Below are 111,850 nucleotides of genomic sequence, written 5' to 3' on the forward strand. Positions count from 1 at the left end.
AACTTCTGCCGCCTTTCCGCCCTACCTCGGACCCACCACGATCCAGATTGAGGGCCGCAATGCACAGGCCGATGAATACTGGCACCTTGGCGATGGCGGTGTTGTAGAAAACACAGGCATCGAAACTCTGCGGGAGGCGATTTATGCCCGTGGCGACAAGCGACAAGCGGTGATTTATGTATTTAATGCGGGGCAGAGACTGAACAGTGAATTGTCCCGAAAATCCGCAGACATCAGCATCTGGAGCCGTGAAGTCACGCGACTGGTTGACGTCTTGCTCGAATACGCAACTGCCCATCGTGAAACGATGTCGGCCGAACTGGACGCGAAAAACGGGATGGATATTCGGGTCATCGAATTTGACTATCTTGCCATCAGCAAGGCCGCAGCGAGTGGGGCGCCAGCCTTTGCACATTGGTTAACATGGGATGGCTGGTATTACTCTACCCACGCAGACAGAATGGCAAGCAAAACCCCCGCAGAACACTTGGTGAAGGTGCCAACAGCTCTCAAAATCACAGCATGCGACAGACAGTTGGTCGCGCAAGCGGCGGCAGATCTGGTCGCACAGCACTTCGATCCTGTAAGAAGTTAGCGAATATCGGGATCGAAGCGGGAAGGGCAGGTGGCACTACCATAAGCCTTTTGTACACGCCTTCCCTCAAGATCATCCGCCACGCGCGAATATCGGCTCGTCGGGCAACGCTCATTGTCGCTTTAGTTTCCTACCCATAATCAGTGCGACATCAAGACAGGGACGTTCATGCCTTCAAGAACATCTGTCGTGACACCTCCAAAAACATCATGCGCAAATTTGGAGTGCTCATAGGCTCCCATCACTATCAGATCAGCACCAATGTCCTGAGCTGTGACAAGGATTGTATTGCCGATACTGCCGGTTTTTGAACTCTGTAAATGGTCTGTTCTGATACCATGATGGCGCAAATTCTGGATCAAGCGATCTGTTCCCGCAGGGGTTTTTGCCCCGATCGTAAGAACGGTCACTTTGCCTTTTTCCTCCAGCATGGGCATAGCGTCACCAATAGCACGCGCAGCCGCCCGTTTGCCGTCCCAAGCGACGAGAACATGGGTGGACAGCCCTGGCGCATCATACTCTTTTGGAACAATAAGAACGGGGCGTCCCGATTGCAGCGCGATCAAATCGGGGCTGGCAGACATATGCTCCTCATCCCGCGCAGTCGTATGCGGCGCTGTGACGACCAGATCGAATGTACGCGAAAAACTGGCAACTGTGCCACCGTCCTCATCTATTACATCAAGGAAATCAGAGCGATGGCTACGGTTGTTGCGCGCAACTTCTTTTGCAAAGGTATCCTTGGCGTCAGCAATCTCTTTTCTCTCATTTTCCTTGAGCAGAGCGAAAACTTCGGAGGGCATCTGTCCTGCGAACAATCTTAGGACGTGGGATTTTCCATGCCCGACAATCCCTGTCAGCCAGGCATCATGATGGTTGGCTATTTTGAGCGCATGTTTGAGAGGGCGTTGCGCAGAACTCCAACCAGAGTAGGCGACTAAGATAGTTTTCACTGACATTGTATTGCGATCTCCAATAAATTGCGAGTTGAGCGGCCCGAACATCTTAATACCCCGCCGCGTTGTGCAAGCGCTTGATGGGGGCGGCAGGGCTGGCCATGCTGTATTCAGAATAGCAAAAAGCGATTGATATGTCTTGCAGACAGTTTCTTCTGAGTTTGTTTTTGCGCAATGTTAACCAAAATAGTTCAAGTAAAAACTGGACGATATTGAGTTTGAGAAACAACAAGGCAACAAGTTTGAAAGAGGCTTGGTGTTGCTATTCAATCCTTGGCTATTTCGATTTTCGGCTTGGATATGGCGATCTCTTTTGATCGGCACTGACCTTGGTTAAACCTCATCGTATTTCAGTTGACGGGCCGTGTTTGAAAAGGGGGTCCTACCTATACTTCCTTTAGCTAAACGCTTTTTGCCACGGACATGAATTTCGCTGACTCTTGCTTCAAACCTGCACTGCTTGTCTGTGATCAGACGGAGCCTTGTCGTCGATGTAGCAATCGGCATTCCTAGGATGAGTAAAAAGGTGAGGGCAGGATGAAGGTCAATCTAATGCGCGTGATCGACAAGCCTCTTCTGGACGCTGTGTGTTTGTATGTGCGTCACCCTCTCAAGGTCATCAATTGGCACAAGCGCAAAATGCTGGCGCGACGGATACCAAAAACACCGGAAGCTGGTTTGTGCCCTTTCGGCTCACCTTACCCAATGATCAGGGTTCATCCCTCGAACAGCCATACCGCGCAAGGGGCTAACACCTTGTCAAAGGTTCAGGGCGATCCACGAAATAACTATGGTTTGTTTGCAGGCCTGAATGGCAGTACCGTACGCCAAGGCAGGGGGCAGAGAAAAGCCGAATTCTATGGTCACATGCACTCCTCAATTGGCAGCAGCCCACCAGCCGCGGTTCGTTGACAGAACACTGAATCCACCAAGCACGATTAGAAGCTGCAAAGAGGAACTCGGTTCAAGCTGGATCCTGTTCAATTTTCGGGGCGAAGCTCAGTTGCACGGAATTTGACGGCAGTTTCGTTCAGCGGTGGTTTGCCAGAGAACTGGGGTCATTTGCTCAAAGGCATAGATATCCAAGCCTTCCTGATCGCATTCGGTCAACATTATCGTCAAATTCGCCGTTGTCGATGCTAGTGACATCATCGTCTCGCAGACTTCTGTCATTCCGTTTGAGCTTGCGCCAATACACAACGCGAAACCCCCGCACATTTTTCTTCACAATCGCATCGGGAATGACATAGCGGTGCAGGCACTCGGTGGTGGTACGTTTATAATCACAGCCAGTGGCGACATTGTCATTTTTGCAAATATCACCTCCTTTGCCCGAACTGTGGTTGATCTCATTTCCGCTTAAATGCCATTGCGCTTGCTTGTGTCGGTCCGGAGAATAAAGAGGCGCTATTGGCACTGCTGAAAGTACATTTCTTGTTTTTTTGATCAATTACATTGCTTAACCTGTTATTTCCGAGACGGATTTGTGCTTTTTGCATAGCAGGGCTCTCTTTTTGTATCACTGATACAAGTGTGAACCTGTGGGCGTTTCAAGTTCAGCAGCCACGGTTTGTGGAAGTGATGGCCGCGACATTACCTCCACTGATCAACCGCAAACAGTGATCCAGAACCGCTCGGAAATGGGTTAATTTTATCGATTGCGCCGATGCCGCGCAGTTCATGGAGTGCCAAAATCAGCCGTTTGCTTAAGAAGGGCCAGTGCAATCCGTGCCGAATTGCCAGCCACGCCTGATGATGTTGTTGCCGTTCGAAATTCAAACGGTTGAAGGAGAGTCTCATGGGTTTGTGATGCTCCGACCGCTGCCGCCTATTTCTTGAGAAAAGACTGCTTTGGGTGCAGAATTCGAAACGTAGTATGCGCAAGCAGTGCCGCATGGGCCGCGCGACGGAGTTGGTGTTTGCGCTCGCGACAGGCGTGACGCTTGTGCTGAGGGGGAGGCGCAGGCACAGCAGCGATATTGGGGTGGTGTAACAAACGACGCTTATGGAGTGGAGTCAAACTGGGAAGTCGGTGCTGTGCCGACTTCAACCTCAACAGTAAACTCCGGTAAACCAGCGGGCAGCAGGACTGTCGATCTAGGCGGCCCGCAGTCTGTTCGAACTGTGACAGTACAAGCTGTCACAATCGTCACTGGGATTGACGGAGGTACATTTAACTTCAATCCCTTAGGGTCAAGCCGATTGTTCTATGCAGCACCCTCCAGCCCTGTTTTGGGCAGTACGCTGGATATGACTCAGAACGGGGTATTCTTGTATGTCGTCGCAGAGACCAACATGACTATTGCAGGTGATCCCACCATATCGACGAGGGAAGCGTTTGTAGCCGATTTGTGCCGTGATACCCGCAAGACTGGCAAACGTGCCACACGGTTCTCCGAGCAGGTCCCGCCAGCATTGCGCAGGTTATCTGTCAGCTTTTCTTATCCATGGACCTTGCCACGATCCGTCCACGGCTGATGGATCAGTTCTGTCTGGCGTGCATCTGAGAGCGCTAGCTGGCCTTACGGTTCTTTAAGCCATGCGGAAAACCCGCTGAAATGAACGCACATCATTCGGCACATTGACCGAACAGAAAACTCTGCGCGGTGAGGCTCAATAAACGCGTACCCCACTGAGACTCTCGCGCGAAGTACGCTCGCGTCATTGTCCTTGGACCAATGGCGGACGATTTGCGCCCTTTTTAAGATAGTGCGTTGCTCGGTCACCCGCGCCAGTGCGCGCTTCAGCCGCCTTATCTCAGCAACTTGATCCAAAACCTCAGTATTTACATGCGGTGACTTCGAAAACTGAGCCTTCCAAGTGTATTGCGACATCGTGCTGATACCCAGACGCTCAGCCATTGCGCTGACAGCATAAGTACGCTCAATAATCTGCGCTACAAGGTCCTGCTTAAACTTGTCCGCAAGCCGAATTCTTTTGTTCATATCCCGCTCTCCTTGGTTCCAAAATCACCAAGCAAACCGTCTACAAATCGAGCGGCACCTCAAAGCTCGCATGCGCGCTTCGCGTTCTGCTCGTAGAAGACTATGATGAACCGGAGTTTGAGCGACTGATACGCCCGCTCGACTGAACTTAGGTTTTTTCCGCAGAGCCGACCTTGAAGGCCGTACAGCGCGGCATGATCATGTCTGAAATCATCGGGTTATCGCTTGCAGCTCATATTTCGAAATTTCCGTGATGCAGCGACTGTCTGCCTTTACAGTAGAGCCGCCGGACATGCTTGGAAGCAGCTCAACAGACGTCTTTCACGGCCGTCATCCTTAGGGCAGTAGATATTTGCGGACGATATCGGCTACTTGGTCTACGCCAAGGATCGGAGGGATCAATGTCAGGATGTCACCTTTCCCATCAAGCAGATGAATGAACGACCCATGCGCGTAGATCCAGCCGAGTTCAGGATCCTGAAACAAGGGCGTAATTTCCACTGAATAGGCTTCATATGCTCGTGCGAGTGCAGGTGCCCCTCCCGTCAGGCCGATGTAATCGGGGTGCAAGGCAGCAAGAGGCGTTGCCATCGTATCCACACGGTCCTGCTCTGGCGCAATCGTGATCATCACAGGCGTCACCTCAATCCCGTCAGCCGCCAACGCGTCAGTGACCTGAGCCATCATCGGCATGGCAGCGGTACAGATGTCGGGGCAATTAATATAGCCAAAGAACACCAGTTGCGCCCGCGCATCAGGGTCAGCTTGGGTCCGTGTGTTGCCATATTGGTCGATCAACTCATAGTCGCCACCCAAGGCGAGCGGGAAAGGCTCCTTGGCCAAAACTGCATTGGGCGAGGCCAAGAAAACCATCCCGAACGATGCGAGCCGTAGCGCATCAGACACCCTGATCATCAGAAGTTCTCGGCGATGTATGCAGCATCAGCTTCCTGACCCAGCCCAAGATAGCCTTCGCGCGCTATGATCTCGTTGATCCGAGGGTCGCGCCGAAACCACGGACCTTTACCTGCGGCATCGGGGTTGGCCTTTGCCCACTCCTTGGTCCATTGGTTGGCTTTGTTGACCGTACCGTCCGCCGTGGTCACCGTCTGAACGAGATAGAGATTTTTTGCGTTCAGATCGGGGTCGTCGATCAACAAGCCATCAACAGTTACGGTCTGGCCGCAATAGGGCAACAAATCCGTGGCGGCACCCGTAAACGCTGGCTGGTTGTTTTTGAGCGGGAACACCATCACATCGTCGGTCGTGCGCAGCAGACCCATCTGCCGCGTGCCATCGCCACAGTTTTCGGGGCAATCACCCGTCAGTTTGCACAGCACATCGACCACTTCGGCCTCAAAACGCGCTGGCACTTCAGCATAAAGGTTCCACGACTTCGCCTCCGACCCTTCGGAGAAATCCTGCGCCGCGAGCGGGGTGGCGATAAGGGCCATCAAAGCAATAAAATGTTTCATTTGTTTGGGTCCGGTATCGAGAAGGGAGGGATGTTGCCGTAGTCTTCGTGGGTGCGGTTCTGGATATCCAGATCAGACACAACGTCGGCCACAATGAGGTAGTTGAGCCCGTCACGCTCATAGAGCATTCCATCGACCTCGACCGTATGCGCAGCCATGCTCAGCGCCGTATCGCCACCATTTGCACTGCTGTCGCCCGGCAATTTAAGAACCATGTAGACTGTACCATCATCGGCCAGCACGCCAACAGGAATACCCCCAGCGCTGCACCACAATGCGCAGGTATGATGCGCACTGCCTACGACTGCATCTGGCCCGCCCATGACACCGGAATAATAACACCATGTATCAATGATTTCCCCTTTGACCTGCACGCGTGTGCCTTCAGCTGCCAAAGCAGGAAGCGCAAAACATGACAGCAGTAAACTGAGTAAAAGTCGCATCTAAGTCTCCTTTTGTATTGTGAGTGAGCGTATCATCACAGCCTACAGTACACAATTCGCCCCGTCCGCCATCACGTGCTGTGAATAAAACAGACAGGCTTGGGGCCTGCCTATTTCAGTATTTTGTTCGACAAGGCGCCGTGGCCTTGCGCGAAGATGCTTCAACCCTCTTCAGGCGCCTCTTGTGGATGTGTGATCCCAACGCTTTCAAAATGCTCGGAATGGCGGGGGAACTTGACCGTTCCATCAACAATGCCGGAGAACACTGTTGGCCAATTGTCTTCAGCGCGGACACGTTTGGCTGTCACATCAGAAAAGAAGTTATGCTTGGTGCCATTGGCCCAGAACAGGTGCAGCGAGCCATCAATTACCGCCCAACCATTCACAAAGTCCACATCAGCAGCATAGCCTTTGGAAACCGCGTTTGCGCACCACCTAATGTACCTTTGCTCATATTTTTCGGGCTTACTTGCGATAAAGTAGGATATGACATCAAAGCCGTCCATCGCCAATCCATCTGAGGTGGTATTCAATTGCTCTGATGCTTGCGCGCTATTTGCCAACAAACCAATAGCAAGTACAAAAGCAGCAAAAGTCTGTTCCAATTTCGAGATAATATACATGCTTCCATATCCCCTGCGCTTGCAATTGGTATTAAATCCGTCGCGGCGGTGCTTGGTCAAGGCAGACTGACTGCTCCGCGTCTCAGGTCCTAGGCTAGGCACGAAAACCTTGATTGAGAAATACAAATTGCGCCCTCTGGCATAGCCAAAAGGTATGGCAACTTGCAAAGTTTAGAAATTCTGCTTGGATATCAGCGAACTCAGCCCCACACTTTAGAAGGCTCGTACCAATGCAGCTCTACCAAATACGCTACTTCCTGACGATCTGTGAAACACAGAATGTCACACACGCAGCGCAAAAATGTAATGTTTCGCAACCCTCTATGAGCCGCGGCATCCGCAAGTTGGAAGAGGAATTGGGCGGTGAGTTATTCTCGAGAGATGCAAGTGGCGTCCGCCTTACGCCGTTTGGTGAGGAGATGAAGCCATACTTTAGGGACATGCTGGCCTTGGAAGATGAGTTGGTCGAGCGTGCAAAATCCCGTAGGGTTGAGCGGGGTTCGACCCTGAAGGTCGGGATTATGAATACCTTGGGAACAAGCCTGCTTCAGCCATTTCTGGAGAAGCTGATCAAGGTCTGTGCAAACACCGAGCTGACCTTCGTCGCTCCAACTGGTGTAGAGCTAATTGAACAGATGGAGAATGGCGCGTTGGACCTTTGCCTTTCTGGCTACTTTCACCTTCCAAAGTCCGCAGAAGCCCATCATTTATACGACGAAAAATATCTTGTATCGTTTGCAAAAGGGCACCGTTTTGAGGCGATGAAGTCCGTCTCCATCCACGAGTTGGAGGCAGAGCCATACGTCCGCCGCCTTGGGTGTGAGTTGCTGACGACACTGTCGGACATCCTTCCGGGTGGGTATCATCCCGCCGTTGATGTTCGGTTCGCAAGCAGACATGAAAACATGGTGCAAACGATGATTTTGGCAGGTGTCGGATGTTCTATTCACCCCGAAACCATGCCCATCAGCGATGGCATATTTCAAAGACCCCTCACCGAAGACGCGCTGCACCGCACGGTCCATCTTCTGGTGAACCGCAAAAGCCCCAGCCAAGCATTGATAAGGCGCATCGTGCATATGGCACAAACGCATGAAGGGTTTCAGTTAAGGTGAAGTCGCGGCATCAGTTGAACTGATCCTCCTACTGATCCACCTCTATCCAAGCGAGCCTCGTCCGTTCCTATCGGCATTAGATTTCTTGCTTGCGTCATGCAGCACGAAAGACTTGGCCCAGTCTCGGTTGCGGCGCTCTGAGTTGCCACGCATCTTAGCCAGTCGCAGATTGCGTTTGTGGCCTTATCTATGACGCCAGTAACATTAGCCCAAAGAATTTTGCGTTCACTTGCGGTTCGGTTGGGCGCAGCGCAATTCGACCATGAACGCAACGGCTGGAAATCTTATCAGTATTGGCGTTGCATGCTCCTCGTCATAAAGTAACATGCCAATACCTACTATTTGTATGGTATCATCAATAGTCCGGTTTGTCCGGCGCAGCAGACTATGAAGCATTCTGCCACAGAAGTCCGCAGTGACCCCATTTTACTAGATGCTGGGGTATTTACGTACTGTCTATTCTCGGCAGACGGTTAAAACGTGTCAAAATCAAACCGAGCTTTGCTCAGGCTTTGTGTCACAAGAGTTTCCGGTGATTTTTATGATCCGTCGGTTACTTTCAAAACGACCGTTTGTAGCGGCCTTTTTAACATCGCGTATAAGTGCCAGACTGCATTTGCGCAGATAAGTCTTCGCAGCCGTATCATCGATAGTTTTGTTTCGGAGACCACCTCCGCAGGTCTAGAATTGTATGTGAAAAATCCGAGAACGCCCTTTAAAGTGTCGCAGTATCATCCCCCCAGAACTGACTGGAAGGGTGCGGTGCCGTGCCAGTCCCTAAAGGAAGGAGAGATGGTCTTAGCAACCCATAATTCATTCTGATTGCAACCATCTTGATAGTGCTGCTTTAGTAATATTGAAGCATAAAACACTAGAGATAGGCGTAATATCACCTCTCGTATGAAGGCTACTTTGGCAAAATTTTATCGGAACGATGATGACTGTGGTTCGAAAACCACTGGCTTGGCGATGAGCAAGTTTAGATCAATAAGGCCAAAATTGCGATGTCAGCCGAGGAAATAGAGCTAGAGAGAGAAGCTTGAAACCGAGAGCCGACGACTTGACCTCGCTGAAGAGGTTGAAAAGAGAGAAATAACTCATAGAGAAAAACAGCATAAAGAGCGGCCCATTTCCCGGAGCACAGGCAACAATCGCTGGTGCAATCCTCGCTCTTCTAAGCGGCTGGATAGGTGCAACCATAGCCAGTTCATCAGGCGAAAAGATATCTTCGGCCAATGTCGCGAATATCTTGGAAAATGAAAGAACCAAGGTTCGAGGCAACCTTAACTTAGAGTTGTCAAAGCAGTCTACCGCCAAAACTTGGCAAGGTTGAAGTTCGAAACGTCGTTGATTTTAGGTGCTATCGAAGAGAGCAACAGAGAAGAAACGATCAGGAATTTACGATTTTTCCCTGCTACGGTAACCGTATTGGCCCGCAAACGCCGAGCTTTGCTCAATACTCGGATTATGTCGGACTTCAAAATCTGTCCCTAGTATCTAGGGCGGCGGACGACAGTATAGCCCCTTGTAAGGCTCGACACCGATGCAAAGTTCGCAACCTCAATCGACTGGTCGCTTTTCCGAGAACCCGTTTTAGGTGAGCCAATTTCTATGGCCACCTGCCTCCCTAGTACAAATAGACGCAGCCTCCGTACTTGCACTGTTATTGAACTGGCACCCGATGCGCATTCATTCAGCCATAATTGCAAAACTCGAGTAGCCTCGGCCGGTTCACTAATGATTTCTGCAATCGATGATGCCCGTCTTGGCATCCAAAATGGTGTTGCGTTTAACCGCGCCACTGGAAATGCAAGCATAGCTTTTGCTGCACGGCTAAAAAGTATCTCGACAGAAATCTCTAGCATCATCGACGTCGGCGCAAACTAAGAAAATAAGAAAGTATCTTTAGGAATCATACGTTTATACCCACGTAGATAAGCTCCTTTTTGAACTCGAAAGATATTTTTCTACTGCGCGGCACATTGCACTTATCCGTATATTTTTTTGCTCATACCACAGATATGACAGTGCGGCTCTCACTGGGTAGCGTGTGACGTTACGTTTTGTTCAGTCAAAACTAAACAAACTTGACGAGACGTGGTCTTGGAGCATAAACGGCCTGAGAGCAGCAGGAGCAGCACATGTCCAACGACATCACCTATGACGCCGTTCGCACAGATTTCATTGAAAAGACCGGGCTGATCACTCAGGCTGAAGGATTACCTCGCATTGCAGGACGTGTGTTTGGAATGCTGATCTTTGATGGCGAAGTGGTTTCCTTTGGTGATCTTGCTACCAAACTTCAGGTCAGCCGTGCCAGTATCAGCACGAGTATTCGTATTCTTGAGGAACGCGGGTTGGTGAAGCGAGTAACAAAACCTGGTGAACGACAGGATTTCTTTCAACTCGCCCCAAATCCATACGCCACGATGTTGGAACGTATTCATAAACGAAACCGTTCAATCCAAGCCGACATCGCAGAGACGATCCGAAGTCTGCCCGCAAATTCGGAAGCCCTTGGTCGACTTAATGCACATGCCAACTTTTACGCCTCTTTGGACGCAGCAGTCGCAGTGGCCTTGTCCGAACTTGACACATCCAGGAACACCTCAGCGATGCTGCAGCCCACCGCCCCGAAGGATTACGCAGATGACGCATGAAGCAGCCAAGCAAGATGACACAAAAGACCCTAAGGTAGATGAGGCCAGAACACCTACACCTGAGCCGAAACCGGACGTGATAGATGCTACGCCAGCGAATGCACCTTCAACAGCAGATGCCGGACGCCAAACACTGACATTCACCTCAGATGATGGCGCATCTCGCTCTACTTGGTTCGCGGCGTTTTTGGTGCTGATCCTTGTCGGTTGGATGGGCAGCGGATTTATCATCCCGTCACAAGACACCGATCCTATCGTGGCACGCGAAGAGCCGAAGCCAGTTGCGGTCGCTGTTACGACATCCATGGCCCAGATCGTCACCCAGTTCTATCAGGCAGAGGGACAAGCCCTCCCTGATCGCGACACGATGTTGCGGGCCGAGACCTCTGGTGACATTGCCGAGGTTTTGGTTGCCAAAGGTCAGGACGTGTCGGCCGGCGATATCATTGCCCGCTTCAATCCCGCATCAAATCAAGCGGATGCAAATCGCGCTGCCGAAGAGTTGTCTCGGGCGCAGCGTGAATTCGACAACGCCGAACAGCTTCTGCAGCGAGGGGTTGCTACAGCTGACCGTGTGGCGCAAGCACGGGCTACGCTAGCCTCTGCACAAGCACAAGTTACTGCGGCAGAGCAAGCTGCCAATGCTCTCACAATCGCCGCCCCCTTTGCGGGACGGGTCGAGACGCTGAACCTTGATGAAGGCGAATTCGTCGCTTTGGGAACCGAAGTAGGTCGTCTCGTTGACATCACGCCGCTGACAGTTGCCATTCAGGTGCCCCAGCAGTCCCTCACACGGCTGTCCGTAGGACAGTCCGCAACGGTGCGCTTTATCACAGGAGAAGAGCGGAACGGTGTGGTCACATTTGTGGGCACATCTGCCGCATCCGAGACCCGCACATTTTTGGCCGAGATCGAAGTTGAGAATGCTGATGGTGCGATCCCCGCAGGTATCTCTGCCGAAGTGATCATTCCGACGGGCGAGACAATGGCACATTTTTTGTCGCCATCCATCGTATCGCTGAACACCGAAGGAGCCTTGGGCGTGAAAACAGTCGACGGCGACAATGTGGTCAAGTTTTTTCCGATTGAGGTTGTCAAAGCGCAGATTGACGGCATTTGGGTGACGGGGTTACCCGAAAGTGTGGACGTAATCACCGTAGGGCAGGGATTTGTAAATGAGGCCGAGACTGTCGCCCCAAGTGCCGGGGAGACAAACTGATGAACAGTATCATTGATTTCGCCTTTTCCCGTTCAAGGGTGGTGGTCATGGCGCTGATTATGATCCTGTCGGTTGGGGCTTACGCCTATATCTCGATCCCCAAAGAGGCCAATCCAGAGGTGCCGCTACCTCTTTTTTACGTTTCTAGCGGTCTTGATGGGATCAGCCCTGCAGATGCAGAGCGGTTGCTGCTGGAACCGATGGAAACGGAATTTGCGTCTATTTCGGGTTTGAAATCCATGAACTCAGACGCAACCGAGGGCTTTGCATCCATTCAATTGGAGTTTGAGGCGGGTGGTGACAACCAAGAAGCCTTAGACAAAGTGCGCGAAGCGTCGGATCGCGCACAAGGGGAACTGCCCGATGATGCCTATGACATTACGATCACAGAAATTAACACAGCCCTTTTCCCGATCATCACAGCGATCCTGTCGGGCCCTGTCCCTGAACGGACCCTCAACAGTCTTGCCGAGCAAATGCAGGAAGAGATCGAAGGCCTGAGCGGTGTTCTTGAGGTAGACATCGGCGGCCAGCGGTTCGAATTTCTGGAAGTTCTGATCGATCCCACAGTGTTCCAGACCTACAACTTGTCGTTCGATGAACTCATTGGACAAATCCAGCGCAACAATCGGCTGATCGCGGCGGGTGCGATTGAAACGGGGTCAGGGCGTATCGTGCTCAAAGTTCCTGGCCTTATCGAAGATCTTGAAGATGTGATGGCTATGCCCGTGAAGGTGCGCGGCAATGCGGTCGTTACTTTTGGCGATGTGGCTACGATCAGGCGCACGTTCGAAGATCCGGACTCCTTCGCCCGTATCAATGGCCAGCCAGCCCTGGCCTTGGAAATCACAAAGCGTTCCGGTGCGAACATAATCGACACAGTGGACGAGGTGAAAGCAGTAGTCGAAGCTCTGCGTGTCGACTGGCCCGATAGCGTTAAGATTACCTATCTGCAAGATCAGTCCAAACAGGTCAAAGACATGCTGAGCGATCTGGAAGCCAACGTCATCGCCGCCGTGATCCTTGTAATGATTGTGATTGTTTTTGCCCTTGGGACGCGGTCGGCAATACTTGTCGGGCTATCGATCCCCGGCGCGTTTCTTGCAGGTGTCGTTGCATTGTGGGCGATGGGCTTTTCGATGAATATCATCGTGCTCTTTGCTCTCATTCTGGTGGTCGGAATGCTGGTCGACGGGGCCATCGTGACCACCGAACTTGCCGATAGAAAATTGCAGGAGGGCGTCGAGCCAAGAGAGGCCTATTCCTTTGCCGCCAAACGCATGGCATGGCCTATTATCGCGTCCACGGCGACAACTCTTTCGGTGTTCTTCCCGCTGCTATTCTGGACGGGCATGGTTGGCGAGTTCATGAAATATCTCCCCATCACCGTGATCCTCACCTTGTCGGCTTCGCTGTTTATGGCGTTGGTATTTATTCCCGTAATGGGCGGATTGATTGGCAAACGTCCTCCGCAGTCAGCTAAGGCGAAGGCGGCGCTCCATGCTGCAGAAATTGGTGACCCACGAGAAATGAGCGGCTTCACAGGCAGGTATGTGCGATTGTTGGAAAAAGCCATTACGCGTCCAGCTGCAACCCTTTTGCTGGCAGTTGCGCTGTTGCTGGGTGGCTTTGGTGCTTATGGGCAGTTCGGGAAAGGCGTCAGCTTTTTCCCATCGATTGAACCTGATTTCATGCAGGTGCAGGTTCGCGCCCGTGATAACTTCTCCATCTTTGAACGTGACGCATTGGTGCGGGCCGTTGAAAAACGCATTCTGGCCTACGAAGAGATTGCCAGCATTTACGCACGATCTGTCATGTCGGCAGGTCAAGGCGATGAGGAAACCATCGGCACGCTCCAGTTGGAGTTAATGCCATGGGATACCCGCCGCACGGCAGCAGAGATTGGCGTCGATATCCGTAAAAGCGTGTCCGACATCGCAGGCATTGACGTGCAGGTGCAAACCGAAAGTGGTGGCCCTACGACTGGCAAGCCTGTGAACCTCCAGATAACAGCCCGCAATCCTGATTTGCAGAACAAAGCTGTTCAACAAATCCGCAACATCATGGATGGCTTGGGTGGCTTTACGGATGTGACAGATACACGTCCTGTTCCCGGCGTCGAAGTATCAATTCTTGTAAACCGGGCAGAGGCTGCTCGTTTTGGTGCTGACGTGAGCTTGCTTGGCCAGGCGGTGCAACTGCTGACCCAAGGTATCACCGTGGCTGACTATCGCCCTGACGATGTGGATGGATCACTCGACATCCGTGTGCGGTTCCCACGTGAAGAACGGACACTGGCAGAACTTGGCAGCCTACGGGTGCCAACCTCGTCTGGTCTGGTCCCGATCTCAAACTTTGTGACGTTTGAACCATCAGATCGCACCGGCGTCATCCGCCGCATTGACGAAAAACGTGTGGCAACGATCGAAGCTAACGTCGCACCAGGTGTGCTGGTCAACGATCAAGTAATTGCCCTCACAGCGGCCTTGGAGAAAGCTGACCTTCCTGAAGGCGTTGCGTTCAGCTTTGCAGGTGAGGCCGAAGATCAGGCCGAAAGCATGATCTTTCTTGTCGGTGCATTCATCACCGCGATCTTCCTGATGTTTGTGATCTTGGTTCTTCAGTTTAACAACTTCTATCAGGCCTTCGTTGTTATGTCGGCCATCATATTTTCCATCGCAGGGGTCCTGCTGGGTTTGATTGTCACGGGCCGTCCCTTTGGGATCGTCATGGGTGGCATTGGTGTCATCGCCTTGGCGGGGATTGTGGTGAACAATAATATCGTGTTGATCGACACCTACAATGATCTGCAACGATCAGGCCAATCTCCACGGGAAGCAGCCCTGCGCACAGGTGCGCAACGTCTGCGTCCCGTGATCTTGACGTCCGTTACAACGGCTTTGGGCCTCATGCCGATGGTGATCGGGGTAAACCTGAACTTCTTCACCCGTGAGATCGTCTATGGCGCACCTTCAACCCAGTGGTGGACAGAACTGTCGTCGGCTATCGCAGGTGGTCTGGTCATTGCGACAATTCTGACGCTGGTAGTAACACCTGCGATGCTGATGCTGGGCGAAAAGCGAAAGTCACGTGGAGTTTCAAAACCTTCACTGGCAGCGGCGGAGTAAGAAACGATCATTCAGGTTTCATTCGAAAGGTAAAAACTTTTGCGGGGCCCGCAAAACGAAAAAAGAACACCTACAGAAATCTATTCCAAAAGCCGTCATAGTTTTTCGGCGGTTCGGTGCCAGCTTCGTGCGCATAGCAGACTACGATGCCCTAAAGCCGCTGAAATGACTCTCGCGTGACGTCAACAATCTTTTATAAAGGCTCCTCCTATGGCCAACAAACCAAAGCTGCATCCCCGCAATCAACACATATGTGGGTACGACTTTGTGCGCTTAGTGGCACAGACACCTGAACTTGAGACGTTCACAATCCGTAACCCGCGCGGGATCACGACGATAGACTTTCAAAATTCGAGTGCTGTCCGTATGCTTAATCGGGCGCTCCTAAAGACGCATTACAACATTGATTTTTGGGATATCCCAACCGGCTATCTATGCCCACCAATTCCTGGCCGTGTAGACTACATCCACTATCTCGCTGATTTGCTTGCTTCCGATAACAACACTGAAATTCCACGTGGTTCGACCATAAAAGCATTGGATATCGGCACCGGAGCGAGCTTAATCTATCCCCTAGTCGGTCAAAGCGAATACGGCTGGCACTTCACTGGTGTCGATATAGACCCTGCCGCAATTCAGTCGGCACAGCAGATCTGCGAAACCAACAAGCTGAAGATTACCCTCAGACACCAAGAGAAACGTGAGAATATCTTTAGAGGTGTGATCACCCCCGATGACATGTTTCACGTTACTCTGTGCAACCCGCCGTTCCATGCCTCCATGGAAAAAGCAACAAAAGGCACCCAGCGCAAGTGGGGTAATCTTGGCAAGGGACAGTCAAAAAACCTCAATTTTGGTGGTCAAAACGCTGAGCTTTGGTGTCCCGGTGGCGAAATAAAATTTATCGCGACAATGGTTGAACAAAGCATGGAATTCGCTGGCCAGTGTCTGTGGTTTACCTCCTTAGTGTCGAAAAAAGACAACCTCCAACCACTCGCCCGAATTCTGAGAAAAGCCAAAGTTGCCGAAAGTAAGGTCGTTGAAATGGCGCAGGGGCAAAAAACCAGTCGTTTCGTCGCGTGGACCTACGTGAAGCAACATGAGCGCTCATTGATTGTAAACGGAGCCATGCCATAGGGTATCCTTACGGAAATTCTGCAATGCAGCTAGGGCCTGTTTTAGCCACGCTGCGGTCTCGCTCGACAGATAACCCAAACCCGTTCGGCGGGATCCTAATTTTGATGCAGACGGGGTAAGCATCATCGACACGCTGATTGTTCGATGCTGTTTTTCTCGCCATGGTGTCAGGTGTCACAGATGGCAGCTCTGGAGTTGGGCGCGGGATTCGGTGTTGAGAGAATTTCAGCCCAGTTCGAGTTCGTCTGTATCATTACCGAAGATAAATATGGTGACGAGTGGAACAAAAACATACTCATTAGAGCATCGCAGTTAAGGGGGGCGAAAGAGGGAGGCAGGATGGGCAAGAAAGCCTCAAGGTGCCGTGCTTTATGGATTTTTTTAAAATTAAATGGTGCCCCCACACGGACTCGAACCGCGGACCTATTGATTACAAATCAATTGCTCTACCAGCTGAGCTATAGGGGCATTGATGGGCCGTTTAATGCCATTACAAAGATCGCGCAAGAGGCTTTTATGCTCCTTTTGCAGGTTTTACAGCTCTGCTACATACAGATAGAGATAAAATAAAACATATGGGCGGCAGATAATGAAATTGGTCCTACACACGGGCGTTCACTTTACCGAAGAAGACCGCATGATGAAGTGCCTTCTGCGCAACGCTGACGACTTTGCGACGAAGGGCGTCATGGTGCCTGGACATGGGAAATACCGTGCTATTCTACGTGATACATTGAATGCCATGGTCAGTGCACCTCCCTCTGAGATGGCCCGTGATGTGTTGGTCGATGCGTTTTTGGACGACACTGAAGCGGACCGGGTGATCCTGTCGGACGCCAACTTCTTTCGTACACCAAAGACCGCTGTGCAGCAGGGCATGTTCTATCCAGCGGCTCCTGTGCGAATGATGCGGATGGCGCAAATTTTCGAACGCGATGAAGTCGAGATATTTATGGGAATTCGCAATCCCGCGACATTGCTTCCGATTCTGCACAGCAAGTCGGAAAATCCTGATCCTGCCTACTTTTGGGGTGGTCGCGATCCGCGCGATGTTTTGTGGTCCGAAACGATTGGTCTGTTGCGCGAAGCGGTCCCTGAAGTACCGATCACCATATGGTGCAACGAGGATACGCCGCTCATCTGGGCGCATATCATTCGCCAGATGGCAGGGCTGCCTGACGATCAAAAGATCATTGGCGGGTTCGATTTGCTCAGCTCGATTATGAGTACCGAGGGCATGAAGCGGTTCCGCGCCTATCTCAAAGATCACCCCATTATGACAGAGCATCAAAAGCGCCGCGCGATTGCTGCGTTTCTGGATAAATATGCCCTTGAGGGCGAGGTGGAAGAAGAGCTGGATATGCCAGGCTGGACCGATGACGTTGTGGACGAGATGACCGAGATCTATGACGAGGATGTAGCAAAAATTGCCGCAATGTCCGGCGTGCGGGTGCTAATGCCGTAATGCACAATTGCCGCCTGTACGCTGCGGGCTACGCGGCAATGCACATATGAAAGAGGCCAGATATGAGCGAATTTGAAGCGGCCTCCAAGGGGGCGAAAATGGATTTTTCCAAAGATATGTCTTATGGTGACTACCTTGGCCTTGATCCCATCCTGAATGCGCAACACCCGCTTTCGGATGCGCACGACGAAATGCTCTTTATCATCCAGCACCAGACTTCCGAATTGTGGATGCGCCTTGCGATTCACGAGCTTGAGGCGGCGCGGCAGGCGATGCAGGGCGGCGAATTGCCTGCTGCCTTTAAGATGCTCTCCCGTGTGGCGCGTATATTCGAGCAGTTGAACAATGCATGGGACGTGTTGCGGACCATGACGCCTAGCGAATACACGGCCTTTCGCCCCAGTCTTGGCAACTCTTCGGGATTTCAATCGCATCAATACCGTTTGGTGGAATTTCTTTTGGGTAACCGGAACGAGTCCTTGATGAAACTGCACAAACATAAGGCAGCGTCCTTTGCTCGTCTCGAAGCAGAACTTGCTCAGCCGAGCCTCTATCAGGTGGCCATTGCGCGGCTGTGTGATCGGTTTGACCATCAGCCGCTCGCTGGAGCGCCGGGCCGCTCGGACTGGAAGGCACAGCAGGCGGTCCAAGACCTTTGGCAGCGTGTTTACGAGGATCCGGGTGCGCATTGGGATTTGTACGAGCTTGCCGAGAAGCTGGTCGACCTAGAGGATTACTTCCGCCGCTGGCGCTTCAACCATGTCACTACTGTTGAGCGGATAATTGGTTTCAAACGCGGCACAGGCGGTACAGCCGGCGTATCCTACCTACGCAAAATGCTCGAAGTGGAGCTGTTTCCCGAATTATGGAATGTCAGAGGAGCGCTTTAAGTGTCCAATATCCTGAGAAAAGATGCATTTATCATCCCCGAGGGGGTGATCTACCTCGATGGTAATTCCCTCGGTCCGCTGCCCAAAGCAGTGGCCGCGCGTGTGCAAAGCATGATTGCAGACGAGTGGGGCGAGATGCTCATTCGCGGCTGGAACGGGGCAGGCTGGATGGACCAGCCAAGCCGCGTGGGCGATCAGGTGGCGCGCATCATTGGCGCACCCAAGGGCACTGTGGTGATGGGGGACACCCTTTCGCTCAAAGTGTTCCAAGCGCTGGCTGCTGCGGTCAAGATCAATCCGACACGTCGCGTGATCCTCAGCGATACAGGCAACTTTCCCTCTGACCTTTACATGGCCGAAGGGCTGGTCGGGTTGCTAGAGCAGGGATACGAGTTGCGCACGGTGGCACCTGAGGAGGTAATGAATGCAGTGGATGAGAGCGTGGCAGTGGTGATGCTCACGCAGATCGACTACCGCACAGGGCGGATGCACGACATGAACGCAGTGACTGCTGCGGTGCAGGCCAAGGGTTCTGTGATGCTCTGGGATTTGGCGCATTCGGCGGGTGCTGTGGAGGTGGACCTCGAAGGCTCCAACTGCGAGTTTGCCATCGGGTGTACCTATAAATACCTTAATGGCGGTCCGGGTGCGCCTGCGTTCATCTATGTGCGCGATGATCTGGTCGAGACGATTGAACCTGCGCTCAGCGGCTGGCTCGGCCACCGCCAGCCCTTTGCCTTTGATCTCAATTACAAGGCAGGGGCAGGGATCGAGCGGATGCGCGTTGGCACACCGCCCGTGATCCAGCTTACCGCACTCGAAGTTGCGATGGAGCTTTGGGACGATGTTGATATGGCAGAGTTACGCGCGGAATCGATAAAGCTTCAGGAACAGTTCATCATGGAGATTGAGCGCGATGTGCCGCAACTAACTTTGGCCAGCCCGCGTGACAGTGCCGTGCGTGGCTCGCAAGTGTCGTTCCAGTTTCATGAGGGCTATGCTGCGATGCAGGCCGTGATTGACCGCGGTGTTATTGGCGACTTCCGTGCACCTGATATCATGCGCTTTGGCTTTACTCCGATGTACCTCGACAGCGCTGATGTGAGCGCTGCCGTGGCGATCATCGCGGATGTGATGAACAATAGTCTTTGGGATCATGATCAGTACAAAGTGCGCTCAAAAGTAACCTGATATCAATGTGATGTAAGGAAAGGCTTATCTTTTAGATTAGCTGCGTTTAAGCAGGGGCGACAGAGCTGCACTTATGGCAAAGAGTGCGGCAGCCATTGTTACAATGCTTGGCCCTGCGGGTGTGTCAAAGGCAAATGCACCCGCCAGCCCGCCAAGGGCTGACAGGGTTCCTACGGCCACGGCAAGCGCTGCCATTGCTTCGGGGGTGCGTGCAAACGGGCGGGCAGCGGCGGCGGGAATGATCAACATCGCCGCGATGAGCAAGGCCCCCACAACTTTGATCGCAACGGCAACTGTTACCGCCAATGCCAGCGTCAGGATCAGTTGTTCGCGGCGTGGTGAAATGCCGCTGGCCGTGGCCAGATCAGGCGATAGAGTCGATGTCAGCAGCGCCTGCCAGCGCCAGACCAGCAGCGCGAGGACCAACCCTGCGCCTGTCCAGATCACCACCAAGTCTTGCACAGTGACTGCCAGAATTTCACCAAACAGATAGCTTTCAAGGTCAACTCTGACCCCCTCGATCAAAGAGACAGCCACCAGCCCCAGCGCAAGTGCGGCATGTGCTAACACGCCCAGCAAGGCATCCGAGTTCACCTGTCGCTCGGACAGGGTCGTGACCAGCAGCGCCATGGCAAGTGCAACGGCCAAAACACCGGCGAAAATCGGTAATTCAGTTGCCAGCGCCAAAGCGACGCCAAGGATTGCAGCATGGCTGGTGGCATCGCCGAAATAGGCCATGCGCCGCCACACCACAAAACAGCCCAGAGGGGCAGCAGCAAGGGCTACGCCCAGACCAGCAAGGGCGGCGCGTAGGATGAAATCGTCCAGCATCAGGAAGCCTCCTCATGGGCGCAATCATGATCGTGATGATCATGGTCATGATCGTGACGGTAAAGCGCCAACGCCCCTTGGGTGCCCGTGCCAAAGAGTGCGCGATATTCGGGCGCATCGGCCACGACCTGTGGCGTCCCTTCGCAGCAGACGTGTCCGTTCAGACAGAGGACGCGGTCTGAGGCGGCCATCACGACATGCAAATCATGGCTCACCATCAGCACGGCACACCCCCGCGCTTGCCGCACCGCTTCGATCTGTTGATAGAACCGGGCAGCACCCGGCTGGTCCAGCCCTTGGGTTGCCTCGTCCAGAATGAGGATATCGGGTGCTTGCAGCAGCGCACGCGCAAGCAGCACCCGTTGAAACTGTCCCCCTGACAGTGCGCCAAGCTGACGTTCCGCCAGCTCTGGCACGCCAGCATCACTCAGCGCTGCAAGCGCCTCGGCCGCAGGCACGCGGGAGGGGAGATTCAGAAACCGCGCCACAGTGAGGGGCAGGGTGCTGTCAATCGACAAAGATTGCGGGACATAGCCGATGCGAAGGCCTTTTGCGCGGGTCACATGCCCTTGTGCTGGAGGAATGGCACCGATCAGGGCACGCAGCAGCGATGACTTGCCCGAGCCGTTGGGTCCGACCACGGTTACAATTTCACCACGTGCAATCGAGATGTTCACATCCCGCAGCACCGTGCGTCCGCCATAAGCAAGGTGCAGACCGTGGGTTTCGATAAGGCTCATTTACGCGCCCTCGTGGACGCAGTCTGGGCATAAGCCTGTCGCCTCCACAACGGTCCGTTCAATTACAAACCCTGCGGCGCGTGCAGCGTCGCCCAAGCGCCCTTTGCTCAGGCCGGTGTCTGCTTCGGCCACGGTCTGGCACGCGCGACAGATGAGGAATGTCGGCGTGTGATCCTCGCCGGGATGCACGCAGGCCGTATAGGCATTCAGTGCTTCGATTTTATGGGCAAACCCCGCCTTCACCAAAAAGTCCAATGCGCGGTAGGCGACCGGGGGTTGGGACCCTAACCCTTCGGACGAAAGCCGCGCCAGCACGTCATAGGCACCAAGGGCGCGATGCTCGGCCAACAAAATCTCGAGCGTGCGGCGGCGCACAGGCGTGAGTCGCAGTCCAAGGGCGGTGCAATGCGCCTCCGCTTGCGCGAGCAGGGTGCTCATACAGGTGCCATGGTCCGCACATTGAAAGCCGATGGGATCGGACATGGGGCTGCTCCACGTAAGGTCAATTTGCATATTGATATGTTATAACATCCGCATTAGCAAGAGGGGGAATCGATCAACTTCAGGAGTTATCATGCGCCAAATGCTTGCCGCCCTTTGCCTTATTGCGCCCCCCGTCGCCGCTGAGGATGCACCGCGTGTCGTAGCGGATATCGCGCCGATCTACTCGCTGGTCACACAGATGATGCGAGGTGCAGGGACACCTTCCCAGATTATTCCGACGGGGGCATCTCCGCATGGGTATGCCATGCGCCCTTCGGAGGCGCGTGCGTTGCGCGATGCTGATTTGGTGGTTTGGGTTGGTCCTGCGCTAACCCATTGGCTCGAAGAGCCGCTGGATACATTGGCAGGGGATGCAGCAAGGCTCACTCTCATGAGCCAGGCAGGCACAAAAACTCTGCCCATGCGAGAGGCGGTCAAGCTGCTCGACGGGGAAGAACATGACCACGATCACGATGACGATCACGAGGGCCACGGCCATGACGGTGATGTTGATCCTCATGGCTGGCTTGCACCTTCCAATGCTGTGCTCTGGGCTGGAGTGATTGCTCAAACGCTAGAGGAGATGGATGCCGCAAATGCAGCAATATACACTGCCAATTGGGAAGATTTCCGTAATGAGATGGCGGATATCGAACAAGAGCTGACCGACAAGCTACGTCCTTACCGTGACACGTCGTTCATCGTGCTGCACGACGCCTTTCACTATTTCGAAGCGACCTTTGGCGTCGAGGCCGATGCCTTCATCGTTCCGGGAGACGGCAGCACTCCGGGCCCAGCGCAGATCAAAGCTTTGCGCGATTACTTGGCCGAAAATCCAGCAACCTGTGCCTTCACCGCACCGCAGGAAAACGACAGCCTGTTGCGTACTGTCATTGAGGGGCAAGGCACACGGATTGCGGTGCTTGACTCAATGGGTGATGGCATCACACCCTATGCCACGCTTATCCGCGAGTTTGCCGATGATATGGTGGCCTGCTTGTCGCAAGGATGAGGCAAATCAGGCATCTTCCAAAGTGAAACCTCTCCTGTTCTTGTTAACAGGAGAGGTTAAGGTCACTTGGTAGATAATTGTATTTTATACCTAAACAGCGATTTTTCCACCGCCTTTTTTCGTAATCACCAAGACCGCTGGACGCGGTGGCATGGCGGGGTCAAAGTCAGGCCAACGGGTCGCAGGATCCTCGAACGTCGAGGCGCGATTGAAGCCCTTAAGGTCTTTTGTTCCGTCCGTACCGGGGTGCTGCACGGCGACAAAAAGCGTCTCCTGATCTTCGGTAAAATAAGGGCCGCACATTTCGCCCCCCACAGGGCAGCGGAAAAACAGCTTGGACGTGCCTCGTGCGTCCCCTTCGGTTTCCACTCCGTAAAGACCATCTGATTTGCCGGTTCTTTTCCAGTTGCGCCCTTGATCGGTGGCGACCCACAGGCGGCCCTGCGCGTCCATTGCGGCGTTATCAGGTGAGCCGAACCAGCCATTCACGGACGTCTCGGGGTTCCAAACGGCGCCAACTTCGGCAACAGCAGGATCACCGCAGCGTACAAGGATCGACCATGTGCCGCGCGGAGCACCGTGATCGCCGCCATCCTCCTTGATCTCGATGATATGGCCAAATCGGTTTTTGTCGCGCGGGTTTGCAGCATTGGTCTGCGCAGTTTTGCGGCGGGAGTTATTAGTGAGCATGAGGTACACCGTGCCATCGCCCCGCGGCTGCGCATCTTCGGGACGGTCCATGGGTGTGGCGCCCAAAAGGTCAGCGGCCAAACGGGTATCGATCATCACGTCCCCTTGATCGAAAAATCCGTTTTCGGCCGTGAGAGGGGCTGCGCCATAAGTAAGCGGTAGCCATGTAATCGTGCCATCCTCATCAAACCGCGCGACATAGAGCGTGCCGTCGCTCAGCAATTTGGAATTGGCAACTCTGTTCGCGCCTACAACACCTTGCGAGACATATTTGTAGATGTAATCAAACCGGTTGTCGTCACCGGAATAGACAACAAGCCGCCCGTCAGCGGCCAATGTTGTCTCGCACCCTTCATGGCGAAAACGCCCCAATGCCGTGTGTTTGATAGGCTTTGAGTCAGGATCACGCGGGTCCACCTCCACGATCCAGCCAAATCGGTTCGGCTCGTTAGGTTCGGCGTCGATGTTAAAGCGGTCGTGGGTTGTTCCCCATGCGTACCACATGCCTGGCACGCCGTAGCGTTTGTGGCGCTCGACCTCTTTCTCGCTCAGAGAGGAGAGGTCAATCTTGCCTTCTGCGTCCCGCTTGGATGTCCAGAAATAACCGTGAAAATTCTCCTCCGCCATAAGGTATGTCCCCCAAGGAGTCATGCCGCCTGCGCAGTTGTTGAGCGTGCCGATGATGGTCATCCCCTCGGGGTCGGCATTTGTCTGCATGCGAGGGTGGCCTGCGGCGGGGCCGTCGATGGTCATCGCTGTATTGAGCGGCGTGATGCGGCGATTGCGCGGGCTGGTGCGGTCGACGCGCCATGCGCCTGTTGTTTCCTTTTCGATCTCCACGACAGTACCGCCGTGGGCGGCCATCTCGATATCAATCAACTCGGACGTCATGCCTGCAAACCCCGCACTGTCCTGACGGCCCAATGCGGGGAACATGACCTCCTCGTTGGTGTATTCGTGGTTCACGCAGAGCATCCCGCGCGTGCCAGTGTCGTTCAGTGGCGTGAAACCCACGTAGTCATTGTTATAGCCAAACTGCTGGAGTTGGGCGGCGGCGCTCTGGTTCATCACGTCAAATTCCGGTGCGTCTGACGTAATCGGATCCCCCCACCGCAACAGGATTTCGGCGTCATATCCCTCGGCCACATGGTGCATGGTGTCGTTGCCCCACTGAAGCTCGGTAAAGTTATAGCGCGAGGAAGTGCTCGCTGCCGCTTGTTTAGGGGCCATCAACGCCGAAGTGCCGAAAAGGGCGGTGGTTGTGGTCACAGCCAACGCTCCGCGGAACACCTCGCGGCGCGAATAGCGTGCGGCGATCACTTCCCCGATGGTGCGGGTCAGGTTAGGATTTGTAGGGATGTCATCAAAGGCCTCATAGGCCTCGGCCTTATTACCGATGGCGGGATCGTTCAGGATATCGGCACGGTTCATAGGGTGCTCCAACAGTGTATTTCGGTTGCCTGTGGTATGGGCTGTTCTGTCACAAATCTGTAACGGCTCAGTGAAGGTTTTGCGACATGTGCAACTTTATCCAACCTGAGTCTGATTACGTCTTGGACAAATGCAGCGCCACAAAAACGCTCTCTGGGTCCGAGGCGTAGTCGCCAAAAGGAGGACAATAGACAAAACCTGACCGTTCATAAAGACGTCGTGCCGCAGCAGAAGCATCACGGCTGCCTGTCTCTAGAAAAAGTGTTGTGACGCCCTCGGCTTGCGCTTTGTCTATGATGTACCCAAGCAGGGCCGCGCCGACACCGCGCCCGCGTCCCGCCTCAAGGACATGCATTGATTTTATCTCGGCAGTTGTAGCTGACAACTTCATTATGCCCAGCATGCCAAGGCATGAATCGCCTTCCCACGGCGCAAAGAGCGCCACCTCAATGGCGATATGATCATCTGCGCTCAGATGATGATTGCTCTCGGCGGGATATGCGGCTTCGCCATAGGAGATATGAGTATTTATCAGATGCCGAATTGCCGGCTCGTTCAGATCAGCTGCTTGGATGTTCAGTGTCAAATACTGTCCTCTCGTGGTCAAAAAAAGGATCGGGTATCTCGCCGTTAGGTCAAACGACTTCAGCCTCCTGCACCGGATCAGACCCCCTTGAAAATCTCCTATGCAAATTTACTGAGCAGATCAGGGATGTGTTTGCGGAATTTGAAGAACCCGGCTGTGGCCAGCGGCCAAGCGGCGGTATCGATTTCGCGGCGGACTTCGGTGATGGGGGTATCGCCTGACTTGCGCCAGCGGCGCAAAACGCTTCGCATGGCCCCAACGGGAGCATGGGGGGCGATAATATGGTCAAGCTGATGCGCAGCAGCCCAATCGGCAAGGGACGCGTCGTTCTCCAACACAACGGCATCGGGCGACACATCGCGCAAAAGGGCAGTCCGAAACTCGGCGACCATGGGGGACATTTGCCACGGACTTTGCGCCGCTGTGGCATCAAAATAGGCGGTGGTAACGGGCGTGATCCCAAGCGTATCATGAAAAGGTGCCATGATATCATCAGAATGGAGAACCAGCCCCACGCGGTCGGCAGGGGCGCCGCTATAGGGGGGCAGCTCAGAAATTGGCTGGCGCTCGGGCGCTGATGGGGCGCTGATGGGTTGGGCCTCAGCGGCGAGGCCCTGCACGCCCACAAATCGCCCGTCTGTGAACTTGGCGATATTGGACGGATCAGCGAGATAGGTCTTTCCTTGCGTTTGAATGCCTGCGACCCAGCGCCAGCTAAGCGTGTTGACCGCCGCATCACCGTCGAGCAGGTGGCGCAAGAAGAAATCAGCGCCCAATTGCCAAGGCAGCTTCAGCGTGAATATCCAGATAGACGCGAACCACATTCGCGCATGGTTGTGCAGATACCCAGTCTGGACCAATTCCTGCGCCCAATGGTCAAAGGGTTTGATCCCAGTCTGGCCCAGACATGCGGCCTCCCAGCGCTGGCGCAACCCGCTTTGGGTTTGCACCTCGTTGTGCAGCCGCGTCAGATCATCGCGGTAGGCGGTCCAAACAGCGGGACGCTGCTCCATCCATCCTTTCCAATAGGTGCGCCACCAGACCTCGGCGATAAATTTGTCAGCCTCACGCGCGGTTACCTCGTCCAACACGGCACGGCAGACATCCCCTTCGTCCAGTACCTTCATCCGCAGATAGGGCGACAGGGTCGATACATGGCTATGCGCCCCTGCGCCCATATCAAAATTGCGCTTTTGCGCATAGTTTGCGCCTGCATGGGGGGCGAAATCGGCCAACCGCATGTGGGCGGTGGCGGCGTTTGGCGGGAAGGGGGTGTGCTCATTACTCATCCATGGCGAGATAGGCCAGTACCGCGTCAGATCAACCAGCAGCGTTATCAGGCCCAGCCCCCCTTGAAGCTCCCCGTTGGCAAGACTAATCTTGTGGTAACGCTTGTTCGGGTATGGTCCCGCACAACCCCATTTGAAGGCAGAGCATATGCAAGATCCCGTCGAGACATACATGAACCTCGTTCCCATGGTTGTGGAACAGACAGCACGCGGCGAGCGCGCCTATGATATCTTCTCGCGCCTGCTCAAAGAGCGGATTGTATTCATCAACGGCCCGATCCACAGCGGCATGAGCCATCTGGTTGTGGCGCAGTTGTTGCACCTCGAGTCCGAGAATCCCTCCAAAGAAATCAGCATGTACATCAACTCACCCGGTGGTGAGGTGTCGGCGGGACTCTCGATCTATGATACGATGCAGTACATCCGGCCCAAGGTGTCCACCCTGATTTGCGGCATGGCGGCTTCGATGGGGTCGGTTATCGCAATCGGTGGCGAGAAGGGGATGCGTTTCGCGCTGCCCAACTCCGAAGTGATGGTGCACCAGCCTTCCGGCGGCTCGCAGGGTAAGGCCTCCGATATCCTGATCTCTGCACGTCATATCGAGAAAACGCGCGAGCGGATGTACCAGCTTTATGTACAGCACTCGGGTCAAGATTATGACACCGTGCAAAAAGCCATGGACCGCGACACGTGGATGACACCCGATGAGGCCAAAGATTGGGGCCACATCGACGAAATCGTCGCAAACCGCGGCAAAGAAGATGACAAAGACGCACCCAAGCCCAAGAAGGGCAAGTAAGCCACAACGCCGCACTCCTCGGTTTATGCGATTGCAGGACCGGGGAGCGTGACTTAGAGTTGTACCCAATTCGATTTGTGCCACCCATTCGCGGGTGGCAACCCCAAGCATCAGACCTGAAAGGGCTCACATGGCCAATTCAACCAGCGGCGACAGCAAAAACACCCTCTATTGCAGCTTCTGCGGCAAGAGCCAGCATGAAGTGCGCAAGTTGATTGCAGGGCCGACCGTTTTCATCTGCGATGAATGCGTCGAGCTGTGCATGGATATTATTCGTGAAGAAACAAAGGCTTCGGGCCTCAAGGCAACAGACGGTGTGCCAACGCCCAAAGACATCTGCGAAGTGCTTGATGACTATGTCATTGGTCAAGCGATGGCGAAGCGGGTTTTGTCTGTGGCTGTGCACAACCACTACAAACGTCTGAACCACGCCCAAAAAGGCGGCGATATCGAGTTGGCGAAATCCAATATTCTGCTGATGGGCCCAACGGGCTGTGGTAAGACATTGCTTGCGCAGACTTTGGCGCGGATTTTGGATGTGCCGTTCACGATGGCGGATGCGACCACACTGACCGAAGCGGGTTATGTGGGCGAGGACGTCGAGAACATCATCCTCAAACTGCTTCAGGCCTCCGAATACAACGTTGAGCGTGCGCAGCGCGGCATCGTTTATATCGACGAAGTAGATAAAATTACGCGTAAATCGGAAAACCCCTCCATCACCCGTGACGTATCGGGCGAGGGCGTGCAGCAAGCATTGCTCAAGCTGATGGAAGGCACCGTAGCTTCTGTTCCGCCACAGGGCGGTCGCAAGCATCCACAGCAGGAATTCCTGCAAGTGGATACAACCAACATATTGTTCATCTGTGGTGGTGCATTTGCTGGTCTGGATAAGATCATCGCTGCACGCGGCAAAGGGTCGGCGATGGGCTTTGGTGCGGATGTGCGCGACCAGGATGCGCGTGGCATTGGTGAGATTTTCACCGATTTGGAGCCCGAGGACCTGCTTAAGTTTGGTCTGATCCCTGAATTCGTGGGGCGTTTGCCGGTTCTTGCGACGCTGGAAGACCTCGACGAAGACGCGCTCGTAACGATCCTGACCCAGCCAAAGAACGCGTTGGTCAAGCAATACCAGCGCCTGTTCGAGTTGGAAGACACGCAGTTGACCTTCACCGAAGACGCGCTTGCTGCGATTGCGAAACGTGCAATTGACCGCAAGACAGGTGCACGTGGTTTGCGGTCCATACTTGAGGAAATCTTGCTGGATACGATGTTTGACCTGCCCGGTATGGACAGCGTGACCGAAGTGGTTGTGAACGAAGAGGCCGTTATGTCGGATGCAAAGCCGCTGATGATCCACGCCGAAGCAGAGAAAGAGCCTGCGACAGCAGGCTGATCTGTGAAGTAACTGAATACAAAGGGGCAGGCCGTATGGTCTGCCCCTTTGGCGTTAAAGGAGACTGACATGAAACGTGTTCATTCTGGTGGAGAATTCGAGGCGAAGATTGGCTATTGTCGCGCTGTTATTGCAGGGGGCTTTGTACATGTGGCTGGAACCTGCGGGCAGGGTAATGATGTCACTGCCCAATGCCGCGATGCCCTGAGGATTATCGAAAACGCATTGATCGAGGCAGGGTCCAGTATGGCGAAAGTGGTACGCGTAACATACATGCTGCCTGACCGTGCCGAGTTCGAGCCATGCTGGCCCATCCTGGCAGAGGCATTTGGCGAGAACCCGCCTGCTGCGACGATGATCGAGTGCGGTTTGATTGATCCAAAATTTCGGATCGAGATTGAAGTGACTGCATTTGTTGGATAAATGAAGACCGCTTTGTCATTTATGTGTGCTGCCCTCACAATGCTGGCGCATTGCTCTCGTGAAACGGGAGAGCAGTTCGCAAGGGCGTTATGGCCTGAGTTGATGTTCGAAGACGTTATTGCATCCAAAATGCGCCACCGCGGGGGGCATGGCTGTACCTATGTTGTCCTGACTTTGCCCGATAACCCTGTGATGGAGCCGCCAAAAACTGTCCCACAATGGATGCGCACAAGGGTCGAAAATTCAGGGGAATGGCGCATGACGTCCTATCACCGCGCATTGAAAGAGACTGAAATGCACTATTGCCTTCATGGCAACCCTGACAAAATTGATGGCGCGGGGATGGAGGGATTTGGAATTGAATTTGCAGCCATTCTGAAACGCGAAGGGGCATGGTGGATTTCTTATGCCAGCGGTGTTGACCACGTCTTGATGATCTATGCCCCAGATGCGCGGCGCGCTTTGCATGTGCGCTTGGGTGATTAGGCGTGTTTTGTCTAATTGCACGGTCACGTCACTGGACCTGCGCCCCAGGATAGGCCATATCAGAGCTAACGATTACAGGAGTCTCCCATGGGTATTGTAAGCAAAATCTTGAGCGCGTTCACATGGTGGAACGGTCAAACGCTGAACACACAGTTTTTCACGTGGCGGAAAGGTGAGAAAGTAGGCGATGATGCACAGGGCAACGTCTACTACCGCAATGCCGACGACAGCAAACGCTGGGTAATTTTCAACGGTGAAGTTGAAGCGACCCGCATCAATCCTGATTGGCACGGTTGGATCCACCGCACCTATGACGAGCCGCCGACAGATAAGCCGCTGATCCACAAAGAGTGGGAGAAGCCGCATCAGGAGAATCTGACGGGGACTATACTCGCCTATGCGCCGAGCGGTTCAATACGGCGTGAAAAACCTGCAGATCGCGGCGACTACGAGGCGTGGACGCCCGAGTGATCCGCGCTTTTTCTTTGATATTGGCGCTGTGTGCCACCACGGCTTCGGCAGAACCGACCAGCAACGGAAACGGTGCAATCTTACGTGCGTTGGACAAGACGTCTGGCACAACTGTCGATATTTCCATCGCCAACGGGCAAGTGGCTCGCATAGGGCGTCTGCAGATTGTACTCAATGAATGCCGCTATCCAGAAGGGAATCCATCAGGCGATGCGTATGCCGCGATGGAAATCTCCGAAATAGGCCGCGCAGGCACGGTGTTTACAGGATGGATGATCGCCTCTGCACCAGCGCTGAATGCGATGGAGCATCCTCGCTACGATATCTGGGTCATGCGCTGTATCACGTCCTGAGGGCCCGCCTCTGGCGCAGTTCTAAAGGATGCAGGCCGATCGCGTGCATGCGCCAGTTGCGCATGATATTGGGCGCGGGTGATCTCAACGGCGCCCAGCGAGGATAGATGGTCCGTGATAAATTGGGTGTCGAACAGCAAGAATCCGCCCTGTTTTAAACGATCTACCAAACAGGCTAGGGCGATCTTTGATGCATTGGTACGCCGCGAGAACATGCTTTCGCCAAAAAACGCAGCACCCAAAACAACGCCATAGACCCCCCCGACAAGCGCTTCTCCTTCCCAGACCTCCAGAGAATGAGCATGGCCGTCTTCAAACAAGGCGGAGTAGAGGCTGCGGATTTCTGCGTTGATCCACGTGTCTTCACGGTCTGCACAACCATCAACAACGCCTTCAAAGTTGCGGTCAATGGTAACGCTCCACGTGCTGCGCTGCATGGCGCGGCGCAACGAGCGGGAAATGTGGAACCCGTCCAATGGCATGACGCCACGCTTGCGCGGATCGACCCAAAAGATTTCCGGGTCGTCCCGCGCTTCGCTCATAGGGAAAATGCCGACGCGGTAGCCGTGTAGCAAAAGCTCCGGTGTCAGGTCGGACATGGTATTCAGGCTTCGCCGAGATTTGTTTCCAGCCAACGCTCAAGCCAGTGGATATTGTATCCGCCCGTATGAATGTCTTTTTCCTGCAAAAGCGCGTGGAAGAGCGGCACAGTGGTATCCACACCGTCCACGATCAACTCACCCAATGCACGGTTCAGACGTGCAAGCGCTTCGGGGCGGTCGCGGCCATGTACGATGAGTTTACCGATCAAGCTGTCGTAATAGGGCGGGATTTTATAGCCATCATAGAGGGCGCTATCCATCCGCACACCAAGGCCACCGGGCGCATGGTATTGCGTGATTTTCCCTGGACAGGGCGAGAAATTAGGTAGTTTTTCGGCGTTGATGCGTACTTCGATGGCGTGACCGTTGATGGTCAGGCTCTCTTGGGTAAACGACATATCAAGGCCTGCCGCTACGCGAATTTGCTCACGTACCAGATCGACGCCAAAGATGGCTTCAGTCACAGGGTGTTCGACCTGCAAACGGGTGTTCATCTCGATGAAATAGAACTCGCCATTCTCGTAGAGGAACTCGATCGTCCCTGCACCAATGTAGTTGATGTTGGCACAGGCGTCCGCACAGACTTTACCGATCCGCGCGCGCTCCTCGGGGGTGATTGTAGGGCCGGGGGCCTCTTCGAATACTTTCTGGTGGCGGCGCTGGAGCGAGCAGTCGCGCTCTCCCAGATGTACAGCGCGGCCTTTGCCATCGCCAAAGACCTGAATTTCGATATGACGCGGCGTGGTGAGGTATTTCTCGATATAGACTTCGTCGTTACCGAAGTTGGATTTGCCTTCGGCGCGCGCAGTCTGGAACGCACTCTCCATGTCCTTTGCGGTTTGCGCCACCTTCATGCCCTTACCACCACCACCAGCAGTCGCTTTGATGATAACGGGGTAGCCGACTTCTTCACCAATGCGCTTCGCATCCTCAAGCGTGGCAACACCACCTTCTGAGCCAGGCACGCAAGGCACGCCAAGCGCTTTCATCGTATCCTTGGCCGTGATCTTGTCGCCCATAATGCGGATATGCTCGGCTGTGGGGCCGATGAAGGTCAGGCCGTGATCCTCAAGAATCTGAACAAAGCCTGCGTTTTCGGAAAGGAAGCCATATCCGGGGTGGATCGCTTCGGCACCGGTGATTTCACAGGCCGCAACAATGGCAGGGATGCTGAGGTAAGATTGCTGAGACGACGGTGGGCCGATGCACACACTCTCGTCCGCCATACGCACATGCATGGCGTCGCTGTCAGCCGTAGAATGTACGGCAACAGAGGCAATGCCCATTTCACGTGCCGCACGGATCACACGCAGGGCAATCTCGCCGCGGTTGGCGATGAGGATTTTCTTGAACATGGGCTGTCCTCCTTATTCGAGGATGACGAGTGGAGCGCCAAACTCGACGGCGGCCCCGTCTTCGACCAAAATACGTTTCACTGTGCCACCGCGCGGGGCGGGGATGTGGTTCATGGTTTTCATCGCTTCAACGATGAGTAGGGTGTCGCCTTCGGATACTTTGGACCCGACAGTGATGAATGCAGGTGCGCCCGGCTCTGGGGAGGTGTAGACCGTTCCAACCATCGGCGAGGATACAGCACCCGGATCGGCAGCAGGATCAGCGGCAGCTTCAACACTGGCGGCAGGCGCGGCAGCAGGTGCAGCGGCAGCCATAGCGGGGGCTGTTGCCTGTACGGTCTGGGGGGCCATTATCTGTTGCGGGGGCTTGCGCGAGACACGGACATTCAGGCTGTCATCCTCGGCATAGTCGCGTTTGACTTGCAATTCGGTGAGATCGTTTTCGTTGAGCAATTCTGCCAATGCGCGAATAAATGCGACATCTGAATCGTGTGTGTTCTTTGTCATAGGGTTCCCCGACCGTTGCGAAGGGGCGCGTCTCTGCGCGCCTGTTTGGAGCGCTTATATGTCATGGACAGTAGCATGGAAAGGCGCGACTTTACCCTAATGAATTGCGGCAGGGGGTACATAGATGAACGTGGCACATTGGCTGGCGCGGCGCAGTGCGGGTGATCCGGCGCGACCAGCGTTTTATTATGACGCGGAATTGGTTTGTGACTACGGCACCCTTCATTTAAACGCCCGACGGGTCGCAGCAGGTCTTTGTGCGCGCGGGATCGTTGCTGGTGACCGTGTCGCAATTTTTATGGATAACCATCCCGACTGGCTGCTTGGTCTGTATGGGATACTTTATATGGGGGCGGTGGCTGTTCCGATCAATGCAAAGCTTCATGCGCGTGAGGCAGAGTTCATTCTTCTAGATAGCGGTGCCGCGCTGTGTCTCACGGATTTGGAACACCATAGCGTGCTTAAGTCAGCGAATGTTGCCTGTGAGTGTAGCCAACCGCGCGGCCTGTGGGGCAAAGACCTTATGGAAATTACGCCCCGCGGGCCTGATGATATCGCATGGCTGTTCTATACCTCTGGTACGACAGGCAGACCGAAAGGGGTGATGATCACGCATGGCATGTTGCAGGCAATGTCGCTGAGCTATGCCGTGGATGTGGACACTGTGAGCGCACAGGACGCCGCAATTTATGCCGCCCCGTTGAGCCATGGGGCGGGGCTGTACAACTTTATTCACGTTCAGGCAGGGGCGCGGCATGTTTTCCCAGCTTCGGGTGGTTTTAACGAGGCCGAGATCCTTGATCTTGCCGCGCATTACGGGCGTTGTCATATGTTCGCGGCACCGACCATGGTCACCCGACTGACCGCTTTTGCCAAAGCGGCTGGACGCCACGGCGAGGGGTTGCGCACGGTCGTTTATGCCGGTGGGCCCATGTACACGGCGGATATTATCGCTGCGGTGGATCAATTCGGGCCTGTGTTCGTACAAATTTACGGGCAGGGGGAATGTCCCATGGCGATCACAGCCCTGTCGCGCCGCGATGTGGCCGATCGCACTCATCGTGATTGGGAGGCGCGCCTTGGCTCTGTCGGGCGTGCGCAATCGGTAGTTGAGGTGCGGATTGATGGTGTTAAAAATTCAGACGAAAGCGGTGAGATCATGGTGCGCGGCGCCCCCGTGATGCCCGGCTATTGGAAGAATACAGAAGCAACGGAACAGACTTTGAAAGAGGGCTGGCTCAAAACGGGTGATATCGGACATCTGGACGCAGCGGGATATTTGACACTCCAAGACCGTTCAAAGGATTTAATCATCACCGGCGGATCTAATGTCTATCCACGCGAGGTGGAGGAGGTGCTGCTGCGACATCCTGAGATATTGGAGGCTTCGGTGGTCGGAAGCAAGCATGACGACTGGGGTGAAGAGGTCGTTGCTTTTGTTGTGGGGGATGCACCTCGGGCGGCATTGGATGCGTTGTGTCTAGAAAATATTGCACGGTTCAAGCGACCCAAGCGATATATCCGCGTTCTGGAGCTGCCTAAAAACAACTACGGAAAAGTGCTTAAGACAGAACTACGCAAGATGTTGGAAGCGCAGTCGGAATAGCCGCCCGCCCTTAAGGGCAGGCGGCTGGATTTGGTTTAGCCGACAACAAAAATGTCGTCGGACAAGCCAAAGGCAAACTCATCGAGATCGGCGATAGTCACATTGTTCACCGTGAGCACGGAGCCATGTTCGATCGTGCCGTCAAACGAGAAGCTGTTGAAAATTGCGCTGAGGTCGATGATCGCGTCACCTCCTGTGAACACAGTGTTGTCCATGATGTCAGCATAGGTCAGGAAGCCATCCCCGAAGAAGACCTGTATATCGATGCGGTCCCCTGCGCTGAAGTCCCTGATTTCATCTTGCTCTGTGTTGCCGCTAAAGACAAATACGTCTGCCCCATCTCCGCCGATGAGGAGATCACGGCCTTGACCACCTTCCATTGTGTCATTGCCCTTACCGCCAGCAAGTCGGTCATGGCCTGCACCACCGTCCATGCGGTCATTGCCGTTGCCGCCTGCCAATTGGTCATTGCCTTGGCCACCGAACATCAGGTCATCGTTATTGCCGCCCGACAAACGGTCATTGTTGTCGCCACCGTCAATAAAGTCGTTGCCAGCACCCCCAGCAATTTTATCGTTACCCGCTCCGCCAAACAGGGCGTCATTGCCGTTCTGACCGTTCAGTACGTCGCGCCCGCCATTGCCCAGCAGGCGATCATCATCAGCGCCACCAAAGAACTTATCGTCTGAAGCGCCACCGGTCATCGTATCGTCGCCCGCTCCACCGCGCACATCGCCAGCCGAGCCTGCGCCGCCGTCGATATCACGCACGTCGATTAGAAATTCATCGCCAAAGCCACCATCAAAAAAGCCGCCGACTGTATACGTGTCATTGCCAGACCCAAGGTTGATGTTGGCCATAATCCCCGTATTCAAAACGGTATCATCGCCACTGCCCATATTGACACCACCCGTGATTGTACCCGCAGTTGTTGGCCCGCCATCAAGGCCTGCGATAATCTGGTTTGTCAGGAGATCTTTGCCGTTTCCGGTGTTGATCTGGCCACGGATTGTACCTGAGTTGAAAATGGTGTCCCAGGCATTGCCCAAACGAATAGAGCCGAAAATGTCCCCATCGTTTGTGATATTGCGGCCACTGTTGCCAGTCAGATCAATGGCATATTGGCTGCCTGCCGCTTTGGAGACTGTGCCAAAGGTTGTGTTTGTAAATGTGATGCCTTCGTCAGAATTGGCAGTCACTGGTCCGATAATTGCACCAAAGTTGGTAACAGCTCCGCCAAATACAGAAAAATCGAGCCCGGCAAGGGTCTCGCCAAAGGCGTTAGCGCCTTCGAATGAATTGGTCGCTTCGTTGAATGTAATCGGCATATTTATTCCCCAGGAAAATTCTTGCCCAACTTACGCCTTAATTTTGCCATGACATAGTACAATTAACATTTGTTTCCGAGATAGGAACAATGAACCATCGCGCCGCAAACTGGGGCCCTAAAAACGAAAAACCCCGCATCATGCGGGGTAATTCAGGTCGTTTTAGTAAGCCGAATCAGATTGCCAAGTATTCGGCGCGCAGGGCCTCGTTCTCAAGAACCTCCTGTGCGGTACCGTCAAAGACCACACCGCCAGTATCCAGAATCACCGCACGGTCCGCCAGTTTGAGCGCACGAACCGCGTTCTGCTCTACGAGAATGGTGGTGATGCCTTGGGCCTTGATGATGGACAGCGTCTTTTCGATTTCGTCCACGATAACAGGAGCCAGACCCTCATAAGGCTCATCCAGCAACAGCACTTTGATGTCGCGGCACAGCGCGCGGGCAATCGCGAGCATCTGCTGCTCCCCTCCCGATAGTGTTGTGCCTTCTTGCTTCTTACGCTCGCCCAAGCGGGGGAATAGCTCGTACACACGCTCAAGCGACCAGCCGATAGGCGGCGCGATTTGCGCAAGCTTGAGGTTTTCCTCAACGGTCAGGCCAGCGATGATGCGGCGGTCTTCGGGCACAAGGGCCAGACCGGCAGCGGAGGCCTCATAGCTTTTCATCAGGTGTAGCGGCTTATGGTCAAGCCAGACTTCGCCGTGGGTCAGCTGTGGGTCGCCAATCTGCGCAATTGTGCGCAGAGTGGAGGTTTTGCCCGCACCATTACGGCCCAGAAGTGCGAGGATTTCGCCCTCATGCACGTTAAAGCTGACGCCTTGTACGATATAGCTTTCGCCGTAGGAGGCGTGGATGTCCCAAACCGACAGGAAGGCAGGAGCCGATGACGCGTGGTTTGCGTTTTTGTTCAGTGTTTCAGTGGTCATATTATTTGTCCTTTGGATGCGAGGGGCAGGGGGGCTTAAACTTCCTGCGTCTCTCCCAGATAGGCTTCTTTGACTTTTGGATGGCCCTTGATGTTGTCGGGCGTGTCCTCAACCAATGGCGTCCCTTGTGCCAGCACGGTGATCCGCTCGGCCAGAGAGAAGACAACGTGCATGTCATGCTCGATGATGGCGATTGTAATGTCGCGCTCTTCCTTGATCTGCTTCAAAAGGTCGATTGTGTTGTTGGTGTCGGCACGCGCCATACCCGCTGTCGGCTCGTCCAGTAGCAGCAAACGCGGCTCTTGGCTCAGGCACATTGCGATCTCAAGACGGCGCTTGTCCCCGCGAGACATGCTTGAGCCATGCATATCGCGTTTGTCATAGAGGTTCATGTCGTGGAGCATCTTCTTAGCTTTCTCCACCACGTCCTGCTCATTGTCGATGCTGCCGATGGCATGCATGCTGAACCCGCCATCGCGTTTGGCAAAGCAGGGGATCAGCATATTTTCCATAACGCTCAGATCACCGAAGATTTCGGGTGTCTGGAACACGCGGGAAATGCCCATCTGGTTGATCTCGTACGGCTTGCGCCCAAGAACCGATTGGCCGTCAAACATGACAGAGCCTGTGTCGGGGATCAGTTTGCCCACCAGAACGTTGAGCAGGGTGGATTTACCGGCCCCGTTCGGGCCGATAATTGCATGTACCGTGTTCTCTGCGATGCTGAGGTTCACGTCCCCCAGTGCTTGCAGGCCGCCGAAGCGCTTGTTCACGTTTTTGACTTCGAGAATACCCATGTCGTGCGCTCCTTATTCAGCAGGTGTGGTTTTGCCGTCAGGCGATTTCGGATCGGTTTTCTTGCGGCGGAAGAGGTTTCCGATGCGTTGACCGCCCTCGACCAGACCACCGGGCAGGAAGATCACAACCAGCATGAACATCAGACCCAGCATCAGGTGCCAGCCTTTGCCCACGAAGGGGTAGATCAGCGTTACCAGCAGGTCCTCGATGCCATCAGGCATGAAGGCGAACCACTGCTCCAGAACCGTCTTGTTGATCTTGGAGACGATGTTTTCCATGTATTTGATGAGACCCGCGCCCAAAACCGGACCGATCAGCGTGCCAGCACCGCCGAGGATTGTCATGATCACAACTTCGCCCGATGCAGTCCAGAACATGCGCTCGGCTCCCACTTGGGTGTCCATCGCAACCAGCAGACCGCCGGCCAGACCTGCATACATGCCAGAGATAACAAAAGCGGCAAGTGTATAGGGTTTGGAGTTCAGACCAGTATAGTTCATGCGTTGCTGGTTTGACTTCACAGCACGCAGCATCATGCCAAAAGGTGAGCGGAAGATGCGGATCGACAGGTAGAAGGCGATCAGCATGATGAAGGCTGCGATGTAGTAGCCCGCGTTGAAGGTGAACACCCAGTCGCCGATGCTCAGCTCTGTGCTGGATTTCATACTCAAGCCGAACAGGTTGGCCTGAGGTGTTTGGCCATCTGTAAGCGCGCCGTCGAGGATGCGCGGATCGGTGTATTTGGGTTGAAGGCCGGTTTCGCCACCAGTAACGGGGGTCAGAACCGAGTAGGCCAGCGCATATGACATTTGCGCAAAGGCCAGTGTCAGGATCGAGAAGTAGATGCCCGAGCGGCGTAGCGAGATCCAGCCCACGAAGAGCGAGAAGAGGCCAGCTACGATCACAGAGACGATGATTGCGGGGATCACGTTCATCGTAAGCAGTTTCATCATCCAGATCGCAGCGTAGGATCCGACACCCAGAAAGGCGGCGTGTCCAAAGCTGAGGTAGCCGGTGAGGCCGAACAGTATGTTGAAGCCGATGGCGAAGATACCGAAGATCACCAGACGCTGCATCAGGTCTGGGTAGCCAGCATTGAACTGCGCCATGCCTGAGCTTTCAGGGAAAGGGTTTAGGATGATGGGGGCCAATAGGCAAAGGATAAGAACAATCCCAAGCAAACCAGCGTCGCGTTTTGTAAGTCCCAGCATGTTCTTAGTCCTCCATCACGCCGGCACGGCCAAGAAGGCCACGGGGACGTGTCAGCAAAATGATGATCGCAACAAGGTAGATAATGATTTGGTTGATGCCTGGAATGATCTCCAGCACACCCGCCATCGAAGCAAAGCTTTCAACGATGCCCAGCAGGAAGCCCGCCAGTACAGCACCGGGCAGGGAGCCCATGCCGCCGACAACCACCACAACAAAGCTCAGAACCAGAAAGTCCATGCCCATGTTATAGTTGGGCGAGTTGATGGGTGCGTACATCGCACCTGCCATCCCCGTGACCGCCGCAGCAATGCCGAACATGATGGTAAAGCGTTTGTCGATGTTGATGCCCAGCAAGCCTACAGTTTCACGGTCTGCCATACCGGCGCGCACAACCATCCCGAAGGTGGTGAACTGCAAGAAGGCGAATACCGCGCCGATAACCACGGCCGCAAAGCAGAAGTAGATCAGGCGCCAGTAGGGGTAGATGATCGTATTGGGGTCAAACCCGAGCATTGACCCAAAGTCGAACGAGCCTGCAAAGACAGCAGGTGCGGGCGTTGGGTAGGGGTTTGCGCCGTAGAAATACTTGATCAACTCACCCAGAACAATCGCAAGACCAAAGGTCACAAGGATCTGGTCAGCGTGAGGGCGGTTATAGAAGTGCTTGATCAGGCCACGCTCCATGATGGTGCCGATGGCGATCATCACGGGGATTGTGAACAAAATGGATAATGGCACGGCCCAGTCAATCATCCACGCCCCTGTCGTTTCGCCAAACCATTGGTTCACGTACATGATGTCGTCGAATTTGGGATTGCCGAGGAAGTCGGTGCCCGTTGGCTCTGTCGCCTTATGGCTCAGCGTCAGAATTTTTGAAAAAGTCACAGCGCAGAATGCACCGATCATGAACAGAGCACCGTGGGCGAAGTTTACCACGCCCAATGTGCCGAAAATAAGTGTCAGGCCCAGAGCGATCAGCGCGTAGGCCGATCCTTTGTCTAGTCCGTTTAGAATCTGAAGGAGAATTGCGTCCATGGTCTGTCCCATCTGTCACAAGTGCCATGCGCCCAGCCTGAAGTCGGGGGCGTTTGGTCGGTTTGCGGGCTGTTGGTGCTTGAATAAAGGAGTGCAGGGCGGGCGCTGTGGCCCGCCCTGCAATTGTGGTGCGCTTATGCGCCCGGGTTACATGTACCCAGTGAACCGCCTGCCATCTGTGGGTGATCCACAGGGTAGGTAACCTGCTCGGCAGGTGTCACTTCAACGATTTCAACCAGATCGTATTGGTTTTCTGGGTTCTCTTTACCCTTCACAACCAGCACGTCTTTGAAGCACTGGTGGTCTGAACCACGGTACAATGTTGGGCCGTTGCCCAAGCCGTCGAATTCGAAATCTTCGAGAGCTTCAGCTACGGAACATGGGTTGAAGGAGCCGCCACGTGTGACCGCATCTGCATACAAAAGCGTTTGTACGTAGCATGTGTGTGCCGCCTGTGAGGGTGGGAAGCCATACTTGGTACCAAAGGATTTCACAAAGGCGTTTGTACCTGCGTAGCGCGCGCCAAGTTTGTCCTCAAGTGACCAATCCCAGTTCTGGGAGCCGATGATGCCTTTGATGTTGGCACCCGCACCGCGAGCCATCAGCTCGGAGTAGAGTGGCACAACGATCTCGAACTTCTTGCCGTTAACTGTCTGGTCGCGCAGGCCGAACTGGACCGCGTTTGTCAGAGAGTTGATCATGTTCCCGCCGTAGTGGTTCAGAACCAGCACGTCTGCTCCGGACTGGATCACGGGTGCGATATACGCGGAGAAGTCTGTGGATGTCAGCGGTGTTTTCACAGCGTTGACTGTTTCCCAGCCCAGTGCCTCGGTGGAGGAGCGAACTGCTTCTTCTGTGGTGTAACCCCAGTTGTAGTCTGCTGTCAGGTGATATGCCTTACGGTCCGTACCATATTCGTTGGCAAGGATTGGCGCGAGGGCCGCACCGGACATGTATGAGTTAAAGAAATGGCGGAAACCGTTGGCTTTTTTGTCTTTACCCGTTGTGTCGTTGGAGTGGGTCAGACCGGCCATGAAGATAACGCCGGCCTCTTGGCAGAGCGCTTGTACAGCAACAGCCACACCGGAGGAGGAACCGCCGGAAATCATGACAGCGCCGTCTTTTTCGATCATGGACTTGGCAGATGCGCGTGCGGCGTCTGATTTTGTCTGTGTATCGCCTGTGACGAAGTTGACCTTTTTACCCATGATGCCCGTGCCGTCCAGCACCTTGGAGCTGAAGGTTTGCAGCATGCCGCCATCGCCCATACCATTGAGGTGCTCAACGGCCAGCTCGAATGCGCGCAGCTCGTCTGCGCCTTCATCAGCGTAGGGGCCTGACTGTGGTACGTTGAAACCAAGTGTCACCGTGTCGCCCTGTGGCGCGTTGGTGAAACCGGCGTGTGCGTCGGCACGCAGATACGTGGGCAGTGCAAGACCTGCACCGGCAACAACGCCGGTTTGGATCAGACCGCGACGTGTCGGATTGAATGTAGACATGATGTCCTCCCGAAAGTGTTAAAACAGGCACCACAGCCTTCTCCCGGGCGTTGGTGCTGGCACGAAGTCGTGCAAAAGCACTATCGGGGGCGGGGGGCGTTGCTGCAATAACACCCTTGATTGAATGGATTTATTTGTAAATAAATGCACTATCATACTTCGAGATGTGTAAAGTTAATGATGTTGCAGTGCAGAAAGCCCCTGATAATGTGTGAAAATTTGACGCAGTCCTTGCATGTCACGTGACAGCTTGACCGGAAGCCGCATCCGTGAACGGCGCGTAATCCAAGGCGTCAAACAGGCCGAATTGGCAAAGCGGATCGGAATATCGGCAAGCTATCTCAATTTAATCGAGCACAACCGCCGCAGAATCGGCGGAAAGCTCTTGCTAGATATCGCTGCTGCCCTTGAGGTGGAGCCTCAGGCCCTGACCGAAGGGGCGGAGGCAGCCCTGTTGGGCGTTTTGGCGGAGGCCGCAGTTGCATCGCAATTACCACCGGAGGATGCGGAGCAGGCAGAGGCATTTGCGGGGCGCTTCCCGAGTTGGGCCGAAGCATTGGCTTCAAGCCAGCGCCGTGTGTCCACGCTGGAGCGGACGGTCGAGACACTGAGCGATCGAATGGCGCATGACCCGCTTTTGGCCGATTCCATGCATGAGTTGCTGACCACGGCAGCCGCAGTGCGCTCCACCGCAGAGATTCTCGCAGGGGACGAGGCGCTTGAACGCGAGTGGCAGGACCGTTTTCACGCCAACCTGGACGCAGACAGCAGCCGTTTGGCGCAAAGTGCACAGGCGCTGTTTGGCTATCTGGAGCAGGCAAAGGATCCTGCCGCAGGGGGCAAGTCGCCCCAAGAAGAGGTCGAGACATATCTGGCGCAACAAGGTTTTCATTTTCCACAGTTCGAGACGCGCGGAAGACCTGCATCGGTGGATGACATCCTTGCATTGGCCAGCGAGGGGCTGACAGATGCGGCACGTTATATTTTGCGGGGCGTGTTGGGGCAGGTCCGGCAGGATGCCGCTGCGCTGCCGTTGGCTGAGTTAGAGGCTGCGATTGCGCAGGAGATCGTTGATCCCGTCAAGTTGGCGCGGCAGTTTGGTGTGGCACCCGCTGTGATCTTGCGACGTTTGGCGGCGGTGCCTGAGTTGGGGGCTGGCTTGGTGGTCTGTGACCGTTCGGGCACTGTGATTTTCCGCAAGTCCGTTGACGGGTTCTCGATCCCTAGGTTCGACAGCTGTTGTCCGCTATGGCCGCTGTTCGGCGCGTTGGGGGCTGCTCATACGGTTTTGTACGAACGTTTGGGCCAGCTGGGCCGGGGGCGGATGCAGTTTGATGCCTATGCCGCCACGGATGCAGCCATCGCGGCAAATTACAATGTGCCTGCACCTGTGCAGGCGGTCATGCTTTTGCTGCCAGCCACAGTCGGGGATACCAGTGTGCGCGTGCGCGAAGTGGGGGCCACCTGCCGCATCTGTCCGCATGCCGCCTGTGGTGCACGGCGTGAACCATCTGTCATGGCGTAGTAAATTTTGACACCCGACGCACATGGGTGCATCTTGATGAAAGAAATAGGCCGCTACACCGACGCAAGATTGGTCAAGTGGGCTTATTTACCTAGGGAGGGAACAACCGCATGTCGAAACATGTCGTGTTGGTGGAGGACGAGACCAACATCGCAGAGGCGATCCGGTTTTTGCTGGGCCGTGATGGTTGGCGGGTCGAGACATTGGCAAATGGTGGCAATGCCGCTGAAGTAATCCGCGCGGCGCGGCCAGATTTGGTTATGCTGGATGTCATGCTGCCGGGTAAGACCGGGTTCGAGATTCTTGCGGAATTGCGCAGCGACGAAAGCCTTGCGGATTTGCCTGTGCTAATGCTGACTGCACGTGGGCAAAGCCGCGACCGCGAAATGGCAATTCAGGCAGGCGTCAGCCGTTTCATGACCAAACCGTTTTCAAACGAAGAGATGCTCAGTGCAGTGCGTGAATTGACCCAAGGCCGCGTGAGCTGATGCCCGAGGCACGGTTGTTTTTGGAGCGGCGCAGTTATCGCCGCCGCCGCATGATGGATGCGGTCCGCATATTGCCGCTCTTGTGCACATTGTTGTGGTTGGTTGTGCCGTTGATGTGGCCGAACGGCAGTGAGGGATCAGCACAGACTGCTCTTTCAACAGTTATCTGGTACTTGTTTGTCGTCTGGATGTTGGCGATCATGGCTTCCTTTGCGCTGTGGCGTCGAATCCGGCGCAGTGACACGGCAGGCGACGAACCCGCAGAGACGTCTGGCATCTGATGGTTACCCTGAACCAGTTGATCGGCGTGTGCCTTGTGTACGTGGCAGGGCTTTTTCTGGTGGCTTTTCTGGCCGAACGGGCTGCGTTACGCGGAAAAGGCAACTGGCTGCTGCGCTCGCCGTTGGTCTACACGCTTTCGCTTTCAATCTATTGCACGGCTTGGACATTCTACGGCGCTGTGGGCTATGCGGCGCGTTCGGGTCTGGAATATGTAACGATCTATCTTGGCCCTTCATTGGTGATGATCGGTTGGTGGTGGGTGCTGCGCCGCTTGGTGCGTATCGGGCGGGCGCAGCGAGTGACCTCTGTGGCCGACCTCATATCCGCGCGATACGGGAAGTCGAACTTGCTCGCTGTGATGGTTACAGCAATGGCTGTCGTGGGCGTGACCCCGTACATCGCCCTTCAGCTTCAATCGGTAACACTATCGGTATCCATCTTTGCGACACAGGACGCAGGGCTGGGGAACACGCCACAGATTAACGAAAATGCGGCCTTTTGGGTGGCTGCGGGATTGGCGCTGTTCACCGTCCTGTTCGGCACCCGAAACCTCAATGCGAACGAGCGCCATCACGGCGTTGTCATTGCGGTCGCGGTTGAAGCTGTCGTCAAGCTTGTCGCACTTTTGGCGGTTGGTGCGTTTGTGGTCTGGGGTGTCGCGGGCGGCGTGGCGGAGACTGTTGCACGCATTGACGCATCACCCATTGGCACATGGCAAACGAGCGGGGGGCGCTGGACTGCGCTCATCGTTGTGTCTGCTGCGGCCTTTGTCTGCTTGCCGCGCATGTTTCAGGTAATGGTTGTCGAGAATGACGACGAGCGTCATCTGCAAATCGCCAGCTGGGCCTTCCCCCTCTATCTAATGGCGATCAGCCTGTTTGTGGTGCCGATTGCGGTCATCGGTCTTGAGCTGATGCCCGCAGGGGCAAACCCCGATCTTTACGTGCTGACTGTCCCCCTAAGCCAGGGGCAAAACGGTCTGGCGATGCTGGCCTTCCTTGGCGGGTTTTCCTCGGCCACGTCGATGGTGATTGTGGCGACACTGGCGCTCAGCACGATGATGTCGAACCATATCGTTATGCCACTCTGGCTCAAGCTTAGCCAGACAGGCGCGCAGCAATCGGGCGATGTGCGCGGCGTTGTCATTCGGGCGCGGCGTTTGTCGATACTGCTGATTATCACATTGGGATATCTATATTACCGCGCCTCTGGCGGTTCTGGCGCACTTGCGGCGATTGGTTTGATCTCCTTTGGTGGCGTTGCACAGTTCTTGCCGGCACTCTTGGGCGGCATTTTCTGGCGTGGCTCCACGCGCACAGGAGCGATTGCGGGGCTGAGCATCGGTTTTGTTATCTGGATGTTCACAATGCTTTTGCCCAGCTTTGGTCCCGATGGTGCATTGCCCGCTTCTGTGTTCGAGCAGGGAGTGTTCGGTCTTGGCATCCTGCGGCCTCAAGCGCTGTTTGGCATTACGGGGCTGGACCCGACGGTTCACGCGGTCTGGTGGAGTCTGTCGCTCAATGCACTGCTGTTCTTTGTGGTGTCGATCTTTAGCTTCCCCAGCCCGCTGGAGCGGTTGCAGGGCGCGCAGTTTGTAAATGTGTTTGACCATTCCTCTGGTGCTGCGCGGGGGTGGGTTGCCTCCGAAGGCGGGGTCGAGGATTTGATGATCATGTCCCAGCGTATATTGGGGGGAGCAGAGGCGCAGGCCTTCTTTGCTGCCCAAGCAGTGGGGCAGGGGCGAACGCAAGGCCCCCCCCTCCCGACGCCAGAGTTTGTGCAAGCTTTGGAGCGTGAATTGGCCGCATCAGTTGGTGCTGCTACGGCCAACGCGATGATTGGTCAGATCATCGGCGGTCAGGCGATATCTGTAGAAGACCTGATGGCGGTTGCGGACGAATCTGCACAAATCCTTGAGTATTCGGGCCGACTTGAGGCAAAATCGTTGGAGTTGACCCAAACTGCGCAAGAGCTGAGCCAAGCCAATGAAAAGCTGACCCAGCTGTCGCTGCAAAAAGACGATTTCCTCAGCCAGATCAGCCATGAGTTGCGCACACCGATGACCTCTATCCGCTCGTTCTCGGAGATTCTGCGGGACATGGAGGGGCTCAGCGAAGTTGAAAAGACGCGGTATGCCTCGATCATCCACTCCGAGACCATTCGGCTGACGCGATTGCTTGATGATTTGCTGGATTTATCGGTGTTGGAAAGCGGCCAAGGTTCGCTTAACGCGCAGCGAATAAGCCTGCATGACGTCATAGACCGGGCCGTGACCACAGCGCAGGCTAGCTCAGCACGTATCCTTGATATCCGCCGCACCGTAGGCGACGAGGAAGTTATGCTGCGCACAGACGGGGACAGGCTCGCGCAAGTTTTCATAAACCTTGTGACCAATGCGATCAAGTACTGTGACGCTGAGCAGGCCGTTTTGGACATCGCGGTGCGGCAAGACGATAACGAAGTTGTCATTGATTTCACGGACAATGGCAGCGGTATCCCCGATGATGCGCATAACCTAGTCTTTGAAAAATTTGCGCGCCTCAACAGTGAACAGGGTAGTGGTGCAGGGCTTGGCCTTGCGATTTGTCGGGAGATCATAACGAGGCTGGAAGGCGAAATTAGCTATGTTCCCTATCCCAAGGGCGCCCGTTTTGAAGTGCGACTAAGCTGCCTTGCGTCAGTTGAAAACGCATAGGGATAATTGTGCACATAAATGCACTGGTAACCATTCTACCTTAAGACCAATGGAAAGGTGCCCTGTCGGGCGGTGTTCGCGTCACGTCTGTAAAGGACGCAGGGCGGCATGTCCGAGTAAAGGTGGCACCACGCAGGACAATGCCATGGTGAAGGGGTAACTCAGTTTTATGAGCGCGGAGCAGACAACAACACTGGTACAACGCAAAGCGCGTAACGCCCGCGAAGCACAAGCGGCGCGGACCATGTCGTTGCCGCGTGCGCTGCGGCTGACGGCAGCCAAGCAGGCTGACCGTTTAATGGGGCTGCCGCTCAGCGCCTTAAGCATTACGCGGCGAACATTGTGCGGGGATGAACTGCCTGCATGTCTTAACGATGATGACCTGATACTTTTGATGGACGGGATTGGAACACAAGTGGCTGCTGTGTTGCTGGATCCTGTGCTGGTCGCTGGTTTAATCCAACAGCAGACGATGGGCAAAGTACGCCCTGCACCTGAAGGGGACGAGACACGTAATGCGACGGCAACCGATGCCGCTCTTTGTGCCCCATTTATAGAGGGGTTGCTTGGCGGGGCCGCTCTGCTGCCAGACGACGCTGAAGAAGCTGCGATCCTAAAAGGATACCGTTTCGGGGTTTGGGCGCAGGAACCACGCCAGGCGCAACTGGCGCTGGATGCGAGCGACTATACCGTGATCGAGATGATGCTGGACATGGCGGCGGGCACGCGGGCGGGCAAGCTTGTTATAATCTTGCCCGAGCCTGCGCGCGTGGCTGCGGTCCCTGATCCTGACAGCGTTGAAGCGGAGCAACCAATATCCCGAAACAATCTCTCGGAAAATGTGATGGGGTTGAAGGCCGATCTTATGATTGCGCTGACCCGTGTGAAGATGCCTTTGCAAAAGGCAAGCGCGTTGAAAACAGGGGATCTTGTTGATCTCAACTTGTCGAGCATGGCGCAAGCGTTGGTTATTGATGCAAATGGCCGTGCGATAGCGCGGGGAACACTTGGCCAGATAGACGGGATGCGTGCGGTTCAGGTCGAACAGCGCAATGCCCGCCAGCATACACAGCCACGCAGGCGTGCCGCAGACCGCGACGAATTGGATTTGCCCGACATTACCGGGCAGCAGAATGATCTACCCCTGATGGACGAACTGGGAGACGTCGGGTTGCCGAGTTTTGCGGATATGGATGTGTTCGGCAATCTAGACGATCTGCCAGACTTGCCGGACATGGATGAAGCGGCGCATGCGGCTGACGCACAAATGGCCGAATGGCAGGCACCCACTGCCGAAGCAGACGGAGCGCTGAAAGCTTGATGCCTGCTCAAATCAGGCCCAAATTCTTCTACAGCATTTTTTAGCAGGTCAATGGTCTGCGACCCTAAGGCTCGTGCTGCTCCAGATAGGGGCGCATGTTATCGATGTCATAGCCGCCCGCACGGGCCGCAGTCAGGATTGCATCGGCCGACTGTAGCCCTGCTTGGCCCAAGGCCCAGGCAATGCAAGAGCGCGTACCGGAGGCGCAATAGGCAAGGGTTACGCCCTCTTGGTCGGCACCGATGCTGCGATTTCGAGCAACGTTTTCTTCGTTCATCGTCTGGTGTGTCAGCGGCTGATGCACAAATTCCAAACCTGCCGCCTCGGCTGCGGCCTGCATCGCGGCCGCGCTGTAAGCGGGGGGCACTTCCTCGTCGGGGCGGTTGCTCAGAATTCTGGTAATGCCGGCCTCTTTGAGCGCACCCATTTGGTCAGGTGAAATCTGTGGGGCGACGTAGTAGCGGGGGGTGAGTTGACGAATATCCATGCACAAGACTTACCCAAGCCGCAGATAGCTGTCCAGCGGACACATAACGTTAGGCGCGATCCGTGCAGATTGTTTAGTCCAGAAAGATGCCGATGATCACCGTCATCAGGCCAATAACGGATAAAAACAGCGCCCCAAGGTTCAGCGGCACTACTTTTTTCAACTCGGCACGCATTTCTTCATCGCTCAGTCCTGCGCGTTTGGCGCGGCTTACGCGGATGATGCAATAGACAAGGCCCAAGAGGCCCAGCACGGAGATGCCTGTACCTGACCAGATCAGGATGTCGAAAACGGAGGATGATGTTTGTTCCATGACGCCGAGATAGGATAATCGGCGCATGGCGGCAAGAGCACCTTGCGGGGGGGCATGGGGCAGGGTAGCAAGGCGCCTCAAATCAGTCCCCAATTCCGCACCGCACAAGGAGCCACCCCATGAGCGATTTTAGCACCAACCCTGCCGTCACAGAAGACGCCGTAGGCGATGCGACGTACAAAGTAACCGCCAATGAGCTGCGCCAGTTTGTCGAGCGGATCGAGCGTTTGGACGCCGAGAAAAAAGACCTCGCCGAGCAGCAAAAAGAAGTCATGGCAGAGGCCAAGGGCCGTGGGTACGATACCAAAGTCCTGCGCAAAGTCATCGCCCTGCGCAAGCGCGAGCCGAACGATATTGCCGAAGAAGAAGCCGTGCTTGATATGTATAAAGAAGCGCTGGGCATGTAATACGGCGCTCTTCTGCTGGGGGCAGGGGCAAACGGTGCTTGCACCTGTCCTTTCCCGCCCATAGAAGAGCACAAATTTTTATCCCCGCGCGTGCGTGCGCGGCCAAACGCTATGGAGCACACATGCAGGTCAAAGAGACGCTTAACGAAGGTCTGAAACGCGGCTACACCATCACGCTGACAGCGGCAGAGCTGGACGTGAAAGTGACGGAAAAGCTGAAAGAAGCTCAGCCTGACGTCGAGATGAAAGGTTTCCGCAAAGGCAAAGTGCCAATGCCGCTTTTGAAGAAGCAGTTTGGCCCAAAAGTTCTGGGCGAAGCCATGCAAGAAGCCATTGATGGTGCAATGAGCGAGCACTTTGACAGCTCCGGTGACCGTCCGGCCATGCAGCCCGACGTCAAGATGACCAATGACGACTGGAAAGAAGGCGACGATGTCGAGGTCGCCATGACCTACGAAAAACTGCCGAACATTCCTGACGTTGATTTGACTACGATCAAGCTCGAGAAGATGGTTGTGAAGGCTGACGATGCCTCCATCGACGAAGCGTTGGCGTCGCTGGCCGAGACGGCACAGGACTTCAAAGCACGCAAAAAAGGCTCAAAAGCCAAGGACGGCGATCAAGTCGTTATGGATTTCGTGGGCAAAGTTGACGGCGAAGCGTTTGAAGGCGGTTCCGCCGAGGACTATCCGCTGGTACTGGGCTCCAACTCCTTCATCCCCGGTTTTGAAGAGCAGTTGGTCGGCGTGAAAGCGGACGAAGAAAAAGACATAACCGTCAATTTCCCAGATGATTATCAGGCCGAGCATCTTAAGGGCAAAGAAGCCGTGTTCTCCTGCACCATCAAAGAAGTTAAAGAGCCTGTCGCCGCCGAGATCAACGACGAGATGGCCACAAAGTTTGGTGCCGAAGACCTCGCTGCGCTGAAAGTGCAGATCGGTGAGCGTCTGGAAGCTGAATACACGGGTGCATCCCGTGCAATCATGAAGCGTGGTCTGCTCGACGCGCTGGACGGTATGGTTGATTTCGATCTTCCGCCATCCCTGCTCGATGCCGAAGCGGGCCAGATTGCGCACCAGCTGTGGCATGAAGATAACCCAGAGGTCGAAGGTCACGATCATCCCGAGATCGAGACGACAGACGAGCATAAGAAGCTGGCAACACGCCGCGTGCGTCTGGGCCTCCTGCTCGCCGAGTTGGGTCAGAAAGCCGAAGTTGAGGTGACCGACGCCGAGATGACACAAGCGATCATGAACCAAGCGCGTCAGTACCCTGGTCAAGAGCGTCAATTCTTTGAGTTCGTTCAGCAAAACCAGCAGATGCAGCAGCAGATGCGTGCGCCGATCTTTGAAGACAAAGTCGTTGATTATGTTTTCGAGCAGGCCACTGTGACGGACAAAGAAGTGTCCAAGGACGACTTGCAAAAAGCTGTTGAAGAGCTTGAGAACGAGTAACTTCGAGACATTTGAATGAGAAAGGGCCGCTCAATCGAGCGGCCCTTTTGCATTTGTATGCGCGAAATTTACGCAGCCATCTCGTCAGCTAATTCGTGGTTGCGGTCACGGTGTCCTGCCTCATCGGCGCGTACAGCGATAACGACCTCGCGCAGGCGTGCAGCCTCTCCAAGCTTCCAATAATCGATAGCGATCTGTGGGGCGGGAACATTCTCGACCTTGCCTGCGTCGATCTCCGCCAAATACTGGGTATAGCTGATAACCGCTTCTTCTTCGAGATAGGCCACGACGCGGTGAGCCAAACGTGGAGCAAAGAGGTAGAGGAAGAAATACAGGTTATAGAATACGGCCTGTCCAATCATGATCAGGAAACGCTCAAACTTTGACGGTTCTGCGATTTTGATAAACGTCATCAGATGCATACGCTCGTTCTCGGCCTCATCCAGAAGCTCGCGAATCCATCCTTGATCGTCGCGGATGTGACGCACTGATTTAAGATGCTGCAACAGGCCGCCGACCATACCCGGCACGGCGGCAACGGTTTCCAGTACAACTGCACGGTGACCATAGCGTTTCGCGAAGAAGCTGTCGGCGACAATGCGCATCGCCTTGACCGTGCGCAGCGCGATGCGGTCTTTGAGGTCGTTTGGCGGTGTATGCGTGGCCAGATCACCGTCGTGGCGTTTGGTCATGTCAAACATTTTGGGCTCCCTTGTCTATGTTGATCCACATATGGGGGCAGGGAGCCGCGCTACTAGATGATGCGTCAATTTGCGCCTCTATGCGGGGCGTAGGCCTGTTTCGACCAACATACCGCGTCGCTTTGCCTCGTAATAATAGCCGCGTGAATACCATTTAACGGCAGTGTCATGACTGCCATCTGACAACAACCATGCGCCGCGTAGGTATTTGACGGCATATTTGAGATTGGTGTCGGCATCGAGCAGATCATTTGGTGTGCCGCGAAATCCCATTGTGCCTGCCGTCTGTGGCAGAATTTGGAGCAAGCCATAATAGGGGCCATTACGCGCCGCAGGGTTGTGGGTACTTTCGCGGATGGCGAGGCGGTGCACGAGTGTCCGTGGCACGTCGTAGTGGTCTGCCCAGCGATTGATTGAGGCGCGCAGGGCGGGTGTCTCGTTGGGATGCAAAGGAAGGGTAGGTGCGGCTGATGTTGAGGCGGCTTCGGGGCTGCGGGCAGAGCAGGCTGAAACCGTAGCGATTGCGCCCAGCAGGAAGACGCGGCGGGAAAGGGCAGACATGATCGGGAATCCGTTATCGTTAATCTGCCGCAAGGTAAGGGGTAGGTGGAAACTTTGGCAAGTTGGACAAGCTATCACTGGCGCCGTTCCGCGCAGGGGGTGGCGAGCTTTTGCCCGTTCATGCGATTCTCGCATGGTAGAGCATCTGAAGCCAGGAAATTGCCACCGTCCAAGTATCAAAGATTTGGATCAATAAGGTGTCGTGGTCCTGTGCCTGACAGACGTGCGCGGTCCTCAGGGTTATAAAGCGCACATTTTTGTAACGACAGGCAGCCGCAACCTATACAGCCGTCAAGCGTATCGCGCAGTCGCTCCGCCTTTGCGATACGCCGGTCCAGATCCTTGCGAAATTTGGTAGCCATACGGGTCCAGTCTGCCGCAGTAGGCGGTCGGCCTTGGGGCAGTGTTTTCATCAATGCGCTTAGATCGCGTAGCGACACACCTAACTCTTGTGCGATCATCACAAAACTCAGTTTGCGGATGTCTGATCGGTCAAATCGGCGATGGCCAGACGAATTCTTGAGAGGCGTGACAAGGTCAAGTGTTTCGTAAAACCGAATTGCCGAGACTGCCAAGCCGGTGCGCTCTGCCACAGCGCCGATTGTGAGACCTTGGGACGGGGGCATAAAAAAACCTCTTGATCTAACGTTAACTTGAGGAAGTACACCATGAGTCGCAATAACTTACAAATGGAGAGATTTATGACCGAACTTGAACATATTAACGTGACTGTGCAGGACGTGGATGTCACTGCCAAACTATTGTGTGATTTATTCGGGTGGGAAGTTCGATGGCAGGGCCCGTCGATTCATGAGGGACGTTCGGCACATGTTGGAAGTGCTTCGAGCTATCTCGCGCTTTATTCTCCACCAAGTGCAACTGAACCAGCAGCAGAAAGCTATCACAAACGTGCAGGTCTCAATCATATCGGAATTGTTGTGGATGACTTGGACGCGGTGGAGGCGCGGATAAAGGCAAAAGGGTATGTGCCCAATAGCCATCAGGACTATGAGCCCGGACGGCGGTTTTACTTTGACGATGAAAACGGGATCGAGTTCGAGATCATTTCATATGCCTGACGTCTGGAAGCGAGATCATGCTTTCTGTGTGTGTGATCCCGCATTGTAAAATGTTAAACGCCGCGCAGGGATGCTGCGCGGCGTTTAATTCTGTCGTCAAAGAGGAAGAATTAGGACTCTTCGTTCTCATCTGCTGCGGCAGGTGCTGGTGCATCCAGATCGCCATCTTCGTCCGCGGCGGAGCCGATATCGTCGAAGAGTTCGGAAATCTCGAATTCTGCTGCGGCTTCTTCTTCCGCTGCGAGTTCTTGGATGGACTTGCCTGCGGCCTGAAGTTCGGCTTCTTCGGGTGAACGTGCAACGTTCAGCTCGATTGTGGCGTCAACTTCTGGGTGCAGAACAACCTGTACGTCATGAATGCCCAGATACTTGATAGGGGCGATCAGGACGACCTGCTTGCGGTCCACAGTGAACCCTTCGGCAGTTGCGGCTTCGGCGGCGTCACGTGTGGTAACAGAGCCGTAAAGCGCACCTGCGTCGGAGGCAGAACGAATCACAACAAACTGCTGGCCATGCAGCTTGGCAGCCATTGCTTCGGCTTCTTTCTTGGTCTCGAGGTTTTGTGTCTCGAGTTGGGCTTTCTGACCTTCAAAAGAAGCAATGTTCGCTTTGGAAGCGGTCAGTGCTTTTTTCTGTGGCAGTAGGTAGTTGCGCGCAAAGCCTGGTTTGACGTCAACGACGTCGCCCATCTGGCCGAGTTTCGCAACACGCTGGAGAAGGATAACATGCATAATCTCTACTCCTTATTTCACTGCGTAGGGCAGCAGGGCGAGGAAGCGGGCGCGTTTGATGGCACGGGCCAATTCACGTTGCTTTTTCGCGGATACTGCGGTGATACGGGACGGCACAATCTTGCCACGCTCAGAGATGTAGCGCTGAAGCAGACGTGTGTCTTTGTAATCGATTGCCGGTGCATTGTCGCCCGAGAAGGGGCAGACTTTGCGACGGCGGAAAAATGGTTTTGCGGCCATGGTTTAGAGTCCTTTCAACAACCTAAAATCAGCGACGTTCACGGCGCTCTGGGCGCTCGTCACGTTTTTGCATCTGAACGGAAGGCAGCTCTTTGTGCTCGTCCATCTTGATGGTCAGAACGCGCATGACGTCGTCATGCAGGCGCATCAGGCGTTCCATCTCCTGCACGGCAGTTGCCGGTGCATCGGAGCGCAGGAAGGCATAGTGCCCCTTGCGGTTCTTGTTGATTTTATAGGCCATCGTCTTGACGCCCCAATACTCGCTGTCAACGAGTGTCCCGCCGTTGTCGGACAGGACGGTACCGAAATGTTCGATCAGGCCTTCGGCTTGTGTATTGGACAAGTCTTGGCGAGCGATCATTACATGCTCATATAGCGGCATGTGTGCTCCACTTATTTCAAGGCGCATTTCATAGGTAGGGCGATGATCCTTTGCGGCCCCACCACGAGAGTCTGCGCGGTTAAATCGTCTTACAAAGGAAGCACTGCATATACACCGTTTACACCGCAGCACAAGCAGTCAGTGCAGGGACGCTTCATGTCGATTGGATTTGCACTATTGCTGCTTGGCCAGCTGCCCTCGACATGCCCAAACTGTGCCCTGATTTTGTCCCATTGATCCTTCACCTCTTGGTTAATCAAAAAACACGAGGGACAAGACATGACTATCACAGCCGATCACAGCTTTCCGCCAAAACCTGCGCTGGGGACTGCCCACGTTCTCGACGGGGGCCGTCTTGTGATGCGTCTATCGGCCCGCATGGGTTCAGTTACCTTTGCGATGGTCGCTGTATTGGTCTGGTTTGCTCCGGGTGCGACGTGGGACAGCGATGTTTTGCTGTTCAAAGCCGCGTTGATGGTTGTTTCGATTTTTGTCTCCGCAGGATTGTGGCAGATGAGCCTGCCTCCCGTGAAGCCCACGGTCGAAGTGGACATCCAGAACATGGAAGTACGCGTCATGCGCCGTCGAGGGGCAGAGCCTGCACGCGTTGTTGAACGCTGTGCGTTTAGCGATCTGGATGCAGTTGACTTGAATGGCCGCCATATCATCATGTGGAACAAGGGTAGCCGTCTGCTGGCCGATATCACCCTGAGCAATGCAACGGTGCACGCGTCGTTGCTGGCGGCCCTGCGTAGCGTTGGAAAGCTCGCCTGACGATCGATGTGCACAAGCAGATAGCTTTTGCGTGACTTTCGTTCGCCACCGCGCAGACGATGTTTGATTCTTGGGGATTGAGTTTAGCAGCATTTGCACCAAATACTTTTGTAGGATTTAACCTTACATGGAGTATTGCTATGAAATCTCTCGTTCTTGCTGCCCTCTTGTCTGCTTCCGCCTCAATGGCGATGGCTGCTGAGAAATACGTTCTGGATGCCAGCCACAGCCAAGTTGTATTCTCTTATAACCACCTCGGCTTTTCAACGACCTACGGCATGTTCTCCGGCTTTGAAGGCGAGATCATGTTTGATGAGGCCGACCCAGCGAACTCTTCCGTGGCTGTCTCGATGCCGACAAAATCCATGTTTACAGGCTGGGAAAAGCGTGACGCGCACTTCATGAGCGACGATTTCTTTGGCGCCTCTGACGACGATATGATCACCTTCAAGTCCACGTCGATTGAAGTGACAGGCGAAGGCACTGCCAACATTACAGGCGATCTTACCATGAACGATGTGACAAAATCCGTTGTTCTGGCCACAAACCTGAACCAGCTTTCCGAGCACCCAATGGCGAAAAAGCCATGGGCAGGTTTTAATGCGACTACAACGCTGCTGCGCTCAGACTTTGGCGTGGACAAGTTCGCACCGTTTGTAGGTGACGAGATTGCAGTGACAATTTCGCTTGAAGCCATGAAAGCAGAGTAAGTTTTTGTGATCTAATGAGTAAGGGCCGCAGGGAAATACCTTTCCGCGGCCCTTTTTTTATGCCTCGCTCTTGCGTTGATGCGGTATGCCTTATGCGTCAGGTGTGCGTGTGGCTGTCAGCTCAATCTGTACATCTACGGCAAAGCCGAGCGAGCTTTCGTCGGGCATATTGGCCCCGATGCCAAAATCCATGCGGTTGAGGGTCAGGTTCGCCTGCATATTTGCATTGTCGCCCTCAACCGAGAGGCGGAAGGGCATTAAGAGCGGCAAGGTGTTGTCTTTGATACTGAGCGTGCCATCAGCCACAAAACCGTCCACGCCTGAGACAAGGTCTGCTTTGAAAGTGGCCGTCTCGAACTGTGTCGCGTCAAAGAAGTCCGGCCCCATCGCTTGGTCCGTGACAGAGCCGAGTGTGAGTGAACCGATGGCGATGACCACTTCTACCTGCCCGGCTACGCCGTTTCTGATGGCTGGATCATAGGCGATGTCAGCGGTCCAACTCTCGAAGCGGCCCTCCACAGGAGAGCCGAATTGCGAGACGCTGATGGTTATGGTGCCGTCCTGAACAGTCCAGTCCGAGGCGACATCGGCCAGTTCGGCGGCTTGTACGCCTTCTTTTGCCGTATAGACGCCGATAAAGTTGCCACCGATGAGGACCGCCCCCCAGATGGCCAATGCGGCAACAAGGGGTATGCGGCTGTGATGTGAAGGGGAAAGCTCTGCAAGATCGGGCGCGCCGTTTATCATGCGGCGCAAGGTAGCGTCCTTGTCGATGAAGTGGTGTTTGAGCGCACCAGCGATGTGCAACAGGAGCGACACGATCATGACCTTGCCGAACACCCAGTGAAACCCGCCAAACAGCGCCGCGACGCTTTCGGATTTTGGAACCATGGGCAGGGATTGCCCCAGCGGCCACCAGATCGGCGCAAAGCCAGCTGTTGCCGCGTGGTGTATCCAGCCAGACAGCGGAGCAAGCACCAGAGAGCCATAGAGCAGCCAATGGGCGGTCTCAGCGAGGCAGTTCTCAACTTTGCGATCGGGGTGCAGGGAGGCAGGTTTGGGCTGGGACAAAGCCCAGAGAATGCGCAGCAGGGCTACAAAAAAGACAGTCACACCGAGTGTTTTGTGCAGCGAGAACAGCCATGCTTTTTGCGCCAGTTCCGCCGAGGTGTCATAGGGCAACTCTTCTGCGATGATGGCGACAGGGATCAGGGTCATGATCAGCAGGGCAGTGAGCCAATGAAAGCTGCGGGTGACACTGCCATAGCGGGTGATGGTATTAGAGGTGGCCATGGGATGCTCCTGCCTGATGCGATTGTCCAAACATATGCCATCCACCTGACAGGGCAATGGCACGTTTCGGCACAGGTTCTGTGCGCTCTTGTGAGGGCGGATGCCCTTCGCTAAACCGATGGGCAGTATAGTATAAGGGCAAACATCATGAGCACAGCATTCGTATTTCCCGGTCAGGGCGCACAAACCATCGGTATGGGCCATGATCTGGCGCAGGCCTATCCTGCTGCCAAAGCAGTCTTTGACGAAGTCGATGAGGCGCTGGGGCAAAAGTTGAGCGCGCTCATTTGGGAAGGCGACATTGCAGAGCTGACCCTGACGGAGAATGCGCAGCCTGCGCTGATGGCAACGTCGATGGCGGCGATGGCTGCACTTGGGGCTGAGGGCATTGATGTGACACGTGCGTCCTTTGTGGCGGGACACAGTCTTGGCGAGTATTCGGCGCTCTGTGCGGCAGGAGTGTTCACGCTGGCTGATACCGCGCGGTTGTTGCGCATCCGTGGCCGTGCGATGCAAGAGGCGGTGCCGGTAGGGGAAGGTGCAATGGCCGCGATCCTTGGCCTGTCTGCCGACGATGTGGCCAAGTTGGCTGCCGATGCGGCGCAAGGCGATGTGTGTCAGTTGGCGAACGAGAATGACCCCACGCAGAACGTGATTTCGGGCAGCAAAGCCGCAGTTGAGCGTGCGATTGATATGGCCAAAGGGGCAGGGGCCAAGCGTGCGCTGCCTTTGCCTGTTTCCGCACCGTTTCACTGTGCTTTAATGCAGCCGGCGGCGGATGAAATGGCGCGGGCGCTGGCCGAAGTGACGTTGAACGACCCAAAGGTCCCACTTGTGGCGAATGTGCTGGCCGAGAGTGTGGACACCGCTGGACCCATCGCGGGGCTGCTGGTGGATCAGGTGACAGGCCGCGTGCGCTGGCGCTCCTCGGTTGAGTGGATGGCGGCGCAGGGTGTGACGGAATATTGGGAGATTGGTGCAGGCAAAGCGCTGTCTGGCATGATCCGCCGAATTCACAAGGAAGCGACACTTCGCAATGTGGGTGCAGCAGCGGATGTGAAAGCGGCGCTTGAAGGCTAGTATTACCCGCCGCAGTTCGCTGATGGGCGCATTGGCGTTGGTGGCGGGCTGCGGAACGGTGACACGCTTGCAGCAGGGGCTTGAGTTTTCGGTCGTAAACGAGCGGCTGATTATTCGAGGCGAGATCAGCGCACGGACGGCTGCGGCTTTTGCTGATGTTCTGAAGCAGAATCCGCAGGTATCCGTTATTGTCTTGCAGCATATCACGCGGGTGACGGATGTGCCTGCGGTTTTTGCAATTGGACGCATGATCCGTGCGCGGGGGCTTCATACGGCATTGCAGAGTGACAGTGATATACATGCCGAAGCGGTTTTCATGTTTCTGGCGGGGGTGGAGCGGCGCATGGTGGCGGGTGCGCAGATCGGTCTGGGCAGCTGGACGGCACGTGATTTTAGCCGCGCTCCCGATTTTGCAGGCGCATCGGAATACACTGTTGAGATGTTAGGATCAGACGCATTTTACCTCTTTGCCTTGCGCAATGGGCCGTCTGACGGGATATACGTCATGACTGAGGATGAGATTGCGCAATTCGGCTTGTTGACCGCGCCTGTGCAGCGATTTGAATAAAGGGAACTGATATGTTTGATCTAACGGGTAAAAATGCGCTGGTAACGGGTGCGTCGGGTGGCATTGGTGCGGATATCGCGCGGGCAATGTATGCGCAGGGGGCGACTGTGGGCCTGTCTGGTACGCGCACGGAGCCGTTGGAGGCACTTGCTGCTGAGCTGGGTGACCGTGCGCATGTGTTGCCCTGCAACCTGAGCGATATGGAAGCGGTTAAAGCGTTGCCCAAGCAAGCGGCGGAAGCGATGGGATCGGTTGATATTCTGGTCAACAATGCAGGCATCACCCGCGACAACTTGTTTATGCGCATGTCCGACGATGAGTGGCAGTCGGTATTGGACGTGAACCTGACCGCGACATTCCAGCTGTGTAAAGGGGTGATGCGCGGGATGATGAAAGCGCGTTGGGGACGTATTGTGAACATTTCCTCAATTGTTGGCGCAACGGGCAATCCGGGTCAGGCGAATTATGCGGCGTCCAAAGCGGGGATGATCGGGATGGGCAAAAGCCTTGCCTATGAAGTGGCGAGCCGTGGAATCACCGTCAATGCGATTGCGCCCGGATTTATTGCCACGGCGATGACAGACAAACTTACCGATGAACAGAAATCTGGCATCATGGGGCAAATTCCGGCGGGCCGGATGGGCACACCGAACGAGATTGCCAGCGCTGTTGTCTATCTTGCCAGCACCGAATCCGCTTATGTTACAGGGGCGACCTTGCATGTGAATGGCGGTATGGCCATGTTGTAATGGCATCGGTGAAAACGTTTGCGTAACCCCAATCATATGCTAAAGGGGGCGCAGAATAACCAGACGGGCGCTTGATGTGACCCGCGCCTTGTGACAGCAAGGAAAACGAGCCGCCCCCCAAAGGGGCACCTTCTGGCCCCTCGCACGTTGAGACGGCAGAAACCCAAAGGGGCAGCATAGCCCAATGAGTAAGGACTGATAGTATGAGCGACGTCGCAGACCGCGTTAAGAAGATCGTTGTTGAGCACCTTGGTGTTGAAGAAGACAAAGTAGTTGAAAACGCTTCTTTCATCGATGATTTGGGTGCAGACAGCCTCGACACCGTCGAGCTGGTAATGGCATTCGAAGAAGAGTTCGGCATCGAGATCCCCGATGACGCAGCCGAGAACATCCAGACCTTTGGCGACGCGGTCAAGTTCATCAAAGAAGCTTCCTAAGAGGCTTTGCCGAGTTCTTCTCGGCGGTAATATTCTCAAACGGCGCCCCGCTCTGCGGATTGGCGCCGTTTTTGATTCTTGGATGATTTGATGCTTGTCTAACTAAACATGCTGCGGCAATTCTGAGCGCCCGAACCGCAGTATTAGTTTCCATGATTAAAGACGAAGGCCAAGCACCGCATGCTCCGAAATATTCCGACGATCAATACGCCGCGGGTCACCTTGCGCGGCATGCGCCGCGAGGATTTTGAACGCTATGCCGAGATTTGGGCGAATCCCGAAGTTGTGACCCATATCAAAGGCAAGCCATGGCCGCGTGCGCGCAGTTGGGATTCTTTTTTGCGCAATGCAGGCCATTGGCAGATCGCAGGCTTTGGTCAGTGGGCGGTGCAGATACACAGTGAAGCAACGATGGCGGGGCAGGTCGGTTTTTTCTTTGGCTCTCGCGGCTTGGGAGAGGATTTTGATCCATATCCCGAAGCAGGCTGGGTTTTGGATCCGGCATTTCAGGGGCAGGGTTACGGCATTGATGCCGCCACAGCTGCGCACGAATGGTTTGACCGTGTTGTGGCGGGGCGTACTGTGTGTGTGATTACCCCTGAAAACGAAGGGTCTCTCAGGATCGCGGAAACGCTGGGGTATAAGCCGCTGCGCCATGTGACGACAGAGGGGGAATCGGTTTTGCTAATGACCCGAAAAGGGCCGCCCGTCTGAGCCGCGGGATTAGCGGCGCAAAACGTCTTCCATGATTTCATCGGATACCGGTGGCCCGTGTGGTGCGCCGTGTAGCACGCTGACATCGCCTGTAGTCTCCATAATAACCGCGCGGACGTTTTCGAGATTATAGGCGTTAGCCTCCCGAAGTTTGGCCCAAAGGTCTGATTTGCTAACGCCTGCTTTAGTCATGTTGGCGGATAACATTTTGCCATCTTCCATGAGTAATATAGGTGCATTGTCGATGGCGTCCTGAACGCGTGGCCAGCGAATGCGCAACTGGGAAATTCCAATTTGCACTACAAAAAGAGCGATGGTAGCCCAGATAAATATCCAGATGTTTGTATTCAATGTGGTGACTGCACCCGCGAGGACAGAACCGATTGAGACAGTGATTGCAAAATCGAACCCTGACATTTTCGAAAAACTGCGCAAGCCGTGCAATCGTGTGAGAAGCAGAATAGCCAAAATTACGAAGGCGGCGCGGATCGTAATTTCAATATATGCGGGCATTTAACTTCTCCTGTTTGTTAGAGAACACGCCAAGGGCCAGAGCAGTTCCGTAAAACAGACTGCTGGCGAAGACCCGCCTTTTCGCGGATGCCAATGCTCTTGATAATTGGGGGACCCGCAAGGTATAGCCGATCCAAGCAATATTACACCAAAGGGCAGAGCATATGCGCAGAGTGGTCGTTACGGGATTGGGTTTGGTTACGCCGTTGGCAGACGGAGTCGAGGAAAGCTGGAAGCGCATATTGGAGTGTCAGTCCGGTGCGGGGCCGATCACAACCTTTGATGCGAGCCGCTGTGTCACACAATATGCATGTGAAGTGCCGCTGGGGGACGGATCAGATGGGACGTTCAACGCCGACAAATATATGCAGCCCAAAGAGCAGCGTAAAGTTGACACCTTCATTATGTTTGGTCTGGCCGCAGCACAGCAAGCTGTCGAAGATGCGGGATGGATGCCAGAGGACCGCGAGAGCCTTGAGCGCACAGGCGTTCTGATCGGGTCGGGTATCGGTGGTCTGAACTCCATCGCGAATACAGCTGTGATGATGGCGGAGAAAGGCCCCAAGCGGGTCAGCCCCTTCTTCGTGCCCGGTGCGCTGATCAACCTAATCTCGGGTCAGGTATCGATTAAATACGGATTTAAGGGGCCGAACCATTCTGTAGTGACGGCTTGTTCGACGGGGGCGCACGCGATTGGCGATGCGAGCCGCCTGATCATGTTCGGCGATGCGGATGTGATGGTTGCAGGCGGGGCAGAGGCGGCGATTTGTGAGATTGGCATTGCAGGCTTCAACGCGTGTAAAGCGCTTAGCACCAAGCGCGGCGATGATCCAAAGAAGGCCAGCCGTCCCTATGACGCGGACCGTGACGGTTTTGTCATGGGTGAGGGCGCCGGCATTGTGGTGCTTGAAGAGTATGAGCACGCGAAAGCACGCGGTGCAAAAATTTATGCCGAAGTCATCGGGTATGGTCTGTCGGGCGATGCCTATCACATCACGGCCCCGTCCGAGGATGGTGAGGGTGGTGAGAGGTCCATGCGCTCTGCGTTGCGCCATGCAGGGTTGGAGCCAAAGGACATCGATTATATCAACGCCCATGGCACATCGACTATGGCCGATACGATTGAATTGGGCGCCGTTGAGCGAATGATGGGTGAGCATGCGGGCAAAGTGACCATGTCCTCTACCAAATCTGCAACCGGGCACTTGTTGGGGGCTGCGGGTGCGATTGAGGCAATTTTCTCAATCCTTGCGATCCGTGATCAGATTGCACCGCCAACGATAAACTTGGATAACTTGGCCGTTGAGACAAAGATTGATCTTGCAGCGAATGCGCCAGTGAAGCGGGAGATAAAGGTTGCGTTGAGTAACTCCTTTGGTTTTGGCGGAACAAACGCGAGCGTTCTGTTCGGGAAGGTCGACTAGATGTGGCGTCATGTTGCAGCAAATGCGATGACATTTCTGATGGTTGCGCTGTTTCTCACAGGTGGTCTGATCATGTGGGGCAAGGCGCAATATGACGCGCCGGGGCCGCTGACCGAGGCTGCTTGTGTGCAGGTTAAAAGTGGGTCGAACATGCGTCGAGTCAGCAAGGATCTGGCAGCACAGGGCGCCGTGTCTTCGGCGTCTATTTTTCGTATCGGTGCGGATTATGAGGAAAAGACAGGCCAGTTGAAGGCGGGTAGTTTCCTGATCGAACCTGAAGCGACAATGAAGGAAATTGTCGATGTGATTACTCGCGGCGGGGCAAGCACTTGTGGCACCGAGATTGTTTATCGCATCGGGGTCAATCGTGTGAGCATTCAGGTTCGTGAATTGGACCCTGCAACAAACCGTTTTGCCGAATTGGCAACGTTCACCCAAGGCGAGGATGAAGTGCCTGCGGAATATACCCAGATGCGGGATCAGGCAGATGTTCGGTTTCGCATTGCAGTGGCGGAAGGTGTGACCAGCTGGCAGGTCGTAAATGCGATTTCCGGCATGGATATTATGGACGGGACTGTTGTGTCTGTGCCGCCAGAAGGGTCGCTTGCGCCTGACAGCTATGAAATTCGCAAAGGTGATGACCGTGCCGCGTTGCTAGCGCGGATGTCCTCAGCGCAGGAAACCTTGTTGGCGGCGGCATGGGAAACGCGTGCCGATGATTTACCAATTGATTCAGCCGAAGAGTTGTTGATCCTCGCATCCTTAATCGAAAAAGAGACCGGAGTTTCGGACGAGCGACGTCAGGTGGCAAGTGTTTTTGTCAATCGCATAAATCAAGGCATGCGTTTGCAAACGGACCCTACGGTTATCTACGGGATTACCAAAGGTGAGGGGGTTCTGGGACGCGGTCTGCGCCGCAGTGAATTGCGTGCCGAGACGCCTTATAACACTTATGTCATCAATGGACTGCCGCCCACGCCGATTGCCAACCCTGGACGCGCAAGCCTGATGGCGGCGGCGCGACCTGACGAGACGCCTTACATCTTCTTTGTGGCGGATGGTACGGGCGGTCACGCCTTTGCTGTTACACTGGATGAGCATAACCGCAATGTCGCGGTATGGCGCCAGATTGAAGCGGACCGGGCGGCGGCAGCGAACGACTGACCTGTTGCGCGCATCGTGCGGTGCTGTGAGCAGCGGTTAAGAACAACCTGATATACCATGTCTCATGCTAGGAGATTTGGGGAACGGCCCTGATGTATAGTTGGGGCCGTTTTTTCACGTCTTTCGATTGGAGGAATCCGAGCGAAAGGACCGACAACAGATGATAATCCAACCGGTGCCACAGCTTGACGAGCTCGCCCATGCGGAGGCCATGTTTGCCTCCGTTCAGGTGACACTTGCCGAGTTAAGAGAAGCATTAGAGAACCTGAAAAATCAGGCAAAGTCCGGAGAGGAAATCGACGCAACACTGACGTCCAAGACCTTTATCCAGTTAACGGATGCGGTGGGGCGTTGCCAAAAAGCGGGAATGATCTTGAATGACTGCCGAAATAAACAAGCCGGAATTGCGCGTGGAGGGTACGCCCTCGACATGGAAAAAGCGCGGGTTGATATCGGGTGCAAGCTTGATCGGCTCCGCTGTTCCATCGATTCAGGAGGGATTCCTGAATGACCTGGATGAGGGAGAGCTTCGTGCTCTCCCTTACTTATTCGAATTTTGGGCCATGCCGCATCAGTTGCCCCCTGAGGGAGATTGGCGGTCATGGGTCATTATGGGCGGGCGCGGTGCGGGTAAGACCCGTGCAGGTGCCGAGTGGGTACGCAGTGTGGTCGAGGGGGCTTTGCCTTTGGTCGCTGGGCGTTGCGGTCGTGTGGCGCTGGTAGGTGAGACCATCGAGCAGGTGCGCGAAGTGATGATCTTCGGTGATAGCGGGATCCTTGCCTGCTCGCCAGCAGACCGGAGGCCTGATTGGGAGGCGACGCGGAAGCGGCTTGTCTGGCCCAACGGGGCAGTGGCGACGGTGCATTCGGCACATGATCCCGAGGGCTTGCGTGGGCCGCAGTTTGATGCGGCATGGGTGGACGAGATGGCGAAGTGGAAAAAAGCACAAGAGACGTGGGATATGCTGCAATTTGCTTTGCGGTTGGGGGAGCATCCGCAGGTTTGTGTAACGACGACACCGCGCAACGTGGATGTGTTGAAAGCGCTGCTTAAGTCCCCATCAACGGTGGTGACACATGCGGCGACGGAGGCGAACCGTGCGCATTTGGCATCGTCGTTTCTGGAGGAGGTTAGGGCACGGTATCGTGGCACGCGTTTGGGGCGGCAGGAGTTGGACGGGGTGCTCTTGGCGGATGCTGAGGGAGCGTTGTGGACGAGCGAGATGTTGGAGGTTGCGCGTGTGCGGCACTTGCCAGCATTGGACCGTATCGTGGTGGCAGTCGATCCCGCGACGACATCCGGAGCGTCCTCGGATGAGTGCGGGATAGTGGTGGCGGGGGTGCAGTGCAGTGGGCCGCCGCAGGATTGGCGGGCCTTTGTGTTGGCTGATTGCACGGTTGCAGGCATGGGGCCGAGTGGTTGGGCGAAGGCTGCGATTGCGGCGATGGAGCGGTTTGGCGCCGACCGTCTGGTGGCGGAGGTGAATCAAGGCGGGCAGATGGTGCAGGAGGTGATCCGTCAGGTGGACCCGTTGGTGCCCTATAAGGGGGTACATGCAAGCCGAGGTAAGGTGGCGCGTGCAGAACCTGTCGCGGCTCTGTATGAGCAGGGACGGGTCCAGCACATGCCTGACATGGACGGGTTGGAGGATCAGATGACGCGGATGACGCGGCGAGGGTATGATGGCGGTGGATCGCCTGACCGTGTGGATGCGCTGGTCTGGGCGTTGCATGAGTTGATGATTGAGCCTGCCGCGACGTGGCGACAACCGAATGTGCGATCTTTGTGAGAGCTGGTGTTGCGGAAAAAGGGGGGCTTTGGCCTCCCTTTTTTGTTGGCGCATAGCGTGTTGCGCGGGGTGCGCACGCTCTGGTCTGAGGGGATTAGCATTTTAATGGCAAATTATTTTCAGAAGCGATGAGGCAGCAGGTTTGCCACGGGGCACGGGATGAGGAGAACGGATTTGTTTGATTTTCTAAAGCGCGGGACGGCGGATGCGGTGGAGGCGAAGGCCTCGGCCACGGGGCGTGTTGTGGCGATGCAAAGCTCTGGCCGCGTGGCGTGGAGCCCGCGTGATACGGTATCTTTGACGCGGACGGGGTTTGCGGGCAACCCTGTTGGATTTCGCTCGGTCAAGTTGATTGCGGAAGCTGCGGCGGCGCTGCCATTGGTGTTGCAGGATGCTGAACAGCGGTTTGATACGCATCCGGTGCTGGGTCTGATTTCACGGCCCAATGGCGGGCAAGGTCGGGCAGAGCTGTTGGAGGCGCTCTATGCGCAACTGCTGTTGTCGGGTGACGCTTATGTGGAAGCCGTAGGGGCCGAGGCGGGGCTGCCGCTGGAGCTGCATGTTTTGCGCTCTGATCGGATGTCTGTGGTGCCTGGGGCTGATGGGTGGCCTGTTGCTTATGAGTATGCGGTGGGCGGGCGCAAGCACCGGTTCGATGCGACGCAGGGTTCGCCCATTTGTCATGTGCGCAATTTCCACCCGCAAGATGATCATTACGGGTTTAGCCCGATGCAGGCGGCGGCCACGGCTGTGGATGTGCATAATTCGGCCTCGCGCTGGAGCAAGGCGCTGCTTGATAATGCGGCGCGGCCTTCGGGGGCGATCATTTATAAGGGTGCCGAGGGGCAGGGCAGTTTGAGCAACGACCAGTACGAGCGATTGGTTAGCGAAATGGAGAGCCATCATCAGGGGGCGCGCAATGCGGGGCGGCCGATGCTGCTGGAAGGTGGGCTTGACTGGAAGCCGATGGGGTTCTCGCCCTCCGACATGGAGTTCCAGAAGACCAAGGAAGCGGCAGCGCGTGAAATTGCGCTCGCGTTTGGTGTGCCGCCGATGCTAATCGGGATTTCCGGCGATGCGACCTATGCGAACTACCAAGAGGCGCACCGCGCGTTTTACCGTTTGACCGTGCTGCCATTGGCGAGCCGTGTGACTGCTGTGCTGTCGCATTGGTTGTCGGGTTTCACGGGGGAGCTGGTGGAGCTGAAGCCTGATCTGGATCAAGTGCCTGCGTTGAGTGCGGAGCGTGATGCGCAGTGGGCGCGTGTCGCTGGCGCGGATTTCCTGACGGATGTGGAGAAGCGCAGCCTTTTGGGCCTGCCGGCGGTGGCGGCGGATGAGTGAGCTCCCTGTAGAGCGGTTTCAATGCGCACCTGGGATGCGGTTGCAAGCGCATGAACGGGTGACGGCGATCCATTTGCAGAACCTCGACAAGCGGCTCGACCGGATCGAGCAGATGATGGAGCGCTTGGAGCGGCGGTTGTGGCTGGCGGTTTACGGAGTTGCGGCGGTGGTGCTGGCCAAGGCGGTGCAGACTTACCTTGAAGTTGTGCCGCTGGTCTGAGCGGAAAACAGGAGAATACCGATGGATATGAGTGGAAATGACTTCGCCCTTGCGGCGGAGAACGGTGGCGGCTTGCCTGCTTTGGAGCGCAAGTTCATGCAGTTTGATGAAGTGGCGAAGGTCGAGGGCGGTGTCGAGATCAAGGGCTATGCCAGCTTTTTCGATGCTGTCGATCAGGGCAATGACGTGGTGCAACGCGGTGCCTATGGGGCGAGCCTGATGGCGCTCAAGGCGGCGGGCCGCGGTGTCAAGATGCTGTGGCAGCATGATCCCGCGCAGCCGATTGGCGTGTGGGACGAGGTGCGCGAGGACGGTCGTGGCCTGTTCGTAAAGGGGCGTATTTTGCAGTCCGTCGAGAAGGGGCGCGAGGCGATTGCGCTCATTGAGGCAGGCGCGATTGACGGCCTCAGCATCGGCTACCGCACGGTGAAAGCCACAAAGAATACCAAGGGCCAGCGGCTCTTGCAGGAACTGGAGCTTTGGGAGGTGTCGCTGGTGACCTTCCCGATGCTTCCCAGTGCGCGGGTGGGGGCGAAGGCGGACAGTTTTGTGCGTATCGGAGACGTCCTGCGCGAGATGGCGGGGGTGTTTGATGCAGCATGTGCTGACATCGGGACCGCCAATGACAACCAAAAGGGGAACGCGAGATGAGCGATACCAAATCGGACGCCGAGGGTCTTTCCCCGGCTGAGGACGTGCGGCGGGCCGTGACCGGCTTTGTCACACAATTCAAAGGCTTTCAGGCCGACATTGAGACCAAACTTCAACAAACAGAAGAGCGAATGACCATGCTGGATCGTAAAACACTGACTGCTGCGCGTACACCTTTGGCGGGTGCCGCCGAGGCAGGTGCACCGCATAAAAAAGCCTTTAACGCTTACGTGCGTTCCGGCGATGATGATGGGCTGCGCGGGCTTGAGCTTGAGGGTAAGGCGCTGTCGGCAGCGGTGAATTCGGATGGCGGTTATCTCGTTGATCCGCAGACCAGTGATATTGTGAAATCTGTGCTCAACACGACGGCGTCGATCCGTGCGATTGCTACAGTCGTGAACGTCGAAGCGACCTCCTATGACGTTCTGGTAGATCACTCCGATGTGGGTGCGGGTTGGGCGACCGAAAGTTCCAATATCGGCGAATCCGAAACGCCGCAAATCGATCGTATCACCGTGCAGCTGCATGAGCTCAGCGCGCTGCCCAAGGCGTCACAACGTCTGTTGGATGATGCGGCGTTCGACATCGAGGGTTGGCTTGCTGGCCGTATCGCGGACAAGTTCGCCCGTGCAGAGGCGGGTGCTTTTATCAACGGTGATGGCATCGACAAGCCTAAGGGTTTCCTTGCCCATTCTACCGTCGATAATGATGTTTGGGCGTGGGGCAATCTTGGTTATGTGCCGACGGGCGTTGCTGGTGAAGTGACACCGGACGCGATTGTGGACGCGGTCTATGCACTGGGTGCGCAGTACCGTGCCAATGCGTCTTTTGTGATGAATTCCAAAACGGCGGGACTGGTGCGCAAGCTCAAGGATATGGATGGCCGCTTCTTGTGGTCCGACGGTCTGGCAGCGGGTGAGCCTGCACGTCTGATGGGCTATCCCGTGTTGATTGCCGAGGATATGCCGGATGCGTCTGCTGATGCCTTTGCTATGGCGTTTGGTGATTTCGCAGCGGGTTACACAATCGCTGAGCGCCCTGATCTGCGTATCTTGCGTGACCCGTTCAGCGCCAAGCCGCACGTCCTCTTTTACGCCACCAAGCGTGTGGGCGGCGACGTGAGCGACTTTGCTGCGATCAAGCTTGTGAAATTCGGCACTGCCTAAAAACCGGTGCTGATAGCCGGAGCGGGAATTGTCCGCTCCGGTCCGGGCGTGCGCCCTGAATATTCCTCTGCGTTGTCTAGCTGCTCCCCTCCGACCGAGCAACGCAGAGGTGGGGTGCGCGTCCGGGAGGGGGGTCGCCTGCCGGGTTTTAATTTAGGTTTGAGAGAGGCTTTGGGATGTTGATCGAAGAAACGAATGTGCCGGATGCGGCCCTGCCAGTCGCGGCGTTTAAGGCGCATTTGCGCATGGGGACGGGTTTTGCGGAAGATACGCTGCAGGATGCGGTATTGGGCAGCTTTTTACGTGCAGCCATGGCGGCGATCGAGGCGCGAACGGGTAAGATCCTGATTGAGCGGGAGTTTACGTTGTCAGTGACGACGCTTGGGGATGCGAATTCTGTGGCTTTGACGGTGGCACCTGTAACGGTGATCGCGGATGTGCAGCGGGTATCGCGAAGCGGTGCGCAGCAGTTGGTTGATGCGGCTACCTATTGGTTGGAACGGGACGGGCATACACCGAGATTGCGGGCAACGGGTGCCAGTCTGCCCACGCTTGAAACGGGGGGCGAGTTGCGCGTGCGTTTTCTAGCCGGATACGGGCCAGAGTGGGACGATGTGCCTGTTGATATACAGCAGGCAGTTTTGATGCTGGCTACGCATTATTATGAGTTCCGTCATGATACGGCGCTAGCGGCGGGATGTATGCCATTTGGTGTGACATCGCTGATTGAGCGGTTTCGCGTGATGCGGCTGGGCCGTAGCGGGGCGCAGGCATGAGCGCGCCGCGCTTGAACCGTCAGCTGGTGTTGGAAGCGCCTGATGTGCTGAGCGACGGGGCGGGTGGTTTTATAAAGGGTTGGGTGCCTCTGGGCATTGTTTGGGCGAATGTGACCTCTCGCAGCGGGCGGGAGACGGCGCAAAATGGCGCACCCGTCAGCCGCATGAGCTTTCGCATTATTGTGCGTGCGGCCCCTGCGGGCAGTGATAAGCGCCCCGCAGCGCAACAGCGATTTCGCGAGGGCGAGCGGATTTTCACCATCGAGGCTGTCGCGGAGCATGACCCTGAGGGTCGGTATCTGGCGTGCTTTGCCCAAGAGGAGCAGGTGGTATGAGCTATGCAGTTTCAGGAGCACTTCAAGCCGCGGTTTTTGCGGCACTGATGTCTGATGTAGCACTCAACGCATTGTTGGATAATGCGATTTATGATGCTGTGCCTGCGGGCAATGTGCCTGACATCTACGTGCGCCTTGGGTCGGAGACGGTGCGCGATGCATCAGACGGGACTGGTGCGGGAGCGGTCCATTTTCTGACCGTCAGCGTCATTACCACAAGTCCGGGATTTGCGAGTGCCAAAGCGGCGGCGGCGGCGGTGAGTGATGCCTTGCACGAGGCTGATCTGACGCTGACGCGGGGCAGTTTGATCTCGTTGCGGTTCGAGCGGGCAACGGCGCGGCGCATTGATGCGGCTAGTGCGCGGCAGATTGATCTACGGTTTCGCGCGCGGGTCTCAGACGATTGACCAAATGCGCCCCAAACACGGACGACGGATTTTCAACGCCAAATGGCATACTACAGGAGTAGACAACGATGGCTGTTCAAGCAGGTAAAGACCTTTTGGTCAAAGTGGATATGAGCACCGATGGCAACTACGAGACCATCGCAGGACTGCGTGCGACTCGTATCAGTTTCAACGCGGAAGCGGTGGATGTGACAGCGCTCGACAGTCAGGGCGGCTGGCGCGAGTTGCTGGCGGGAGCGGGTGTGCGCTCCGCTGCGATCAGCGGGTCGGGGGTGTTTCGCGACGAGGCCACGGACGAGCGTGCACGTCAGTTGCTGTTTGATGGTTTGACGCCGAATTTTCAAGTGGTGATCCCTGAATTCGGCATCGTGGAGGGACCGTTTCAGGTGACTTCACTGGAATATGCAGGCCAGCTCAACGGTGAAGCGACATACGAGTTGTCGCTGGCCTCTGCGGGTGAGTTGCAGTTCATCCCGTACGTCGATCCGGTTGAAGAGTAATGGCAAATCGGTGGAGGGGAGAAGTGGTGCTTGTTGTGGATGGCCAGCACCAGCGGATGCGCCTGACATTGGGCGCTTTGGCCGAGTTGGAAGAAGACCTCGCCGAGCCGTCGCTCATGGCACTGGTGCAGCGGTTCGAGAATGGCGCGTTCAGCACGCGTGATGTGCTGGCGCTGCTATGTGCGGGGCTGCGTGGTGGGGGCGTGCAGATGGAGCCTGATGCTTTGGCTGCGGCAGAGATCGGCGGTGGTCCCATGCGTGCAGCACAGGCGGCTGCGGAGCTTTTGGCGCGAGCGTTTGTGGTGGAAGCGTGAAAGCCGGCTTTGACTGGCCTGCGCTGATGCGGGCGGGGCTGTATGGATTGGGGCTTTCGCCTGACACTTTCTGGGCACTGACGCCTGCGGAATTGCAGATGATGCTGGGCAGTAAGGCGGGCGATGGCCCGATGCTGAGTGAGGGGCTGGCCGCCCTTATGGCGGCATACCCTGACACAATAAAGGATCAAGATGATGATGGATGACGGTTTTGACGATCTGGCAGCAGATGCGCAATCGCTAAACCAAACGCTGGGGCAAACGAGTGTTTTGGTGTCTGGATTTGACAGTGAGTTGCGGCGGATGAGTACGTCGCTTTCGGCGACGGGCAAGGATGTGGCGACGCTTGAGAAGGGCCTGAGCCGTGGATTACGCAAGGCATTCGACGGTGTGGCCTTCGACGGGATGAAGCTGTCGGATGCGTTGAGCACTGTGGCGCAATCGCTCTCCAACAGTGCGTATAATGCTGCGATGAAGCCTGTGACGGATCATTTCGGTGGGCTGCTCACGCAGGGGATTGGCGGGCTGGTTCAGGGAGTTTTACCCTTTGCCAATGGGGCGCCTTTTAGCGCTGGCCGTGTGATGCCTTTTGCGGACGGGGGTGTTGTCTCCCAGGCGACGCATTTCGGGATGCGCGGTGGCATGGGTGTAATGGGCGAGGCGGGGCCGGAAGCGATTATGCCGCTGGCACGCGGTCCTGACGGCAAACTGGGCGTAAAAGCTGGTGGCGGCGGTGGCGGTGGAGCGACTGTGGTGATGAACATTACCACGCCCGATGTTGCAGGCTTCCAACGCTCACGCGGGCAGATCGCCGCACAAATGAGCCGCGCCCTGAGCGCTGGCCAGAAAAACCGTTGATAGAGGGGGAGCAGCTATGAACTTTCACGAGGTACAATTTCCAACCGATCTGAGCTTTGGTGCGCTTGGCGGTCCCCAGCGGCGGGTCGACGTAGTGACGCTTGCCAATGGCTATGAGGAGCGCAACACGCCTTGGGCGCATTCCCGCCGTGTCTATGATGCCGGATTGGGGTTGCGTTCGCTTGACGATGTTGAGGCAGTGATTGCGTTTTACGAGGCACGTTTTGGCCAGATGTTCGGATTTCGCTGGAAAGACTGGTCAGATTTTAAATCGGGCAAGCCCTCTGTAGCGATCAATCGGCAAGACCAGCAGATTGCATTGGGTGATGGTGTCACAACCGAATTCCAGCTGATCAAGAGCTACCGCTCGGGTGGGCATATATATAAGCGGCCAATCACCAAGCCTGTCAAAGGTTCCGTGTTGGTCGCGGTTGAGCAGGACGACAAGCTTGAGGCCGTAGACTATGTAGTCAATGACATCTCTGGTGTGATCACTTTTAAGGATGCCCCCGATCCCGACACACGGGTCTTTGCCGGATATGAGTTTGACGTGCCTGTGCGCTTTGACAGTGACAGTCTGCTGACCAATATCGCAAGCTTCAATGCCGGACAGGTGCCGGACATTCCGGTGCGTGAGGTGCGGGTATGAGCGGGACATTTAATGCGGCGCTGGCAGCGCATCTTGAGGGTGGTCTCACTACGGTTTGTCATGCGTGGGCGATCACACGCAAAGATGGCGAAGTTTTTGCATTTACTGATCATGACCTTCCACTGCGTTTTGCGGGTTTCGACTTTCGGGCGGATACGGGACTGAGTGCGCTGGCGCTTGCCCAGTCGACGGGACTGTCGGTGGATAACTCTGAGGCATTGGGCGCTTTGTCAGACGCCTCCCTGCGCGAGGACGAGATCGAGCAAGGGCGGTTTGACGGAGCTGAGATACAGGCATGGTTAGTCAACTGGGCGGATACGTCCCAGCATTGGCTTAACTTTCGTGGTCATCTGGGGGAATTGACGCGGGCAGGCGGGGGCTTTCGGGCCGAGCTGCGCGGCTTGACCGAAGCGCTGAACCGTCCTTTGGGGCGGGTCTATCAAAAACCATGCTCTGCTGTATTGGGCGATCGAACCTGCCGGTTTAATCTGGCTCAGGAAAGCTATGCCCAAGTGATACCCGTGCAGACAGTGGAGGGGACGCGTCGATTTATCTGGCAGGATTTTCTGGCGTTTGATGCTGATTGGTTTACACGGGGCCGGCTGGAAGTTCTGGATGGGCCTGCTGCGGGCCTTTGGGGGACGATCAAGTCGGACAGGGTCGAAAATAACGCGCGGGTTATCGAGCTTTGGGAGCCTATTCGCGGTGCAGTTGGTGTTGGTACGCAAGTGCGGCTGGTTGCGGGCTGCGACAAGCGGGTGGAGACCTGTCGACTTAAATTCAACAACTTCGACAATTTTCAGGGTTTTCCCGATCTTCCGAATGAGGATTGGGTCGTGTCTGTGCCCAGCAGTTCCAATATCAACAGCGGAGGATCGCTGCGATGATTGGTGCGGGTATTGTAACTGCGGCGCAGCGCTGGATTGGAACGCCTTATGTGCATCAAGCGGCGGTAAGGGGGGCAGGGTGTGATTGTCTAGGTTTGGTGCGCGGCGTGTGGCGCGAAGTTTACGGTCAGGAGCCTGAGGCAGCACCTGCGTACTCGATGGACTGGTCTGAACCTCAGGGGGAGGAGCGTTTGTGGGCAGCGGCATTGCGCCATTTGACTGCGAAGCCTGTGATCGCTGCTTGTACGGGTGATCTGCTACTTTTCCGCATGCGGCAGGGCGCAGTGGCCAAGCATTTGGGGATCATGTCCCGCGACGGTCCGCAGCCGCGATTTATCCACGCATATTCACGCCACGGCGTGGTCGAGAGTGCGCTTAGCACTGCATGGCACCGCCGTGTGGTTGCGTGTTTTGAATTTCCCGAGGAGGTCATCTGATGGCGACGATATTATTCTCAGCGGCGGGTGCCGCAGTTGGCGGCTCTGTCGGCGGTACGCTTGCGGGGCTATCCTCGGTTGCCGTTGGGCGAGCGGTGGGTGCCACCCTCGGTCGCGTGGTTGATCAAAAAATCCTCGGAAGTGGCGGGCAGGCGGTCGAGACCGGCAAGGTTGATCGGTTTCGGCTGACCGGGGCCGGGGAAGGCGATCCGATTTCGCAGCTTTACGGGCGGTTGCGTTTGGGGGGGCAAGTAATTTGGGCGTCGGATTTCGAAGAGGTCAGCACGAGCAGTGGTGGCGGCAAAGGCGGCAGTTCGCAACCGCAAACCACCGGGTACAGCTATACTGTGAACGTGGCGATTGCGCTGTGTGAGGGTGAAATCACGCGGGTGGGGCGCATCTGGGCGGATGGTGAAGAGATCGCACCTGATGATATCAATATGACGGTTTACACCGGCAACACAGAGCAGCAGCCTGATCCCCTGATGGAGGCTATTGAGGGCACCGGTATGGTTCCCGCCTATCGCGGGACCGCTTATGTGGTGATGGAGGCGCTGGCGTTGCAGCAGTTTGGCAACCGTGTACCGCAATTCAGCTTTGAGGTGATCCGCCCCGAGCAGCGCGGTGCGCAGGGTGCTGAGCATGCGCTCAGCTACGGTGTCGAAGGAGTGGCGTTGATACCGGGGACGGGGGAATATGCACTTGCAACCACGCCTGTTAGTTATGAGGGCGAAGGGCAGGCGCGCTGGAGTGCTAATATCAACTCACCTTCTGGCAAGACCGATTTTGCGACCTCGATTGAGGCGCTGGATGAGGAGTTGCCCGAGTTGAAGGCAGCCTCATTAGTCGTTTCGTGGTTCGGATCTGATTTGCGGATGGGGGAATGTCTGGTTCAGCCGAAAGTCGAAGACCCCGACATCGATGGCGAGGAGATGCCTTGGGCCGTTGCCGGGGTCTTGCGGAACGTGGCTGAAGTTATTGCACGCGGTGTGGACGCGCGACCGATCTATGGGGGAACCCCCGCAGATGCTGCCGTGATCGAGGCCATTCAGGCGATGAACGCGGCGGGTAAAGCGGTAATGTTTTATCCCTTTATTCTGATGGACCAGATTGAAGGCAACACTTTGCCGAACCCCTATAACGGAGAAGAGGGGCAACCAGCGCTACCTTGGCGCGGGCGGATCACATTAGAGCGCGCGCCGGGACAGGAGGGTTCTGCTGACGTAACGGCGGCGGCAGAAGCAGAAGTTACGGCCTTTTTTGGAACTGTTCAAGCGTCTGATTTTGCAGTTGTTGATGGTGTCGTTAGCTACAGCGGTCCGCAAGAGTGGACGTTGTCGCGGTTTATCCTGCATTATGCAGCGCTTTGCAAAGCGGCGGGGGGCGTTGATGCGTTCTGCATCGGCTCCGAGATGCGTGGGCTCACGCAGATTCGCTCGGCGCGCAATGTTTTTCCTGCAGTTCAGGCATTTATTGGGCTGGCGGCGCAGGTCCGTGCGATTGTCGGGCCTGATACGAAAATCAGCTATGCTGCGGATTGGAGCGAGTACTTCGGGTATCAGCCGCAGGACGGTACAGGGGATCGCCTGTTCCACCTCGATCCGCTCTGGGCGGACCCTGAGATCGATTTTATCGGGATAGACAATTACATGCCCCTATCGGATTGGCGTGAGGGCGTGGATCATGTGGATGCGCAGGATTGGGATGACATCTATAACCTGCGGTATCTGCAATCCAACATTGAAGGTGGTGAGGGCTATGATTGGTATTATGGCTCGATCGAGGAGCGCGAGGCGCAAATTCGCACGCCAATTACGGATGGTGCATATGATGAGCCGTGGATCTATCGCTATAAGGACATCCGCAACTGGTGGAGTAACCTGCACCATGACCGTATTGACGGCGAGCGCAACAATGACCCAACAGTGTGGTTGCCGGGGCACAAGCCTGTCTGGTTTACCGAATATGGCTGTGCTGCAATTGATAAAGGAACCAACCAACCCAACAAGTTTCTTGACCTGAAATCATCTGAAAGCAGCCTGCCACGGTATTCTGACGGGGGGCGCGATGATCTTATCCAGATGCAATATCTGCGGGCCATGATTGATTATTGGGCGCAGGCGGCAAATAATCCACAGGGCATCGAATACGAAGGCTACATGATCGACATGCGGCGTGCGTTCGTGTGGGCATGGGATGTGCGGCCCTATCCGTTCTTTCCCAACAGCCGCGATCTGTGGAGTGATGGCAGCAACTATGCACGAGGGCATTGGCTAAACGGGCGCAGCTCCGCACGCAGCCTTGCTTCTGTGGTTGACGAAATTTGCACTCGCGCTGGTCTGGCGGCCTTTGATACTGAGCGGCTTTACGGTGTTGTGCGGGGTTATGGCGTCTCTGATAACGGGGATGCGCGGGCCTCGCTGCAACCGCTTATGCTCCGTTATGGATTTGATGCGGTTGAGCGTGACGGTGTGCTGGTGTTTCGGATGCGTAACGGACTACGCGAAACCAATTTGGATACAGACCGTATGGCCGTCAGCCCCGACCTTGACGGTACGACAGTACAAGTGCGCGAGCCTGATGCTACCCTCTCTGGGCGGATGCGGTTGAGATTTATTCAGGCCGACGCGAGTTTTGACGTGATTTCAGAGGAAGCGGTTCTGCCTGACGAGGAAACACATGCGGTGGCTGCGACGGAGTTCAGCATGGTGCTGACCCGTGCCGAAGGACGTCAGGTCGCGGAGCGCTGGCTGAATGAGGCGCGGATCGCACGCGAGACAGTGCAATTTGCTTTGCCTCCGTCCAAGATGGCGGTGCGGGCGGGTGATATCGTCTCGCTTCCTGCGGATCAGGGGGAGCAATCATCATTATTCCGTATTGACCGCGTGGATCAGGCCGAATTCCAGCAGATCGAGGCCGTGCGCATTGACCCCGAGGTGTACACCTCTTCGCCCCTGTCCGACGAATTGGTTGCGCTTCGCCGTTTTGTGGCGCCTGTTCCTGTCCGTCCGCTTTTTATGGACCTACCGCTCATTGCAGGAGACGAAGTACCATATGCGCCTCATATCGTCGCGAGTGCCAATCCATGGCCAGGAAGTGTTGCGCTCTATTCCAGTTTGACGGACCAAAACTATGGTCTGAATACGATCTTACCCATTCGGGCAACTATTGGGACAACGCGCTCTCTCATGGTGCGGCACTGTCCATCTTTGATGGATCGAGGCGATGCTGTGGAAGTGAAGTTAATCAGTGGGCGTCTGGAAACAGTGGATATGGATGCACTGCTGAGTGGCGCTAATCGTGCCGCAATCGGGGGGGGCAGTGCGGATAATTGGGAAGTGTTTCAATTCAGAAGAGCAGAATTGATTGCACCGCTGACATATCTGCTGAGCGACCGGATTAGGGGGCAGGCAGGTTCTGATGGATTGATTCCCGATGTCTGGCCCTCGGGGTCGCAGTTTGTCTTGCTCAATTCAGTACCGCAGCAAATCGATTTAAGCCGTAATCTGCGTAACGTTGTGCAGAACTACCGCATTGGGCCTGCGCAGCGCCCAGTTGGTGATCCGTCCTTTAGGCAACTTTCACGAGCGTTTGAGGGCAATGGGCTGCGGCCCTACGCGCCAGCGCATGTGCGCGCAACGCAACAAACTGATGGAACGTTATCGATTACTTGGATCAGACGGACACGCATTGATGGAGACGGTTGGGATACTGTTGAAGTGCCTTTGGGCGAGGAAGTAGAAGCCTATCAGGTCAAAATCATAAAGGACGGAATAGTACTGCACCAGAATGCTGTGTCGGCTCCAGTGTATAGTTATTCTCAAGCTGCACAGGCCAGCGACGGTATTGTTGCCCCTTTTCAAATCGAAGTCGCGCAGGTTTCGGCGTCCTATGGCCTCGGATTGCCGACCCGTATTGACGTCACCTCATTGTGAGACAAGTCGGCTTGATGGACCTGTATCATGCGGCTTGCGCGGTGCAGGGCACCTCCCGCAAGGAACGTGTGGTCTTTTGTGAAGCGCTGATTTGGCGGGCGCATGTAGCTGATAAATACGTGAAACGGGTTCATAAACTGCACCCTGAATGGGGTGACGGGAGTCTGCGTTCTGCCGCCACACTCCATCAGGTTGGTCCGCCTATTCAGATAGGACCTTCAGATTTTTTGGAATGTTTCTCTATTGTTTTAAATGCTTTGCTTGAAAACCGTCTGATCAGGTCACATCCTAATTAGAGTGGCGGTTTTGCACTTGCACTAACTGTGCTAAATAGAAGGTAAGTTAGATAAAGGGAGCCGTTCCTATGGCCAATCCGCAAAGCAAAATAGCATCTGTTGATCCGGTTTGGGATCAAATCAAAAGCGATGCGCTAAAAGCAGTGGCGCAGGAGCCGCTGATAGGTGGCTTTGTCCATGCTACCATCCTTCACCATGCCTCCATTGAAAAAGCGCTGTCATACCGGGTCGCGGCCAAGCTGGCGTCCAACGAAATGTCAATGATGGTTGTGCGTGAAGTCGTCGATCAGGCTTACGCTGATGATCCCAGCCTTGTTGAAGCTGCACGTGCTGATCTGGTAGCAATCTTTGATCGTGATCCCGCGTGTCACCGGCTTTTGCAACCGATTCTGTATTTTAAAGGATATCAGGCCGTCCAAGCCTATCGTGTGGGCCACTACTTGTGGAACAAAGGGCAACGTGATCTGGCATATTTTTTCCAGATGCGTATTTCGGAAATTTTTGGGGTGGATATCCATCCCGGTGCGACCATCGGTAAGGGCATCATGATAGACCACGCTCATTCCATCGTAATCGGTGAGACGGCTGTGGTAGGGGACAATGTCTCGATGCTGCACTCCGTCACATTGGGCGGTACAGGTAAGGAAGAAGAGGACCGTCACCCCAAGATTGGAGATGGTGTTCTCATTGGTGCAGGTGCAAAGGTTTTGGGCAACATCAAAGTGGGGCATTGCAGCCGCATCGCGGCAGGCTCGGTTGTGTTGGAAGATGTACCACCTTGCAAAACAGTTGCAGGTATTCCTGCCCGTATTGTGGGGGAGGCGGGTTGTGATCAGCCCGCCATGTCAATGAACCATATGCTTGGACCTTGGGAAAACTGAGAGTAATGCAGTTTTTTAGATGAAAGGGCCGGAGCTATGCTCCGGCCCTTTGCTTTCTTCAACGCAGCACAACGCCACTATTTGATCAGGCCAGCATGGTCATTGGTGCTTCGAGGTTGGCCTTGATTGCGTTAAGCAATTCGGCTCCCAATGCGCCATCAATCACCCGGTGATCGACCGAAAGAGTGACAGACATCACAGTCGCAATCGCCAATTCGCCATCAGCACCGACAACGGGTTTTTTGGACCCTGCGCCAACTGCCAGAATGGCGCCATGCGGCGGGTTGATCACTGCGTCAAAGTTGTCGATCCCAAACATTCCCAGATTGGATATAGCAAAGCTGCCACCCTGATACTCATGTGGTGCGAGCTTGCGATCCCGTGCACGGGCGGCAAGGTCTTTCATCTCGGCACTCAGCGCAGAGAGGGATTTCATCTCGGCGTCCTTGAGAACGGGGGTGAACAATCCACCTTCGATCGCAACAGCAACAGCTACATCTGATGGCTTGAGTTTGAACACTTTGTCACCTGCCCAGACCGCATTGGCATCGGGCACTTCTTGCAGGGCCAATGCGCAGGCCTTGATGATAAAATCATTGACCGACAACTTTACGCCACGCGGCTCTAGTTGCTTGTTGAGCTGAGCGCGGAACGCCATGAGCGCGTCAAGATGGATATCGCGGCGCAGGTAGAAGTGCGGAACGGTCTGTTTGGCCTCGGTAAGACGGGCAGCAATGGTTTTGCGCATGCCGTTGAGGGTGATTTCCTCATATTCGCGGTCTGCATACATCTTGGCGATTGCATCGCTTGAGGGGCCTGTAGCCATTGCCGCTGGTGCACTGGCTGTCGGTGTAGCTGCTGATGCCGTTGGCTTGGGTGCGGCAGTTTGCGTTGCATTTTCAACATCGGCTTTAACAATACGACCATGCGGACCGGAGCCTTTGATCTGCGCAAGGTCGAGACCTTTTTGTGCAGCGATGCGCCGCGCAAGTGGCGATGCAAAAATACGGCTCCCATCTGCATTACTACTGGCTTTTGATGCCGGTGTTGCATCTGTGGCTCCACGACCGTGCCCTTTTGCAGGTGTTGTAGCATCCGAAGCGGCAGCTGGTGCGACATTGCTGGATGCCTTTGTCTCATCCGCTTTCGGAGCTGGAGGCGCATCAATGTCATCCGCACTTTCGCCATCTTCGAGCAACACGGCAATGGCAGTGTTTACTTTCACGCCTTCGGTGCCTTCGGCGATCAGGATCTTTCCGATCACCCCTTCGTCCACGGCTTCAAATTCCATGGTCGCTTTGTCGGTTTCAATCTCACACATCACATCGCCAGAGGAGACGGTATCACCCTCCTTGACCAGCCATTTGGCCAGCGTGCCTTCTTCCATGGTGGGCGAGAGGGCGGGCATTAGGATTTCTGTAGGCATAACGTCCGCTCCTTATTTATATGTGACTTTTTTCACGGCTTCGATAACTTCGGCCGTGGTCACAAGTGCATGTTTTTCGAGGTTCGCCGCGTAAGGCATTGGCACGTCCTTACCAGTGCAACAGATCACAGGCGCGTCGAGATAATCGAACGCTTCCTGCATCACGACCGAGCTGATGTAGCTGCCGACGGACCCTTGGGGCCAGCCCTCCTCGACAGTGACCAGGCGGTTGGTTTTCATCACGGACTTGATGATCGCTGGCGTGTCCATCGGACGCAGGGTGCGCAGGTCGATGACTTCGGCGTTGATGCCTTCCTCGGCCAGTTTCTCGGCGGCTTCCAAAGCATAGGTCATGCCGATGCCAAAGCTGACGATGGTGACGTCGTCGCCCTCACGCCAGATACGCGCTTTTCCAAACGGTACCGTATAGTCCTCAACATCAGGTACGTCGAAAGAACGACCATAGAGGATTTCGTTCTCAAGGAAAATCACAGGGTTTGGATCGCGAATTGCCGTTTTCATCAGGCCTTTGTAGTCGGAGGCGGAGTAGGGCATCGCAACCTTGAGGCCTGGGACCTGCATGTACCATGCGGCATAATCCTGAGAGTGTTGTGCACCCACACGTGCTGCAGCGCCGTTAGGGCCACGGAACACCATAGGCGCGCCCATCTGGCCACCAGACATATAAAGCGTCTTGGCCGCAGAGTTGATGATGTGGTCAATCGCCTGCATGGCAAAGTTGAAAGTCATAAACTCGACAATAGGGCGCAAACCACCGAATGCCGCGCCAGTAGCGATACCGGCAAAACCGTGCTCGGTGATTGGTGTGTCGATCACGCGTTTTGCGCCGAACTCATCCAGCATCCCTTGGGAGATTTTATAAGCACCTTGATACTCGGCAACTTCTTCACCCATCAGGAATACACTATCGTCGCGGCGCATTTCTTCGGACATGCCGTCACGCAGGGCTTCACGCACAGTCTGCTGTTTCAGCGTCGTTCCCTCTGGCCAGTCGGGTGTGGTGTCCACTTCCGGGGCAGGGTGGGCCATTCCCGCTGCTGGGGCTGTCTCGGACGATTGCTCTTTGTCAGCCGGCACAGGTGCGCTTGCAGGCTGCTCGGACGCCTTGTCCATGGCAGTGGCATCTTCGCCCTCTTCGAGAAGGATCGCGATGGGCGTGTTTACTTTGACGCCCTCGGTGCCTTCTTCGATCAGGATCTTGCCAACGATACCTTCGTCAACGGCCTCGAATTCCATTGTCGCTTTGTCGGTTTCAATCTCCGCCATGATGTCACCGGAGGAGACGGTGTCGCCCTCCTTGACCAGCCATTTGGCCAGCGTGCCTTCTTCCATGGTGGGGCTCAGGGCGGGCATCAGAATTTCAGTTGCCATGGTTTAAGCCTCCAGCTCTGCGTAAATATCTGTCCAAAGCTCGTCGAGGTGCGGCTCGGGGCTTTCTTTTGCGAATTCGGCACTCTCGTTCACGATGCCTTTGATCTCTTTGTCGATGGCCTTGAGGTCCTCCTCGGTCGCATGCTTGCCGGTGAGCAGCAGTGAGCGGATTGCCTCGATCGGGTCACGCTCGTCGCGCATTTTCTGCACTTCCTCGCGGGTCCGGTATTTGGCCGGATCAGACATGGAGTGGCCGCGATAACGGTATGTTTTGATTTCCAGAATGTAGGGACCTTTGCCTGCACGGCAGTGCGCCACCGCTTTGTCACCCGCAGCTTTCACCGCCAGCACATCCATGCCGTCCACTTCTTCCCCTTGGATGCCATAAGCCGCGCCGCGCTCCCAATAGCTGGGAGAGTGGGTGGAGCGTTTGGTCGAAGTACCCATGGCATATTGGTTGTTTTCGATCACAAAAATGCATGGCAGGTCCCAGATTTCGGCCATGTTATAGGCCTCGTAAACCTGACCTTGGTTCGCCGCACCATCCCCGAAGTAGGTGAAGGTAACATTGTCATTGCCTTTGTATTTGTCCGAAAAAGCGAGACCTGCACCCAGCGGCACCTGAGCCGCAACAATGCCGTGACCGCCATAGAAATGCTTCTCTTTCGAGAACATGTGCATCGAGCCGCCTTTGCCTTTGGAATAACCGCCTTCGCGGCCCGTCAGCTCTGCCATGACACCTTTGGGATCCATCCCGCAGGCCAGCATGTGACCGTGATCCCGGTAGGAGGTGATGCGCTTATCGCCTTCTTTTGCAGAGGCCTCAAGACCCACAACGACCGCTTCTTGTCCGATGTAAAGGTGGCAGAAGCCGCCGATGAGGCCCATGCCATAAAGCTGGCCCGCCTTTTCCTCAAATCGCCGTATCAACAGCATGTCGCGGTAGTAGGCCATCAGCTCGTCCGCTGAGACATTTGAAGGGGTCGTTTTGGCACTCGGCTTTTTGGCGGCCATAAAGGCAATCCTCCCGTCGGCACGGATCGCCCGTGCTGAATATAGTTTAACGTTAAACTATATCATAACGGATTCGGATTCAGATGGCGAGGGGGCTTTGTGCAGGGCTGTTCTGCGGTAGATGCAAAGCTTGGTTAACGGATGACGATCTCGTCCGCGCGCACCATCCCAAGGACAGAGCGGGCTTGCTCATCCAGCAGATCGAGATCGAGATAATCGTCAGAGAGGCGGCGGGTGAGGTTTTCCATCTGGGCCACCTCTGTACGAACCTGAATAAGCTGGTCGCGCATCTCGTTGGCTTCGGCCAGAATTTCCGCACGCCTAAACAGGCCAAAATCGCCCTGAACAGCGGCGAACATGAAGTAAAGGCTCAGCGCAAAAGCAATCGCAAAGAAAAGAATGGGTCCGAATGCGGGTTTGCTCATGCGCTGAAGCCTATTGGTACCTGTAGAAACTGCCGTCTAAGCCACCTCTTGTCGGGTGGTAGGGACTGTATGGCACAAGTGATTCGCGATGGGAATCCCCTATGATTCGCAAAGGCGGAAAAACTGCAATTTAGATGTGGATAAGTCGTTAACCGCCCAAAGCGGCAACACCGGGCAAGGTTTTACCCTCCATCCACTCCAGAAACGCGCCACCCGCTGTCGATATATAAGTGAAATCATCAGCCACGCCTGCCTGATTAAGCGCTGCAACTGTGTCACCGCCCCCCGCGACAGAGATGAGCGCACCGTCGCGCGTCTGCTTCGCCGCAACCTGCGCCGCTGCAACAGTGGCCGTGTCAAAGGGTGCAATCTCGAATGCACCCATCGGCCCGTTCCAGATCACGGTTTTGAGACCCTCAATTGCGACGCGCATCTGTTTGATCATCTCGGGTCCGGCATCCAACACCATCTGATCTGCTTCCAGAACAGTGTTAGAACCGAGCAGGGCGACAGTATGCGCTGCACCAGCTTTGAACTCACGGGCCACCAGCCCATCCACAGGCAACAGAATGCGGCATCCCGCCTTGGAGGCCTGCGCCATGATATCGCGCGCTGTATCGAGGTAATCGTTCTCACATAGCGACGCACCCAGTTGCGCGCCTTGGGCGACCAGAAACGTATTCGCCATGCCGCCCCCGATAATCAACAAATCAAGGCGGTTCACGAGGTTCTCCAGCAGCGCAATCTTGGTCGAGACTTTGGCCCCGCCCACAACTGCCCCCACAGGGCGCTCGGGCTTGGAGAGCGCTGCTTCCAGTGCCGACAGCTCCGCTTGCATCAAACGGCCTGCACAAGAGGGCAGCAAATGCGCCAGTGCTTCGGTAGAGGCATGGGCACGGTGCGCGGCAGAAAACGCATCATTGCAAAAGACATCGCCCAACTTGGCCAGACGGGCGGCAAATTCAGGGTCATTCGCCTCTTCGCCTGCATGAAAGCGGATGTTCTCGATCAACACGACATCGGCAGCCAGCACTTCCGCTGTCATATTCTCTGCAGCCTCTAGCGTTTCAACCAGCACGATCGAACGCATCAGCGCGCGCTTAAGGGCAGGGACCACCTGCCTCAAACTCATGTCGAGGTTCACTTTCCCTTTGGGCCGACCGAAATGCGCCAACAGGATTGGTGTGCCGCCTTTGGAGAGGATATCGTGTACCGTAGGCACAATTCGCTCGATCCGTGTGGCGTCTGTCACTTGGCCGTTTTCGACAGGGACATTGATGTCTACCCGAACCAAAACCCGTTTGCCATGCAAATCCATGTCGTCCAGCGATTTCCAGCCCATATCGATCCGTCCTTTACGTCTGTTGTCAAACTTGGGTGATGTTTTGCCGTTATCTCGCCTGTGGTCAATGCACCGCCTTGGCAAATGTGCTGTGGCAGCCTAGGTAACAGGTCAGATTTATGAAGGAGCGCCCCATGGCCGAGATCAAAGACCCAGAAAACACAATCCTGATGGAACTCAAGGGTGGCACTGTCACCATCGAGCTGCTGCCCGATGTGGCCCCCCAGCACGTCGAGCGTATGAAAACGCTGGCGCGTGCAGGTGCCTATGACAACGTGGCTTTCCACCGTGTCATCGATGGCTTCATGGCGCAAACTGGCGATGTCCAGCACGGCAACATGGAAAAAGACTATAACCCACGCGGCGCAGGCACAGGCAGCTCGGAGCATCCTGATGTTCCCGCAGAATTTTCCAAGATCCCGCACGCACGCGGCTCGCTTGGTGCGGCACGCTCCGCCAATCCGAATTCGGCCAACAGCCAGTTCTTTATCAACTTCAAAGACAATGACTTCCTCAATGGTCAATACACTGTCTACGGTCAGGTTATTTCCGGCATGGAGCATGTAGATGCACTCACCAAGGGTGAGCCACCTGCCAACCCTGACCGCATGATCAGCGTGAAAGTTGCCGCAGATGCGTAGCCTTGTCGCGGGCGGCCTTTTCGCAACACTCATCGCAGGATCAGTTGCTGCGTCCGGCCTTCAGATCGAAGTGGCGGGAGAAGCGAATGGTACCATCACCATCGACCTGCTCGAAGACATAGCGCCCCAGCATGCCGCGCGTATGACGGAGCTTGCGAAAGCGGGTAAATATGATGGCGTGGTATTCCACCGCGTGATCGACGGGTTCATGGCCCAGACCGGTGACGTTCAACACGGCATCAAGGGCGGTGACATGCGCCGCGCTGGCACAGGCGGCTCCGATATGCCTGATCTGCCCGCCGAGTTTTCGGACATTAACTTTGATAAAGGCGTCGTCGGTATGGCGCGCTCTCAAAGTCCCGATAGCGCCAATAGCCAGTTCTTTATCATGTTCGATGAGGGGGCGTTCCTGAATGGTCAATACACGGTTGTAGGCCGCGTAACCGAGGGTCAGGATGTTGTCGACGCGATCAAACGCGGCACAGGCAGCAATGGCGCTGTCATTGGCGAACCCGATATGATGAAGACCGTCACAGCTATCGACTAAAGCAATGAACTGTAAAGTTTGAAAAGGCGCTTCCCAATCGGGAGCGCCTTTTTTGTTTGTGGTGATCCGCTATAAAATTCTTCTTACCAGTTACGCGGCGCGATAGCCGCCAAATGCTTCAGCCTAATGTAATGAGGGGCAGATGAAGTCCTAAACTGCTAAGCCCAGCCAGGGGGTCAGGCGATCGTGCATCTCGTCAATTTCGGCCTGCGACAAGAGGCCGGATTCTGGCAATATGATCGCCGCGCTGGTGATTTTGTCAGTGGTCGGGTTCTCGTTGTTAGCGCTGCCGATGGCCTGACTCCCCTGTACGCCTAAGGTTTCGGAAAAAGATTTGTCCAGCCGCTGAAAGGTGGAAAGGCTGACTGCTCGGATGCCGCGCAAAACATAAAGGGCTTCCCAGTGCCGCTCGATATTATCGATTTCATCCGCTTTCAGTACAACGCGCTGCGCGTCGGGGGAGCCACCAGCAATATACTCGCCCACCGCAGCAGCATCTGGGTCAACCACGTCACGCATGATCTGAAAATTAGCAACAAGACCAACGACTCCAAGAATAAGGGCACCAGCGACGCCGGATGACATATCCCCAAAAACATATAGCCCGAGTTGGTAGCCCATAACGCCCCAGAACAATCCCCCAGCCCAAATTGTGATGCGCGGCAGAAAGGTGAATGCGAGTCCATATATCGCACACACTCCGAAAAAGCCGAACGCAAAGCTGCCAAAGCCCCCAATTCCGGTTACGTGGGAAAAAAAAGCTGAACAATAAAACCAAATCAAAATACCCTGTAGGCCTTGAATTATCTGCACAATAATCTCCGAAAACTCTTGTGTGATGACCGATAGATCTGTTTTTGGGCCGAATTGTGACCTTGCCCATAGACCGATGAAATGAGATGAAAAAACGATGCTTTTGCAAGCGGTTGGTGCCCCCTTGCAAAGGGCGCTCTCACTTCGAGGCCATTTACTACAATTGGTCGGCAGGCAGATTGCGCACTACCCTGCGAGTGACAAGCGGTACTGGTAAGCCATCTCGAATGCGTGCTTTTCGCTCGCTAATACTCGTCTGATTAAATCAGCCGTCTAAATGCAAAACGCCGCAGGCAGAACCTACGGCGTCTTCAGTTCTCAACTCAATATTGCCTCAGGAGGCAGGATTGGTCTTTGGCGCTGGTGTGCCTTTGGCACTCGGGTTCAGCGGGTCGTCCTGACGCTGTACGGAGCCTTCAAAATGCGCACCACTCTCGATGGCGATGGTCTTGTGGATGATGTCACCCTCGACGCGTGCAGTAGAGGTCAGTCGGACCTTGAGGCCGCGTACACGGCCCACGATGCGGCCGTTGACCACAACATCATCGGCAATCACTTCGCCTTTTATGGTGGCGGACTCGCCGATGGTGCAAAGGTGGGCGCGGATGTCGCCTTCCACTGTGCCTTCAACCTGAATATCACCAGTTGTCTTCATGTTGCCTGTCACGTGCAGGTCAGCAGACAGAGTAGAGGCGGGCGGCTTTGCTTTGGGCGCGCTTGCCTTGAACTCGTTGGATTTGGGCGCAGACGACGGGATGGCGGGTGCCGAAGACGTCGGTGCGCTTGAGGAGGATGTGTCGGTGCTTGGGGCACCATCATTGATTTTGCTCTTAGAAAACATCGTTTGCTGCCTTGATATAGATCATTGGATTGACGGCTTTTCCACCGACGCGAACTTCGTAATGAAGATGCACGCCGGTTACCCGTCCTGATGCACCCATATCACCAATATGATCGCCGCGCGATACTCTTTGACCAACCTTTACGCGCATTTTTGACATATGTGCATAGCGGGTTTCGATGCCGAATTCGTGCTGAATCTTCACCAAACGTCCATATCCTGAGCCCCAACCGGCGTGAGTCACAACACCGTCCGCCGTGGCATAGAGAGGTGTGCCCAGACCTGCGGCAAAGTCGACACCGTTGTGCATGCGGCGGCCACCCGTCTTAGGGTCGCGGCGGAAGCCGAACTTGGAGGTGAATCGGAAGGAGTTCTTTACAGGATTCGCAAACGGCGCTTTGGACGCAGCAAGGCGGTATAGATTGAGGCGATCCATCTGGCCCAACAAGCGGTTGGCCCGCAATGTGTCAGCTGTTGGCTGCTCTCCGCGAGTGGTAAAGCTGAGCGGTGTGAGCGGGCCGCCCTGACCGGAGTAGCCGCGGCGCACAGTATCAAGCATGCGGTCCGTCGGCATACCAGCAGCGCGGAACATGCGGTCCAGCGGGGCTACGGATACCGTCATTGCTTCTTCAAGTTGGCGGAAGATCGCATCGTTTTGTTCTTGCATGACGGCAATCTTCTGGCTCATTGCGTCCGCTTGAAGCAGGGCTTCCTGCGCGTCCTCAACAACCTGATCACGCTCTTTGGCGGTGCGGGCGAGGGCATCAGCCATAAAATCCATCGGTGCCGTGCTGGCGGAGACCTGAATTGATCCCTCACCGTCAGCTTGCATCGCGGCGACCTGACTGCGGGCTGTTTCACGGTCTTTCATTGTGTCGCGCAGCGTGGACTGGATCACATCGATACCTGTCTCAAGCTCGTTACGGCGTGTCTCGGAGGACAAAAGCTCTGATTGCATGATGGAAATCTGGGCGAGGGCTGCGTTGAACCGTTCCTGCGCAGCCAGTGCTTCAATGGCGCGGTTGTCGCGCTGTGCACTCAGATCATTCAGCCGCGCCTGATAGGTGCGCTGATCCCGTTTCGCCTGCTCGCGGAAATTACCCGAACCGATGCTGTCCATCAGGATGATCGCCGTGGCAATAATTGCCCATGCTACCAACAACGAACACCCTGCGAGAGCAACCAACTGGGTGCTGGAGCGCAGACGGATGAACCGCGTGTCATTGTCTGATTTCAAAAATACACGGCGTTCCGGGAAATGCTTTTCCAGAAACGCAGAAGTCTTAATCGCGAGCTTTGTACGCACGTCTACTATATCCCTTTTAACTTGTTACAGATCGGCGTGTCCCTCACAAATCCGTTAACAAGAGTGCAATAGACCTTCGGGAGGCCATCGGGCAACCCTTCAAGCCCACCATGACGAATCCCCGCCAATTTAAGTGACAATTTGGCAAAAATCCGCCTATTTCAGGAATTTGTAGATGCGGCTTTAAGTTCCGGCTGCGAGAGGCCAATAAAAATCGGGTGGAATACCTGCCTCGGCACGCTTTTCCTCGTTAAAGGGCGGTTTGAGCTGCCCGTGAAAATATTTGCGCACGAGCGTATGAAATTGTTGAGTGGGATCAAGATCATGGCGGCCGCACAGAAAGTGGAACCACTTTGAGCCATATGCCACGTGATGGACTTCCTCGGCGTAGATCACTTCCAGCGCATCAACCGCCTGAACCTCTTTGGCCTGTTTGAACAACCTGATCATGTTTGGCGTCACATCAAGGCCGCGCGCCTCCAGCACCATAGGTACAACCGCAAGCCGACCCATAAAGTCATCTGCCGTATCTGTCGCCGCTTGCCACATGCCGGCATGGGCAGGCAACGCGCCATAGTGACTGCCAGCCGCCTCAAGGCAATCACACATCAGGTTAAAATGTTTGGATTCCTCATCCGCAGCTTTGACCCAGTCATCATAATATCCGATTGGCATTTTCACATCGCAAAACCTTGCAAGGATATCCCAATGCAAATCCACAGCGTTCAATTCGATGTGGGCCACTGCATGCATCATAGCGATCCGGCCCTCCGGCGTGCCAGGCTTGCGGTGCGGGACATCACGCGGGCTCCGCAGTTCTGGCGTGGCGGGACGGGCAGGGTGGTTGGGCGGATTGGCCGTTCCGATCTCGGGGTGGATTCCATCTGCACGCGCCGCGCGCCATGCCGCCGCGTATTTATGCGACAGCGCCGTTTTTTCACGCCCGTCAGCGGTGCGCAAAACTGCTTCCGCCATCTGTGCCAGCGGCATCATAGCGCGCGCACTGCCTCCAGAACCTCTTCCACGTGACCGGGCACTTTTACCTTGCGCCAGATTTGCGCGATGGTCCCGTCAGCGGCGATCAGATAGGTCGCCCGTTCGATGCCCATTGATTTCTTGCCATACATATTCTTCTCGACCCAAACACCGTAGGCTTCGGTCACACTGCCTTCCTCATCTGAAAGCAACGGCACGGTCAACTCGTGCTTGGCTGCAAACTTGTCATGCTTGGCCATTGTGTCGCGCGAAATGCCGAAGACCTTTGCATCTGCTGCCTCGAACGCTGCCAGATGCTCGGAAAAGCCGATGCTCTCTTTGGTACAGCCCGGCGTGTCGTCGCGCGGATAAAAGAAAAGCACAACAGGCGCGCCTTTTAGCGCACTCAGTGTCACATCACCGCCGCCCGTAACAGGCAGGGTGAAATCGGGGGCGGTTTGGGAAACTTCGGGCATGGCAAATCTCTTTTGTGTGAGGGGCGTGGCCTTGGAGTGCGCACAGTCCCATGTCATAGTAGGGCAGCGGCAAAATAAACCAAGCAGCGCCGCGCAAGATGTAGCACCCTTTTCCAGTGACCGGAACCTGATGGCCGACACCACCCCGCCAGTCCCCCCAAAAAGCCGCCGCCGCAAACGCGGGTGGTTTTTGCTATTGGTTGGCCTGTTCAACGCTGCGTGGTCGCTTTTGGTTCTAATTACTTTGGTTGCGGTGGCTGCTGTCTACTTCTTCTATGATCGCCCCGTGGTTCTACCTGATTGGGTGGAGGCTCGGATCGAGCGGCGCCTGATCACCGAATTTCCAGACGTGCAAATAAGCTTTGGTGAAGTGCGGTTGCTCATGCAGGAAGGGTGGCGCCCCCGCGTGCGCTTGCGCGATGTGGCTGTGGCAGACACAACAGGCCGCGAGATGATCCGCTTTTCCGAGGCCCGTGTGCGGTTTTCCTTTGAAGCCCTGCGCGCAGGGCATGTCAAACCCGCTGAAGTGGCCCTGCAAGGCGTCTTTGCCACGCTGATCCGCGAAGAGGACGGCAGTCTGCTGCTACAAAGTGATATCGCAACAGGCGCAGGTGGCGATGCCAAGGGCGCAGGTCTGGGCCGTATCGTCGCCCAAATCGACGATGTGCTCCAGCAACCGGGCCTTGCCGACCTTGATTATGCAGAAGTGCGGGGGCTGACGCTGCAATTCATCGACCGCAGGGCAGGGACCGCCTTTACCCTCGACGGCGGCCGCATGATCGCGCTTCGCAAGGATGGCGCATTGGTTGCCTCCGCCGATCTCGCCGTGCTGGGGAGCGCTGCAACAGCAACAACATTATCCGCAAACTACACCAGCGTCATCGGTGAGGCCGAAGCCCAGTTTGGCGTGCGTATTGACGATGCTTCCGCTGCCGATATCGCCACCCAAAGCCCTGCGTTTGCATGGATGGGTGCGCTCAAAGCGCCGATTTCGGGGGCAGTTCGATCTGGTGTGCGGGCCAATGGCACACTGGCCCCGCTGAGTGCCACACTTCAGATCGGTGCGGGAGTTGTCCAACCTAATGACGAAACGCTGCCGATTCCATTCGACGGGGCGCGCAGCTATTTCTCCTATGATGCTGCACGCGGTCTTTTGCAGTTTGACGAATTGTCCGTCCGCAGCAAATGGGTCACGGCACAGGCCGAAGGCACTGCATCGCTGACGGGGCTACGCAGTGGGGCGCTGGAGGATTTGGTTGGACAGTTCAGGGTCACACAGCTGCGGGCCAATCCGATGGCGTTCTACCCCGAACCTGTCGAGATTGACGGCGCCGAGATAGATTTTCGTCTTCAAACCAACCCGTTCAAAATCGACATCGGGCGGCTTGATCTGTTTGACGGCGCACAAACCCGTCATGCATTTGGCACGCTGACTGCACGGCCCGATGGCTGGCAGGTATCGCTGGACGCGCGCACCGATCAGATTGATCCCACACGGATCATTGCCCTTTGGCCTGAGGCGGTAAAAACCCGGACCCGCAACTGGCTGGCAGAAAACTTGCTCGGGGCCGATATCACTAATGCGGATTTTGCCCTGCGCCTTGCTCCTGATGAGACACCGCGCACATATCTTGCTTTTGACTATCAGGACGCTTCAGTCAAATTCCTGCGCACATTGCCTCCCGTGACCCAAGGGCGCGGACATGCCAGCCTTGATGGTAAACGGTTCGTTGTTTCGCTGGACGAGGGCATGGTGGAGGCAGGCCTTGGCGGTCCCATGCGGGTGGAGCGGTCCTCCTTCATTCTGCCCGATCTAGGCGTGAAAGGCGGCACACCAGCGATTGTGCGCCTCAATGCACGTGCTTCGGTTACCGCAGCGCTCTGGACGCTGGACCAGCCACCTATGGGGGTGATGCGGCGCACAGGATTGCCTGTAGAATTGGGGGATGGAGAGGCAGTTGTCTCGGGCACCTTGGACTTCCCGCTTAAGCGGGGGGGCAGTCCTGCGGATGTGAAATTCGATGTAACGGGGGATTTGATCAATCTCACGAGCACCCGCCTGATCAAGGGGCGCAGCCTGAAATCACAGCGCATGGCGCTGGTGGCAAATAATAACGGGATCGAGATCGCAGGCAAAGGTACGCTCGAAGGGGTGGCATTTGACGGCCGTTGGCAGCAGCCCATTGGCGCAGGAGCGGCCAAAAGCACCCTTCGCGGGACGGCACAGATCACCCCGCAAGCCTTGACCGCCTTTAATGCGGCGTTGCCGCAAGGGATGCTCACGGGGGCCACAGGGGCCGATATCGGCATTGATTTTGAGCGGGGGCAGTCTCCGCGCATGACCTTACGCTCCAGCCTACGCGGCGCGACGCTCCAAGTTCCCCAAATCGGCTGGCGTAAAAGCAGTGGTGCACAGGCAAAGCTCGACATGGATATACGCCTTGGTGCGCGGCCCGAAGTCACGGCGATTTCGCTAAATGGTGCAGGACTGGATGCAAGGGGCAGTATTACACTGGCGGAGAATGGCGGTCTCGGCGTGCTGGAGCTGCGCACGCTTAAAGTGGGCAACTGGCTCGATGTGAGGGCCGCCCTTGTGGGCCAAGGATCGGGGCGTGCACCGCAAGTGGTGGTACGGGCAGGGCGTGTTGATCTGCGCACGGCACAGTTCGGGGGAAGTAGTGAGAGCAGTGCGGGAAGTGGCGGGCGTGCTGGTCCCGCAAATCCGCCGATGCGGGTCACACTCGACCGCCTTCAGGTGACTGATACCCTATGGCTTCAGGGGCTTGCAGGCACGTTTAAAACCACAGGCGGCCTTGACGGCCCATTCGAGGCGCGGGTGAACGGCGGCACAGATGTATCAGGTCGCGTCGTGCCTCAGCGCGGGCGCACGGCTGTGCGTCTCACTTCGGCGGATGCGGGTGGGGTGCTGCGCTCTGCGGGCGTGGCGGAGCAAGCGGTTGGTGGTACGCTTGACATGTCGCTCTTACCAGTTGGCAGTGGCAGCGCCTTTGACGGACGGCTCAAAGTAACGGGTGTGTCGATCAAGGATGCCCCTGCGATTGCCGCCCTCGTGAACTCGCTCTCGATTGTGGGGCTGGTGAACGAGATGAACGGCGATGGCATCTATTTTGACGAGGTTGAGGCTGAGTTCCGCCTCACGCCCAACCGTATGACACTGAGCCGTGGCAGTGCGACGGGCGCATCACTGGGCCTGTCGATGGACGGTGTCTATGCCACCGACAGCGGGCAGATCGCCATGCAAGGGGTGATAACACCTGTCTACCTGCTCAATGGCATCGGCTCAATCTTGACGCGCAAAGGCGAAGGATTGCTCGGCTTTAACTACCGCCTGACAGGCGAGGCCAAATCGCCGAAAGTGTCGATCAATCCGCTGTCTGTTTTGGCGCCTGGCGGCCTGCGCGATATTTTCCGCGCCCCAAAAACCGAACTTCCAAGCGTCGATGGCGAAGTGGCCCCTTTGCCGCAAGCACCCGAACAAAGGCCCGTTGAACCAGCCTACGAAGGACGCTAAAGCGCGGTTATGAAACTTAGTGATTTTGACTTCGACCTGCCCGAAACCCTGATTGCCGTGCGCCCCGCACAGCCGCGCTCTTCTGCGCGATTGCTGGTGGCGCAGGGCGATGTCATCCATGACGCCCAAGTGCATGATCTGACAGCGTGGTTGAGAAAAGGGGATCGTCTGGTTCTTAACGATACCCGCGTAATCCCCGCGCGTCTGTCAGGTGTACGCCACCGTACCAGCGCCCAAGGCCCGGTGAGTGCCAAGGTCGAAGTGACGCTTCTGGAGCCTCAGGCAGAGGCGGGCATCTGGTCTGCCTTGGTCAAGCCACTCAAAAGGCTCAAGGTTGGCGAGGATGTCATTTTCTCCAACGATCTGCGCGCCACAATGGAAGGGGTGGCAGACGGTCAAGGGTATCTGCGCTTTAACCTCACGGGCGATGATTTCGACGCGGCTCTTAACGCCGCAGGGGCCATGCCTTTGCCGCCATACATTGCCGCCAAACGTGCAGCGGACGCCCAAGACAAGACGGATTACCAGACGATCTGGGCCAAGCACTCAGGGGCTGTTGCCGCCCCAACGGCCTCCTTGCACTTTGATGCTCTGTTGCTGGCGGCGCTGCGGGAGATGGGCATCGATTTTAGTTATGTGACGCTGCACGTAGGCGCGGGGACATTCCTGCCTGTGAAAGTCGACGACATTGCCGACCACAAAATGCATTCTGAATGGGGGCAGGTGAGCGCCGATGCCGCCGCCGAGATTGCGGCGACAAAAGCGGCAGGCGGCCGCGTGATCCCCGTAGGCACCACAGCCCTGCGCCTGATCGAGACAGCAGGAAAAAGCGGGATCATCGCCCCTTGGGAAGGTGACACAGACATCTTCATCACCCCCGGCTTTCACTTCAACGTGGCCGATGCGCTGATGACGAATTTTCACCTGCCGCGCTCGACTTTAATGATGCTTGTTTCGGCCCTTATGGGGTCGCAGACGATCCGCGATATTTATTCCCACGCAATTAACGAAAAATATCGGTTTTTCTCTTACGGAGACGCATCACTCCTGATACCGCCGCGCAAATGCGACTGATTTGAGTCGCACGTGAACCCGACAAGTGATCGCGCGCGGCGCTAGGGGTTATATAGACATCTTAGGAGACGACGTATGTGGCAGGTCTTGACCAGCGCTTGGGCGCTTTTGTTCGGCATGTTCCTTTTGATGCTTGGCAACGGCATGCAGGGTACGCTTTTGGGTATCCGTGGCGAGATCGAGGGTTTTGACACTTTCGCTATGTCGATTGTGATGTCGGCCTATTTTGTGGGCTTCCTCGGCGGCTCGCGGATGGCACCCAATATGATCCGCCGCGTGGGCCATGTCCGTGTGTTTGCTGCACTTGCCTCGGCTATTTCGGCTGTGATGATCCTTTATCCGACTTTTCCCTACATCTGGGTCTGGGCATTGGGGCGCGTGTTGATCGGGTTCTGTTTCTCGGCCGTGTATGTCACTGCTGAAAGCTGGCTCAACAATGCGGCTGATAACTCCAACAGGGGGCAGGCGCTCTCGCTTTATATGATTATCCAGACACTTGGCATTGTTGCTGCGCAGGCGATGTTGCTGGTGGCGGAACCTGACGGGTTTATCCTGTTTGTGATCCCCTCGGTGCTCGTGAGCATTGCTATTACGCCAATCTTGCTATCGATCAGCCCGACACCTGCGTTTGAGACGACCAAACCAATGAGCCTTAAGGAACTGATGGGCTTCTCTCCCTTGGGCTGTGTGGGCATGTTCATCCTCGGCGGTATCTTCTCGGCACAGTTCGGAATGTCGGCGGTTTATGGTGCCGAAGCAGGCCTGAGCGTGGCGCAGATCTCTACGTTTGTGGCGACATTCTTTATCGGGGCGGTTTTTCTGCAATACCCTATTGGCTGGATTTCGGACCGGATGGACCGTCGGTATCTGGTAATTGTGGTCTCCGTGATCGGTGGCTTGGGCTGTATCCTTGGCATGCTCAAGGGCGATGTGTTTACGCTGCTGTTGGTCTCTGCCTTTGTGATCGGGGGTATGGCGAACCCGCTTTATTCTCTGCTTATCGCACACACTAACGACTTTTTGGAGCATGACGACATGGCGGCGGCCTCGGGCGGCTTGATCTTTATCAACGGTTTGGGGGCAATCTTGGGGCCCGTAATTACAGGTTGGATGATGGGGACCTCACTTGGACCGGCGGGCTTTTACCTCTTCACCGCCGTTCTATTCGGCGCAATGATCGTCTACGCAGGCTACCGCTCGACCGTGCGCGCAACGTTGCCCACAGACGAGACTGGTTCTTATGTTCCGATGGGCCCCACAGCGACCAGCGTGGCGATGGAAATTGCGCAAGAATACGCAATCGAGACAGAGCTGGAAGACGAGGAATCCGCGCAGAACCCGACATAAGGCGGCAAATACATGCCACCTAAAGGAAACTTTATGTCCCGAAAGAACCATGATTGCGCTAAACATGACGGTTCTGTCGCAAAACGTGTGTAGGAAAATTGCTTAATTTGTCTTTAACTGATGAGTGAAAAGCTCGGAGCAAAGAGGATAAAGTGATGGTTGGTCCCGAAAAGGTACTGGAATTCTGGCTAGACCGTGTTGGGCCTAAGGGGTGGTACGCTGTCGATGATGCCATTGACTCCGAGATCCGCGAAACTTTTCAGAGCACATGGGAGGCGGCACGCGATGGCGGTTTGAGCCTTTGGCTCACATATCCTTCCGGCGCGTTGGCGTATCTGATCCTCACTGATCAGTTTTCGCGCAACATGTTCCGCGGTCGCGGGGAGGCATTTGCGACCGATGCTGTTGCCCTTGCCGTGGCAAAGCGTGCGATCTGCAAAGGATGGGATCTGAAGATTGACGCGCCTGCACGCCAGTTCTTTTATCTGCCTCTGATGCACTCAGAGAACCTGTGTGATCAGGACCGCTGTATCCGCCTCATGGTAGAGCGGATGCCCGAGAACGGTGCCAACAACCTTTTGCACGCTCAGGCGCACCGCGAAGTTATCCGCGAATTCGGTCGCTTTCCATATCGCAACGAGGCGCTGTCGCGCGATATGACGCGCAATGAAGTGGCTTATGCCGCCAAAGGTGGCTACGGCCACACCCTGCGCCAACTTCAGGCTGATCTGGCGGCATAATCCATTAGATTGGAACTACATTCCGTGCGCGGCTGTTTCTTCTCCCAGATAACAGGAGAAACAAATGACCGCACTTATACTTCGTTGGATTTCTGTCGCTGCTCTTGGGGCAGGGGCGTTATTGCTTACCTTTTCTAATATGGGTCCATGGGCAGGTGTTTTTGAGAGCCACGCCCAGCTCATGATCCCAATCGCTTATTTTGCGATGATCCTCGGTGCTGTCGGGCTCTCAATCGGGTGGTTTCTCAAACAGCGCTAATTCTCTAACTGCATAGCTGCCATTCGCTCACTGCCATTGATGCGGTTTGAGATATAGTTTAATGGTAAACTATATTTTGACGCTTAAATGAGGTGCCCCATGGCCGAGACGTCCTTTGATCTGATTGTTATTGGTGCTGGGCCGGGCGGCTATGTCGCTGCTATACGGGCATCGCAACTCGGGATGAAGGTTTGCATCGTCGAGCGTGAAAACCTCGGCGGGATATGCCTTAACTGGGGCTGTATCCCAACAAAGGCAATGTTGCGCTCGTCCGAAGTGTTCCATCTTATGCACCGCGCCAAAGAGTTCGGCCTTAAGGCGGAAGGCATCAGCTATGATCTGGATGCAGTCGTGAAGCGCTCCCGCAAGGTGGCAGGCCAGTTGTCAGGCGGCATCGGCCACTTGATGAAAAAGAACAAAGTAACTGTTGTGATGGGGGAGGCTACAATTCCCGCAAAAGGCAAGGTGAAGGTAAAAACCGACAAAGGCACCGAAAACCTGACGGCCAAAAATATCGTGCTTGCCACGGGTGCACGCGCACGTGAATTGCCAGGTTTGGAAGCAGACGGAAAGCTGGTCTGGACCTACCGCCATGCGCTTCAGCCTGTGCACATGCCGAAAAAGTTGCTGGTTATCGGTTCAGGCGCCATCGGCATCGAATTCGCCAGCTTCTACAATACGCTGGGCGCTGACACGACTGTTGTAGAAGTCATGGACCGCGTGCTGCCTGTGGAGGACGAAGAAATCTCCGCTTTCGCGAAGAAGTCGTTCGAAAAGCAGGGCATGAAAATTATGCAAAAGGCGATGGTCAAGAAGCTGGACCGTGCGGGCGACAAAGTGACTGCCCACATCGAAGTGGGCGGTAAAACCGAAACACATGAATTTGACACTGTCATCAGTGCTGTCGGTATCGTCGGCAATATCGAGAACCTCGGCCTTGAAGAGTTGGGCGTCAAGATTGACCGCACCCATGTTGTGACCGACGAATACTGCCGAACGGGCGTTGATGGCCTCTATGCCATTGGTGATATCGCAGGCGCGCCGTGGCTCGCGCACAAAGCGTCCCACGAGGGGGTGATGGTGGCCGAGCTTATGGCTGGCATGCACGCCCATCCGGTCAAGCCCGAGAGCATCGCAGGCTGCACCTATTGCCATCCGCAAGTCGCCTCTGTCGGCTATACCGAAACGAAGGCCAAAGAGCTTGGATTTGACATCAAAGTGGGTCGCTTCCCCTTTATCGGTAACGGCAAAGCCATCGCCTTGGGCGAGGAAAACGGCATGATAAAGACGATCTTTGACGCCAAAACAGGTGAGCTTTTGGGTGCGCATATGATTGGTGCCGAAGTGACCGAACTGATTCAGGGATATGTTGTGGGGCGTCAGTTGGAGACAACCGAAGAAGACCTGATGAACACCGTCTTCCCGCATCCGACCCTATCGGAAATGATGCACGAATCCGTGCTCGACGCCTATGGTCGCGTCATCCACATGTAATCTGTTCTGCGCTCCCACTCGCCGCTTTACGGCGGCTGTGAGCGCAGTCATACTCAACTTATGGTTAGTATAAATCGCGTTGTGATGGGGCCTGCGTCCCGAAAAATGATCCAAGACCTCAAGCCTCACCGCCTCAAGGTGGCGGAGGTTTCTGGCCACTATGGTACGCAGTTTGACTTTAAAAGCTACGAGCAGTTCCGCTATCCCGAATATGACATCTGCGCAGGCCCCTACATCGACCCCGAGACGGGCAAGCCGCGCAAATTCGATCTGATCCTTGCCAATCAGGTATGGGAGCATCTTGACCGCCCCTATATCGCCACCAAACATGTACGACAGATGTTGAAAAAGGGCGGTAAATTTTGGGTGGCTGTGCCGTTCTTTGTGCCGTTTCACGCAGCCCCTATGGATAATTCGCGCTGGTCTGCACGCGGACTGAAAAATTTCCTGATCGAATGCGGTTTCGAAGAGCATCTGATCCAGTCTTTCCAGTGGGGCAACCGTCACGTCGCAACGCGTAACCTCGAAGAAAAATGGCCGCCCGAATATATCGAGGGCGAGGACGATATCGAAGACGATCCGATGTTTCCGATCTGCGCTTGGGCCATGGCCGAGCGTAGCTGATGGCCGGATCATGGCCGCTGATACTGGCGCTTTGGGGCGCAGGGCTGGGCGCGGCCATGCAGTTTGCAAAATTCGCGGTGATTTTTGATTTACTGGGGGGCATCTACCCTGAGGGCGGCGCGGCTTTAGGCTGGCTCGTCTCCATGATAGGGGTCATTGGCATCTTGCTAGGCGCTGTGGCGGCGATGCTGGTGTCTCGGGTGCGCTATCGGCGCTCCTTGCTCTGGGCGCTGTGGCTGGGGGCGGCTGTCTCGTTGGGACAGGCACTTCTGCCGCCCCTGTCTGTGATGTTTCTATTGCGTCTGATCGAGGGGGCATCGCATCTTGCATTGGTGGTGGCTGCGCCGACTCTGATCGCTCAAATCGCCACAGACAGGCAGCGCGGGATGGCACTCACGCTTTGGGGTACATTCTTTGGTATCGCCTTTGCGATGATGGTCTGGTTCGGGCGGCCCTTGGCGCTGGCCTTTGGCATCCCCGTGCTCTTTATCTTTCATGCGGCCTATATGGTGGCCTTCGCCATCTATCTCAGCCCACGCTTGCGCCGCTTACCGGATGACGGGGCAGTGCAAGAGATATCTGTTTCCTCCATTCTTGCGGTCCATAAATCCATCTACCGCTCCGCATGGATCAGCGCGCCCGCGATTGGCTGGCTCTTCTATACCTTCTGCTTTGTGGCTCTCCTGACGGTGCTACCACCCTTCCTTGACCCCTCATCGCGCGGATTGGTGATCGGGGCTATGCCGTTGGTAGGTATTGCGGTCTCCATGACACTTGGTGTGGCGTTGCTGCGCATCATGCCAGCGGTGCAGGTGGTAATGATCGGCTTTGCCCTCTCAGCGCTTTGTATGGTCTGGCTCTGGCTGGTTCCTGCGGGGGTGACAGCCTGCCTGACACTGGCGGGGGTGCTGGGACTGATCCAAGGGGCCAGCTTTGCTGCTGTGCCCGAACTCAACCACACCACAAGGACACAGTCACAGGCCAATGGTGCCATGGCGCAGATGGGCAACCTCGGTAACACGCTAGGAACGCCTGTGATGGCTTTTGCGCTCGTCGGTTGGGGCTATCCAAGCTTGCCCGTCCTTGCGGGTGCAGCCTTTGTTATGGGGCTGCTCTTGCACCTTTTGCTGGCCCGGCTGCGCAGAAACGCCTGATGTTTACTGTTTGTTCACATTTTTGCATTGGAGAATCCCGCAGCCGCGCCTATGTCTGGTAGGAATGACGGGGGTCCACCATGGCTGAGCAAAAGAATATCGAAGTCCGCGGCGCACGCGAACACAATCTCAAAAACATCGATGTGGATATTCCGCGCGACCAATTGGTGGTGATCACGGGGCTGTCGGGGTCGGGAAAATCCAGTCTCGCCTTTGACACGATTTATGCCGAGGGACAGCGCCGCTATGTCGAGAGCCTCAGCGCCTATGCCCGCCAGTTCCTTGATATGATGCAGAAACCTGATGTGGATCACATCTCTGGCCTTAGCCCTGCAATTTCGATCGAGCAGAAAACCACATCGAAAAACCCGCGCTCGACTGTGGGCACCGTGACCGAGATTTACGATTATATGCGCCTTCTGTTTGCACGCGTTGGCACGCCCTATTCTCCGACCACGGGCAAGCCGATCGATGCCCAACAGGTGCAGGACATGGTTGACCGTATCATGGCGATGGAGGAGGGGACCCGCGCCTATCTGCTGGCCCCGATCATCCGTGACCGCAAAGGCGAGTATAAAAAAGAGTTCATCGAGCTGCGTAAGACTGGCTTCCAGCGGGTCAAGGTGAACGGAGAATTCTATGAGCTGGACGAGCCGCCCACACTGGACAAGAAATTCCGCCATGACATTGATGTGGTTGTGGACCGTATCGTTGTGCGCGAGGGGCTCGAGACACGTTTGGCCGATAGTTTACGCACCGCCCTTGATCTGGCCGATGGCATTGCGATCCTTGAGACTGCGCCCAGTGAGGGTGAGCCGGAGCGCTTCACCTTTTCCGAGAAATTTGCCTGTCCTGTCAGTGGTTTCACGATCCCAGAGATTGAGCCGCGCCTGTTTTCGTTTAACGCGCCATTCGGTGCATGCCCGTCCTGCGATGGTTTGGGAAAAGAGCTCTTTTTCGACGAGCGCCTTGTGGTGCCCGACCAGAACCTGAAAATCTACGATGGTGCGCTAGCCCCGTGGCGCAAGGGTAAGAGCCCGTATTTCAAACAGACCATCGAGGCGATTGCCAAGCACTACGGCTTTAGCCAATCGGCCAAATGGAAAGACATTGATCCCAAGATCCAGCAGGTGTTCCTCTATGGCTCCGGCAAGGAAGAGATCAAGTTTCGCTACGACGAAGGCGGGCGTGTCTACGAGGTAAGCCGCGTATTCGAGGGTGTTATCCCCAACATGGAACGCCGCTACCGTGAGACAGACAGCAACTGGATTCGCGAAGAGTTCGAGCGCTATCAGAACAACCGCCCCTGCGGTACTTGTGAGGGCTACCGGCTGCGCCCCGAGGCTTTGGCCGTGAAGATCGGCAAGGGTGACAGCCTGCTACATGCAGGTCATGTGGTGCAGATGTCGATCCGTGAGGCATATGAGTGGTGTAACCAGGTCCCAGAACAGCTGACGCCCCAGAAAAACGAGATCGCCAAGGCAATCTTGAAGGAAATCAGAGAGCGTCTCGGATTTTTAAATAACGTTGGATTGGAATATCTTACGCTTGCACGTTCAAGTGGTACATTAAGCGGGGGTGAGAGCCAGCGCATCCGCTTGGCATCTCAAATCGGCTCTGGCCTGACGGGCGTTCTCTATGTTCTCGACGAGCCTTCCATTGGCCTGCACCAGCGCGACAATGATCGCCTCCTGCTAACCCTCAAAAACCTGCGTGACCAAGGAAACACGGTAATCGTTGTCGAGCATGACGAGGAAGCGATCCGCGAAGCAGACTATGTTTTTGACATCGGGCCAGGGGCTGGCGTCCACGGGGGCCGCGTGGTGAGCCACGGGACACCTGATGAAGTTGCCAACGATCCCAATTCTCTCACAGGACTGTACCTGACAGGCAAACGCGAGATCGCCGTGCCTGCCAAACGTCGCAAGGGCAACAAGAAGAAGCTCCAAGTCGTAAAGGCGACAGGCAACAACTTGCGGAACGTAACCGTTGATTTCCCTCTGGGGCAGTTCGTTTGTGTGACGGGGGTGTCGGGCGGCGGCAAATCAACGTTGACCATCGAGACATTGTTCAAGACCGCTTCCATGAACCTCAACGGTGCACGGCAGACGCCAGCCCCTTGCGAGACTATCAAGGGCTTGGAACACCTCGACAAAGTCATCGACATTGACCAACGCGCCATTGGCCGTACACCGCGCTCCAACCCTGCGACCTACACGGGCGCCTTCACGCCCATGCGCGATTGGTTCGCGGGTCTGCCAGAGAGCAAGGCACGCGGCTACAAGCCCGGTCGCTTTTCTTTCAACGTCAAGGGCGGGCGCTGTGAGGCCTGTCAGGGTGACGGTGTCATTAAGATCGAAATGCATTTCCTGCCGGATGTCTATGTTGAGTGTGAGACTTGTAAGGGTGCACGGTACAACCGCGAAACGCTTGAAATCAAATTCAAGGGCAAGAGCATCGCCGACGTCCTCGATATGACCGTCGAAGATGCGCAGACCTTCTTTACTGCTGTGCCATCGATCCGAGAAAAGATGGACGCGCTGGTGCGGGTGGGCCTTGGGTATATCAAGGTCGGTCAGCAGGCGACGACCCTGTCTGGCGGCGAGGCGCAGCGCGTTAAGCTCTCCAAGGAACTCAGCAAACGCTCTACAGGCCGCACGCTTTATATTCTGGATGAACCGACAACAGGTTTGCATTTTGAAGATGTGCGTAAGTTGTTGGAAGTGCTTCATGAATTGGTTGATCAGGGCAATTCTGTTATTGTGATTGAGCATAACCTCGACGTGGTGAAAACTGCCGATTATATCATCGACATTGGACCCGAGGGGGGCGATGGTGGCGGTCAGGTGGTGGCTAAAGGCACGCCAGAGCAGGTGGCCGAAGTTGCCGGCAGTTACACTGGCAAATATCTCAAGCCGATGCTGAACCCCCGAAAGGTGGCGGCGGAATAGGACGCGGCGTCAATTGAATTAATTCTGATGCTTTTGGTCAGAATGTCACATACCGCTTTTGTTGAAAACTATTATGTCTCCCCCAGCATAGGGAGAGACACCGAAATGACAGTCAACGCAACGAATGTAATGCCGAAGTCCAAGAACCCGCAGGTCGAAAAAATCAAAGACCGTGCAAAGGACCAGACCAGTACAATTGAATTTCGCGTATTGACGGTTGTGTTGACCGCGCTGATGCTTTGGGGCGCCGCAATAGCGACGTTTGGTTATCCAGCACTCATTCTTGTCGCGTTAGCGCTCGTTCCAGTGATGTTTTGTTTTCTACTTTTGATCACTGTCGGAAAATAGGGTCGGGCCCCTTTTTATTTTCTTCGGCAGATCGTTCGGCAATTCACGGTGCACTAAGGCACAAGTCAAGCAGGCGGGAGAACTCGCCTGCATCAAGGCTGTCAAAACGGCCTGACAAATTCTCAATCTCGTCCGCACGCGCACGGCCCAAAACAGGGTCGGCAAAGCTGTGAAACTTGTCTGAAATCTCTACATCGCTCAGTGGCATGTCACGGTCGCCACGTGGGCTGCGTGGTCGGGAGGTGAAATTGCGCCCGTCATGGCAGCGTAACGTGACCTCGGCCCAGCGTTTGCCCACGGATATCTTGGTGTAATGGTCATCGTCGATGAGGTGAGTTGCCCTGCTCACCCGAAGGATTTCCGGGTCTTGCAAAGTTCCGGGCTGCAATTCCGGTACACCAATCTGGCCGCGTACAATCATACACGCAACGGGAAATGCGATAGAATAGCTGAATTCGTCCAAGGTTGCCGGAGTATGCCCTGCAAGGCGTGTTGCATTGTGGAATGTCTTGATCTCGACGCCTGATATATCGGTCGATGTCAGTCCATTTTCGGTCATTAAATATGAAGCGGCATCAATCGACGGATGCGCCCAGCGGCAGCAGGGGTAGGGCTTGTAACTGGTGTCTTCCACAGTGCGCCATGCTGTGCCCAGATCATCCCAAAACTCCGGTGCTTGCTCACAGGTGAGGGCAGGTGCGCCCGTGAAGCCTTCCGCCGCAAGATAGGCCGCCGTGAGGCCGGAGGGCGCACCCCAGCCCACACCGTCGCGCAGCATCGTCGGGTGGTCGATGCAGCGCATCATCTGGCTGCGCGGCCCATGAAACTCCCCAATGCCTGCGGCATGGCGTATTTGTTCGGACGACAGGCCCAACGCACGCGCCGCCGCAGTTGCGACCCCCGTTGAGGTCCATGCGCCAGAGGTGTGATAATCCTCACAAGTGGCATGCTGCGCCAGCCCCGCACGATAGCTCACCTCATAGGCCACAGCGAGCCAGACAGCGAATTCCTGCCCCGTCACGGGGAGGTCCAGAGCATCAGCAAGGGCCAGCAAAGCAGGAAAGACAGCAGATCCCGCATGCCCCTTGCAGGGTGATGTGGTGTCATGGGCATCCACTGCATCAACGGTAAATGCGCCTGCCATGGCAGCGCCCACAGGGCTCACAGGACCGCCGTGAAGGAGAATGCGCGCCGTTCCTGCGCCACCCGGACCAAAAACGGCCAAGGCCCCGCGCCGCGCAATATCCGCCATTTCGGTGGTTGAGGCGACAGCCGCTGTGCCCATGGTATCGGTAAACGATCGCCGTAACGTCCAGAGCAGCTCTGGCGGCAGGTCATCAAAGCTTAGCGTGGCGGCAAATGTATCAAAGGGAAGGGGCATCGGAGCATCCTTGGCTGTTGCCCCCTCATCCTAGGGGACAAGACAGCGCAAAAATGCCCGATTGCGACATCACATGCCGCGACTGCGTGCAGCCAGACGGGGCAGCATGGCAGAGAAATCGCGGCCACGCCCGTCTTCCTCCTCGACAAACTTAGCATAGAGCGCCTGTGCCAACGCACCCATAGGCGTATCGGCATCCACGGCTTCTGCGGCTTGCTGGCTGAGGCCCAAATCCTTGAGCATCAACTCGGCTGCAAACCCTGGTTTGTAGTTATTGTCGGCTGGCGATGTCGGACCCACACCAGGGGCAGGGCAATAGGCGTTCATTGACCAGCTATAGCCCGACGAGGTGCTGACAACGTCAAACATTTTCTGACGGTCCAGTCCCAGTTTATCTGCCAAAGCAAAGGCTTCGCAGGTGGCAATCATCGTGGCCCCAAGGATCATGTTGTTGCAAATTTTGGCAGCCTGACCTGCACCAGCTTCGCCGCAATGAACGGCCTTTTGCCCCATGATGTCAAAAAGCGGTTTGGCTGCTGCAAAAGCCGCTTCCGTACCCCCTGTCATAAAGGTCAATGTGCCAGCCGACGCCCCACCGATCCCGCCAGAGACAGGCGCATCAACAAAGCCGAGCGCCATCTCAGCGGCTTGTGCGCCTACATCCCGCGCACTCTCGACGTCCACAGTCGAGCAGTCAATCAGCGTTGCCCCCTGTTTCATCGCAGGGAGCACTTGGGCAGCAACACTTCGCAGGATCGCGCCATTTGGCAGCATTGTGATGACAAAATCCGCATCGGCGCAGGCCGCTTCCGCTGTAAGCGCAACGCCAACGCCCTCTGCAATGGTGCCAGCGGTATCGAACCCGACAACTGTATGGCCCGCCTTCGCGAGGTTATGCGCCATTGGTGCCCCCATATTGCCAAGGCCGATAAATCCGATTTTGGTGCTGCTCATCTGTCTCTCCCGTTAAAGTTTGAGTGCGTCTTTGCCCAAAGGGCGCAACATTTTGGAAACGGCTGCGATCGGCACATCGCAATCTGCAAATTGCCATTTGGGCTGGCGGTCCTTATCGATAATCGCGGCGCGGATCCCTTCGAGGAAATCCCCGTGCTCCATCGCCCGTGCGGTAAAGCGGTATTCAAGGTCGAGCGCCTTTTCCATCGTCAGGCTTGGCCCTCGCAACCGGTGGATCGTCTCCACGGCACAGGCCATCGACAGAGGGGAGTTGCGCGACACCATTTTTAGAGCCGCATGTGCAAATGCGCTGTCATCATCGATCAAGACCCGTTTGATGTCATCATAGCTTTCGCCTGCAAACAGCAGTTCGATTTGCGCTGAGTTACCGCGCAATGTGCCAGCAGGTGGCGCTTCATACAGGGATGAAATCTGCTCTACATCTCCTGTATCTTCCAATTTTGATATCGCATTTGTCCACATTGACTGTGGCATGTAGCTGTCTGCAAAGCCTGCATAAATTGCATCATCAGGGCCCATGCGTGCCGCAGTTATCCCCAAGTATTCCCCAAGCCGCCCCGGTGCCAACGCCAGCATTAGGGAACCGCCCACATCAGGCACCAGCCCGATGCCACACTCCGGCATGGCGATCTGGCTACTCTCGCCAACAATGCGGTGGGTGCCATGGCAGCCAATGCCGACACCACCGCCCATGGTGAATCCCTGAAGGAAGGAAACAACGGGCTTTGGATAGTTGAAAATCTTGTGGTTCAGGCGATACTCGTCGGCCCAGAACTTCTGCCCAAAGGCATAGTCGCCTTTGGTGCCTGTCTCGTACAACTCTGCTATATCGCCACCCGAGCAAAAGGCACGTTCACCCTCAGCGTCGATCACAACGAGGGCGACAGCTTCATCATCTCGCCAGTCGTCAAAGGCCGCTTCAATGGCCAGACACATCTCATATGTCATTGCATTCAATGCCTTAGGTCGCATCAGCGTGATCCGCCCCACGCGCCCGACGATGCGGATATCAATATCCGACATCAGCGGTTCTTTAGCATGTCACGAGAGACGATAACGCGCATAATTTCGTTTGTGCCTTCCAAAATCTGGTGAACGCGCAGGTCGCGGACCAGCTTTTCGATGCCGTAATCGGCCAAATAGCCATAGCCGCCATGCAGTTGCAGACATTGATCGACCACGCGGCTGCCTGCCTCCGTCACAAACTTTTTCGCCATCGCGCAAAATTTGGTCGCGTCAGGCTCACCATTGTCAAGCTTCCAAGCGGCCTGCCGCAAAAACACCCGGGCTGCTTGAAGCTCGATTTCCATATCAGCCAAACGAAACTGCAGGCCCTGAAATTGGTCAATAGACTTTCCGAAGGCCTTACGCTCGCCCATGTAATCCAGCGTCTTGGTCAATGCGATCTGTGCTGCTCCCAGTGAGCAGGCGGCGATGTTCAAACGGCCACCATCAAGACCTTTCATCGCATATTTGAAACCTTTTCCTTCTTCACCTACCAAATTACCCGCTGGAATATTGCAATTGTCGAACTGGACTTGCGCTGTTGGTTGGCTGCGCCAGCCCATTTTGTCTTCCAAGCCGCCAAAACTGAGGCCATCTGCGCCGTCTTCGACATAGACGGTGGAGACACCTGCCGCACCATCCTCGCCCGTGCGCACCATGCACACGTAAGCGTCGGAGTAACCGCCGCCCGAGATGAACGCTTTTGTCCCGTTGAGAGAATAGCCCTCATTTGTCCGCTCTGCGCGTGTCTTGAGCGCTGCGGCATCCGAGCCTGATCCGGGTTCGGTCAAGCAATAGCTCAGCACTGTGTTCATGGAGAGCACATCTTCCATGATGCGCCCTTTCAATTCATCCGAGGCAAAACTGTCGAGCATCTTGGCGCACATGTTGTGGATCGAAAGGAAGGCCGCAACAGAGGGGCAGGCCATGGACAAAGCCTCAAATACAAGCGTCGCATCGAGGCGTGAAAGCCCTGATCCTCCAGCATCTTCAGACACATAGAGCCCACCAAACCCAAGCTCTGCAATTTGCGGCCATAGCTCCTTGGGAATCGTTTCGGCCTTCTCCCATGCCTGTGCATGAGGCGCGATATGCTCTTGGCCAAACGCGTAGGCCATATCAAAAATGGCGGTTTGTTCTTCGCTAAGTGCAAAATCCATGTCGTTCTCCCGAAACTCTTTGTCTGAAAAGTAGTTGGCAATTCTTTCAGGAGTTTGTCAAAGCACTCCCGTTTGGAAAGAAAGGGGCGTCGTTTTCCCAAACGCCGCCCCTTCTTTTTCATTTTTCCTTTAAACTGTATCCCGCAGGCATACCGCGAGAAAAGTCAGGCAGTAGGGCGCACTTACTCCATAATTGGAATAGAGAATTCGCCGCCTTCTTTGATGCCCGACGGCCAGCGTGCGGTCACGGTTTTGGTGCGTGTGTAGAATTTGAACGCATCCGGACCGTGCTGGTTCAGGTCGCCAAAGACAGATTTCTTCCAGCCGCCAAAGGTGTGATAGGCAAGGGGCACTGGGATCGGCACGTTGATGCCAATCATGCCGACGTTGATCCGGTTGGCAAAATCACGCGCTGCATCACCGTCGCGCGTGAAGATAGCGGTGCCGTTGCCGTATTCATGGTCCATCGCCAGCCCCAGCGCTTCTTCATAGCTTTGCGCGCGCACGCAAGTAAGGACGGGGCCAAAGATTTCCTGCTTGTAGATGTCCATGTCTTTGGTGGCATGGTCAAAGAGGTGCGGCCCCACGAAAAAGCCTTCTTCATAGCCCTGAAGCTTAAATCCGCGCCCGTCGACCACCAGCTTCGCACCTTGATCAATACCAGTTTGTACCAGCCGTTCGATGTTTGCTTTGGCCGCAGCAGTCACAACAGGGCCGTAATCGACGTCCTTACCCGACGTGTAGGGGCCGACTTTCAGTTTTTCGATGCGCGGGACTAACTCGTCCATCAGACGGTCAGCGGTATCATCGCCGACAGGAACGGCAACCGAGATCGCCATACACCGCTCGCCCGCAGCGCCGTAACCAGCACCGATGAGGGCATCAGCCGCCTGTGCCATATCGGCGTCGGGCATAATGATCATGTGGTTTTTCGCACCACCAAAACACTGGACGCGTTTGCCCTGCGCACAGCCCGTGCCATAGATATACTCGGCAATGGGCGTTGAACCGACAAAGCCGACAGACTGGATCACATCGTTATAAAGGATCGCATCAACCGCTTCTTTGTCGCCGTTCACAACCTGCAAGATGCCTTTGGGAAGGCCCGCCTCTTCTGACAATTCGGCAAGCATCAATGGAACTGATGGATCACGCTCCGACGGTTTGAGGATAAAGGCGTTGCCGCAAGCGATGGCAGGGGCGAACATCCACATCGGGATCATCGCGGGGAAGTTGAAGGGAGTGATACCAGCCGTCACACCCAGCGCTTGACGCATGGAGTACATATCAATGCCCGGACCAGCGGAATCGGTATATTCACCCTTGAGAAGCTGCGGCGCACCAATGCAGTATTCCACCACTTCCAGGCCGCGTTGAACATCGCCTGCAGCATCTGGCAAGGTTTTGCCGTGCTCGCGACTCAGTGCCTCGGCCAGTTTGTCCATATCGCGGTTCAGCAGGTCCACCAGCTTCATCAGCACCCGTGCACGGCGCTGCGGGTTGGTTGCGGCCCACTTGGGTTGGGCTGCGGCGGCGTATGCGACTGCTTGCTCAAGCTCTTCTTTGCTTGCAAGTGGGCATTTTGCCTGAACTTCGCCAGTGGCAGGGTTCATCACATCGGCAAAGCGGCCGGATGTCCCTTTGACGTGCTCGCCGTTGATATAGTGGGTCAGTTCTTGCATGAGAAAACTCCTGTTGGATTTGACACTATCCTAGTCTTGCAAAAAGGCGGGGGATAGAGGCAAGTTTTCAAAACTGTTTTGCAATTTTGTCGGTATGTATCCGTGGGCAGTGAAGAAAGAAGTTGAGGTGTAAGAATGAAGAGGGACCGCTGTGCAGAACTGGGATGACTTGCGTTTATTTCTGGCCGTTGCGCGGGAGCAGAGCCTCTCAGGAGCAGGCAAGGTGCTACGGCTTGATCCTGCGACATTGGGGCGGCGCATGGGACGGCTCGAAAAAGCGATGCAGATGGCGCTTTTTGTGAAGTCGCCGCAGGGTTACGCGTTGACCCAAGCGGGAGAGGAGTTGCTGGTGCGTGCAGGGGCAGTCGAGCAGGCGATGCGCGGTGCGTCGGTCGGGGATGTCGCGCAGAGCGAGACGCTGAGCGGGCAGATCAGGCTCGGTGCACCGGACGGTTGCGCAAACTATCTGCTGCCGCAAGTCTGCGCTGCTATTGCGCGGGAGAACCCGCAGCTTGATATCCAGATCGTGGCGCTTCCGCGGGTGTTCAACCTCACGCGGCGGGAAGCGGATATGGCGATCGGGGTCAGTGCACCCACGGCGGGGCGGTTGGTGGTGCGGCAGGTGACGCAATACAAACTGCACCTGGCCGCCTCGGATAGCTATCTCGCGCAGCACAGTGCGATCAGCGACGTTGCAGACCTCAACCAGCACCAGATGGTTGGCTACATTTCCGATATGATTTTTGATCGCGAGCTTGATTATCTTGCGGATTTGGGGGCAGGACGGGTGGCGCTGGCGTCAAATTCGGTCTCCGTGCAGGTCAATATGCTACGGCAGGGGGCTGGCGTTGGGGTGGTGCATGATTTCAGCCTGGCTTTCGCCCCGGAACTGCGGCGCGTGCTGACCGATGAGGTCAGTTTGACACGGGCCTTTTACCTTATTCGCCATGTGGATGACGCACGAAATCTGCGCCTTGCGCGGTTTGCCGATGCGCTGTCGGCGGGCTTGCGTGAGGAGGTCGCGCGGTTGGAGGCATTAGTCGGTTAACACCAGAACGCTTGACATGGACGCGCATTGCGAGTGACCATTGAGGGACTTCAACACGCCGATCACGGGAGATTATATATATGTTGGTGTCGCAAATTCTGAAAACGAAAGCAGATGAGACGGTGGTTACAGTTGTACCATCGACGACAATCGGGCAAGCGGCGCAAATGCTCTCGGAGCGGCGGATCGGTACGCTGATTGTATCGCGCGACGGTCAAGTGCCTGATGGAATCATCTCGGAGCGCGACATCGTACGCCAGATTGGTCGATCCGGAGCTGGATGTTTGACCGAGCTGGTGAGCAGCATCATGACCTCCAAACTGGTAACGTGCAGCCGCGACATGCGCGCCGATATTGTATTGGAGCAGATGACAGAAGGCCGGTTTCGTCACATGCCTGTGCTCGAAGAGGGCGCTCTGGTTGGGCTGATCTCGCTCGGCGATGTGGTCAAGGCGCGTCTGATGGAACTTGCGATGGAGAAAGATGCGCTTGAGGGAATGATCCGCGGGCACTAGCCGCCCTTGCATCTGGGCAGCCCGCGTGGTTGCTTGGGATCCTGTTAACCTCTGATCCAAGGAGCGCCGCCCATGCGCGTTGGCCTATATCCCGGCACATTCGACCCCATCACTTTGGGGCAT

Annotated in this window: 116 protein-coding genes and 1 tRNA gene (2 of these 117 only partly in view); 69 read left to right on the forward strand and 48 right to left on the reverse strand. The window is 55.6% G+C overall.

Going from position 1 to position 111,850, the window contains the following annotated elements; translation table 11 throughout:
- Positions 1 to 595, forward strand: the end of a protein-coding gene (locus tag Q0775_RS14345) for a patatin-like phospholipase family protein (protein WP_298862225.1). Its footprint begins 695 nt before the window's first position; the window shows 595 of its 1,290 coding nt (coding positions 696-1,290); its start codon lies beyond the left edge, outside the window; its stop codon occupies positions 593 to 595.
- Positions 596 to 735: 140 nt separating this feature from the next.
- On the opposite strand, the gene Q0775_RS14350 is transcribed toward Q0775_RS14345, so the two are convergent.
- Positions 736 to 1,554 carry a universal stress protein gene (locus tag Q0775_RS14350; protein WP_298862228.1) on the reverse strand — a complete coding sequence of 273 codons (819 nt, stop codon included), beginning with the start codon at positions 1,552 to 1,554 and terminating at the stop codon, positions 736 to 738.
- Between the two features lie 534 nt (positions 1,555 to 2,088).
- Here Q0775_RS14350 and Q0775_RS14355 point away from each other — a divergent pair.
- Positions 2,089 to 2,463 carry a hypothetical protein gene (locus tag Q0775_RS14355; protein WP_298862231.1) on the forward strand — a complete coding sequence of 125 codons (375 nt, stop codon included), beginning with the start codon at positions 2,089 to 2,091 and terminating at the stop codon, positions 2,461 to 2,463.
- A gap of 154 nt (positions 2,464 to 2,617) precedes the next feature.
- Here the strand turns inward: Q0775_RS14355 and Q0775_RS14360 are convergent, their stop codons facing one another.
- On the reverse strand, positions 2,618 to 3,001 hold the full coding sequence (locus tag Q0775_RS14360; protein ID WP_298862234.1) for a hypothetical protein: 384 nt from the start codon (positions 2,999 to 3,001) through the stop codon (positions 2,618 to 2,620).
- Positions 3,002 to 3,588: 587 nt separating this feature from the next.
- Here Q0775_RS14360 and Q0775_RS14365 point away from each other — a divergent pair.
- On the forward strand, positions 3,589 to 4,029 hold the full coding sequence (locus tag Q0775_RS14365) for a hypothetical protein (RefSeq protein ID WP_298862237.1): 441 nt from the start codon (positions 3,589 to 3,591) through the stop codon (positions 4,027 to 4,029).
- 44 nt (positions 4,030 to 4,073) lie between these two features.
- On the opposite strand, the gene Q0775_RS14370 is transcribed toward Q0775_RS14365, so the two are convergent.
- The 5 genes from Q0775_RS14370 to Q0775_RS14390 all read right to left on the reverse strand — a co-directional run bounded on the left by Q0775_RS14370 (position 4,074) and on the right by Q0775_RS14390 (position 7,037).
- Positions 4,074 to 4,496 (reverse strand): transposase, encoded by a 423-nt coding sequence (locus Q0775_RS14370; protein WP_298862240.1) that lies wholly within the window; start codon positions 4,494 to 4,496, stop codon positions 4,074 to 4,076.
- Between the two features lie 336 nt (positions 4,497 to 4,832).
- On the reverse strand, positions 4,833 to 5,411 hold the full coding sequence (locus tag Q0775_RS14375; protein WP_298862243.1) for an SCO family protein: 579 nt from the start codon (positions 5,409 to 5,411) through the stop codon (positions 4,833 to 4,835).
- Positions 5,411 to 5,971 carry a hypothetical protein gene (locus Q0775_RS14380; RefSeq protein ID WP_298862245.1) on the reverse strand — a complete coding sequence of 187 codons (561 nt, stop codon included), beginning with the start codon at positions 5,969 to 5,971 and terminating at the stop codon, positions 5,411 to 5,413. The genes Q0775_RS14375 and Q0775_RS14380 overlap by 1 nt, the downstream gene beginning before the upstream one ends.
- On the reverse strand, positions 5,968 to 6,414 hold the full coding sequence (locus Q0775_RS14385) for a hypothetical protein (protein WP_298862249.1): 447 nt from the start codon (positions 6,412 to 6,414) through the stop codon (positions 5,968 to 5,970). Before Q0775_RS14385 ends, Q0775_RS14380 begins: the two co-directional genes overlap by 4 nt.
- 161 nt (positions 6,415 to 6,575) lie before the next feature.
- Positions 6,576 to 7,037, reverse strand: a complete 462-nt coding sequence (locus tag Q0775_RS14390) for a hypothetical protein (RefSeq protein ID WP_298862252.1) — start codon at positions 7,035 to 7,037, stop codon at positions 6,576 to 6,578.
- Positions 7,038 to 7,267: 230 nt separating this feature from the next.
- On the opposite strand from Q0775_RS14390, the gene Q0775_RS14395 reads away from it, so the two are divergent.
- The 5 genes from Q0775_RS14395 to rlmF all read left to right on the forward strand — a co-directional run bounded on the left by Q0775_RS14395 (position 7,268) and on the right by rlmF (position 16,296).
- Positions 7,268 to 8,152, forward strand: coding sequence for a LysR family transcriptional regulator (locus tag Q0775_RS14395; RefSeq protein WP_298862255.1), 885 nt, complete (start codon positions 7,268 to 7,270; stop codon positions 8,150 to 8,152).
- Between the two features lie 2,141 nt (positions 8,153 to 10,293).
- On the forward strand, positions 10,294 to 10,812 hold the full coding sequence (locus tag Q0775_RS14400) for a MarR family transcriptional regulator (protein ID WP_298862258.1): 519 nt from the start codon (positions 10,294 to 10,296) through the stop codon (positions 10,810 to 10,812).
- Complete coding sequence (locus Q0775_RS14405) at positions 10,802 to 12,031, forward strand: efflux RND transporter periplasmic adaptor subunit (protein ID WP_298862260.1); 1,230 nt, start codon at positions 10,802 to 10,804, stop codon at positions 12,029 to 12,031. The genes Q0775_RS14400 and Q0775_RS14405 overlap by 11 nt, the downstream gene beginning before the upstream one ends.
- The gene (locus Q0775_RS14410) at positions 12,031 to 15,159 is read left to right on the forward strand and encodes an efflux RND transporter permease subunit (protein WP_298862262.1); all 3,129 of its coding nucleotides are present in this window, start codon (positions 12,031 to 12,033) and stop codon (positions 15,157 to 15,159) included. Before Q0775_RS14405 ends, Q0775_RS14410 begins: the two co-directional genes overlap by 1 nt.
- 210 nt (positions 15,160 to 15,369) lie before the next feature.
- Positions 15,370 to 16,296, forward strand: a complete 927-nt coding sequence (gene rlmF, locus Q0775_RS14415; protein WP_298862265.1) for a 23S rRNA (adenine(1618)-N(6))-methyltransferase RlmF — start codon at positions 15,370 to 15,372, stop codon at positions 16,294 to 16,296.
- A gap of 392 nt (positions 16,297 to 16,688) precedes the next feature.
- On the opposite strand, the gene Q0775_RS14420 is transcribed toward rlmF, so the two are convergent.
- Positions 16,689 to 16,764: transfer RNA gene (locus Q0775_RS14420), tRNA-Thr, on the reverse strand.
- 121 nt (positions 16,765 to 16,885) lie between these two features.
- Between Q0775_RS14420 and Q0775_RS14425 the strand changes: the two genes are divergently transcribed.
- The 3 genes from Q0775_RS14425 (at position 16,886) to kynU (ending at position 19,842) form a co-directional block, all read left to right on the forward strand.
- Positions 16,886 to 17,761 carry a hypothetical protein gene (locus tag Q0775_RS14425; RefSeq protein WP_298862268.1) on the forward strand — a complete coding sequence of 292 codons (876 nt, stop codon included), beginning with the start codon at positions 16,886 to 16,888 and terminating at the stop codon, positions 17,759 to 17,761.
- A gap of 62 nt (positions 17,762 to 17,823) precedes the next feature.
- Positions 17,824 to 18,651: a tryptophan 2,3-dioxygenase family protein gene (locus Q0775_RS14430; RefSeq protein WP_298862271.1), complete on the forward strand. Its 828-nt coding sequence runs from the start codon at positions 17,824 to 17,826 to the stop codon at positions 18,649 to 18,651.
- Positions 18,652 to 19,842 carry a kynureninase gene (gene kynU, locus Q0775_RS14435; RefSeq protein WP_298862276.1) on the forward strand — a complete coding sequence of 397 codons (1,191 nt, stop codon included), beginning with the start codon at positions 18,652 to 18,654 and terminating at the stop codon, positions 19,840 to 19,842. It abuts the gene before it with no gap.
- Positions 19,843 to 19,878: 36 nt separating this feature from the next.
- Here the strand turns inward: kynU and Q0775_RS14440 are convergent, their stop codons facing one another.
- From Q0775_RS14440 to Q0775_RS14450, 3 genes are read right to left on the reverse strand one after another with little or no spacing between them, the layout of a single operon-like run.
- Complete coding sequence (locus Q0775_RS14440; RefSeq protein WP_298862279.1) at positions 19,879 to 20,673, reverse strand: metal ABC transporter permease; 795 nt, start codon at positions 20,671 to 20,673, stop codon at positions 19,879 to 19,881.
- Positions 20,673 to 21,413, reverse strand: coding sequence for a metal ABC transporter ATP-binding protein (locus Q0775_RS14445; RefSeq protein ID WP_298862282.1), 741 nt, complete (start codon positions 21,411 to 21,413; stop codon positions 20,673 to 20,675). The genes Q0775_RS14440 and Q0775_RS14445 overlap by 1 nt, the downstream gene beginning before the upstream one ends.
- Positions 21,414 to 21,896: a transcriptional repressor gene (locus tag Q0775_RS14450; RefSeq protein WP_298862285.1), complete on the reverse strand. Its 483-nt coding sequence runs from the start codon at positions 21,894 to 21,896 to the stop codon at positions 21,414 to 21,416.
- Positions 21,897 to 21,987: 91 nt separating this feature from the next.
- Between Q0775_RS14450 and Q0775_RS14455 the strand changes: the two genes are divergently transcribed.
- Positions 21,988 to 22,908, forward strand: a complete 921-nt coding sequence (locus tag Q0775_RS14455; RefSeq protein WP_298862288.1) for a zinc ABC transporter substrate-binding protein — start codon at positions 21,988 to 21,990, stop codon at positions 22,906 to 22,908.
- A gap of 90 nt (positions 22,909 to 22,998) precedes the next feature.
- Here the strand turns inward: Q0775_RS14455 and Q0775_RS14460 are convergent, their stop codons facing one another.
- The 3 genes from Q0775_RS14460 to Q0775_RS14470 all read right to left on the reverse strand — a co-directional run bounded on the left by Q0775_RS14460 (position 22,999) and on the right by Q0775_RS14470 (position 27,078).
- Positions 22,999 to 25,029: a PhoX family phosphatase gene (locus tag Q0775_RS14460; protein WP_298862291.1), complete on the reverse strand. Its 2,031-nt coding sequence runs from the start codon at positions 25,027 to 25,029 to the stop codon at positions 22,999 to 23,001.
- Between the two features lie 115 nt (positions 25,030 to 25,144).
- The gene (locus Q0775_RS14465) at positions 25,145 to 25,615 is read right to left on the reverse strand and encodes a GNAT family N-acetyltransferase (protein WP_298862294.1); all 471 of its coding nucleotides are present in this window, start codon (positions 25,613 to 25,615) and stop codon (positions 25,145 to 25,147) included.
- A 98-nt stretch (positions 25,616 to 25,713) separates the two neighbouring features.
- On the reverse strand, positions 25,714 to 27,078 hold the full coding sequence (locus tag Q0775_RS14470; protein ID WP_298862297.1) for an FAD-binding domain-containing protein: 1,365 nt from the start codon (positions 27,076 to 27,078) through the stop codon (positions 25,714 to 25,716).
- Between Q0775_RS14470 and Q0775_RS14475 the strand changes: the two genes are divergently transcribed.
- From Q0775_RS14475 to Q0775_RS14500, 6 genes are all read left to right on the forward strand, one after another.
- Positions 27,053 to 27,703 carry an ATP-dependent Clp protease proteolytic subunit gene (locus Q0775_RS14475; protein WP_298862300.1) on the forward strand — a complete coding sequence of 217 codons (651 nt, stop codon included), beginning with the start codon at positions 27,053 to 27,055 and terminating at the stop codon, positions 27,701 to 27,703. The two genes, Q0775_RS14470 and Q0775_RS14475, sit on opposite strands and share 26 nt — an antisense overlap.
- Before the next feature lie 130 nt (positions 27,704 to 27,833).
- Positions 27,834 to 29,099 (forward strand): ATP-dependent Clp protease ATP-binding subunit ClpX, encoded by a 1,266-nt coding sequence (gene clpX, locus Q0775_RS14480; RefSeq protein ID WP_298862303.1) that lies wholly within the window; start codon positions 27,834 to 27,836, stop codon positions 29,097 to 29,099.
- Between the two features lie 69 nt (positions 29,100 to 29,168).
- Positions 29,169 to 29,522, forward strand: coding sequence for a RidA family protein (locus Q0775_RS14485; RefSeq protein WP_298862306.1), 354 nt, complete (start codon positions 29,169 to 29,171; stop codon positions 29,520 to 29,522).
- Between the two features lie 12 nt (positions 29,523 to 29,534).
- On the forward strand, positions 29,535 to 30,008 hold the full coding sequence (locus Q0775_RS14490; protein WP_298862309.1) for a hypothetical protein: 474 nt from the start codon (positions 29,535 to 29,537) through the stop codon (positions 30,006 to 30,008).
- An 87-nt stretch (positions 30,009 to 30,095) separates the two neighbouring features.
- Entirely contained in the window at positions 30,096 to 30,479 is a 384-nt protein-coding gene (locus Q0775_RS14495) for an NADH:ubiquinone oxidoreductase subunit NDUFA12 (RefSeq protein WP_298862311.1), read from the forward strand.
- Positions 30,476 to 30,832 (forward strand): DUF2155 domain-containing protein, encoded by a 357-nt coding sequence (locus tag Q0775_RS14500; protein WP_366863701.1) that lies wholly within the window; start codon positions 30,476 to 30,478, stop codon positions 30,830 to 30,832. Before Q0775_RS14495 ends, Q0775_RS14500 begins: the two co-directional genes overlap by 4 nt.
- Here Q0775_RS14500 and aat read toward each other — a convergent pair.
- The 3 genes from aat to accB are packed head-to-tail and all read right to left on the reverse strand — an operon-like array spanning position 30,796 to position 33,296.
- Complete coding sequence (gene aat, locus Q0775_RS14505) at positions 30,796 to 31,431, reverse strand: leucyl/phenylalanyl-tRNA--protein transferase (RefSeq protein WP_298862314.1); 636 nt, start codon at positions 31,429 to 31,431, stop codon at positions 30,796 to 30,798. The two genes, Q0775_RS14500 and aat, sit on opposite strands and share 37 nt — an antisense overlap.
- 5 nt (positions 31,432 to 31,436) lie before the next feature.
- Entirely contained in the window at positions 31,437 to 32,789 is a 1,353-nt protein-coding gene (accC, locus tag Q0775_RS14510; protein WP_298862317.1) for an acetyl-CoA carboxylase biotin carboxylase subunit, read from the reverse strand.
- A 12-nt stretch (positions 32,790 to 32,801) separates the two neighbouring features.
- Positions 32,802 to 33,296, reverse strand: a complete 495-nt coding sequence (gene accB / locus Q0775_RS14515; RefSeq protein ID WP_298862320.1) for an acetyl-CoA carboxylase biotin carboxyl carrier protein — start codon at positions 33,294 to 33,296, stop codon at positions 32,802 to 32,804.
- A gap of 124 nt (positions 33,297 to 33,420) precedes the next feature.
- On the opposite strand from accB, the gene Q0775_RS14520 reads away from it, so the two are divergent.
- The gene (locus Q0775_RS14520) at positions 33,421 to 34,902 is read left to right on the forward strand and encodes an AMP-binding protein (RefSeq protein WP_298862323.1); all 1,482 of its coding nucleotides are present in this window, start codon (positions 33,421 to 33,423) and stop codon (positions 34,900 to 34,902) included.
- Between the two features lie 35 nt (positions 34,903 to 34,937).
- Here the strand turns inward: Q0775_RS14520 and Q0775_RS14525 are convergent, their stop codons facing one another.
- From Q0775_RS14525 to Q0775_RS14550, 6 genes are all read right to left on the reverse strand, one after another.
- Positions 34,938 to 36,230 carry a calcium-binding protein gene (locus Q0775_RS14525; protein ID WP_298862326.1) on the reverse strand — a complete coding sequence of 431 codons (1,293 nt, stop codon included), beginning with the start codon at positions 36,228 to 36,230 and terminating at the stop codon, positions 34,938 to 34,940.
- Between the two features lie 175 nt (positions 36,231 to 36,405).
- Positions 36,406 to 37,158 carry an ABC transporter ATP-binding protein gene (locus Q0775_RS14530; protein WP_298862329.1) on the reverse strand — a complete coding sequence of 251 codons (753 nt, stop codon included), beginning with the start codon at positions 37,156 to 37,158 and terminating at the stop codon, positions 36,406 to 36,408.
- A gap of 35 nt (positions 37,159 to 37,193) precedes the next feature.
- Positions 37,194 to 37,955, reverse strand: a complete 762-nt coding sequence (locus Q0775_RS14535) for an ABC transporter ATP-binding protein (RefSeq protein ID WP_298862332.1) — start codon at positions 37,953 to 37,955, stop codon at positions 37,194 to 37,196.
- Positions 37,956 to 37,967: 12 nt separating this feature from the next.
- Positions 37,968 to 39,167, reverse strand: coding sequence for a branched-chain amino acid ABC transporter permease (locus tag Q0775_RS14540; RefSeq protein ID WP_298862335.1), 1,200 nt, complete (start codon positions 39,165 to 39,167; stop codon positions 37,968 to 37,970).
- 4 nt (positions 39,168 to 39,171) lie between these two features.
- The gene (locus tag Q0775_RS14545; protein ID WP_298862338.1) at positions 39,172 to 40,203 is read right to left on the reverse strand and encodes a branched-chain amino acid ABC transporter permease; all 1,032 of its coding nucleotides are present in this window, start codon (positions 40,201 to 40,203) and stop codon (positions 39,172 to 39,174) included.
- A 134-nt stretch (positions 40,204 to 40,337) separates the two neighbouring features.
- Positions 40,338 to 41,702 carry a substrate-binding protein gene (locus tag Q0775_RS14550; RefSeq protein WP_298862341.1) on the reverse strand — a complete coding sequence of 455 codons (1,365 nt, stop codon included), beginning with the start codon at positions 41,700 to 41,702 and terminating at the stop codon, positions 40,338 to 40,340.
- A 235-nt stretch (positions 41,703 to 41,937) separates the two neighbouring features.
- On the opposite strand from Q0775_RS14550, the gene Q0775_RS14555 reads away from it, so the two are divergent.
- The 5 genes from Q0775_RS14555 to Q0775_RS14575 all read left to right on the forward strand — a co-directional run bounded on the left by Q0775_RS14555 (position 41,938) and on the right by Q0775_RS14575 (position 48,013).
- Positions 41,938 to 43,227 (forward strand): helix-turn-helix domain-containing protein, encoded by a 1,290-nt coding sequence (locus Q0775_RS14555; protein WP_298862344.1) that lies wholly within the window; start codon positions 41,938 to 41,940, stop codon positions 43,225 to 43,227.
- A 110-nt stretch (positions 43,228 to 43,337) separates the two neighbouring features.
- Complete coding sequence (locus tag Q0775_RS14560) at positions 43,338 to 43,715, forward strand: response regulator (protein WP_298862347.1); 378 nt, start codon at positions 43,338 to 43,340, stop codon at positions 43,713 to 43,715.
- On the forward strand, positions 43,715 to 43,996 hold the full coding sequence (locus tag Q0775_RS14565) for a hypothetical protein (protein WP_298862350.1): 282 nt from the start codon (positions 43,715 to 43,717) through the stop codon (positions 43,994 to 43,996). The genes Q0775_RS14560 and Q0775_RS14565 overlap by 1 nt, the downstream gene beginning before the upstream one ends.
- On the forward strand, positions 43,996 to 46,692 hold the full coding sequence (locus Q0775_RS14570) for an ATP-binding protein (RefSeq protein WP_298862352.1): 2,697 nt from the start codon (positions 43,996 to 43,998) through the stop codon (positions 46,690 to 46,692). Before Q0775_RS14565 ends, Q0775_RS14570 begins: the two co-directional genes overlap by 1 nt.
- 169 nt (positions 46,693 to 46,861) lie before the next feature.
- A complete protein-coding gene (locus Q0775_RS14575; RefSeq protein ID WP_298862354.1) occupies positions 46,862 to 48,013 on the forward strand; it encodes a FliM/FliN family flagellar motor switch protein in 1,152 nt (383 codons plus the stop codon).
- A gap of 64 nt (positions 48,014 to 48,077) precedes the next feature.
- On the opposite strand, the gene Q0775_RS14580 is transcribed toward Q0775_RS14575, so the two are convergent.
- On the reverse strand, positions 48,078 to 48,500 hold the full coding sequence (locus tag Q0775_RS14580) for a TIGR01244 family sulfur transferase (RefSeq protein ID WP_298862357.1): 423 nt from the start codon (positions 48,498 to 48,500) through the stop codon (positions 48,078 to 48,080).
- Between the two features lie 73 nt (positions 48,501 to 48,573).
- Entirely contained in the window at positions 48,574 to 48,813 is a 240-nt protein-coding gene (locus tag Q0775_RS14585) for a hypothetical protein (RefSeq protein ID WP_298862854.1), read from the reverse strand.
- A 119-nt stretch (positions 48,814 to 48,932) separates the two neighbouring features.
- Between Q0775_RS14585 and Q0775_RS14590 the strand changes: the two genes are divergently transcribed.
- Together Q0775_RS14590 and tig are read left to right on the forward strand one after the other, a co-directional pair.
- Complete coding sequence (locus Q0775_RS14590) at positions 48,933 to 49,220, forward strand: DUF2312 domain-containing protein (protein WP_298862360.1); 288 nt, start codon at positions 48,933 to 48,935, stop codon at positions 49,218 to 49,220.
- A gap of 122 nt (positions 49,221 to 49,342) precedes the next feature.
- On the forward strand, positions 49,343 to 50,674 hold the full coding sequence (tig, locus tag Q0775_RS14595) for a trigger factor (protein WP_298862363.1): 1,332 nt from the start codon (positions 49,343 to 49,345) through the stop codon (positions 50,672 to 50,674).
- Positions 50,675 to 50,742: 68 nt separating this feature from the next.
- Here tig and Q0775_RS14600 read toward each other — a convergent pair whose 3' ends face one another.
- The 3 genes from Q0775_RS14600 to soxR form a co-directional block, all read right to left on the reverse strand.
- Positions 50,743 to 51,366: an alternative oxidase gene (locus tag Q0775_RS14600; RefSeq protein WP_298862857.1), complete on the reverse strand. Its 624-nt coding sequence runs from the start codon at positions 51,364 to 51,366 to the stop codon at positions 50,743 to 50,745.
- An 87-nt stretch (positions 51,367 to 51,453) separates the two neighbouring features.
- Entirely contained in the window at positions 51,454 to 51,936 is a 483-nt protein-coding gene (locus Q0775_RS14605) for a lytic transglycosylase domain-containing protein (protein ID WP_298862366.1), read from the reverse strand.
- A 176-nt stretch (positions 51,937 to 52,112) separates the two neighbouring features.
- On the reverse strand, positions 52,113 to 52,562 hold the full coding sequence (gene soxR, locus Q0775_RS14610) for a redox-sensitive transcriptional activator SoxR (protein ID WP_298862369.1): 450 nt from the start codon (positions 52,560 to 52,562) through the stop codon (positions 52,113 to 52,115).
- 75 nt (positions 52,563 to 52,637) lie between these two features.
- On the opposite strand from soxR, the gene Q0775_RS14615 reads away from it, so the two are divergent.
- Entirely contained in the window at positions 52,638 to 53,015 is a 378-nt protein-coding gene (locus Q0775_RS14615) for a VOC family protein (RefSeq protein ID WP_298862372.1), read from the forward strand.
- Positions 53,016 to 53,125: 110 nt separating this feature from the next.
- Here the strand turns inward: Q0775_RS14615 and rplI are convergent, their stop codons facing one another.
- From rplI to rpsF, 3 genes are read right to left on the reverse strand one after another with little or no spacing between them, the layout of a single operon-like run.
- Positions 53,126 to 53,746 (reverse strand): 50S ribosomal protein L9, encoded by a 621-nt coding sequence (rplI, locus tag Q0775_RS14620; protein WP_298862375.1) that lies wholly within the window; start codon positions 53,744 to 53,746, stop codon positions 53,126 to 53,128.
- 12 nt (positions 53,747 to 53,758) lie between these two features.
- Entirely contained in the window at positions 53,759 to 53,986 is a 228-nt protein-coding gene (gene rpsR / locus Q0775_RS14625) for a 30S ribosomal protein S18 (RefSeq protein ID WP_005852865.1), read from the reverse strand.
- Positions 53,987 to 54,014: 28 nt separating this feature from the next.
- Positions 54,015 to 54,368, reverse strand: a complete 354-nt coding sequence (rpsF, locus tag Q0775_RS14630) for a 30S ribosomal protein S6 (RefSeq protein WP_259995478.1) — start codon at positions 54,366 to 54,368, stop codon at positions 54,015 to 54,017.
- A 279-nt stretch (positions 54,369 to 54,647) separates the two neighbouring features.
- Here rpsF and Q0775_RS14635 point away from each other — a divergent pair, with 279 nt between their 5' ends.
- The gene (locus Q0775_RS14635; protein WP_298862389.1) at positions 54,648 to 55,142 is read left to right on the forward strand and encodes a hypothetical protein; all 495 of its coding nucleotides are present in this window, start codon (positions 54,648 to 54,650) and stop codon (positions 55,140 to 55,142) included.
- 140 nt (positions 55,143 to 55,282) lie between these two features.
- A complete protein-coding gene (locus tag Q0775_RS14640) occupies positions 55,283 to 55,852 on the forward strand; it encodes a YceI family protein (protein WP_298862392.1) in 570 nt (189 codons plus the stop codon).
- Between the two features lie 90 nt (positions 55,853 to 55,942).
- Here Q0775_RS14640 and Q0775_RS14645 read toward each other — a convergent pair whose 3' ends face one another.
- Complete coding sequence (locus Q0775_RS14645) at positions 55,943 to 57,145, reverse strand: cytochrome b/b6 domain-containing protein (RefSeq protein WP_298862395.1); 1,203 nt, start codon at positions 57,143 to 57,145, stop codon at positions 55,943 to 55,945.
- 147 nt (positions 57,146 to 57,292) lie between these two features.
- Here Q0775_RS14645 and fabD point away from each other — a divergent pair, with 147 nt between their 5' ends.
- The 5 genes from fabD (at position 57,293) to Q0775_RS14670 (ending at position 60,693) form a co-directional block, all read left to right on the forward strand.
- The gene (gene fabD / locus Q0775_RS14650; protein ID WP_298862398.1) at positions 57,293 to 58,225 is read left to right on the forward strand and encodes an ACP S-malonyltransferase; all 933 of its coding nucleotides are present in this window, start codon (positions 57,293 to 57,295) and stop codon (positions 58,223 to 58,225) included.
- The gene (locus tag Q0775_RS14655; RefSeq protein ID WP_298862401.1) at positions 58,215 to 58,793 is read left to right on the forward strand and encodes a hypothetical protein; all 579 of its coding nucleotides are present in this window, start codon (positions 58,215 to 58,217) and stop codon (positions 58,791 to 58,793) included. Before fabD ends, Q0775_RS14655 begins: the two co-directional genes overlap by 11 nt.
- A gap of 11 nt (positions 58,794 to 58,804) precedes the next feature.
- The gene (fabG, locus tag Q0775_RS14660; protein ID WP_298862404.1) at positions 58,805 to 59,542 is read left to right on the forward strand and encodes a 3-oxoacyl-[acyl-carrier-protein] reductase; all 738 of its coding nucleotides are present in this window, start codon (positions 58,805 to 58,807) and stop codon (positions 59,540 to 59,542) included.
- Positions 59,543 to 59,745: 203 nt separating this feature from the next.
- Entirely contained in the window at positions 59,746 to 59,979 is a 234-nt protein-coding gene (locus Q0775_RS14665) for an acyl carrier protein (RefSeq protein ID WP_005852881.1), read from the forward strand.
- A gap of 180 nt (positions 59,980 to 60,159) precedes the next feature.
- Positions 60,160 to 60,693 (forward strand): GNAT family N-acetyltransferase, encoded by a 534-nt coding sequence (locus Q0775_RS14670; protein WP_298862408.1) that lies wholly within the window; start codon positions 60,160 to 60,162, stop codon positions 60,691 to 60,693.
- A 9-nt stretch (positions 60,694 to 60,702) separates the two neighbouring features.
- Here the strand turns inward: Q0775_RS14670 and Q0775_RS14675 are convergent, their stop codons facing one another.
- Positions 60,703 to 61,206 (reverse strand): YetF domain-containing protein, encoded by a 504-nt coding sequence (locus Q0775_RS14675; protein WP_298862410.1) that lies wholly within the window; start codon positions 61,204 to 61,206, stop codon positions 60,703 to 60,705.
- 164 nt (positions 61,207 to 61,370) lie between these two features.
- Here Q0775_RS14675 and fabF point away from each other — a divergent pair, with 164 nt between their 5' ends.
- From fabF to cysE, 20 genes are all read left to right on the forward strand, one after another.
- The gene (gene fabF, locus Q0775_RS14680; RefSeq protein WP_298862413.1) at positions 61,371 to 62,630 is read left to right on the forward strand and encodes a beta-ketoacyl-ACP synthase II; all 1,260 of its coding nucleotides are present in this window, start codon (positions 61,371 to 61,373) and stop codon (positions 62,628 to 62,630) included.
- Positions 62,631 to 63,794: an endolytic transglycosylase MltG gene (mltG, locus tag Q0775_RS14685; RefSeq protein ID WP_298862416.1), complete on the forward strand. Its 1,164-nt coding sequence runs from the start codon at positions 62,631 to 62,633 to the stop codon at positions 63,792 to 63,794.
- Between the two features lie 160 nt (positions 63,795 to 63,954).
- Complete coding sequence (locus tag Q0775_RS14690; protein ID WP_298862419.1) at positions 63,955 to 64,305, forward strand: hypothetical protein; 351 nt, start codon at positions 63,955 to 63,957, stop codon at positions 64,303 to 64,305.
- 52 nt (positions 64,306 to 64,357) lie between these two features.
- The gene (locus Q0775_RS14695) at positions 64,358 to 65,584 is read left to right on the forward strand and encodes a terminase family protein (RefSeq protein WP_298862422.1); all 1,227 of its coding nucleotides are present in this window, start codon (positions 64,358 to 64,360) and stop codon (positions 65,582 to 65,584) included.
- A 159-nt stretch (positions 65,585 to 65,743) separates the two neighbouring features.
- Positions 65,744 to 66,928, forward strand: a complete 1,185-nt coding sequence (locus tag Q0775_RS14700) for a phage portal protein (RefSeq protein WP_298862424.1) — start codon at positions 65,744 to 65,746, stop codon at positions 66,926 to 66,928.
- Complete coding sequence (locus tag Q0775_RS14705; RefSeq protein WP_298862427.1) at positions 66,921 to 67,148, forward strand: hypothetical protein; 228 nt, start codon at positions 66,921 to 66,923, stop codon at positions 67,146 to 67,148. The genes Q0775_RS14700 and Q0775_RS14705 overlap by 8 nt, the downstream gene beginning before the upstream one ends.
- A gap of 21 nt (positions 67,149 to 67,169) precedes the next feature.
- Positions 67,170 to 67,799, forward strand: a complete 630-nt coding sequence (locus tag Q0775_RS14710) for an HK97 family phage prohead protease (protein WP_298862430.1) — start codon at positions 67,170 to 67,172, stop codon at positions 67,797 to 67,799.
- On the forward strand, positions 67,796 to 68,965 hold the full coding sequence (locus Q0775_RS14715) for a phage major capsid protein (protein WP_298862433.1): 1,170 nt from the start codon (positions 67,796 to 67,798) through the stop codon (positions 68,963 to 68,965). Before Q0775_RS14710 ends, Q0775_RS14715 begins: the two co-directional genes overlap by 4 nt.
- Before the next feature lie 176 nt (positions 68,966 to 69,141).
- Positions 69,142 to 69,741 (forward strand): hypothetical protein, encoded by a 600-nt coding sequence (locus Q0775_RS14720; protein WP_298862436.1) that lies wholly within the window; start codon positions 69,142 to 69,144, stop codon positions 69,739 to 69,741.
- Positions 69,738 to 70,076 carry a phage head closure protein gene (locus Q0775_RS14725; RefSeq protein ID WP_298862439.1) on the forward strand — a complete coding sequence of 113 codons (339 nt, stop codon included), beginning with the start codon at positions 69,738 to 69,740 and terminating at the stop codon, positions 70,074 to 70,076. Before Q0775_RS14720 ends, Q0775_RS14725 begins: the two co-directional genes overlap by 4 nt.
- A complete protein-coding gene (locus tag Q0775_RS14730; RefSeq protein ID WP_298862442.1) occupies positions 70,073 to 70,483 on the forward strand; it encodes a DUF3168 domain-containing protein in 411 nt (136 codons plus the stop codon). The genes Q0775_RS14725 and Q0775_RS14730 overlap by 4 nt, the downstream gene beginning before the upstream one ends.
- Positions 70,484 to 70,551: 68 nt before the next feature.
- Positions 70,552 to 70,983 (forward strand): phage major tail protein, TP901-1 family, encoded by a 432-nt coding sequence (locus Q0775_RS14735; protein WP_298862446.1) that lies wholly within the window; start codon positions 70,552 to 70,554, stop codon positions 70,981 to 70,983.
- Positions 70,983 to 71,297 (forward strand): gene transfer agent family protein, encoded by a 315-nt coding sequence (locus tag Q0775_RS14740; RefSeq protein WP_298862449.1) that lies wholly within the window; start codon positions 70,983 to 70,985, stop codon positions 71,295 to 71,297. Before Q0775_RS14735 ends, Q0775_RS14740 begins: the two co-directional genes overlap by 1 nt.
- Positions 71,294 to 71,503 carry a rcc01693 family protein gene (locus tag Q0775_RS14745; RefSeq protein ID WP_298862453.1) on the forward strand — a complete coding sequence of 70 codons (210 nt, stop codon included), beginning with the start codon at positions 71,294 to 71,296 and terminating at the stop codon, positions 71,501 to 71,503. The genes Q0775_RS14740 and Q0775_RS14745 overlap by 4 nt, the downstream gene beginning before the upstream one ends.
- Complete coding sequence (locus tag Q0775_RS14750) at positions 71,493 to 72,155, forward strand: phage tail tape measure protein (protein ID WP_298862456.1); 663 nt, start codon at positions 71,493 to 71,495, stop codon at positions 72,153 to 72,155. Before Q0775_RS14745 ends, Q0775_RS14750 begins: the two co-directional genes overlap by 11 nt.
- Before the next feature lie 16 nt (positions 72,156 to 72,171).
- Positions 72,172 to 72,804, forward strand: a complete 633-nt coding sequence (locus Q0775_RS14755) for a DUF2460 domain-containing protein (protein ID WP_298862459.1) — start codon at positions 72,172 to 72,174, stop codon at positions 72,802 to 72,804.
- A complete protein-coding gene (locus tag Q0775_RS14760) occupies positions 72,801 to 73,691 on the forward strand; it encodes a DUF2163 domain-containing protein (RefSeq protein ID WP_298862462.1) in 891 nt (296 codons plus the stop codon). The genes Q0775_RS14755 and Q0775_RS14760 overlap by 4 nt, the downstream gene beginning before the upstream one ends.
- On the forward strand, positions 73,688 to 74,128 hold the full coding sequence (locus Q0775_RS14765; protein ID WP_298862465.1) for an NlpC/P60 family protein: 441 nt from the start codon (positions 73,688 to 73,690) through the stop codon (positions 74,126 to 74,128). Before Q0775_RS14760 ends, Q0775_RS14765 begins: the two co-directional genes overlap by 4 nt.
- Entirely contained in the window at positions 74,128 to 78,063 is a 3,936-nt protein-coding gene (locus Q0775_RS14770; RefSeq protein ID WP_298862468.1) for a glycoside hydrolase TIM-barrel-like domain-containing protein, read from the forward strand. The genes Q0775_RS14765 and Q0775_RS14770 overlap by 1 nt, the downstream gene beginning before the upstream one ends.
- Before the next feature lie 364 nt (positions 78,064 to 78,427).
- The gene (gene cysE / locus Q0775_RS14775) at positions 78,428 to 79,240 is read left to right on the forward strand and encodes a serine O-acetyltransferase (RefSeq protein ID WP_298862471.1); all 813 of its coding nucleotides are present in this window, start codon (positions 78,428 to 78,430) and stop codon (positions 79,238 to 79,240) included.
- Positions 79,241 to 79,325: 85 nt separating this feature from the next.
- Here cysE and Q0775_RS14780 read toward each other — a convergent pair whose 3' ends face one another.
- From Q0775_RS14780 to Q0775_RS14800, 5 genes are all read right to left on the reverse strand, one after another.
- Complete coding sequence (locus tag Q0775_RS14780; RefSeq protein ID WP_298862472.1) at positions 79,326 to 80,666, reverse strand: pyruvate dehydrogenase complex dihydrolipoamide acetyltransferase; 1,341 nt, start codon at positions 80,664 to 80,666, stop codon at positions 79,326 to 79,328.
- Between the two features lie 12 nt (positions 80,667 to 80,678).
- Positions 80,679 to 82,058: a pyruvate dehydrogenase complex E1 component subunit beta gene (locus Q0775_RS14785; protein ID WP_298862475.1), complete on the reverse strand. Its 1,380-nt coding sequence runs from the start codon at positions 82,056 to 82,058 to the stop codon at positions 80,679 to 80,681.
- Positions 82,059 to 82,061: 3 nt separating this feature from the next.
- On the reverse strand, positions 82,062 to 83,072 hold the full coding sequence (gene pdhA, locus Q0775_RS14790) for a pyruvate dehydrogenase (acetyl-transferring) E1 component subunit alpha (RefSeq protein WP_298862478.1): 1,011 nt from the start codon (positions 83,070 to 83,072) through the stop codon (positions 82,062 to 82,064).
- Positions 83,073 to 83,206: 134 nt separating this feature from the next.
- Entirely contained in the window at positions 83,207 to 83,497 is a 291-nt protein-coding gene (locus Q0775_RS14795) for a septum formation initiator family protein (protein WP_298862481.1), read from the reverse strand.
- 148 nt (positions 83,498 to 83,645) lie between these two features.
- Positions 83,646 to 84,839, reverse strand: a complete 1,194-nt coding sequence (locus Q0775_RS14800) for a phosphoglycerate kinase (protein WP_298862484.1) — start codon at positions 84,837 to 84,839, stop codon at positions 83,646 to 83,648.
- A 134-nt stretch (positions 84,840 to 84,973) separates the two neighbouring features.
- On the opposite strand from Q0775_RS14800, the gene Q0775_RS14805 reads away from it, so the two are divergent.
- Both Q0775_RS14805 and Q0775_RS14810 read left to right on the forward strand, forming a co-directional pair.
- On the forward strand, positions 84,974 to 85,480 hold the full coding sequence (locus Q0775_RS14805; RefSeq protein ID WP_298862486.1) for a peptidylprolyl isomerase: 507 nt from the start codon (positions 84,974 to 84,976) through the stop codon (positions 85,478 to 85,480).
- Positions 85,473 to 86,027 (forward strand): peptidylprolyl isomerase, encoded by a 555-nt coding sequence (locus Q0775_RS14810; protein WP_298862488.1) that lies wholly within the window; start codon positions 85,473 to 85,475, stop codon positions 86,025 to 86,027. The genes Q0775_RS14805 and Q0775_RS14810 overlap by 8 nt, the downstream gene beginning before the upstream one ends.
- A gap of 150 nt (positions 86,028 to 86,177) precedes the next feature.
- Here Q0775_RS14810 and Q0775_RS14815 read toward each other — a convergent pair whose 3' ends face one another.
- From Q0775_RS14815 to Q0775_RS14835, 5 genes are all read right to left on the reverse strand, one after another.
- Positions 86,178 to 86,840, reverse strand: coding sequence for a hypothetical protein (locus Q0775_RS14815; RefSeq protein WP_298862494.1), 663 nt, complete (start codon positions 86,838 to 86,840; stop codon positions 86,178 to 86,180).
- 334 nt (positions 86,841 to 87,174) lie between these two features.
- Complete coding sequence (locus Q0775_RS14820; protein WP_298862497.1) at positions 87,175 to 87,681, reverse strand: polymer-forming cytoskeletal protein; 507 nt, start codon at positions 87,679 to 87,681, stop codon at positions 87,175 to 87,177.
- Positions 87,671 to 88,987, reverse strand: coding sequence for a M23 family metallopeptidase (locus tag Q0775_RS14825; RefSeq protein WP_298862500.1), 1,317 nt, complete (start codon positions 88,985 to 88,987; stop codon positions 87,671 to 87,673). The genes Q0775_RS14820 and Q0775_RS14825 overlap by 11 nt, the downstream gene beginning before the upstream one ends.
- A 183-nt stretch (positions 88,988 to 89,170) precedes the next feature.
- Positions 89,171 to 89,980, reverse strand: coding sequence for a ferritin-like domain-containing protein (locus tag Q0775_RS14830; RefSeq protein WP_298862503.1), 810 nt, complete (start codon positions 89,978 to 89,980; stop codon positions 89,171 to 89,173).
- The gene (locus Q0775_RS14835) at positions 89,977 to 90,438 is read right to left on the reverse strand and encodes a peroxiredoxin (RefSeq protein ID WP_298862505.1); all 462 of its coding nucleotides are present in this window, start codon (positions 90,436 to 90,438) and stop codon (positions 89,977 to 89,979) included. Before Q0775_RS14835 ends, Q0775_RS14830 begins: the two co-directional genes overlap by 4 nt.
- Before the next feature lie 130 nt (positions 90,439 to 90,568).
- Between Q0775_RS14835 and Q0775_RS14840 the strand changes: the two genes are divergently transcribed.
- From Q0775_RS14840 to Q0775_RS14885, 10 genes are all read left to right on the forward strand, one after another.
- Positions 90,569 to 93,970 carry a DUF3971 domain-containing protein gene (locus tag Q0775_RS14840; protein WP_298862507.1) on the forward strand — a complete coding sequence of 1,134 codons (3,402 nt, stop codon included), beginning with the start codon at positions 90,569 to 90,571 and terminating at the stop codon, positions 93,968 to 93,970.
- 9 nt (positions 93,971 to 93,979) lie between these two features.
- Positions 93,980 to 95,044 carry a tRNA preQ1(34) S-adenosylmethionine ribosyltransferase-isomerase QueA gene (gene queA / locus Q0775_RS14845; RefSeq protein ID WP_298862510.1) on the forward strand — a complete coding sequence of 355 codons (1,065 nt, stop codon included), beginning with the start codon at positions 93,980 to 93,982 and terminating at the stop codon, positions 95,042 to 95,044.
- Between the two features lie 75 nt (positions 95,045 to 95,119).
- A complete protein-coding gene (locus Q0775_RS14850) occupies positions 95,120 to 96,391 on the forward strand; it encodes an MFS transporter (protein WP_298862512.1) in 1,272 nt (423 codons plus the stop codon).
- A 155-nt stretch (positions 96,392 to 96,546) separates the two neighbouring features.
- A complete protein-coding gene (locus tag Q0775_RS14855; protein ID WP_298862514.1) occupies positions 96,547 to 97,131 on the forward strand; it encodes a DUF924 family protein in 585 nt (194 codons plus the stop codon).
- 64 nt (positions 97,132 to 97,195) lie between these two features.
- Positions 97,196 to 97,390, forward strand: a complete 195-nt coding sequence (locus Q0775_RS14860) for a hypothetical protein (protein WP_298862516.1) — start codon at positions 97,196 to 97,198, stop codon at positions 97,388 to 97,390.
- A gap of 99 nt (positions 97,391 to 97,489) precedes the next feature.
- Complete coding sequence (gene lpdA / locus Q0775_RS14865; RefSeq protein WP_298862518.1) at positions 97,490 to 98,884, forward strand: dihydrolipoyl dehydrogenase; 1,395 nt, start codon at positions 97,490 to 97,492, stop codon at positions 98,882 to 98,884.
- Between the two features lie 105 nt (positions 98,885 to 98,989).
- Positions 98,990 to 99,508, forward strand: a complete 519-nt coding sequence (locus Q0775_RS14870; protein ID WP_298862519.1) for a class I SAM-dependent methyltransferase — start codon at positions 98,990 to 98,992, stop codon at positions 99,506 to 99,508.
- Positions 99,508 to 100,662 (forward strand): MFS transporter, encoded by a 1,155-nt coding sequence (locus Q0775_RS14875; RefSeq protein ID WP_298862520.1) that lies wholly within the window; start codon positions 99,508 to 99,510, stop codon positions 100,660 to 100,662. The genes Q0775_RS14870 and Q0775_RS14875 overlap by 1 nt, the downstream gene beginning before the upstream one ends.
- Before the next feature lie 80 nt (positions 100,663 to 100,742).
- Positions 100,743 to 103,613 carry an excinuclease ABC subunit UvrA gene (gene uvrA / locus Q0775_RS14880; RefSeq protein ID WP_298862522.1) on the forward strand — a complete coding sequence of 957 codons (2,871 nt, stop codon included), beginning with the start codon at positions 100,743 to 100,745 and terminating at the stop codon, positions 103,611 to 103,613.
- 105 nt (positions 103,614 to 103,718) lie between these two features.
- The gene (locus Q0775_RS14885) at positions 103,719 to 103,961 is read left to right on the forward strand and encodes a hypothetical protein (RefSeq protein ID WP_298862524.1); all 243 of its coding nucleotides are present in this window, start codon (positions 103,719 to 103,721) and stop codon (positions 103,959 to 103,961) included.
- A gap of 43 nt (positions 103,962 to 104,004) precedes the next feature.
- Here the strand turns inward: Q0775_RS14885 and Q0775_RS14890 are convergent, their stop codons facing one another.
- The 5 genes from Q0775_RS14890 to Q0775_RS14910 form a co-directional block, all read right to left on the reverse strand.
- Entirely contained in the window at positions 104,005 to 105,342 is a 1,338-nt protein-coding gene (locus Q0775_RS14890) for an MmgE/PrpD family protein (protein WP_298862526.1), read from the reverse strand.
- 69 nt (positions 105,343 to 105,411) lie between these two features.
- Positions 105,412 to 106,296: a 3-hydroxyisobutyrate dehydrogenase gene (mmsB, locus tag Q0775_RS14895; RefSeq protein ID WP_298862529.1), complete on the reverse strand. Its 885-nt coding sequence runs from the start codon at positions 106,294 to 106,296 to the stop codon at positions 105,412 to 105,414.
- A 12-nt stretch (positions 106,297 to 106,308) separates the two neighbouring features.
- Complete coding sequence (locus Q0775_RS14900; protein WP_298862532.1) at positions 106,309 to 107,340, reverse strand: enoyl-CoA hydratase/isomerase family protein; 1,032 nt, start codon at positions 107,338 to 107,340, stop codon at positions 106,309 to 106,311.
- Entirely contained in the window at positions 107,340 to 108,482 is a 1,143-nt protein-coding gene (locus tag Q0775_RS14905) for an acyl-CoA dehydrogenase family protein (protein ID WP_298862535.1), read from the reverse strand. Before Q0775_RS14905 ends, Q0775_RS14900 begins: the two co-directional genes overlap by 1 nt.
- Positions 108,483 to 108,664: 182 nt before the next feature.
- Positions 108,665 to 110,164 (reverse strand): CoA-acylating methylmalonate-semialdehyde dehydrogenase, encoded by a 1,500-nt coding sequence (locus Q0775_RS14910; protein ID WP_298862538.1) that lies wholly within the window; start codon positions 110,162 to 110,164, stop codon positions 108,665 to 108,667.
- Positions 110,165 to 110,315: 151 nt separating this feature from the next.
- On the opposite strand from Q0775_RS14910, the gene Q0775_RS14915 reads away from it, so the two are divergent.
- The 3 genes from Q0775_RS14915 to coaD all read left to right on the forward strand — a co-directional run.
- A complete protein-coding gene (locus Q0775_RS14915) occupies positions 110,316 to 111,212 on the forward strand; it encodes a LysR family transcriptional regulator (RefSeq protein WP_298862540.1) in 897 nt (298 codons plus the stop codon).
- An 80-nt stretch (positions 111,213 to 111,292) separates the two neighbouring features.
- Positions 111,293 to 111,727 carry a CBS domain-containing protein gene (locus Q0775_RS14920; protein ID WP_298862543.1) on the forward strand — a complete coding sequence of 145 codons (435 nt, stop codon included), beginning with the start codon at positions 111,293 to 111,295 and terminating at the stop codon, positions 111,725 to 111,727.
- Between the two features lie 72 nt (positions 111,728 to 111,799).
- A protein-coding gene (gene coaD, locus Q0775_RS14925) for a pantetheine-phosphate adenylyltransferase (RefSeq protein WP_298862546.1) crosses the window boundary here: on the forward strand, positions 111,800 to 111,850 show its 5' end (the start). Its footprint extends 444 nt past the window's final position; 51 of the gene's 495 nt are visible here — the first part of the coding sequence; its start codon is at positions 111,800 to 111,802; its stop codon lies off the right edge, out of view.

Origin of the sequence: uncultured Sulfitobacter sp., assembly GCF_947499945.1 — a bacterium.
In the GTDB taxonomy this organism is placed as follows: Bacteria; Pseudomonadota; Alphaproteobacteria; order Rhodobacterales; family Rhodobacteraceae; genus Sulfitobacter.

Bases quoted from the DNA above. Each gene is read 5' to 3' on its own strand.
- Q0775_RS14350 (WP_298862228.1), bottom strand. From the start codon at position 1,554: ATGTCAGTGAAAACTATCTTAGTCGCCTACTCTGGTTGGAGTTCTGCG.
- Q0775_RS14355 (WP_298862231.1), top strand. From the start codon at position 2,089: ATGAAGGTCAATCTAATGCGCGTGATCGACAAGCCTCTTCTGGACGCT.
- Q0775_RS14370 (WP_298862240.1), bottom strand. From the start codon at position 4,496: ATGAACAAAAGAATTCGGCTTGCGGACAAGTTTAAGCAGGACCTTGTA.
- Q0775_RS14375 (WP_298862243.1), bottom strand. From the start codon at position 5,411: ATGATCAGGGTGTCTGATGCGCTACGGCTCGCATCGTTCGGGATGGTT.
- Q0775_RS14380 (WP_298862245.1), bottom strand. From the start codon at position 5,971: ATGAAACATTTTATTGCTTTGATGGCCCTTATCGCCACCCCGCTCGCG.
- Q0775_RS14385 (WP_298862249.1), bottom strand. From the start codon at position 6,414: ATGCGACTTTTACTCAGTTTACTGCTGTCATGTTTTGCGCTTCCTGCT.
- Q0775_RS14390 (WP_298862252.1), bottom strand. From the start codon at position 7,037: ATGTATATTATCTCGAAATTGGAACAGACTTTTGCTGCTTTTGTACTT.
- Q0775_RS14395 (WP_298862255.1), top strand. From the start codon at position 7,268: ATGCAGCTCTACCAAATACGCTACTTCCTGACGATCTGTGAAACACAG.
- Q0775_RS14400 (WP_298862258.1), top strand. From the start codon at position 10,294: ATGTCCAACGACATCACCTATGACGCCGTTCGCACAGATTTCATTGAA.
- Q0775_RS14405 (WP_298862260.1), top strand. From the start codon at position 10,802: ATGACGCATGAAGCAGCCAAGCAAGATGACACAAAAGACCCTAAGGTA.
- Q0775_RS14410 (WP_298862262.1), top strand. From the start codon at position 12,031: ATGAACAGTATCATTGATTTCGCCTTTTCCCGTTCAAGGGTGGTGGTC.
- rlmF (WP_298862265.1), top strand. From the start codon at position 15,370: ATGGCCAACAAACCAAAGCTGCATCCCCGCAATCAACACATATGTGGG.
- Q0775_RS14425 (WP_298862268.1), top strand. From the start codon at position 16,886: ATGAAATTGGTCCTACACACGGGCGTTCACTTTACCGAAGAAGACCGC.
- Q0775_RS14430 (WP_298862271.1), top strand. From the start codon at position 17,824: ATGAGCGAATTTGAAGCGGCCTCCAAGGGGGCGAAAATGGATTTTTCC.
- Q0775_RS14440 (WP_298862279.1), bottom strand. From the start codon at position 20,673: ATGCTGGACGATTTCATCCTACGCGCCGCCCTTGCTGGTCTGGGCGTA.
- Q0775_RS14445 (WP_298862282.1), bottom strand. From the start codon at position 21,413: ATGAGCCTTATCGAAACCCACGGTCTGCACCTTGCTTATGGCGGACGC.
- Q0775_RS14450 (WP_298862285.1), bottom strand. From the start codon at position 21,896: ATGTCCGATCCCATCGGCTTTCAATGTGCGGACCATGGCACCTGTATG.
- Q0775_RS14455 (WP_298862288.1), top strand. From the start codon at position 21,988: ATGCGCCAAATGCTTGCCGCCCTTTGCCTTATTGCGCCCCCCGTCGCC.
- Q0775_RS14460 (WP_298862291.1), bottom strand. From the start codon at position 25,029: ATGAACCGTGCCGATATCCTGAACGATCCCGCCATCGGTAATAAGGCC.
- Q0775_RS14475 (WP_298862300.1), top strand. From the start codon at position 27,053: ATGCAAGATCCCGTCGAGACATACATGAACCTCGTTCCCATGGTTGTG.
- Q0775_RS14470 (WP_298862297.1), bottom strand. From the start codon at position 27,078: ATGTATGTCTCGACGGGATCTTGCATATGCTCTGCCTTCAAATGGGGT.
- clpX (WP_298862303.1), top strand. From the start codon at position 27,834: ATGGCCAATTCAACCAGCGGCGACAGCAAAAACACCCTCTATTGCAGC.
- Q0775_RS14485 (WP_298862306.1), top strand. From the start codon at position 29,169: ATGAAACGTGTTCATTCTGGTGGAGAATTCGAGGCGAAGATTGGCTAT.
- Q0775_RS14495 (WP_298862311.1), top strand. From the start codon at position 30,096: ATGGGTATTGTAAGCAAAATCTTGAGCGCGTTCACATGGTGGAACGGT.
- aat (WP_298862314.1), bottom strand. From the start codon at position 31,431: ATGTCCGACCTGACACCGGAGCTTTTGCTACACGGCTACCGCGTCGGC.
- accC (WP_298862317.1), bottom strand. From the start codon at position 32,789: ATGTTCAAGAAAATCCTCATCGCCAACCGCGGCGAGATTGCCCTGCGT.
- accB (WP_298862320.1), bottom strand. From the start codon at position 33,296: ATGACAAAGAACACACACGATTCAGATGTCGCATTTATTCGCGCATTG.
- Q0775_RS14520 (WP_298862323.1), top strand. From the start codon at position 33,421: ATGAACGTGGCACATTGGCTGGCGCGGCGCAGTGCGGGTGATCCGGCG.
- Q0775_RS14525 (WP_298862326.1), bottom strand. From the start codon at position 36,230: ATGCCGATTACATTCAACGAAGCGACCAATTCATTCGAAGGCGCTAAC.
- Q0775_RS14530 (WP_298862329.1), bottom strand. From the start codon at position 37,158: ATGACCACTGAAACACTGAACAAAAACGCAAACCACGCGTCATCGGCT.
- Q0775_RS14535 (WP_298862332.1), bottom strand. From the start codon at position 37,955: ATGGGTATTCTCGAAGTCAAAAACGTGAACAAGCGCTTCGGCGGCCTG.
- Q0775_RS14540 (WP_298862335.1), bottom strand. From the start codon at position 39,167: ATGCTGGGACTTACAAAACGCGACGCTGGTTTGCTTGGGATTGTTCTT.
- Q0775_RS14545 (WP_298862338.1), bottom strand. From the start codon at position 40,203: ATGGACGCAATTCTCCTTCAGATTCTAAACGGACTAGACAAAGGATCG.
- Q0775_RS14550 (WP_298862341.1), bottom strand. From the start codon at position 41,702: ATGTCTACATTCAATCCGACACGTCGCGGTCTGATCCAAACCGGCGTT.
- Q0775_RS14555 (WP_298862344.1), top strand. From the start codon at position 41,938: ATGTCACGTGACAGCTTGACCGGAAGCCGCATCCGTGAACGGCGCGTA.
- Q0775_RS14560 (WP_298862347.1), top strand. From the start codon at position 43,338: ATGTCGAAACATGTCGTGTTGGTGGAGGACGAGACCAACATCGCAGAG.
- Q0775_RS14565 (WP_298862350.1), top strand. From the start codon at position 43,715: ATGCCCGAGGCACGGTTGTTTTTGGAGCGGCGCAGTTATCGCCGCCGC.
- Q0775_RS14570 (WP_298862352.1), top strand. From the start codon at position 43,996: ATGGTTACCCTGAACCAGTTGATCGGCGTGTGCCTTGTGTACGTGGCA.
- Q0775_RS14575 (WP_298862354.1), top strand. From the start codon at position 46,862: ATGAGCGCGGAGCAGACAACAACACTGGTACAACGCAAAGCGCGTAAC.
- Q0775_RS14580 (WP_298862357.1), bottom strand. From the start codon at position 48,500: ATGGATATTCGTCAACTCACCCCCCGCTACTACGTCGCCCCACAGATT.
- Q0775_RS14585 (WP_298862854.1), bottom strand. From the start codon at position 48,813: ATGGAACAAACATCATCCTCCGTTTTCGACATCCTGATCTGGTCAGGT.
- Q0775_RS14590 (WP_298862360.1), top strand. From the start codon at position 48,933: ATGAGCGATTTTAGCACCAACCCTGCCGTCACAGAAGACGCCGTAGGC.
- tig (WP_298862363.1), top strand. From the start codon at position 49,343: ATGCAGGTCAAAGAGACGCTTAACGAAGGTCTGAAACGCGGCTACACC.
- Q0775_RS14600 (WP_298862857.1), bottom strand. From the start codon at position 51,366: ATGACCAAACGCCACGACGGTGATCTGGCCACGCATACACCGCCAAAC.
- Q0775_RS14605 (WP_298862366.1), bottom strand. From the start codon at position 51,936: ATGTCTGCCCTTTCCCGCCGCGTCTTCCTGCTGGGCGCAATCGCTACG.
- soxR (WP_298862369.1), bottom strand. From the start codon at position 52,562: ATGCCCCCGTCCCAAGGTCTCACAATCGGCGCTGTGGCAGAGCGCACC.
- Q0775_RS14615 (WP_298862372.1), top strand. From the start codon at position 52,638: ATGACCGAACTTGAACATATTAACGTGACTGTGCAGGACGTGGATGTC.
- rplI (WP_298862375.1), bottom strand. From the start codon at position 53,746: ATGCATGTTATCCTTCTCCAGCGTGTTGCGAAACTCGGCCAGATGGGC.
- rpsR (WP_005852865.1), bottom strand. From the start codon at position 53,986: ATGGCCGCAAAACCATTTTTCCGCCGTCGCAAAGTCTGCCCCTTCTCG.
- rpsF (WP_259995478.1), bottom strand. From the start codon at position 54,368: ATGCCGCTATATGAGCATGTAATGATCGCTCGCCAAGACTTGTCCAAT.
- Q0775_RS14635 (WP_298862389.1), top strand. From the start codon at position 54,648: ATGACTATCACAGCCGATCACAGCTTTCCGCCAAAACCTGCGCTGGGG.
- Q0775_RS14640 (WP_298862392.1), top strand. From the start codon at position 55,283: ATGAAATCTCTCGTTCTTGCTGCCCTCTTGTCTGCTTCCGCCTCAATG.
- Q0775_RS14645 (WP_298862395.1), bottom strand. From the start codon at position 57,145: ATGGCCACCTCTAATACCATCACCCGCTATGGCAGTGTCACCCGCAGC.
- fabD (WP_298862398.1), top strand. From the start codon at position 57,293: ATGAGCACAGCATTCGTATTTCCCGGTCAGGGCGCACAAACCATCGGT.
- fabG (WP_298862404.1), top strand. From the start codon at position 58,805: ATGTTTGATCTAACGGGTAAAAATGCGCTGGTAACGGGTGCGTCGGGT.
- Q0775_RS14665 (WP_005852881.1), top strand. From the start codon at position 59,746: ATGAGCGACGTCGCAGACCGCGTTAAGAAGATCGTTGTTGAGCACCTT.
- Q0775_RS14670 (WP_298862408.1), top strand. From the start codon at position 60,160: ATGCTCCGAAATATTCCGACGATCAATACGCCGCGGGTCACCTTGCGC.
- Q0775_RS14675 (WP_298862410.1), bottom strand. From the start codon at position 61,206: ATGCCCGCATATATTGAAATTACGATCCGCGCCGCCTTCGTAATTTTG.
- fabF (WP_298862413.1), top strand. From the start codon at position 61,371: ATGCGCAGAGTGGTCGTTACGGGATTGGGTTTGGTTACGCCGTTGGCA.
- mltG (WP_298862416.1), top strand. From the start codon at position 62,631: ATGTGGCGTCATGTTGCAGCAAATGCGATGACATTTCTGATGGTTGCG.
- Q0775_RS14690 (WP_298862419.1), top strand. From the start codon at position 63,955: ATGATAATCCAACCGGTGCCACAGCTTGACGAGCTCGCCCATGCGGAG.
- Q0775_RS14695 (WP_298862422.1), top strand. From the start codon at position 64,358: ATGCCGCATCAGTTGCCCCCTGAGGGAGATTGGCGGTCATGGGTCATT.
- Q0775_RS14700 (WP_298862424.1), top strand. From the start codon at position 65,744: ATGAGGAGAACGGATTTGTTTGATTTTCTAAAGCGCGGGACGGCGGAT.
- Q0775_RS14705 (WP_298862427.1), top strand. From the start codon at position 66,921: ATGAGTGAGCTCCCTGTAGAGCGGTTTCAATGCGCACCTGGGATGCGG.
- Q0775_RS14710 (WP_298862430.1), top strand. From the start codon at position 67,170: ATGGATATGAGTGGAAATGACTTCGCCCTTGCGGCGGAGAACGGTGGC.
- Q0775_RS14715 (WP_298862433.1), top strand. From the start codon at position 67,796: ATGAGCGATACCAAATCGGACGCCGAGGGTCTTTCCCCGGCTGAGGAC.
- Q0775_RS14720 (WP_298862436.1), top strand. From the start codon at position 69,142: ATGTTGATCGAAGAAACGAATGTGCCGGATGCGGCCCTGCCAGTCGCG.
- Q0775_RS14725 (WP_298862439.1), top strand. From the start codon at position 69,738: ATGAGCGCGCCGCGCTTGAACCGTCAGCTGGTGTTGGAAGCGCCTGAT.
- Q0775_RS14730 (WP_298862442.1), top strand. From the start codon at position 70,073: ATGAGCTATGCAGTTTCAGGAGCACTTCAAGCCGCGGTTTTTGCGGCA.
- Q0775_RS14735 (WP_298862446.1), top strand. From the start codon at position 70,552: ATGGCTGTTCAAGCAGGTAAAGACCTTTTGGTCAAAGTGGATATGAGC.
- Q0775_RS14740 (WP_298862449.1), top strand. From the start codon at position 70,983: ATGGCAAATCGGTGGAGGGGAGAAGTGGTGCTTGTTGTGGATGGCCAG.
- Q0775_RS14750 (WP_298862456.1), top strand. From the start codon at position 71,493: ATGATGGATGACGGTTTTGACGATCTGGCAGCAGATGCGCAATCGCTA.
- Q0775_RS14755 (WP_298862459.1), top strand. From the start codon at position 72,172: ATGAACTTTCACGAGGTACAATTTCCAACCGATCTGAGCTTTGGTGCG.
- Q0775_RS14760 (WP_298862462.1), top strand. From the start codon at position 72,801: ATGAGCGGGACATTTAATGCGGCGCTGGCAGCGCATCTTGAGGGTGGT.
- Q0775_RS14765 (WP_298862465.1), top strand. From the start codon at position 73,688: ATGATTGGTGCGGGTATTGTAACTGCGGCGCAGCGCTGGATTGGAACG.
- Q0775_RS14770 (WP_298862468.1), top strand. From the start codon at position 74,128: ATGGCGACGATATTATTCTCAGCGGCGGGTGCCGCAGTTGGCGGCTCT.
- cysE (WP_298862471.1), top strand. From the start codon at position 78,428: ATGGCCAATCCGCAAAGCAAAATAGCATCTGTTGATCCGGTTTGGGAT.
- Q0775_RS14780 (WP_298862472.1), bottom strand. From the start codon at position 80,666: ATGCCTACAGAAATCCTAATGCCCGCCCTCTCGCCCACCATGGAAGAA.
- Q0775_RS14785 (WP_298862475.1), bottom strand. From the start codon at position 82,058: ATGGCAACTGAAATTCTGATGCCCGCCCTGAGCCCCACCATGGAAGAA.
- pdhA (WP_298862478.1), bottom strand. From the start codon at position 83,072: ATGGCCGCCAAAAAGCCGAGTGCCAAAACGACCCCTTCAAATGTCTCA.
- Q0775_RS14795 (WP_298862481.1), bottom strand. From the start codon at position 83,497: ATGAGCAAACCCGCATTCGGACCCATTCTTTTCTTTGCGATTGCTTTT.
- Q0775_RS14800 (WP_298862484.1), bottom strand. From the start codon at position 84,839: ATGGGCTGGAAATCGCTGGACGACATGGATTTGCATGGCAAACGGGTT.
- Q0775_RS14805 (WP_298862486.1), top strand. From the start codon at position 84,974: ATGGCCGAGATCAAAGACCCAGAAAACACAATCCTGATGGAACTCAAG.
- Q0775_RS14810 (WP_298862488.1), top strand. From the start codon at position 85,473: ATGCGTAGCCTTGTCGCGGGCGGCCTTTTCGCAACACTCATCGCAGGA.
- Q0775_RS14820 (WP_298862497.1), bottom strand. From the start codon at position 87,681: ATGTTTTCTAAGAGCAAAATCAATGATGGTGCCCCAAGCACCGACACA.
- Q0775_RS14830 (WP_298862503.1), bottom strand. From the start codon at position 89,980: ATGATGCCGCTGGCACAGATGGCGGAAGCAGTTTTGCGCACCGCTGAC.
- Q0775_RS14835 (WP_298862505.1), bottom strand. From the start codon at position 90,438: ATGCCCGAAGTTTCCCAAACCGCCCCCGATTTCACCCTGCCTGTTACG.
- Q0775_RS14840 (WP_298862507.1), top strand. From the start codon at position 90,569: ATGGCCGACACCACCCCGCCAGTCCCCCCAAAAAGCCGCCGCCGCAAA.
- queA (WP_298862510.1), top strand. From the start codon at position 93,980: ATGAAACTTAGTGATTTTGACTTCGACCTGCCCGAAACCCTGATTGCC.
- Q0775_RS14850 (WP_298862512.1), top strand. From the start codon at position 95,120: ATGTGGCAGGTCTTGACCAGCGCTTGGGCGCTTTTGTTCGGCATGTTC.
- Q0775_RS14855 (WP_298862514.1), top strand. From the start codon at position 96,547: ATGGTTGGTCCCGAAAAGGTACTGGAATTCTGGCTAGACCGTGTTGGG.
- Q0775_RS14860 (WP_298862516.1), top strand. From the start codon at position 97,196: ATGACCGCACTTATACTTCGTTGGATTTCTGTCGCTGCTCTTGGGGCA.
- lpdA (WP_298862518.1), top strand. From the start codon at position 97,490: ATGGCCGAGACGTCCTTTGATCTGATTGTTATTGGTGCTGGGCCGGGC.
- Q0775_RS14870 (WP_298862519.1), top strand. From the start codon at position 98,990: ATGATCCAAGACCTCAAGCCTCACCGCCTCAAGGTGGCGGAGGTTTCT.
- Q0775_RS14875 (WP_298862520.1), top strand. From the start codon at position 99,508: ATGGCCGGATCATGGCCGCTGATACTGGCGCTTTGGGGCGCAGGGCTG.
- uvrA (WP_298862522.1), top strand. From the start codon at position 100,743: ATGGCTGAGCAAAAGAATATCGAAGTCCGCGGCGCACGCGAACACAAT.
- Q0775_RS14885 (WP_298862524.1), top strand. From the start codon at position 103,719: ATGACAGTCAACGCAACGAATGTAATGCCGAAGTCCAAGAACCCGCAG.
- Q0775_RS14890 (WP_298862526.1), bottom strand. From the start codon at position 105,342: ATGCCCCTTCCCTTTGATACATTTGCCGCCACGCTAAGCTTTGATGAC.
- mmsB (WP_298862529.1), bottom strand. From the start codon at position 106,296: ATGAGCAGCACCAAAATCGGATTTATCGGCCTTGGCAATATGGGGGCA.
- Q0775_RS14900 (WP_298862532.1), bottom strand. From the start codon at position 107,340: ATGTCGGATATTGATATCCGCATCGTCGGGCGCGTGGGGCGGATCACG.
- Q0775_RS14905 (WP_298862535.1), bottom strand. From the start codon at position 108,482: ATGGATTTTGCACTTAGCGAAGAACAAACCGCCATTTTTGATATGGCC.
- Q0775_RS14910 (WP_298862538.1), bottom strand. From the start codon at position 110,164: ATGCAAGAACTGACCCACTATATCAACGGCGAGCACGTCAAAGGGACA.
- Q0775_RS14920 (WP_298862543.1), top strand. From the start codon at position 111,293: ATGTTGGTGTCGCAAATTCTGAAAACGAAAGCAGATGAGACGGTGGTT.